The sequence below is a fragment of the Neobacillus sp. PVCKKU3 genome, assembly GCF_058323225.1.
The window spans coordinates 1-115343 of the sequence record NZ_JBLVQN010000001.1 but is presented as its reverse complement, the minus strand read 5'-3'; the positions used below and the strand labels follow the sequence as shown (position 1 = coordinate 115343).

Genomic DNA, 115343 nt, shown 5'->3' with positions numbered 1-115343 from the left:
AAGGCCATATTATCCGCTTCGGTACCGCCGCTTGTAAAAATAATCTCGTTTTCCTTTGCCCCAATGCTCCCCGCGAGTGTTGCCCGCGCCACATCAATATAATGTCGCGCTTCCCTGCCAAAAGCATGGATGCTTGATGGATTTCCAAAAACGGATTTCATCGTCTCATGCATTTTTTCAATCACTTTTGGATGCATCGGAGAGGTTGCGGCATGGTCGAGATAAATTCGTTCCATTATGACACCTCAAATCAACATAATTCTCTATTATTAGCTTCGTCATTAAATATAAAACATATAACCTTCCATTTCGCCATCTTCACTGTGGCTTGCTAAGTCCTCTAGAGTCGTGTTGTCTAATACACCCTTAATTGCATCGCGAATGCGAATCCACAACTCCCGTTTAGCCGGTTCTTCATCTTCAATTCCTTCAACCGGTGTAATCGGGCCCTCAAGCACACGAATGACATCGCCAGCGGTAATTTTGGCAGGTACATCAGTTAATATATAACCCCCGTATGCGCCTCTGATACTTTTCACTAATCCAGCATTTCGTAACGGTGCAATCAATTGCTCCAAATAATGCTCAGATAGGTCATTCGCTTGGGCTATTGTTTTTAAAGAAGTCGGCCCTTCTCCGTAATTTTTTGCTAATTCAATCATAATTGTCAGGCCGTAGCGGCCCTTTGTAGATATTTTCATAAAAATAACACCTCTATTTTTTTTCAAAATCTATATTCAAAAAAATCCGTAGTATTTTGGTAGGCATTAGAATTATAACATATTCTTCTTTAATATGCTTTTCCATGAGGAAATGGTATTGTTAAGATATAGCAAAATATTTATTGGAGAGATTACTATGCAGCAAAAACCGTTGGCATTTCGAATGCGGCCGCGAACAATTGAAGAAGTTGCCGGCCAGCAGCATCTTGTCGGTGAGGGCAAGATCATTGCTAGAATGGTAAAAGCCAAGCAGCTGACTTCAATGATTCTGTATGGTCCTCCCGGGATAGGAAAAACCTCGATAGCGAGCGCCATTGCCGGCAGTACCAAATATGCCTTTCGAACGTTAAACGCCGTTACAAATAATAAAAAAGATATGGAAATTGTCGCTGCCGAGGCGAAAATGTCCGGAAAAGTAATCCTGCTGTTGGACGAGGTCCACCGGTTAGATAAAGCCAAACAGGATTTCCTATTGCCCTATTTGGAAAACGGAATGATTGTATTGATCGGGGCAACAACCAGCAACCCTTATCATGCCATTAATCCAGCCATTCGCAGCCGCTGTCAAATTTTTGAACTTAAACCATTAACACCTAATGAAGTTACGCAAACCTTAGTTCGGGCATTAGAAGATGAGGAACGGGGTTACGGCAGATTAAAAGTTGATATAACCGAGGAGGCGCTTCAGCATTTTGCCCAAGGCTCAGGAGGAGATGTCCGCAGCTCTTTAAATGCCTTGGAATTAGCCATTCTTTCGTCAGATCCAGATGAAAATGACGTTATCCATGTCGATGTTCAAACAGCTGAAGAATGCCTGCAGAAGAAAAGCATTGCCGCGGATAAAGACGGGGACGCTCATTACGATGTATTGTCAGGCTTCCAAAAGTCAATCCGCGGAAGTGACGTAAACGCCGCCCTTCATTATCTTGGCAGATTAATTGAAGCCGGGGACTTAGTAAGCATTAGCCGCCGGTTAATTGTAATTGCCTATGAGGATATCGGACTTGCCAACCCGCAGGCGGGAGCACGGACATTGGCGGCCATTGAAACGGCAGAAAGGCTGGGCTTTCCCGAAGCACGTATTCCACTTGCCAATGCGGTAATTGAATTATGCCTGTCGCCCAAATCCAATTCTGCTATTTTGGCGATTGATGCGGCCCTATCCGATATTCAAAGAGGAATAACCGGCGATGTCCCGGACCATTTAAAAGACGCCCATTACAAAGGGGCGAAAGAGCTTGGCAGAGGCATTGGCTACAAGTATCCGCATGACTATGAGAACGGGTGGGTACCGCAGCAATATCTGCCGGACCGGATCAAGAACAAACAATACTATCAGCCGAAAAAGACAGGGAAATTCGAACAGGCACTCGCATCTGTCTATGAAAAGCTTACACGAAAAAATTAAACATGTATAAAAAAATGACGTGTACCAATTCACACGTCATTTTTTTTTATAAATTAGATCAGCTGTTTTTAACTGAAAACTCTTCGCCAATCTGCTGTAATCTCAATTCAACGTCTTCTTCCGTTAACTCATGTTCCTTCACATACAAGTTCCTTGGGTGCACTCGGCATTCATGTGTGCAGCCCCTAAGGTATTTGTGCTCACTTTCCTCTGAGCAAATAATTTGTTTATTGCATTCCGGGTTTGCACAATTTACATATCGTTCACAAGGTTCACCCGTGAAATAATCTTTTCCGACGATAACATGTTCAACCTGATTAACCGGCACACTGATCCTTCCGTCAAATACATAGCATTGTCCGTCCCACAGCTGTCCTTGCACTTCAGGGTCCTTCCCGTAGGTCACGATACCGCCATGCAGTTGTCCAACATCTTGAAAGCCTTCTTTTACAAGCCAGCCTGAAAACTTCTCGCAGCGAATTCCGCCAGTACAATAGGTCAAGATTTTTTTTCCTTCAAACTGCTGTTTATTTTCCCGAATCCAGTCCGGAAGCTCGCGAAAGGCTGTTATGTCTGGCCGAACAGCTCCTCTAAAGTGACCTAAATCAAATTCATAGTCATTTCGGGCATCAATGACAACGGTCTTTGGATCCTGCATTGCCTCATAGAATTCTTTCGGACTCAAATGTTTACCGGTCGTTTCATTAGGATTGATATCGTCTTCTAAGCGAAGGGTGACAAGCTCCGACCGATGGCGGACATGCATCTTTTTAAAGGCATGTTCATCCTCTTCATCAATTTTAAAAACCATATCAGCAAAACGTTCGTCTTGATGCATGATTTCCATATACTTTTCAGTCTGCTCGACCGTTCCCGATACCGTACCATTAATCCCTTCGGCAGCCACTAAAATTCGTCCTTTAAGTCCTAGTTCCTTACAGAACTGCAAATGCAGAGCGGCAAATTCCTCCGGATTCTCGATTGGTACATACATATAATATAGTAATACTCTATATGGTTTATTTTCTGTCATTTGTTACTGCCCCTATCTTTGTTAGTAAATTCTCCCTTGCCTGATCCATTTGGTGGCAACCCATTTTTCACCTTCGGATACCGGCACACTGGTGTGCAAGGACAGTCGATCGACTTGTCCCTTACTATTCCCATAATGAAAGTAAACAGCTGTTCCTTTCTTCGGAACAATCGATACTCCTAACTTAGGGAATACGGTTTCTCCTCCTGAATCGACATCATTTAAATAGATTAAAAAGGTGCCGATCCGCTGTCCCCCTTTATCTTCTTTAACCTGGTTTGCCGGAAAATAATCGAAGTGGGGTTTATATTCCTCACCTATTTTATAGTTCAATACCTGCAGCCCTTCACCATTTTCAATCGGATAGCCAGTTAATTCAGCAATTCTTTTCTCAATTGTGGAGACGTGTCCATTTTCATTGATTGTAAAATACATTCCTTTGCTCGTTCTGCCAGAAGCTGCACGGTTCTCCCCAGTGTTTTTATCAATTATATGAGAAGGCTGTAATCTGTCGCTTGAAAGGCTGATTAGTTTGTCACATTCTTCGTCGCTTAACACATTATCTAAATGCAGAATAAATGGATGCTCCACTCTAGAAAGCACCTTAATTTCCCGGTCCCCTGCATATAGTTTATTGCCCTTTTGGCCAATTTCAGGAATTTCATAATAATAAGGGCTTTGCTTATCAGCTGTTACAATCGATTGGTTTCCACTAATACGCAATAAAATCCTTAATGCAAATGTTTCATCGAATCCCTTACTAATCATCGCATCGACGATTTTCTCCGGGCTTGCACCGCTATTTAATGTCTGTATGATCCAATCTTTAAATTCGCTGGAGATATGCTTGATTTTTTCCACTCTATATTTCTCCTTTTAGAACGAGTACCAAACAATTATCTCTTAACGACAAGAAAATTACCAGCGATGGATATCCTTGTTCCCGCCCGAATTATCCTATTAGGTTATAAAAATAGCCCGTAAAACCAAAAGGGCTTGCCCCATGGACTGAGTCAGGGTTTAACATACTCATATCTCAATTCATCTTCTTTTGCATCATAATCAACATGTAAATCATGCCCGTCGAAATACCAGACATCACCGTCTTCAACAAAGAAAAGGATCCCATCCAGATCAGTACTGGCTGCTATTTTTAAGGGCTCCTCTTGAGTAAACGCCAAAGAGTACCCCTTCTGAATAGGACTATTTCCATAAACTTGCGTATAAAATCGCAGTTTATCTCCCTTCTTAAGGCCAATATCTTCTTTGAACCATTTTAATGCCTGATTGCTGATTTTAATTTCCATAAAAAAGTCCTCCAGATAATTTTGTCTACTAAATAGTTTGCCCACTTCATTTCACTATAATTGGAAAAAAGGAGGCTGTCTCAACAGCTAAGATGAGACAGCCCTATTTCACCTGATTATGCAGCAACATCCCGTTTTTTGAACACAAAGAATGCCAAGAATTGAAAAATTACAAAGTAAATAACTAGAATAAAGATTGAAAAATTCATCGTCATCCCCTCGACCATCGGGGTTCCTTCAAAGTACTGCATTAAATTCGTATTGGCAAATAGAATATATTTCGCCCAAGAAAACTTAAGAGACAGCAGCGCGGTAAATTGTGCTCCAGTAAATAATAAGAAAATAGATAATCCGATGGCAAGTGAACTGTTTCGGAAAACAGAAGAAATCATGAACGCCATCGTCGCAAGCATAATCATATCAATGGAGCTTAAACCATAATAGATTAATAAATGGACCACGATATTTTGCTCGGTAACCGTTCCGTTATGGTAGTTTAAATACTGAGCGGCCTGCTCGGGCATTCCGAATAACAGCGCGCCAAGGGCCGTCGAAAACACAAATAAAATTGCCAGCATGGTCAGCGCAAACAATAAAACAGTCAGATATTTTGATATTAATATTTTGCTTCGATTGATTGGCCGAATTAACAGCAGTTTAATGGTACCCCAATTAAATTCACTCGCAACAATTCCGGCGGAAATGATAATCGTAAACAAGCCAGCTAGTGTGATGAGTTCGGATGCTTCTTTAACAAACGACCAAACATTAAATTTCTCTTTTGCCGGAAGATTATGTTTAATTCGATAGTCATTGATGGCGATTTCCTCTTTGAAAAAATCCTTTTCTATTTTGGTCCGGCTCTGTTCCATCTGCTTCTTTAAAGCATCGTTTTCTTCCATTAATGTTTGCTGCCAATTTTTATCCGGACCAGCATTAGAGCCAGTTTCTTGGTATTTAAAAAAGGCGCCGACAATACAGGTTATAACAATCAGCAGCGCAATCATGACATAGGTGCCGGGACGCCGAAAAATTTTCATCCATTCATTTTTTATTAAATTAAACATGGGCTTCCGCCTCCTTTTCTTTAGTTACTTCAAGGAAGCGGTCCTCTAAAGTTTTCGCTGTTTCCTTTATGCCAAAAATTTTGATTTCTTCTTGGACGAGGATTTTAACCAGATGGGGGATATCCTCTTTTGAAAGACTGACAGATATTCCGTTTCGTGACAGATTTGCCTCTGCATCCGGGAAGGAAGCGTTTACGATTGATAGTGCAGTTTCGCTCGGAATTACTTCCAATTCATGGACCGTTTCATTGCCTTGAATGAATTCCTTCACTTGCTGAACATCAATCAATTGCCCATTTTGAATAATGCCGATTCGGTCACACATCATTTCCATTTCGGACAAGAGGTGGCTAGAAACGATGACTGCCATATTTTTTTCACGTGCCAGACGGCGGACATAGTCTCGGATTTCCCGAATTCCTGCAGGATCAAGACCGTTTGTCGGTTCATCAAGAATCAATACCTCGGGGTCATGTAATAGACATTGTGCAAGCCCTAATCTCTGCCGCATCCCAAGAGAATAGGTCTTCACCTTGTCGTGGATTCGGTCCGACAGTCCTACCAGTTCGACCACTTCAGCAATTTTTTCCTTCGTTATTCCCTTGGCCATTCTCGCATAATGTATCAGGTTTTGATAACCTGTTAAAAACTTGTACATTTCCGGATTTTCAACAATGGCCCCAACATGGCGGACGGCGTCTTCAAATTGTGTTTTAATGCTGGAACCGCCAATAATGATGTCCCCAGAAGTAATTCCCATTAAGCCGACAATCATCCGAATAGTCGTCGTTTTCCCAGCACCATTCGGCCCCAAAAAACCAAAAACCTCGCCTTTATATACCTGAAAGCTGATATCGTCAATAATCGTTCTGCCTTTAATCACTTTCGTTACATTTTTTAATTCTACGATTGATTCCAAAGATTTTCTCCCCTCTCTTCGAGTGCCCCTACATTTTAACCCATCAGTTAAAATTTTCCTACTAATTCACTAATGATCTTAACTTAATTTTAGGAGGGAATTAAGCGGCTGAAGATGGAAAGAAACTAGGGCTGGAGACTGAGAATGATTAAAAGATCGAAAAAAACGGAAGGACAACAATAGCTAGACAAAGGAAAAAAACGGCTATCGCCCCCAATCTTTGTTTATCCTTCCACAAGGTGATGCCAAAGCCAAGGGAATAAAGGATAATAACAAACAACACAACGATTGATAGGATTCTCATGTTATTTCTCCACCTTTAAGTTTTTCTTTTGCCTTTTACCGAAATCTATTATTTCAACTTCGGGATTTACGGATATTTCTGCTTTTAAATACGATTTCGGCCAATTGAATTTTTCAAATTCAGGGTTGGTTCCAAAATATCTCCGAGCGTAAAAGGACAACGGATATGGGGCACCTTTTAATTCTTTTTGTGTTTTTTTCAAAAACTTCTCAAGTTCCGTTTTAAAATGGCTGGTGATTTGCTTTTTTAAGACTTCTTGATTTTTCCTTTTCGTAAAGTCAATCCTCGAAGGATTTGACATGATTTCAAATTTTACGGGTATGGTAATAAAAATCTTTGGACGAGACCCCTTTAGGTCCATTTTGATTTTATTGTTTTCTTTTTTTATCACTCTTACGGCAAATGATTTTCGTTTGCCTGGAAAGGGATTAGGAATATCAAGAAAAAAATCACTCATGTTTGTAGTATCATCAAGAATATTGACCATACTTGTTTCCTGGCCGGTTAACTTTCCAATCATTACACCTTTTCTAAACACTGCCGACCCGATAAATTGAGTATCATCGAACTCCCCGGATGCATTCAGCTGCCCGGCAAAATATTCATCTTCCCCTTTAAATTTAGGATGCTTTTCCCTAACAGTGGATGTGTTCATCGCTAAAAAAAGGTCTGCTCCTCTATCTGTTGTCTTAAAAAAGCGGAAAAGAGTAGAATCAGGGATCAGACCATTTTCAATACCATGATCAATCATGTATTGAAAGTACTTATGCGGCCTGGTCTCCATTTTTGGTTTGTTTTTTAAAAAGTACTCAGCAGCCTTTTCTTTTGAAACTGCCAAATAGCCATTCATGCGTATTTCTTTATCAAAAACTATATCATTCAGGATGTTATAAAATCGGGGATCCTTCGCAAATTCCTCGGAAACAACAATTATTTTTAATAATTCATAACTAATAACCCTTGATATAACCGAATTTGCCGTCACTTTAGCGGCAATGATATCGTTGGCATCAAATGAAACAATCTCTCTGGGTTTTTCCGTTGAACCGCCGCCGCCTTGCTGACTCCCTACTTCCGGGTTAGCAAGCAGCATGGTTACTTTAATTTTTCCTTTGTGTTTAGAACGGTCAAGCCCGAGTCCAATCACATAGGATTTATCCTCCATTTCCTCACGATCCCAGCAGCCTGTTAAGGAAAAAACAATCACGACTATCAACAAAAATTTACATACTGTTTTTGTTTTTTGCATGTTTAAATTCTCCTTTTAACCAGGCAGACAGCCATAATATCAGGGCAATGGCAGAAAACACGGGACCGGCTATCGCCCCAATCAACGGTTTTAGTTCCAGCGCCACCTCAATTGGATTGTTTGGCATATTACCAATCAATAAATAAAGGGTTGCAAGCAGTGGAATCAAGTATTCAAAGTCCTTGATTTTGAAAATATGACCGAACATCAGGGCAATTATATACAAAAAAGCAGCGAAGCGGATAAAGACTCCCATAATCCAGATGACAAAAAAGAAGATCTCGATATTGGGAATATAACTTCCCAGTGAAATATAGCGAATCGTCGTATGAAATGGATAACCCATTCCCCCTAAAGATTCATCCATTAAACAAATGAAAAATAGTGTTGAAATACTTGTTTGAATACTGACACTAAAATAAGCAATCCAAGTGGCTTTTTGAAATTCCTTATTTGACCTCAAGTAGGGAACCAGCATGGTAAGCATAAAAAATTCAGCAAACATCGATATTCTTTGCGAGCTTTGCTTTAAAATAGCAAGTTTTCCCGACCCCCAAATTGGCAGCATGGCCTGAATATTACTATCTTGAGTACTTAATAATAACGCAACAAGTAAAGAGAGAATGACATAAAAAATAATTAAATAAGAAACCGACCCGATATGCTGAATTCCTTTCTTCGCTCCATAAGCACAAATCGTTATTAAAATGGCATAAAGGACCAACACGGGTGTCGTATTAAAATAATATGCCCGTATGATATTGGTATAATCTCGAGAATCAAACGAGATGGCAAATGAACTGAGGACAAAAACAACAAGGCAAACAAAAAAACCGAAGTAGCGGCCAAGTAATTTTTGAATCACAGAAAACAAGTTTTCCCCCTGAAATAATGACATTGTTTTAATCAACAAAAAGAGTGGGATGAAGAAGAATACTGCCGATAAAAGTGGTATCATCCACGCTGCATTTTGGACCATATTATATAAACCGGCTGGTGTTTCTTCAGTCGCTTTTAAACCGACCATCAAAATCGCGATTGATACATACTCTCGAATACCAAGTTTTCCCGGCTGCTGTTTCATGCTAATCTTAATCCCTTCTTTGTTTAACCATATCTTTCGGCTTTAGATAACCCGGGCGTAACCTTTGCTTCATGGGTACTGGACGTATGATTAAGTCCCTTCCCGAAGAGAAATGCGGGGTCATCGGTGCAAAGTAAGGAACACCGAATGACTTTAATGAGACCAAATAAAAGAGGCCTAATACCATTAATGCCCCCATTCCATAAATCCCCATAAAACCTGCAGCAAAAATAAACAAAAAGCGGCTTAAACGAATCGCAAAATTCATACTGGTATCGCTGATAATAAAGGAACTTAACCCGCTTAAGGCGATGACGATGATGACAATTGGACTAATGATGTTGGCTTGAACGGCTGCCTGGCCCAAAATCAAAGCACCGACAATCCCAATCGTTGGCCCAATCGGAGAGGGCACGCGCAGCCCCGCTTCCCGAATCAGTTCAAAGGCCAGTTCCATCATCAGAATTTCAATGATGGAAGGGAAAGGGACTCGTTCTCTTGTACCCGCCATGGCCATCAATAAATCGGGCGGAATCATCCCGACATGATAGTTTGTTATCGCAATATAAAAGGACGAGGAAAAAATTGAGATAAATAATGCCATAAATCGCAAAAGCCGAATGAAATTACCATACGGTGTCCGCAGGTAATGGTCTTCCGGTGAATGGAACAGGGCCCAAAAAGTTGCCGGGACAACAAGGCAGTTAGGCGAGTTGGACATTAACAAAACAATGTGTCCCTCTTCTATAAAAGATACTGCCCGGTCTGGGCGTTCCGTGTTTAAAATGGTCGGAAACAATGATCTTGGCCGTTCCTCAAGGTACTGCTCCAATATGCTTAAATCGATAATACTGTCAGTATTCAAAGATTCAAGCTTATCCTTTATCGTCTTCAGCAATTCATCATTCACTAGGTCTTGTTCATAAACGATCAGAACATCATTCCTGGAACGTTTAGAAACAACGTGAGCCTCAATAATCAGGTTTTCATTTTTAATCTTTTTCCGGATTAACGAAATATTATCAATCAGCTTTTCGTTAAAGGCTTCCTTCGCCCCTCTGACAATCACTTCGTTATCCGATTTTTCAATGCTGCGTCCCTGGACTTTCGATGTTCCAAATAAATAACATTGAGGATCACCATCGATTAATAGCGCGGTAAAGCCACTGGTGATGGTCTCCGTAATTTCTCCTATTTGGGTGCTTGTCCGCTCAATTGGAAAGGTAACAATCTCTTGAATCTCTCTTATTGGCTGATCGCTTTCAATAAGAGGCCCGAAAATATTTTTCCGAATTTGTTCTAAGTCGACCATGGTACTGATGTACAGCACAAATGCACGGCGATTTAGGGCACGGATGGTAAAGTCATGTATCTTGACATCAAAATTTTTTGGGATTGAAAAAATGGACTTAAAAGTTTCTAAATTTTGTTCATAATGACTGCTTATATCCTGTTCTTTTAAATGAATTCTTTGTTGGTTTGATTGTTCGTAAAATTGAGATTCCGTTTTAAACAAATTGCGAAGCGGCTTTAAAAAGCTTTTTTTCATCATAAACCACCCCACCCAATTTTTTTATAGCTTTCCAATTTTAGGGGTATTTATGATTTTTCAGCAAAAAAAAGCCCTAAGCATTTTTTGCTTAGAGCCTGGTAAACTATTTCTCATCTGCTACGCGCATGATTTTGATATCTTTTAGTAATTGGCTAACCACATAGCTTGCCATGATTAACCCACATGCAGATGGCACGAATGCATTAGAAGATGGCGGCATTTTCGCCTTCCTAATCTCGGCTTTTTCGTTTCCAACAACTTTTCTAACATCTTCACGAATAACAATCGGGCTTTCATCGGAGAAGACAACCGGAATGCCTTTGTGAATTCGTTCTTTACGCAATTTTGTTCTAATTACCTTAGCAATTGGGTCTGTATGCGTCTTTGAAATATCCGCAATTTTGAAGCGGGTGGGATCCATTTTGTTAGCGGCACCCATACTTGATATAATTGGGATATTTCGCTTTAAACATTCCTTCATCAGATGGATTTTATACATGATTGTATCTGAAGCATCAACAACAAAATCTAACTTGTGGCTGAAGATTTCTTCATACGTTTCCTCTGTATAAAACATCTTTAGGGAAATAACTTCACAATCGGGATTAATATCCTTAATCCGCTCCTCCATAATTTCAACCTTTGGTCTGCCTACAGTGGATAGCAAAGCAATTAATTGGCGGTTAACGTTAGTAATGTCAACATCGTCTTTATCTATCAACACTAGACGGCCGACTCCAGAACGGGCAAGCGCCTCCGCGGCAAAAGAACCGACGCCGCCAATCCCTAACACGGCAACCGTGCTGTTTTTCATTATATCAAGGCCTTCTTTACCAATTGCAAGCTCATTACGAGAAAATTGATGCAGCATAGTGTTCACTCCAGAAATTAAATTCGATTTATTTTATTATGTTTTCACCTTAAAAAATATATCATACTTTCCTGAAAACAGAAGCACCTAGAATGATTTTTTTATCTTTTGGATAATATCTTGATAATCCTCATAGGTGTCGGCATCTAAAATGGTCCCTTCATCGTCTATGGGAATTTGGAAATGTTGATCGGCAAACTTAAATATCGCTTTTGCCCCCTGATCTCCGCTTATTTCACCAACATATGGAAACAGCTGTGAAGATATATAAACTGGATGTCCTGGAACACTGTTGTAGGTTGGCTGAACAATGTACTTTGATTGATTTACGTTCGTTTTCAGGATTGTCTGGATTATTAGTTGTATTGTTGACTTCTTAAGTAAAGGCTGATCGCCCAAAAAGACCAATAGACCGCAGGTTTCAACATTGCATTGCTGAACAGCAGTTTTTATTGAACTGCTTAAACCTTGATTAAAATGGATGTTGCTTACCCATTTAAAGCGCTGATCAGGAATATGTATGGCATCTTTAATTTTATTTTCATTATGGCCGATTATTGCCATCACATTTTCAAATGGGAAGGATAAAACATTTCTTAGCACCAACTCAAGCATAGGAATCCCTTGGATAGGCAGCAAAGGTTTAAAATCCCCCATCCTTGAGGAGTTGCCTGCCGCTAACACAACAGCTGTAATGGGAATCAAATGGACCATATTTAATCCCCTATCTGCTCATTCATTGCTAATTTCATGGCAAAATGGTAAACCGTTTGAAACGGTACCTTGTGCTCCCTTGCTGCTCTTGCAACATCCTCATATTCCGGAGCTTGGTGGAGGATTTTATTCCCCCTGCTGGCCTGCTTCACCTTAATTTGCCCATAGGGAGTTCCAACCTCAATAAATCTTCTGTCAAGAATATTGCGGCTCCACATGCTTCTTCGGACCCCAAGGGTAGTAGTCTCTTCCAATAAAATTTGTTCACAGCGGTCCGCCAGGTTTAAGGATACCAAAACGGTTACAAGGGTGCCCGGCCTATTTTTCTTCATGTAAACAGGGGTATAAAAAACATCAAGAGCTCCTGCAGCCAGCAGACGTTCCATCGCAAACCCAAGACCCTCACCAGTCATATCATCAAGTTGGGCTTCTAATATATAGATAGATTCTCTTTCTTGATTGGGCTCAGGCTTCGTTGATGATTGGATGTTCGTCGGAGATATGAGTAAGGCTCGAAGAACATTTGGGTGGTCTTTTTCACCAGCACCATACCCCACCTTGTCCACAACAAGACCGCCAATAGGCATAAATTTTTTCACAAGCACCCGCAAGATTGCTGCCCCTGTTGGTGTAGTCAATTCTCCTTGGACGTTTAGTTCTGCAAGCGGAATCCCTCTTAGCAGCTCAAGCGTGACTGGAGACGGTATTGGATAAAGCCCGTGAGCCGTCATTTTGTGGCCAAAACCTGCTGGAACGGGTGATGCGAATATTTCTTCGATTTCGAGGCTTTCAAGCGCTAGGCAGAAGCCAATGATTTCGATTATAGAAGCTATTTCAAAATAAACCTCATTGGAGTCGATACCATTTAGCTTTCCTTTTGCATTTGCGAATTCATAAAATATTGCCAGACTGCGTTCCTTAGTTTTATCTGGGAGCTGACTTTCTGCAATTATTTTAGATATCTCTTGCGCACTCTGATGTTGATTTTTTTCCGATTGGTAAAAGATGCTTATTTTTTTTGCAGCAATGCCTTGATTCGTAATATTATGTACTTCGATTCCTAACGGCTCTATTGGTAATTTTCTTAGATGATCAACTATGTAAGAGATGTCGGCTCCTAAATCGATTAGTGCGGCCAAAGCCCTGTCCCCGGCAATGCCAAAAGTGCAATCAAGATAGAGCGTTTTCATTATTGGCTTCCACCCATTCTTAATTTTTGTATGTATCAAAAATGAAATAAAAACCTTCTGCCATAACTGACAGAAGGTGTGTTTGTGAAAAAACGAAGAGTCCCAATGGTGCCGTCGCTTTTTGATCCTTCGTTTTGATCCCGCACTCAGCAGGGGGGTGCCCTATTCCTGTTATTGTAAGTCCCCTTACTCGCAATGGAGTGGGGCATTTACGCATTCAGAAAACTCCGGACTCCCAAATAAACAATGTTCGGTCAAAACTTCAGGTAACACAACGTACATCTCAGGACTCTTCTTGATTGACTTAATCATAGCATATTTTCAAAGCACCTTCAAGGAGACCATGTGAGCTAATGCCTGCTATTTATTAATTTTTAGTGACAAGTTGAGTTCCTGTAATTGGGCCTCGGAAACCTCGCTTGGTGCTGCCATTAACAAGTCGCTTGCGCTCGCTGTCTTAGGGAAGGCAATCGTATCGCGAAGGTTGGTGCTGCCAGCTAACAGCATAACCAATCTGTCGAGCCCGAGAGCGATTCCGCCATGCGGTGGTGTACCGTATTCAAAAGCATTCAGCAGGAAGCCAAATTGTTCTTTGGCCTGTTCAGGCGTAAAACCAAGAACACTGAACATTTTCTCCTGAATATCCCGTTCAAATATTCTTAACGATCCGCCGCCTAGCTCATAGCCGTTTAGCACAAGGTCATAGGCTTGGGCGCGAACCTTGGAAGGATCAGTCTCTAAGTACTCCAGATCTTCTCTGACAGGCATCGTGAATGGATGATGGGCAGCATAATAACGGCCATCTTCTTCTGAGAATTCAAGCAGCGGCCAGTCTGTCACCCATAAGAAATGGAAACGGCTTTGGTCGATTAGCTCTAATTCTTTGCCAAGCTTTAACCGTAAAGCACCCAGCGCGTCAGCTACTACACTCTTTTTATCAGCTACAAACAGCAGCAGGTCGCCTTCGGAAGCCTCCAGTGTAGCTTTCAGGGCTGCTGCATCTTCTTCAGAGAAGAACTTTGCAATCGGCCCTTTTAGACCATCAGCTTCTGCTTTAAGCCAAGCAAGACCTTTCGCACCGTAAACAGCCACAAATTCAGTAAGTGCATCGATATCTTTACGGGAGTATTTATCTGCCGCGCCTTTTACATTGATTGCCTTCACTTGGCCGCCGCTTGAAACTGCTGAAGCAAACACCTTAAAACCAGACTCTTTCACGATTTCAGATACATCCACTAATTCCAATCCAAAGCGGGTATCAGGCTTATCTGAACCGTAACGGCTCATCGCCTCGTCATAGCCCATACGCGGGAATGGCGCTGCCACCTCTACACCTTTTACTTCCTTCATCAGTTTTGACATCATTTTTTCCATCAAGGCCATTATGTCCTCTTGACTTAAAAAGCTTGTTTCAATATCGATTTGTGTGAATTCCGGCTGGCGGTCTGCACGAAGGTCTTCGTCGCGGAAGCAGCGGGCAATTTGATAGTAACGTTCTACGCCGCCAACCATCAATAATTGCTTAAACAGCTGCGGCGATTGCGGCAGTGCGTAGAATTCACCAGGATGCACGCGGCTTGGAACTAAATAGTCACGGGCTCCTTCTGGTGTACTTTTGGTCAAAATCGGTGTTTCAATATCCAAAAAACCTTCCCCATCAAGGAAGTTCCTGATTTCTTTTGTCACTTGGTGACGCATCTTTAAAGTTTCAAAAATGACCGGACGGCGGAAGTCCAAATAACGGTATTTCAGGCGGACATCCTCAGAAGCGTCGGTCCTGTCAGAAATGGTAAATGGAGGTGTTTTTGCCTCGTTAATGATTATTACCTGTTCTGCTTGAACCTCAATTTTTCCCGTTTTAAGATTTTCATTAATGGTTCCAGGTTCGCGGGCAATGACTGTGCCAACGATATCAAGAACATATTCATTACGGATTTTTTCCGCTGTTTTTAAAGCTTCTTTTGAAACATCCGGATTGAAAACAATTTGAACAATGCCGGATCTGTCGCGCAAATCGATAAAAATTAATCCGCCCAGGTCGCGTCTTCTTTGAACCCAGCCCTTTAACGTTACTTTTTCCCCAACTGCGGTCTCTGGAACTTCACCGCAAAAATACGATCTCCCAAACATGCTAAAAATCCTCCTTTATGCTTTTAAACCTTGAAAATAGTTGACGAGGGAATTCAGTTCAACCTCCACTTGTTCGCCTGTCTCCATATTTTTTACATTAATTTTATTGTTTTTTAATTCATCATCGCCAAGAACAGCTACATAACGCGCCTGTAAGCGGTCAGCAGCCTTGAATTGGGCTTTAATTTTTCGATTTAAATAATCCCGCTCTGCGGAAAAACCAGCCAAACGAAGCTGCTGCAGGAGGCCGACAGTGTAATCCTTTGCTTCCTCTCCAAGTGCGGCAAGGTAGCAATCAATCCCTTGATTGATTTCCATTTCAATGCCTTCTGCTTTAAGAGCGGCAATGAAACGCTCAATACTTAAAGCAAAACCGATGCCCGGTGTTTCCGGACCGCCGATTTCCTCGACCAGCCCGTTATAGCGGCCGCCCCCGCAGAGTGTCGTAATGGCACCAAAGCCCTCGGCATTACTCATAATTTCAAAGGCGGTGTGGTTGTAATAATCCAGACCACGGACAAGGTTTGGATCTACCTCAAATTCAATATCAAGCTGGGTTAAATACTGTTGGACTTTTCCAAAATAAGCTTTAGATTCATCATTGAGATAATCAATGATGGACGGTGCCGTCTGCATTAGCTCATGGTCGCGGTCCTGCTTGCAATCCAAAATTCGAAGCGGATTTTTTTCCAAACGGTTTTGACAGTCCGAACAAAACTCACCGATTCTTGGTTTGAAATGATTGATTAGCGCTTCACGGTGCGCATTTCGGCTCTCCTTGTCACCAAGGCTGTTAATGATCAGCTTCAGCTTTGATAAACCCATTTCTTTATATAGATTCATCGCAAGCGAAATGACTTCCGCATCAATCGCCGGGTCGTTACTGCCTAATGCTTCAACGCCAAATTGGACGAATTGGCGGTAACGTCCAGATTGGGGACGTTCGTATCGAAACATCGGCCCCATATAATAAAGCTTGATCGGCTGACCTGGAAGCCCGAACATCTTTTTCTCCACAAATGCCCGTACAGTAGATGCCGTTCCTTCCGGTCTTAAAGTAATGCTGCGGCCGCCCTTGTCTTCAAATGTATACATCTCCTTTTGAACGATATCGGTGGTGTCACCGACACCTCTGGAAAAAAGGTCCGTGTGTTCAAAGATAGGAGTTCGGATTTCCTGGTATTGATATTTTTCACAAAGTTTTCTAGCCTTCTCTTCAATCATCTGCCATAGCTCTACTTCTCCTGGCAATATGTCTTGGGTTCCTCTTGGTATGTTTATTGACATGCCAATGACCTCCTTAAATACGTATTTATGTATGGCGGTTCAAAACAAAATAAAAAAACTCCCATCCCTTGTATAAAAACAAGGGACGGAAGTTTAATCCGCGGTGCCACCCTAGTTGAAGCGCGCTTAAGTTCAGCGGCTTCCTCTCAAAACAGTTAACGCCTGCCACGTTCTTCTCCTAATAGAGGAATACCCTTTTTCAGAGAGAAACCTACGGAGTGTTCATTCATTAAGATTCATGCAAAAATGCTTTCAGCCCAGGGCATTTTCTCTCTTTTCATGGATTGTCTTAACTACTATGCTCCATCATTGGTTTTATGCAAATAATATTTTGATTATTTAATAATAATACGGAGCAACAGCAACTTTTGTCAAGCAAGTTTTAAGATCGCTCCAAACGTTTTTTTAGCTTTCTTACATCCCTCATCGTTAATCCAAATTCAGATGCAAGCTCATAGGAACCAGAATGCTGTTCCTTTTCAATAAAATCATGGAAATCCATACCGAACAGCCGGCCATTCATTGATTGGATGTTCATTCCCTTGTCACTTGACCGCATCGCAAATCCCCCCTGTTAAACTTCCTTTTGTGTTTATTCTTTCCATCTCGTGAGAAAAAATTTCATCACTTTTTATTTTTTAATAAAGCTTGTCCAAAAATGACCATTTAAGGAATGATTTTCAGTATATTTTACGTTAAAATAAAATGGTAAAGGAGGAAGATATGCACAAAAGGTTTAGTCTGCTATTATTATCTATCATTCTTTTTTTGGGGGCCTTCCTGCCTGAAGGAAAAAGCAGCGCTGCAAGCGGCAGCGTATCGATTGCCGTGGATTCGCTTAATGTTCGCACCGGACCCGGTTTAAGCTATCCATTATTGAAGCAAGTGAACCGCGGCGAAACATTTCCAATCGTAAAAGAACAAGGAGAATGGATACAAATTCAAGTTTCCTTTGCCAAAACAGGCTGGGTAGTCAATTGGCTCGTAACAAAGGATAATGAACAAACAGCCAAAGCCGTCTCCTCTTCCGGTCAATCTGCTGCAACTGCCAATTCCAGTCAATTAAGAATCCGAACCGGTCCAGGGACAAGCTTCCAGGTCATTGGTTCTTTAACAAAAGGTCAAGCAGTTAAAGTAATTGACCAAAATGAAAATTGGTACAAAATCTCCTCAATGTTCGGGGAGGGCTGGGTTGCGAAGGAATTTATTGATTTAAAAACAGCGGGTCAGCAGGAAAATAGTTCAGCTACTAATGCGGGTAATAAAACAAGTACACGTGCCGGTGCCGATACGGGCAGTGTAATTGGCGACACGTTGAATGTAAGGCAGTCACCAAATGCAGCAAGTCCGGTTATCGGGAAACTGACAAAAGGGACAAGTGTGGCGATTTTATCCCAGCAAAATAAATGGGTACAGGTTAGCTATTTAAATGTGAAGGGCTGGGTCAGTGCTGAATTTATTAACCTTGATTCGGAGGTCTCAAAAGATACAGCGAAAATCAAGCAAACAACCAGTATGTCAGGTTTTGTTACCGCCGATAGTTTAAGAGTTCGCTCCGGGGCTACTTTAAATTCCTCAGTGATTGGAACTGTAACAAGAGGACAACGCTTTACTATCGTTGAAGAGAACAATAACTGGGCAAAAATAGAGTTAAAATCTGGCAGCTTCGGCTGGGTATCCGGGTTTTATCTGGATAAGAGCGGAACAAAGACCTCTTCGGATGCTGGACAAACTGTAAAGGAAAGTGCCATCACCATTCTGCAAAATGGAACTAACATCCGTAAATCGCCTAGCGTACAATCAGATGTAGTGGTGCGGGCAAATGAAGGTGAAGCTTATTCTGTCAGCAGCGTGCAGAATGACTGGTATGAAATTAAACTGAAAGATGGAAGTACTGCTTATGTAGCCGGCTGGGTCGTCTCGTCTAACGGCTCTGTACCGCAGATTGAGAAAGCAGGAGCAGAAGGCTATTTAAAAAATAAAACGATTGTCCTTGACCCTGGTCACGGCGGCGGCGACAATGGAACAACGGGAGCGAACGGGACATTAGAAAAGGATTTGACACTTCGGACTGGCCGTCTTTTATATGATAAATTGAAGGCAGCCGGAGCAAATGTCTATCTTACAAGAAACAATGATTCCTTTATTTCCCTGCAGTCTCGGGTTGGAATGGCCCATTCATATAATGCGGATGCGTTCGTTAGTCTCCATTATGACTGTGACTTAGATCGAAGTGTGCGCGGAATGACAGGCTATTATTATCATGTCTATCAAAGAAATTTGGCTGACACCTTATACAACGCTGCAGTAGGACAGGCTAAACTAAAAAATCGCGGAGTTCGCATTGGCGATTATCATGTCATTAGGGAAAATAATCAAAAAGCTGTACTCATGGAGTTAGGTTATTTAAGCAACCCGGAAGAAGAAATGACTTTGAACTCCAGCACTTACCAAGAAAATGCCGCATCAGGTTTATACGAGGGACTTGCAAGATATTTTAAAGCAAATTAAAAGAGACTGACCAGGTCAGTCTCTTTTTAACGCATTAATGCAGTTATTTACTTTCGACAATTAACGTTACCGGGCCGTCGTTTGTTAACTGCACATCCATCATAGCCCCGAATTGACCGGTTTCGACATGGACTCCTTTTTCACGTAATAAACGATTGAAGGTTTCATAAATTTCCACCGCATATTCGGGTCTCGCCGCTTTGATGAAGCTTGGCCGTCTTCCGTTGCTGCAATCCCCGTAAAGGGTAAATTGCGAAACGGACAAAATCTCCCCGCCAACATCCAGCAAGGACATGTTCATTTTTTCGTTTGCATCCTCAAAAATTCTTAAATTGACGATTTTATCTGCAAGATAAGCAGCATCCTCTATCTTATCGTCATGGGTGACTCCAACAAGCAGGACAAGACCTTTCTCAATCTGCCCAATCACCTCGCCACCCACCGTTACTTTGGCCGCCTTGCTACGTTGAACTACTATTCGCATCACAAAAACTCCTTTAATTCATCATCCGGCGAACCGAGTAAATATCGGAAATCTGTTTAATTCTCTCAACGACCTTTTGTAAATGAGCAACATTATGAATCGCAATGGACATGTTAATCATCGCCATCTTATTGCGGTCCGTTTTGCCGGATACGGCGGATATATTGGTTTTCGTCTCGTTCACAGCCTGCAGAACCTCGTTTAACAGCCCTCTCCGGTCATAGCCGCTGATCTCGATATCGACATTGTATTCTTTCCGGTCATTTAAGGCGGATTCCCATTCTACCTGAATAAGTCTCGACTGGGCATCGCCGGTGTCAATATTCGTACAATCCGAACGGTGAACGGAAACGCCGCGCCCTTTCGTAATATAGCCGACAATTTCGTCCCCTGGAACAGGATTACAGCACCTGGACAAGCGGATTAGCAGATTATCAATGCCTTGGACACGGACTCCAGATTCGCGCTTTTTAGACTGCGGGAACGCCTTTAAATCAGTAATCGCATTGGCAAGGCTTGCTGACTGCTCCTGATCTCGTTTTTTGCGCCATTTTTCCGTTAAGCGGTTGGCCACCTGAAGCGCAGTTACCCCATTATAGCCGACAGCCGCATACATATCCTCTTCATTGGTAAAATTAAATTTTTCGGCTACTTTTTTAAGATTGTCTGGTGTTAAAATTTCTTTAATATCAAACTCCAAATTTCGGATTTCCTTTTCAACCAGCTCTTTGCCCTTGACGACATTTTCATCGCGGCGCTGCTTCTTAAAGAAAGCGCGAATCTTATTTTTCGCCTGAGATGTTTGAGCAAGCTTTAACCAGTCCTGACTCGGTCCATAGGAATGCTTGGAGGTTAGAATTTCAATGATGTCGCCCGTTTTCAGCCTGTAATCAAGCGTAACCATTTTGCCGTTCACTTTGGCTCCAATCGTCTTATTGCCGATTTCTGAGTGAATCCGGTAAGCGAAGTCAATCGGAACAGAACCGGACGGCAATTCAATTACATCGCCCTTTGGTGTAAAAACAAACACCATATCCGAGAAGAGATCAATTTTTAATGATTCCATAAACTCTTCAGCATTAGCTGTATCGTTCTGGAACTCAAGAATTTCTCTAAACCAGGTTAGCTTTTGTTCAAAGGAAGAACTATCGCTGAGGGATTTTCCCTCTTTATAGGCCCAGTGGGCGGCAACCCCGAACTCGGCGATGCGGTGCATTTCAGACGTACGAATCTGCACCTCAAGAGGATCGCCTTTTGGACCGATAACCGTGGTATGAAGGGACTGATACATATTCGGCTTTGGCATCGCAATATAATCCTTGAAACGCCCTGGCATCGGCTTCCAGCATGTATGAATAATCCCTAAAACGGCGTAGCAATCCTTTATGCTATTGACGACAATACGAACAGCGAGCAAATCATAAATTTCACTGAATTGCTTATTCTGCAAGGCCATTTTCCGATAAATGCTGTAAATATGCTTGGGACGTCCAGAAAGATCTGCTTTAATGGAGACATCAGAAAGGCGCGCCTTCACTTCGTCAATAACATCGTCAAGATATTGCTCCCGCTCCGCCCGCTTCTTTTTCATTAAGTTGACGATCCGGTAATATTGCTGCGGATTTAAATATCGTAATGCAGTATCCTCAAGCTCCCACTTAATTGTTGAAATACCAAGACGATGGGCTAAAGGGGCAAATATTTCAAGTGTCTCATTGGCAATCCGACGCTGCTTTTCCAACGGAAGATGCTTTAACGTCCGCATATTATGCAAACGGTCGGCAAGCTTAATAAGGATAACCCTGATGTCCTGTGCCATGGCCACGAACATTTTCCGATGGTTCTCCGCCTGCTGTTCCTCATGAGATTTATATTTAATTTTCCCCAGTTTCGTAACCCCATCGACAAGCATAGCCACTTCGGCATTAAAAGTATGTTCAATATCCTTCAAGGAAACATTCGTATCCTCAACGACGTCGTGAAGAAAACCTGCCGCCACCGTTGATGGATCCATTTCCAAATCAGCCAAAATGCCGGCGACCTGAATTGGATGGATAATATATGGCTCACCTGATTTACGATATTGATCACGATGAGCATGCTTAGCAAAATCATATGCCTTCTTGACTAATTCCACATGCTCTTCGTTTAAATATTTTCTTGTCTTGTCGATGACTTGGTCGGATGTTAACACTTGATCATTCGCCATGAAATCACCTTTTTTATTTTCCATCTCGTTTTATGAGCCATCAGCATTCTTTTTATAAATCTGACGAGCTTGTTGTTTCTCTATATGCCAAAAAACGGAATTTGTATTTTTATATAAATTCAATCTAGGAAAAATTGTTCCTAAATTAGAATGATTGTTACTATTATCGAAAAAAATAACCAAGATGTAAAGAGTTTAATCTTTTTTCATTATATAAAGAGAGCACTCATGCTTTCGAGTGCCCTCATGAAACGTTAATACTGCATTAATGTTAGTATATCATAATCATCAAGCTTGCTTCTGCCGTTTAGGTAAGTCAACTCGATGATAAAGGCGATTCCAGCCACTACACCGCCGAGCTGCTCAACCAGCTTAATCGTTGCATCAATCGTTCCGCCGGTTGCCAGCAAATCGTCCGTAATCAAGACACGCTGACCAGGTTTTATCGCATCTTTATGAATGGTTAAGACATCTGTCCCATATTCCAGTCCATAACTGACGTTAACTGTTTCACGAGGAAGCTTTCCTTCCTTACGAACAGGAGCAAAGCCCACTCCAAGAGAATACGCAACCGGGCAGCCAATGATGAAGCCGCGCGCTTCAGGTCCAACTATAATATCGATGTCCTTATCCTTGGCATAGGCGACGATTTGGTCTGTCGCATATTTATATGCTTCGCCATCACCCATTAAAGGAGTAATATCTTTAAAAACAATACCTTGTTTTGGGTAATCCGGTACAATTGCCACAAACTTTGTTAAATCCATTCCTTTACTGCCTCCTCAATTACAACTGACTCACCAATAATCCCATCAAACCAGCCTTTTAATTCTTGATAGGATGAAAACAATAATTCCCTTTCAAGATCATATTGGTTCTTTTTCAATTGATAGGTTGGCGAATAAGTTAAATCGCGCTTTTGCGCTGACCGATTTAAAGTAATAAAACCATTATTTATTGTAACAAAATCCAATTCATAAAACACCTTTGACATAAAATTAATCGTTTCCTTTGACCAGCCGCGGCGTTTGGCGATATCGTCGCCATACCTTTTCAAATCAATAGGTCCATTTTTCAAAAGAAAAGCATAATACCATTTAAAATGTTCTCTTGTCGGTAAGGTGCTGAAAAAATCACTGGATTCTTTATAAAAATAAGCGTAAATCCTTCCAGGCTTATTCCCCTTTAACAATTCCGTTAAAAGCTCTTTTGAAGATGGAAAATCTGCTAGTATAATGTTACCTTCATAGCCATTAAATGCACTCGCTTCCATTGTGTCCCGAATCATAATGCTTTCCTGTTGAAGGTTTGGAGCAAGTTTTTCAAGATGGGATTGATTAAAAAGGATAATCTTCCTATTTTCTGCAGGCACCGTAGCAGCAATGCTATTCAGCCGCTTTTGGCCGCGAAAATCAAACAGCTGCCACGACTCTACAGCAATGTCCTGTACCATGATTTGCGGTTTACGTATATTGTTCCATTCATTAATCGATAATTCACCAATTAACGAAATTTTAGCCGATGGAGAAATCTCATCAACAATGGAACCCAAACCGAAGCCTACCCCATCAAGATTGGCGTCATTTTCACTAAGCGATAGTTTCAGATGATTTTGCTCGCTGCCGATTTTTCTGATACTGGCAACATCCACCTGGTTGATTAACACCTTTGGTTTGGAGTTATCCATTCCGAATGGTGACAGCAGGTTCATTTCTTCCAAGGTGGTTAAATGAATATCCTCTAGATGAACCTCTTCATCAAGAAAGGTTACCGGAATAAAATCCTCATCCGATAGGAGGTCATCGGCTAACTTATTTAAGCGCGCCCTTAGGATTGGTACGTCATCAATTTTCAGTGTCATTCCTGCAGCCATGGGATGTCCGCCAAAATGAGGCAGGATTTCCCTGCAAGTTGATAAATTATGAAAAAGATCAAAACCGGGAATACTGCGTGCCGAGCCCTTTGCCAGCCCTTTTTCATGGTCAAAACTTAGCACGATTGTCGGGCGGTAATATTTTTCAACCAGTCTCGAGGCGACGATCCCAATGACACCGGCATTCCAGCCTTCCTTGCCAATCACCAAAACCTTGTTGGCCTCAATCGGGAAATTCTTTTCAACTTCCGCAATTGCCTCTTCGGTTATTGTGTTTACGATGGTTTGCCTTGTTTTATTTAGGACATCCATCTCAGCGGCTAATTCCTCTGCCTCCATAGAGTCATCGGTAAGAAGGAGACGGACCGCCAAATCGGCATCCTCAAGCCTGCCTACGGCATTGATACGAGGTGCGAGTGTAAAACCAATGGTTTCTTCATTTATTGTTTGCAAATTAACACCAGCGATTTTAAAAATGGCCCGCAAACCAATGTTCTCAGTGACCTTCAATCTTTCTAGGCCCTTTTTGGCAATCAGCCGGTTTTCGTCTTTTAAAGAGACTAAATCGGCGATTGTACCAATCACCGCAATTTCAAACAAATGCTCAGGCACTTTTCCATATAAGGCGTGGGCTAATTTAAAGGCAACCCCCACACCAGCAAGTTCGCGAAACGGGTAAATGCTGTCAGGCAGCTTTGGATGAATAATCGCCAAAGCTTCCGGCAAAACAGGCCCTGGTTCATGGTGATCCGTAATGATTAAATCCACACCCAATTCCTTTGCTACCGCCGCTTCATGAATAGCGGCAATTCCGGTATCTACGGTAATAATCAACTTTATTCCCGCTTCCGCCGCATGGCGAAAGGCAGGCTCATTAGGGCCATAGCCTTCTGTAAAACGGTTTGGAATATAGAATTGGACGTCTGCCCCTAAATCTCTGAGTGTAATCATTAACACGGATGTACTACTGACACCATCCGCATCGTAATCGCCAAATATAAGAATCGGTTCCTTCCGTTCGATTGCTTCACGAATACGTTTAACAGCGATATCCATCCCTTTTAACAAATAGGGATCGTGGAAGTCATCTTTTCCAAATAAAAAATACCGTGCAGAATCAACGGTATCTAATCCGCGGTTAACAAGCAGCGAAGCCACTAGAGGTGTAATTTCCAACTCGTTTTCCAGTTCTTTTACTAGGGTCGGATCTGATTCACGAACAATCCATCTTGTTTTAGACTTTAACATGTAGAAGTTCACCCCTTTAGACCTTCTTATTATACAGGAGCATGAGGTCCCTTTCAATGATGGATATATTAGCCAAAATAAAACCGCAGCCTGGGCTGCGGTTTTATTTTTTATTATACTTGCGGCTGATCCGAATACTTTCTTTTTTCTTTAACGGTTTTAATGACGCCCTTCTTTTTAAGCTCACGTGTCTTAAAGACGTACCATAATGGACCGGCGATACAAATGGATGAATATACACCAGTGAGTAACCCGACAAACAAGGCGATCGAGAAGTTCTGGATAGACGGACTGCCAAATATTATCATCGCAACAACTGTTACTAATACGGTAAAGACTGTATTAACAGAGCGCGTCAAGGTCTGTCTGATACTTACGTTAAGTACATCGGCAATATCTTGATTCGTTTTAAGACGCTTCTTCTTCTGCATGTTTTCACGCATCCGGTCGAACGTCACGATTGTATCGTTAATCGAATAACCGACAATCGTTAACACGGCTGCGATGAACGTTAAGTCAACCTCCAGCCTTGTGATGCTGAAGAAAGCAACCATGAAGAAGGCATCATGCAATAAGGAAACAATCGCGGAAACGGCCATCGCCCATTCAAACCGAATCGTAACGTAAAGAATAATCCCAATCGATGCGATAATCAAGGAAATAAACGCATTTTTCGCCAGTTCTTTACCAACAGTCGGCGAAACGGTGCTGACGTTTGGCTCTGACCCGAATTCCTGCTTGAAGTCTGATTTTAACTTAGCAATTTCATCTTTGGATAATACATCCTTCGTACGAGCGGAGGCAATTTCCTTTTTATCACCGGAAATCACAACATCATCCGGTGTAATATGATGCTTATTTAATGCCGTTTCGACTGTTTGGGTTGTTAAAGGGTTATTAGATAAGACTTCAATCCTGGTTCCCTTTGAAAAATCAATGGACAAATTCAAACGGAACACCAGTAGCAGCACTAAACCGGCGGCTAGCAAGACTCCGGAAATAATGAAGAACACCCTTCTGCCTTTAACAAAATCCAGCTTATCAAATCGTGTTGGCAAATCTAATGTATCAAAGTTTTCGGCAATATCCTTAATCGCAGACTTCTTAACAGCAAACCAGCCCGGCTTTTTATTCAAGAAACCGCTGTTTACCCAGAATCCTAAGAATAAACGGGATGCGAAAACGGCTGTCACAAAGCTTAGCAGGATACTCACCAATAACATCGTAGCAAAGCCTTTAACCGAGCTTGTACCATAGAAGAACAGCACGCCGGCGGCCAAAATCGTTGTCAGGTTGGCATCAAGAATCGATGAAAAGGAATTCTTACTTCCTGCTTGGAACGCGGATTTAATGGATTTACCAACCTTAATTTCTTCCCGTATCCTCTCATAGGTGATGATGTTGGCATCAACAGCCATCCCCACCCCGAGGATTAAGGCGGCAATACCTGGCAGCGTCAACACTCCGTTCATCCAGTCAAAGATGAGTAAAACGAGATAAATATATAGGGATAATGTAATTGTTGCAATGAATCCAGGGAAGCGATAATACACAAGCATGAAAAGATAAATAATGGCGATACCGATAATACCGGCCAGAATGGTTTCATTTAATGCCTGCTCACCAAAACTAGCTCCGACAGATGTAGAATAAACTTCCTTCAGTTTAACAGGCAGAGCACCGGCATTTAAAAGCGAAGCTAATGTTTGTGCTTCCTCTGCAGTAAAGTTACCGACGATAGAAACAGTATTCTGGTTAAATACTTGGTTTACTGTTGGAGCAGATAAATATTTAGGGTCTTGCTTTGCTGCTTCTGCTTTAAAGGAATCTTTTCCTTCGATAAAATCAAGCCAAATGACTAAAACATTTGGAGACGAGTTGACAATTTCCTGCGTCACTGTTTTGAACTTATCAGCGCTTTTTAACGTTAACGAAACACTTGGTTTACCATTTTCGTCAAAAGTTTGCTTCGCTCCGCCTTCTTTTAAATCAGTACCGTCCATCATTAGGCGGTCATTGGCATCACGGAAGGAAAGATTTGCTTGGGTAGACAAAATTTCCCGCGCTTGATTTTGATCTTCGACACCGGCAAGCTGGACGCGGATTCGATTTGTCCCTTCAATTTGAATGTTTGGCTCGCTGACCCCTAGGACGTTAATCCGCCTATCGAGCGCTTTAGCCGTACTGGCCAGGATATCTTTGTCAATTTTCTGACCTTTTTTCGCCGGCTGCACCTCATATAAAACCTCAAAACCACCTTGCAGGTCCAGGCCAAGCTTAATGTTGTTCAAAATTCCTTTTGCTGTAACTCCCATTGTACTTCCTAATAACACAACTATTAGAAGGAAGGCCAAAATTCGACTGCGTTTCACCATTATGTATTGTTCCTCCTTAAATAAAACAAAAGCACAATTTGCTTTTTCTTAGTCCAATACTGTCCAAAATCACTTCCTTCATTATGGAATATGTCAACAGCAACTGTCAATTTAGAAAAAAATAGATAAGTCTATTTTAAAAGCTCTTTCCATTCCTCTTCATCTTCAAGAGAGAATTCGGCAGTTTTATATGTTTCAATCGTTGCAAAGCTGATGAAATCACTTACCTTAATGGAGAGAATATCCTGGATGATTTCGTAAAGCTTCTTTTCTTCCGTTACCTTTCTCCACTTTTTCTTGGTCAGGTATTCCCAAAGCTCTGGTTCGCTGACTGAATCATAACCCAGCAAACGAAATTCTTCCAGCTTGCTCACCATAGCAGGTTTTACTTGAGTACGAAATTGCCCATAATCCATCTTCATTGCCCCCCGAAAGAAGTATCCATAAATTAAACTGCCGTATAAATGCTTGTCATGCTTTGTCCACCATATCGCATATAGATAATTGTATATGATATCGCCTATTTTGAGAAGGTGGGAAGAGTATGTCAAAGTTTTTAAAGGGGACTTTCATCCTATTAGTTGCCGGATTGATTACAAGAGTCCTTGGTTTCATTTATCGGATTGTCCTGGCGCGCAGCATTGGTGAAGAAGGCGTCGGCTTATATATGATGGCATATCCTACATTTATCCTTGTGGTGACGATTGTACAGCTTGGGCTGCCTGTGGCGATTTCGAAAAATATCGCTGAAGCGGAGGCAAAAGGAGATCACGCCGGAATTAAAAAAATTCTTGTTGTCTCCCTTGCCACAACGATTACACTGTCCACCATTATAACGCCTGCATTATTATTACTGGCACCAGTTTTGTCAACAACACTTTTTACCGACCCAAGAACCTATTATCCTTTGATGGCGATTGCACCGGCGGTTCCCATTATTGCTATCTCTTCTGTGTTAAGAGGATACTTCCAAGGAAGACAGAACATGCGGCCATCAGCGGTATCGCAAATTTTGGAACAGCTTGTGCGGATTACCTTAATTGCCGTTATGACCAAAGCCTTTCTCCCTTATGGAGTCGAATATGCGGCGGCGGCGGCGATGGCGGCTTCCGTTTTAGGTGAGGTAGTTTCTCTAATTTACTTAATGACAACCTTTAAATTTAAAAAACGCTTCAGGCTGCGCAAGAATTTTTTCCAGTTTGTCCATAAGGGGAAACAAACCTTTAAAGATTTGATGGAGATCGCGATTCCGACAATGGGAAGCCGAATGATTGGGTCAGTTTCATGGTTCTTTGAGCCAATTGTGGTCGTTCACAGCCTGGCAATTGCGGGTGTGATGGCGGTTGATGCGACAAAACAATACGGCGCCCTGACAGGTTATGCAATGCCGCTGTTGATGCTTCCTTCTTTTGTGACTTTCTCGCTGGCTACCTCCCTTGTGCCAGCCATCAGCGAAGCGAATTCGCAGAAAAACTATAAATTAATAGAGTACAGGCTCCAGCAGGCCTTAAGATTGACTTTTTTAACAGGCGGACTTGCGGTCATCGTGCTTTATGTGTTAGCTGATCCTCTGATGCAATTGATGTATGGTTCCACAAAGGGGGCTTATTTTATCCGGCTGATGGCGCCATTCTTTTTGTTTTATTATTATCAAGGCCCGCTTCAAGCCGTACTTCAAGCATTGAACCTAGCAAGAGCGGCAATGATTAATAGTTTAATCGGGGCGATTGTGAAAACGGCCGTCATCTTTATCCTTGCTGCCCAGCCTGCCTTCGGAATTACCGGTGCTGCGCTAGGGATTATCGTAGGCTTTGTCGCTGTTACCCTCCTTCACTTTGCGACGGTCTTAAAAAGGATTTCCTTTCCTTTTTATATCCGCGACTACTTAAAAGGATTTTTGGTAATGGGAGCATCAGGCTGGCTGGGATTCTGGCTATTTGACAACATGCTTTTATCAGAACCTTTAGCTGTGAGAGTTCTGTCCGCTTTATTCGCGATGAGTATATCATATTGTTTAATGCTTTTATTATTAGGTCTAATTAAAAAAGATGAACTGCAAAGACTCCCATGGATTAAAAAATTTTTTATAGCAAAATAAATGAAAACTCGCCGATTGGCGAGTCCGATAGGACGGTTCATGAGGCGTAGTTGAATTTATACGTTAAGAAGACACGCACATTTCTTGGCGTGTCTTTTATTCTTCGTCTAATAAATCAATAAAAAACTTTCCGTTTTCATAACTGCAAAAGGAAATTTTTTTAATATCACGGTACCCCTTTTTCTTTAATTCCTGTCGAAGCCAGAGATTTGTTTTGTTTATTTTTTTTAGATTCTCCTCATCAATCGTCCCATCCATAATTAATGGAATGGTGATATCGCCATTTTTCGGTTCGTTCTGACTTCCCTTCTGTCTTTCAATCACGGACAGACTTCCAGATGACTCTAAAATAGCAAACTCAACATCTGAAATGCTGCGAATGTCCTTCTCTCTTAATTGGGTCAATAAATCATCAAAATTATAGCGCTGCTTTCGCATTGCATCCTCGTCTACCTTCCCCCTGTTAATGATAACAGTCGGCTTTCCATCGACCATATCGCGGAACCTTTTACTTTTTAAAGAAAGAAGCGCCATTATAATTTGGATAATCATGAGCAAGAACATCGGCAAAACAGCATGAAATAATTTAACGGTTGGTCTTTCGATTGCGACAACGGCCAATTCACCAATCATGATAAAGACAACAAGATCAAGAATACTAAGTTCCCCAATTTCCCGTTTTCCCATAGAGCGAAAAATAACAAGAATAACAGCATATAAAAAAAGAGTCCTAAAAAGTATCGTTAGAAAATCTTCCACCCTATTGTCGCTCCTTTAATTGCATTCCATTATATTGTTTGCCCCTAAGGAAAAAATCATGAACGGAATAATATCCCAGATGTGCTTTTTAGGAATAAACGAAAATTTAATTCTACTTTGCCGACCTTCTGAATACGCTTGTACTAGGAAGAAAACTGTATTCCGGGCCTTCGCGAATAACATATCCAAAATAGATTAAATTTAGCCCGGCAGGAACAAAAGGGGGAGAGAGCCATCGAATCAAAGAGTTTTGGTACAGCCATACTGTACGGATTAATTTTTATTTTCGCTTTTGCAAGCATTGCCAGCCTTATTTTTTCCTTTGTGTTAAGATTCACGTCCGCCCAGGAGTCAACGCTTCAATATGTGGTAACGGCCCTATCATTTATTGGCTTGTTTGGGGGAGGGTTTCTGTCCGGCGGCAAGCGGAAAGAAAAAGGCTGGCTGATCGGCGGCGTTACTGGTCTGATTTACTCACTAATCGTCTTTTTATTTCAATACCTCGGTTATGACCGGCTGTTTTCTGCTGAGCAAGTAATCTATCATACCTGCTATACATTAATTTCAATGATGGGCGGAATTTTAGGAGTTAATCTTGCCACCAATAATTCAAGAACTGCGTAAAATACAAAAAAGGAAGCTGTTATCGAAACAGCTTCCTTTCCTGTTTTATACTTGTGCTTCCTTACCGGACTCAGTCACTTCACGAATGGCAGAGCGCTCATATGTAAGACGGCTTCCATCGCCACATTTGATGACAACTTTATTTTCATCAATCGAATCGATAAAGCCATGTAAACCGCCAATCGTGACAATCTTGTCACCCTTTTTCAATTCACTTTGCATGTTCTGAACCGCCTTTTGGCGCTTCTGCTGCGGGCGAATTAACAGGAAATAAAACAAGACAAACATTAAAATTAATGGAATAATGGATCCCAGATTTCCCATACTGTTTCCCTCCTTTCAAAAAATATCTATCAGAAATTCTTCGCGTTTGGCTGATTAAACCCGTAACGCTCAAAAAATTCTTCGCGGAAATCACCAAGCCGGTCTTCCATGATGGCTTGTCTGACCTTCTCCATTAATCTTAACAGAAAATATAGATTATGGTAAGACGTTAGACGAATTCCAAACGTTTCATTACAGCGAATTAAGTGGCGGATATACGCCCTGCTGTAATTTCGGCATGTATAGCAATCACACTCAGGGTCAAGCGGGCCAAAATCTCTTGCATATTGGGCATTTTTTACAACAAGCCGGCCAGAGCTTGTCATCAGAGTCCCGTTCCGGGCAATTCTAGTCGGCAGGACGCAGTCAAACATGTCAATCCCGCGAATAGCCCCGTCGATAAGTGAGTCTGGTGAACCAACTCCCATTAAATAGCGAGGCTTATTAGTTGGCAGCAGCGGCGTGGTAAATTCAAGCACACGATTCATAACATCCTTAGGTTCGCCGACAGACAAACCGCCAACAGCATACCCTGGGAAATCCAGCGACACGAGATCCTGGGCACTCATCTTGCGCAGCTCCTCATATTCCCCGCCTTGAACAATCCCGAATAATCCTTGATCTTCAGAGCGCTGGTGGGCATTTAAGCAGCGTTCGGCCCATCTGGAAGTCCGCTCCACCGATTTTTTCATATATTCAAATGTTGCTGGAAAAGGCGGGCATTCGTCAAAAGCCATCATGATATCCGAACCAAGGGCATTTTGAATTTCCATCGCTTTTTCCGGCGATAAAAATAATTTCTCGCCGCTAAGATGGTTGCGGAAATGAACTCCTTCTTCTTCAATTTTTCGGAATTCACTTAAACTGAACACCTGGAAGCCGCCTGAATCGGTCAAAATCGCCCGGTCCCAGTTCATAAATTTATGCAGTCCACCCGCCTCTTTAATGATTTCATGTCCGGGACGGAGCCATAGATGATAGGTATTGCTTAAAATAATGCCGGCACCCATTTCTTTAAGGTCTTCCGGTGACATTGTTTTCACGGTTGCCAGCGTTCCTACCGGCATAAAGGCCGGGGTGTCGAAAGAACCGTGCGGGGTGTGAACCCGGCCAAGGCGGGCACCCGTCTGCTTACACGTTTTGATTAATTCATAGCGAATTGCAGTCAAATTCTTTTCTCCTTCCAAAAGGCGGTGTGATTAGCGCTAAGCAAAAACTTATTTAAATGAAGAATGTATTTTTTATACCAAGCTTTGCTAAAGTGATTCATTTATGCGTCGCTCCGCCCCTTTTCCACTAAATGATAAACATCGCATCGCCAAAGCTGAAGAAGCGGTAACGTTCCCCAACGGCTGTATGATAAGCTCGCAAAATATTTTCACGGCCAGCCAAGGCACTGACCAGCATAATTAGTGTGGATTTTGGTAAATGAAAGTTTGTAATCATGCCATCGATGGCTTTAAATTCGTAACCTGGGTAAATGAAAATACTTGTCCAGCCGCTGCCTGCCTTGAAATTGCCATCGTTTGCGGAAGCAATTGTTTCCAACGTCCGTGTTGAAGTGGTTCCGACCGTAATGATCCTGCCGCCGTTCCTTCTTACCTCATTAAGAAGCTCAGCCGTTCCTTCGGTCATTATATAAAACTCAGAATGCATGTCATGCCCTTCAACATCATCCACACTTACCGGCCTAAAGGTACCGAGACCAACATGTAAGGTGATAAAGGTAACATGGACCCCTTTTGCTTTAATCTCTTCCAATAGTTCTTCCGTGAAATGGAGGCCGGCCGTCGGCGCCGCTGCCGACCCCGGTTCGCGGGCATAGACTGTCTGATAGCGATCCCTGTCTTCCAACTGCTCTTTTATGTATGGCGGAAGCGGCATTTCGCCGAGCTGGTCGAGCACCTCGTAAAAAATTCCCTCGTAGCTAAATTCCAAAATACGTCCGCCATGGTCCGAGGTTCCAGTGCAAACAGCTTTTAAAAGACCATCGCCGAACTCGATTTCGGTCCCTTCCTTCACACGTTTTGCAGGCTTTACTAAGGTCTCCCATCGGTCACCTTCGGCCTGCTTTAGGAGCAGCACTTCAATTTTGGCGCCAGTATCATTTTTGACACCAAAAAGGCGTGCAGGAAGAACCTTGGTATCATTAAGGACAAGGCAGTCTCCCTCACGCAAGTATTCAGTAATATTTTTAAACACTTCATGCTTTATGTCGCCTGTTTCTTTATTTAGGACCATTAATCGGCTATCCGTCCTGTTTTTAAGCGGTACCTGCGCAATTAATTCCTCAGGCAAATGGAAATCAAAAATATCAACTTTCATAATTTAAACATCCCTACTCTTAACGAAATCTTCCCATGATGTAAAAAATCAGGGATAACACAATACTAACCAAAATGGAGGTAACCACAGGGAAATAAAAGGTAGTATTCCCCTTTTTAAAAACAATATCCCCCGGAAGCTTACCGAGATGCAAAAACTGCATTAAAAAACCGATTAGAAAAAGGACTCCGCCTATGATCATAATTGTTTTCGATAGCCCCGTCACGGTGAAGGTACCTCCATGCCGAAATGATGATAAACTTTAGGGGTGACCATCCGGCCCCTTGGAGTTCTCTGAAGAAAACCAATTTGCAGCAAATAAGGCTCATATACATCTTCAATTGTTTCTGCCTCTTCTCCGATGGAAGCAGCAATTGTGTCCAGTCCGACAGGGCCTCCGCGAAATTTTTCAATAATCCCCTTTAAGAGTTTATGGTCAATATGGTCAAGGCCAAGCCGGTCGACCTGCAAAAGTTCCAATGCTTCCTTGGCCAGGTCAAGATTGATGGAACCGTCCCCTTTTACCTGGGCAAAATCCCGGACGCGTCTAAGAAGGCGGTTGGCAATCCTCGGGGTCCCACGAGCACGTTTGGCAATTTCTCCGGCCGATTGGTCATCAATTTCCGTATCGAACAATTCAGCCGTTCGTTTAACGATATTTTTAAGCTCATCCTCTTTATAATACTCGAGCCTGCCCAAAACTCCAAATCGGTCACGGAGCGGGGCTGAAAGCGCCCCAGCCCTTGTAGTGGCACCGACAAGGGTAAACGGCGGAAGGTCGAGGCGCACCGATCGGGCGGTCGGCCCCTTCCCGATGACGATGTCCAGGCAAAAATCCTCCATCGCCGGATATAAAACTTCTTCAATGGACCTTGGGAGCCGGTGTATTTCATCAATAAACAATACATCTCCCGGTTCAAGAGCAGTCAAAATCGCAGCCAGATCACCCGGACGTTCAATTGCCGGCCCGGACGTGGTCCTGATATTGACGCCCATTTCGTTCGCGATGATGACAGCAAGCGTCGTCTTACCGAGTCCGGGCGGTCCGTAAAGGAGGACATGATCCAAGGTTTCTCTCCGAAGCTTTGCAGCCTTGATAAAAACCTCCAGATTCCCTTTCACCTGATTTTGCCCGATGTATTGCTTTAATGTCTGCGGCCTAAGACTTTGTTCCAAGCTTATCTCCTGCTCGTTTACTTCACCGGAAATAATCCGTTCTTCCATAAACCATCACCTATTTCAAAAGCCGTTGAAGGGCCTTTTTGATATATTGGTCAGTTGTCAGCTGTTCCTTTCTTAATTCAGGGGAAATCTTTTTAACTTCTTTATCGGAGTAGCCCAAAGCTTTTAAAGCAAGTACTGCTTCCTCAAATGCCTCGCCGCCGTCCTGTGTATGTACTGGAAGTGTATCCGCATTGAAAAGATTCGGAAAATAATCCGGAACGATATCCTGTAATTTCCCTTTTAAATCAAGGATCATTTGCCGCGCAGTTTTTTTGCCGACCCCAGGGAATTTAATTAAAAAGCCTTCGTCCTCATTTTCAATCGCGTTGACCACCTGCTGGACCTCGCCTGATGCCAGGATGGCAAGAGCCCCTTTCGGCCCGATACCTGATACATTTAACAGCTTTGTAAAAAGCCTTTTTTCCTCACGAGATTCAAAACCATACAACGCCATGACATCTTCCCGTACATAGTGATACGTATAGACCGTCACTTTGGTTTCGATTTTTCGTGAATAAACGAACGGATTTGGCGTGGCAATCTGGTAGCCGATGTCATTGTTTTCGATAACGATATATTCTGGACCGACAAACTCAACGGTACCTTTTATAAATTCAAACAATCTGGTTCTCTCCCCTAGTTTCCTGCTGTGCTTACACACTGTATTCCATTCTATCATACAATTTTGGGTGAGTTGAAGAAAATCGGTCCGTTTATTTGATTCGCCAATAGAATTGCGAAATCCGCCAATAGAATGTTTAAAATCGCTAATAGAATGCTTAAATCCGCTGATAGAACGTTAAAATTAGCCAATAGAACGTTTTTCTTTTTAAAAAACAGGTAAATATTTCAAAGTTAACGAAAAAAAATCAGGCTGATCACTTAATTTCAGACTGATTTGATTCCTTTTTATTCTTTTTTTATCGAATATGGCTTAAATGTCTCCAAAACCTCGACATATCGATCTTTGTTTTTAATAGGAATTCCTTGAAGCAGTTCTTTTTGCGCCTTGCTTTCGAGCTTTTTGATGTCTATTTGAAAAAACGATTGAATAATCCGCGAGCGGTCAGGTCTTCCATTAAAAATAGTTAAGACGCCGTCATCAGTAATTCCAAAATAGCCGTTTCCCTTTAATAACGGGGAAATATCATCGACCTGCTGTTTAAATACTACAGTTGATTCATCAATACTCAAAACCTGCCATTGGTCATACTTTGCCCAAAAGTTTTCCATGGACCAGACTGTTTCCTGGAATGTTTCTTGACTGATTTCACCATCAAGGTAGACTCGTTCTAAAGTCACTGTCATTTGCAGAGGTTCGGTATTTCTTTGGTCATTGAGCTGGGCTGCTGTGACAGTGCTTGTTCCACCAAAGACTTCTCCTCCTATTAAGAGAATAGCAAACCATGACCACGACAGCATTTTTTGTTTGAACCTCATGCTAATCACCTCTTAAATGTTAAGAATTGAACATGTTTACAATTCTAGTTTAGCCTTTTTTTCCTTTTTTATCCGAACTCAAACAATACAAAAGGGCAAAGCATATTTTTGCTTTGCCCCTCAATTCTATCGGCCATTAGGCTCTGGCTGTGGAAGTTCGTTGTTATGATTGCGGTCCCGTCCTAGAGAACCTTCATCGGTGATAACGTTTATGCTTCTTCCTTCAGCATATTTCTTTACCGCCTTCTTGATTGCCCGCTTAGTTTCAGCCGCACGGTCTTGGTTGTTTAGTTTTACCGAGATAATCACCTGATCACCGAAAGAAACCGACCTTATGCTGCGAACATTATCGATATCGGCTACCCTGTCTCTAATTTGATCTGTCACCTGCTCTTGAAATCCTGGATCAGTCACTGTTCCAGACCCTATAGGTTTATTCAAGTGGCCGTGGTAATTCATATCCGCCGTACTGAAACGGTTATCTCGCTGGAAAAAATTCCGGTCAGTTTTGGCTAAAGGTGTTGTAGGATTTTTCGGATTCCCATTTTCATCTTTTGTTTGCAGCGCATTACGTCTGTTTTCATTAATCTCGTTGTCCTCGTCGCCAATTGTGTGATCCAATACTTCCGGTAAGGCACCGTCATTATCCCTTAAGTACCCATAATTATTATCGGAATGGTTTTCATTGGAATAATAACCAACCGGCCGCATCAGATTATTATTTTGGTCGGAGCTTTTGTTGTCGTTTGCACAGCCAGCTGCACCCATTAGCATTAGGGCAGAAAAAGGAATCATCCACTGTTTCTTGTTCAAGCGAAAAACCCCCTTCTAAACATCCTGAGCATATGAAGCATGCTCTTTATTAGGGTGTTAAATTTAAGGGAGTTTCATTCTCGTAGAACAGCTACATGATTATTCCAAAAGGTCCTTTAATTGCTCCACAAAGTTTTTTCTGTCAGTAAACTGGCCGACGGATAAATCAATAACCTGCTTTAATTTCGTCTCATCAGAATAAGATTTTTCCCTAATAATCCGATTCCATTCCCGAAAAATATCTGCAGGATATGCTAAAGCATATAAAAATGCGGGCTCTCTTTTGTATTTCTTCATTTGAGTATAGGTTAGCAAATTGTCGTAGGACCAATCGATAAAAGGCAGAATTCGATTTGCATATTGTAAATAATCAAAAACCGGCGGTCCAATATTAATCAAATCAAAATCAATTAAATGCAGTTTACCTGTTTTGTCCCGTAAAAAATTATGATGGGCAACATCACCATGCAATATCACATCGGCTTCGTTATGAAAAAAAGTTTGTTGCTGTTCCATTCCTGTTAAAGACCAATACGCCCACGACACCATTTCCGAGACAAAAGGCTCCTTTATAAAATGGCGAAGGAAGGGAAGATTATTTAAAAATAAATGATACCTTTCCGTCCATTTTGCCAGAATATCTCCATTCGGCAGCAATGTGCGATACCTTTTTTCAAAAGACTTAGTCGTATCATGAAATTGTTCAATTAGGTCCAATCCTTCTTGGCGGTTACTGCGGGTATGAAAAGAAAAGGCGGATTTATTTGCGGAAAGATATTCGAGACAGCCATAATGGGTTCCTTCAAAATATAACTGTTCCTTTGAGGGAGGTTCTAAAAAACGATAGGTTTTCTTGAATCCCTCTTTTCTCAGCGTTGCAGTAAAAGCCTCCTGCAATTTCAGCTTTCGATGGTTCGAATACCCTTTAAGGATATAGCTTTGTTTTTTCGTCTTGATTAAAAAAACATTCCCACGAATTGGAACAAATTTGTTTATTTCACCCTGAAACTGTGACTGAAAATAAGAGAAGAGACGATCAAAATATGCATCGTCTCCGTTTCCACTTCTTATATTAACTGCTCTCATCAGGAAAACCCGTCATGCCATAGCCTGCCGGCCCCATTCCATAAGGGTTCATAAATGGCGGCTGGGCAACATTTAATGGTGCTGTATATGGCGCACTGTAAATTGGCGGGGTCGGTGGAACAAAAGCTTGTGGTGCTGGTGCTTGAGCGGGTGCTCCGCAGCCGCAGTCAGCCAATGCTCCTGTTCCTACTGGCAGACCCTGTGCAGGATTTTGCATGAATGGTGCTGCAGCTCCTTGCACCATATCGTCTGACGATGGGAAATCCATTGCCCCCATTACCTGAGGGGCCGGCCCAGACATTTGCGGATAACCGTAGGGCAATTGTCCATATGGTGCTCCCGCTCCGTAAGGAACGCCCGGTGCCTGGCCGCCAAATGATGCTTCAGGCCCAGCATGCATGGATGTACCCATTTCCATTCCTGCCGGATAACCTCCTTGTTGAGGAACTCCCGCTGAAGTAGGGCCATATCCGACTGGCATCTGCCCATATCCTGCAGGCATTTGGCCGTATTCCATTGGCATTTGACCATACCCTCCAGGCACGTGGCCATATTCCATTGGCATTTGGCCATAACCAACTGGCGCCTGGCCATATCCTGCCGGGACTTGACCGTATCCAACCGGGGCCTGGCTGTATCCTGCCGGGACTTGACCGTATCCAACCGGAGCCTGGCTGTATCCCGCAGGCATCTGTCCAAAGGCTGCCGGGTCCATGTAAGTTGTTTGCATAGCCGGATTGAATCCTGGGTTTTGAGCGCCCATAACAGCACCTGGGTTATAGCCCGGATTTACAGCCGGCATATGCGGCATGAAGGCTGACGATTCATCATCAAAATGATATGGCATATAGCCTGGGCCTGCAGCTGCTGGATATCCGGCTGGGCCCACCGCACCCGGTACGCCTGCCATTCCAGGAACACCTGCCATACCTGGTGCCATTGGCATTCCAGCGCCACCTGCCATACCCGGATCCATCGGCATTCCAGGACCACCTACCATACCCGGGGCCATTGGCATTCCTGGACCACCTGCGTACGGTGTATACGGCCCTGCAGGGAAACCACCGTATGGCGGACAGAATCCCGGTCCAGGCATGACCGGAGTCATCGGTACACAATAATCCTGCGGCATTTCTTGTACAGGAGCAACAGGTGCTGGAATAGGAATTTCTTTCTTTGGAACTTCTTTTACTTCTGGAAGAATATTTACTGGTTTTGGCGGGAGATTCGGTTGTTCTTTAACCGTCATTTTTTGCATGTTCACTTGGTAGTAGTTATTGATGTCAATTTCAGGGACGACTTGTAGAGGCATTTTTGGAGTATATGGTACTTTTGGTACTTCTTTGATTGGCTGTTCTTTAATTGGCATTTCCTTAATCGGCACTTCTTTGACTGGCATTTCTTTAATCGGTATTGGTTTCTCCTTGGCAAATGGGTGTTCTTTCAGCGGAACCTCTTTTTTCGCTCCTAAATTGATTGCGCCTTCTTTTTTTATGGATCCGCCAGCTGTCGGAACCTTTATTTTCATACCGGGCATAATCATATCAGGGTTGCTGAGCTGTGAATTCAACTTCTTCAGCTCTTCAAAATTCACGCCGTACTTCTTGGCGATCTTCCAAAGAGTATCCCCTTTCTGTACGATATGGATCTTCACTCTGATTTCCCTCCTATGGCATAAGTCCATATAGTGTATGTGGAAATAGGCAAAATGCTAATATTCTTCACAAAAACTTATGCTATATTTTGAAGAATTATGAATAGGACCATTGCAGGGTAAAAAAAATAGATGCAATCCCTGCATCTATTTCATGAGTGGTTTAGCATTCTCTTTAAAGCTAATTTTGCGTTTTTCGCAATCTCTGAGCTCACTTTAATGATATTATTGTTATTTTCGTCCTCAATGGTATCAAGGCTCCACACAAGATGCGGAAGGTCAATCCGGTTCATCGTCAGGCATGGGCACATATGAGGGTTTAGAGAAATAATCTGCTTATCCGGATGATTCTGGATTAAGCGGTTAACAAGATTCATTTCTGTACCAATGGCCCATGAAGAGCCTGGTTCCGCCTTTTCAATCGTATTAATGATAAAGCTTGTTGACCCGGCCAAATCGGAAATTTCTACAACATCAAGGCGGCATTCCGGATGGACGATGATTTTCATGCCTGGATATTGTTCTCGTGTGTCAATCACATTTTGCACCGTAAAGTTTTCATGGACCGAGCAATGCCCCTTCCATAGGATGACTTTAATTTTTGAAAAATCACCCTGGTATTCGAGGCTGTCACTGATAGGATTCCAAATCGCCATTTCATCCAAGCCAACCCCTAGCTCGACAGCTGTGTTCCGCCCAAGATGCTGATCCGGCAGGAAGAGAATCCGCTCCTTTTGTTCAAATGCCCATTTGACCATTGTTTCAGCATTGGAAGAAGTAACGGTTGCACCTCCGTTTGCACCGACAAAGGCTTTAATGGCTGCAGTGGAATTGACATAAGTTAAGGGCAGAATGGTGTCTCCAAATAAACTTTGGAGTTTATCCCACGCTCTTTCAGTTTGGTTTAGGTCGGCCATATCGGCCATTGAGCAGCCGGCCCTCATGTCAGGCAAAAATACCTTTTGACTTTTGCTGGTTAAAATATCTGCTGTTTCCGCCATAAAATGGACTCCGCAGAAAATAATGAACTCTGCTTCTGTATTTTCAGCCGATAACTGCGCTAATTTGAGGGAATCCCCAGTTGCATCGGCAAATTGAATTACTTCATCCTTTTGATAATGGTGTCCTGGTATAAACAGACGGGAGCCGTATTTTTCTTTTACTTCCTTAACACGCGCTTCGAGCTCCTCGCGGGACATTTGCTTGTATTTTTCAGGAATCATTTTATTTGCCTGGAAGGCTGCCAAAATGCTCATCTTATTCCTCTCCTTTGCTCCATAGCACTTTTACACTAATATCTAACGCTTTATAGGAATGAGTCAAAAATCCTAGGGAAATGTAATGAACGCCTGTGTCTCCATAGGAAGCAAGATTGCTCAATTGAATCCCGCCCGAAGCTTCAGTGATAATTCCCGGCGGCACCAATTTAATCAGCTCTTTTATTTCATCAGGTGTCCGGTTGTCAAACATGATGACATCTGCACCGGCTTGGACGGCTTCTCTTACCTGCTCCTCGGTTTCAACCTCTACTTCCACCTTCACCATATGACCGGCTTGTTTTCTTACTGCCTCCACTGCACTAATGATGGAGCCCGCAAACGAAATATGGTTATCTTTAATCATCACAGCATCATACAACCCAAAGCGGTGATTATAGCCGCCTCCAGAGCGGACTGCATATTTCTCCAGCATGCGGAGCCCCGGCGTCGTTTTCCTTGTGTCGCAAATCCTTGTAAAATCGCTATTAAGAGTTGTCACGGCTTTGTTGGTAAGCGTTGCAATCCCGCTCATCCGCTGCACCAGGTTCAAAACAACCCGTTCCCCTTTTAACAAGTCGGAAATTTTCCCGGTGACGGTTGCCAGCTGCTGTCCCTTTTCGAATGGTTCCCCATCCTTTACAAGAACCCGGGTTAAAAGATCCTGATTTAATAATTCGAATCCAGTTTTAATAATTTCTTCCCCGCAAAAAATTCCTTCATCCTTGGCAAGAAAAACGATCTCGCCTTGCGTACCATCCGAAAAAATTAAATCTGTCGTGATATCCTGTTCGCCGATATCCTCGATAAAAAAGCTTTCAAGTAGTGAGCGCAGTTTTAATTTGTTCATGATTCCTCTCCACTTCTTTTTTTGTATGAATGATGGATTTCTGAAGCCAAATTTCATCATCCTCGGCTGGGTAATCGCTTCGGAAGTGCCCGCCGCGGCTTTCTGTCCTTTTTAGGGCTGATTCTGTTATCAATTTGGCTGTAATTAGCATAAAGATTTTTGTTAATTCTTGTTTTGAAAAAAAATCAATTGTTTGCAATTCATCGATTTTAAATTGCTCAAGCCACTTTTTTTGATTTGTTAAGGCAAGCTCATTGCGGACTATACCTACTTGGTCCATCATCGAATCTTTTATTTGCTGGATGGATGGCAGCTTTAGTTTTTTATGGGTGTGCCTGCTTTTGGTTGTGACTGAGATTGCTGAAATGATTTCTGTCGGCGTTTTATTAATCCATTCCGCCAGTTTTTTCCCTTGATACAGTCCTTCCAGCAAAGAGTTGCTGGCCAGCCGGTTGGCTCCGTGCAGTCCTGTACAAGCCGATTCCCCAATGGCATACAATCCTTGGATGGATGTGCGGCCAATAAGGTCCGTTTTTATTCCCCCCATTAAGAAATGGCTTCCGGGAACAACTGGAATTTTCCCTACAGTTAAGTTAATTCCATTGTTTTCACAAAGCTCGGTGATAGTAGGGAATCTTGTCTCAAAATCTCTTACATTTGTTATATCTAAAAATACTTTATGGCCATTTTTCAAATAGTCATAGATGGTTTGCGAGACAATATGTCTTGGGGCAAGGTCCTTGAAGGGATGAACTCCTTCCATAATCGGCGTGCCTTCCTCTGTTATAAGCTTTGCCCCTTCTCCTCTCACCGCCTCAGAAATAAGGCCTTTAGTTTCACCATTGACATATAAAAGCGTCGGATGAAACTGAATAAATTCCATATCGATAATGTCAGCACCGGCCCGGTAAGCCAGGGCGATCCCATCACCATTGACTGTTTGGGCATTGGAGGTATAGCGATACAATTGCCCGCAGCCGCCAGATGCAAGAATGATGTGGCTGGCAAAATGCACTTTGAGGATACCTTTTGAGTCTTTAACTTTTACCCCAATACAGCGGTTGTTTTCAGGGTTGATAACCAATTCATATGCAAAGGCGTCCTCTTCAACCGTGATATGTGCTTTAAGTGTGCTAATAAGGTGCTCCACGACGTTCTTACCCGTCGCATCACCGCCGGCATGGACAATTCGGTGTTCACTATGGGCGCCCTCCATTCCAAGCAGCAATTTCCCCTCTGAATCACGGTCAAATACCTTGGAAATTTCTTGTATTAGGTTAGGTGCTTCATAAATGATTTCTCGAACAGCTTCCGGGTCATTATGAAACGCCCCCGCCTCCAAGGTGTCCTCTACATGTTTTTCCGGATGGTCTGCTGGTCCGATGGCTGCGGCTATTCCGCCTTGGGCAAGGTAAGAGTTTGCTGTTCGTAATTTCGACTTTGTGAGAACTCTCACATTTTTATGTTCACTTAAGTGGGCAGCCAGCTGTAAAGCCGCTATCCCGCTTCCAATAATTACAACATCTGATTTTGTCATTGTTTGACCCTCCTGGATTAACAGGTGTCTTGACATATATATTTACACAGAATTACACTAAACACAAGATATTTTTCTATTAAACTTTAGGGAGAGCGGATATGAAATATTTTGATTATGCTGCCACCACCCCGTTGGATCCGGAAGCTGCAGAGATTTTTGTAAAGGCATCGACCCAGTTCTTTGGTAATTCCAGCAGCCTCCATGATATCGGGGGACAATCTGCCGCATTGCTTGAGCATTGCCGGGGAGAAATGGCCCAGCTTTTGGGCGTGGATAAACAGGGATTGTTTTTTACAAGCGGGGGTTCTGAAGGAAATTTTTTAGCTATTGAGGCATTATTATCCGCCCCAAAAAAACCTGGTAAACATATCATTGCCGGAATGGCGGAGCACTCGTCCGTCCATGGAATCTTGAAGCGGCTTGAAAAAGATGGTTATTCTATTACCTATTTACCGTTCAATTCATCCGGGATGATTGATCCTGAAAATCTATTAAATGCCATCAAGCATGATACCATTCTTGTTGCCATTCAGCATGTTAATTCTGAAATAGGCACCATCCAGCCTATTGAACAGCTTGCGAAAATATGCACTGGACACGATATCCATTTTCATACCGATATGGTCCAGTCCTTTGGAAAAATCGATATACGAAACATGACTCCTTTGGTAAGCAGCTTTTCTTTTTCCGGACATAAAATTTATGGCCCAAAAGGAATTGGAGAAGCGTATGTTAATCCAAAAATTGGATGGAGTCCGTTTTTTCCGGGGACTTCTCATGAAAAAGGATTTAGGCCCGGCACGGTGAATGTGCCAGCAATTGCCGCGATGACCACCGCAGCCCAGAAAATTACGGGCAAAATTAAGGAGAATGCGCGAAGATTTGTTGAACTCCGGCACGCATTTCTTAACGCCCTTCAACCTATCAGTGAACGAGTCCACGTCTATCAGGCTGAAGGTGATTCACAGCTGCCGAATATCATCGGCATGCGGATTACCGGCATCGAGGGCCAATGGATGATGCTCGAATGTAACCGGTTGGGCTTTGCAATATCAACCGGAAGCGCCTGTCAGATTGGCATGCAGACGCCAGCGAAGGTCACCCAGGCATTGGGGCTGACAATTGATGAATCCAAGGAATTTATCCGGATCTCATTCGGCCATCCCACAACGATGAATGAAGTCGAAGCTTTGGGCGCAGGGATATTGAAGATTGCCAATGAATTTGCGGTCTCATCTGTTATTTAATTAGTCGATATTATGTTAGAATAGGTTCACAGATATCAAATGGGAGGGTTTTTATGACGGAACAAAAGAAAATCTTAGGGGAGGAAAGGAGGACCCTGATATTAAAACTGCTAAAGGAAAGTGCTTCGCCTCTAACTGGAAGCGACCTTGCTGCCAGAACTAATGTAAGCAGGCAGGTCATCGTAGGCGATATCACTCTCCTTAAAGCGAAAAATGAACCGATAATTGCGACAAGTCAGGGGTACTTGTATTTTAGCCAGACTCCCGGCGCCCATGTTTACGAAAAAACAATTGCCTGCCGCCATAACCCAGAGGACACGGAAAAAGAGCTGTATATTTTTGTTGATCATGGCGTGACCGTAAAGGATGTTAGAATTGAGCATGCTGTTTACGGGGACTTAACAGCTTCGATTATGGTTTCGAACCGGCAGGAAGTGAAGCAGTTTATCGAAAGAATTCGCAGCAATAAGGCAGCTTTTTTATCGGAGCTGACAGATGGCATCCATCTGCATACAATTACTGCCTCTAGTGAGGAAGCAATAACTCGTACGGAAGTTGCCATGAAGGAAGCAGGATTTTTGATGGAATATTAAAAGGACTCGTCGGTGGACGGGTCCTGATTATCCCTTATAGTACTAATTCATCTCAACCATTACCGAGGGATAACTCCCCAACAGCTTCACGCCGCAGCCCAATGCTTCCAACTCAGCCATGGCCCCTGGAATTAACACTTCATCAAGCTTCATTTCTAAATCAATAATGAAAAAGTAATTGCCGATACCGGTTTTCATTGGTCTAGACTCTATTTTCGAGAGGTTAATTCGTCTCCACGCAAATGCAGACAGCACCTGATGCAGCGCACCTGCCTGGTCTGATGGAAGAGTAACCATTAAGGTCGTTTTATGGTGAGCTGACCCGCTTAATCCCTTTAATTCGGTTTGTTCTTTTGCCAAAACAACAAATCGAGTATGGTTATAATCAAAATCATGGATATTTCTGCGGACAATTGAAAGGCCGTATTCCTCCGCCGCGAGCTCATTAGCGATGGCCGCAATATTAGCCTCAGGTGCTTCCATCACCATTTTTGCAGCCGCCGCTGTGGATGACACACTTTCAAACGGAACACCTTTTAATTGCGTATGTAAAAATTTATGGCACTGGGCAATCGCATGCGAATGGCTGTAGACTTTTGAAACCTGCTGCCAGTCCGAAGCATTTGAAGGATGAACCATTAAATGCTGCTTAATCGGAAGCGTAATTTCGCCAATAATCGGAAGATCGACTTCCTGGGTTAAATAATCAAGGGTAATATTGACGGATCCTTCGAGGGCATTCTCAAGCGGAACAACAGCGAAATCCACTTCCTGGTCAACAACAGCATCCATGCATCCCGGAATCGTCTGAAACGGTATATGTTCAAATCCCGAAAAAACTCTTCTAACGGCTATCTCTGTGAATGTCGCCTTTGGTCCTAAGTATCCTACCTTCACTTTTCTCTACTCCCTTTCTAAAAAAAGCTAGGAGCCGGGACAGTGAACTTTTGTTCACTATGCACCCGTTCCCAGCACTTCAACCTTTTCTACAAATTCAAGCTTTCTCAGTTCGGCCAGCAAAGAATCTATATCATGTAACATACCGGCAGTGTTTAATGAAAGTGTAACATTAGCTCGCCCCATAAGCGGGATCGTTTGGTGAATCGTTAGAACATTGCAGCCTGAACCCGCAACAACACTTAACAGTTTTGACAGGGTTCCGGAACGGTCCTCTAAATGGAAAAATAACGAAATGATTCGGTCCTTTGAAACCGAAGAAAAAGGAAAGACAGTATCTCTATATTTATAAAAAGCACTTCTGCTTAAATCCACCTTTTGAACTGCATCCCAAATGGATTCTGCCTTCCCTCTTTCCAGCATGTCCTTCGCTTCGATGGTTTTCTTCATCGCATCCGACAGAACATCCTCACGGACCAAATAAAATTTTTTATCAAAGTTAGCCATGCTCAACTCTCCCTCTTAGGGACCTCTACTTATTCTAAAAACTCAAATTCAAATTCCAGCAGCCTCACAATATCCCCATCTTTTGCTCCTCTTTTTCTTAAGGCATCGTCAACCCCAAGGCCGCGGAGCTGGCGTGAAAAACGGCGCACAGATTCATCCCTTGAAAAATTAGTCATCTTAAACAGTCTTTCAATTTTATCACCAGAAAGGACAAATGCTCCATCCGGATCTCTTGTAATGTTAAACGCATCAGCATCCGCTTCGTGTTTATAGACAACGCGGTGAACGCCTGTTTCCTCTTCTTCTTCATGCTGAAGCGGGAATTCCGGTGTTTCCTCAATCTTATCAGCAACTGCAAACAACAGCTCACGAAGACCTTTTCGTGATATCGCAGAAATTGGAAAAATCGGATAATCCTCCTGCAGCTTCTCTTTAAATATTTGCAAATTCTCTTCCGCATCAGGCATATCCATTTTGTTCGCGACAATAATCTGCGGCCGCTCGGTCAAACGGAGATTGTATTCTTGCAGTTCCCTGTTAATCGTTAGATAATCCTCATATGGGTCTCTTCCCTCAGACGCCGCCATATCAATAACATGGACGATGACCCTTGTCCGTTCAATATGTCGTAAAAATTGGTGCCCCAAGCCAACTCCGGCATGTGCGCCTTCAATAAGCCCAGGAAGGTCGGCCATGACAAAGCTGCGGCCATCTTCGGTTTCAACCATTCCAAGATTAGGAACGATGGTCGTAAAATGATATTCCGCAATTTTCGGCTTGGCTGAAGAAACAACTGATAATAATGTTGATTTTCCGACGCTCGGAAATCCAACAAGACCCACATCGGCAAGAAGCTTCAATTCTAGAATGACGTCGCGCTCTTGGCCCGGTTCGCCGTTTTCAGCAATCTCAGGAGCTGGGTTTGCCGGTGTCGCAAATCTGGTATTCCCACGTCCTCCGCGGCCGCCTTTGGCAATAACCGCGCGCTGACCATGCTCAACTAAATCGGCAATGACCTCATTTGTAGCCGCATCCATAACAACCGTTCCAGGCGGCACTTTAACAATCATATCCTTGGCGCCTCTTCCATGCTGCCCCTTGGACATGCCGTGCTCACCCCGCGGTGCCTTAAAATGACGCTGATAACGGAAATCCATCAGCGTACGCAAGCCTTCTTCCACTTCAAAAACTACATTTGCACCTTTACCGCCGTCGCCCCCAGCTGGACCGCCATTAGGTACATATTTCTCACGGCGAAACGCAACCATTCCGTTACCGCCATCGCCGCCTTTTACATAAATTTTTACTTGATCGACAAACATGTTGATCCTCCCGTCGTTCTTTGAAATAACTGATGAATGCGACGAGATCGCGGGCGTATGCACACAGAATTAAACAGCAGGCATAAACACCTCTAACGCGAATTCGCTTTCGGTAAATTCCTTAATGGTCACCTCTTGTGAACCAGCCAGGAATTGTTCAATCAGTTCCTTGTTATTTATTATCCCGCGAAAATCAAAAAAGAAACGAATTCCATCTGACTGCGGTTCAATTGTTATGGATAAATGGTTTTCTTGAAATGCTTCAATCGTCTGATTTAAACGGGCAAAAAGAGATTTTGTCCATTCAGTTAATTTGAAGTCATTAATCTTTATGTACTCAGAATCCTCAAAAACCTCATATTCTAACTGAAAGGCATGACTTTCCCAATTAGCTGTAAATAATAATGAGGCAAATTGTGGAAGTCCCAGATTAGACAGTTTTGTCTCATGCTGTGCCTCCACTACAATTTCCGTAATGACCTCTTTAACCCGGTCAATTCGATTTAAGTCGAGGTTACCTTTGATGAGCTGCAGCTTATTTAACCAATCATGTCGTGAATGCCGCAGCACTTCGATAATATCCCATTCTTTCTCCATGCGTACTCTCCCAATCCTTTATCGGAAACTATTTTCTGTTAGTATATCAAAAAAACAACCATGAGTAAGCAATTTTTATGTTGAATGATACGATTTGGAGAGGCAAAAGTGCAATGATGATGAATAAACAGGTGAGGGTGTTAAGGTAAAAAGAAAACTCTAACCGTTATGGTTAGAGTTTTCTAGTAACTTTAAGCTTCTTGAGCTACTGGATATACGCTCACTTTTTTGCGGTCACGACCAAAGCGCTCAAATTTTACAACGCCGTCGATTTTCGCAAATAGAGTGTCGTCTCCACCGCGGCCAACGTTTTCACCTGGGTAAATCTTAGTACCGCGTTGACGGTACAGGATAGAACCGCCAGTTACAAATTGACCGTCCGCACGCTTAGCACCAAGGCGCTTTGCGATAGAGTCACGTCCGTTCTTTGTTGAACCTACTCCCTTTTTAGAAGCGAAAAACTGAAGATCTAATCTTAACATTTGTTCCACCTCCTACTGTTTGAAGGTTAATTTTATGTGCTTTCCGTACTCCTTTTCAATCCCTTCAAGTGAGACAATCATCGCCTCAAGCAACAACTGAACTTTCTCTTGTGTTTCGTTTGAAATATTCTCTGGAAACGTACATTGTAGAAAGCCGCCATTCCCTTGTTTAACCTGTGCTTTGACTCCCGTAAGAGCCTCGATGGCATTCACTGTTCCAAATGAAACAGCCGATGCACCAGCACAAACAATATCTCGGCCACGTTTTGCAAAGTCAGCATGTCCGCTCATCGTAAAGGAATGAACGAGTCCGGATTCAGTACGATTAATCGTAATGTGAATCATCTATTACTCAACACCTTACGCGTTGATTTTTTCGATGACTACTTTAGTATAAGGTTGACGATGACCTTGCTTCTTACGGTTGTTTTTCTTCGCCTTGTACTTGAAAACAATGATTTTCTTTTGACGGCCTTGTTTTTCAACTTTAGCTGTAACAGTAGCGCCTGCAACAACAGGGCTTCCTACTTTTACATTTTCACCGCCAACAAAAAGAACCTTGTCAAAAGTAACTGTTTCGCCAGCTTCTGCATTTAGTTTTTCAATGTAGATAGCTTGACCTTCTTCAACTTTCACTTGCTTTCCGCCAGTTTCGATAATTGCGTACATGAACTGCACCTCCTTATAAACTCAGACTCGCCAAAAACAGGCGCTTATGCTAAAGCGTAAGACTTACTACCTGTCATGTGCGGTTGTAGCACGGGTGCGCTACAAACATAACATTAAAATCATACATAATTTAGACGAAAGTGTCAACAGCTTTTTGGGATATCTCATCCACTGACCCGAATTGCTTCAATAAATAATAATGTGCTGGTGCTATGGTAGTTGTAAAAAACACTTTAAAATGAAGCATTTCTTCCAAGATTTCTAAATGGGGAAGAATTTGCTCTTTAACCTCTTTTGTCGTTTCTACCAGGACTGCTTCAAATTCAGAATAGCGATGCTCCAATAGCTCCCTTTCTAGTCTGAACGCAATCGTCTCTGCACTTAAGATTTTTCCTGTCCCCTCACATACCGGACATTTTTCCTGCAACGCTTCCGACAAGGTAACCTTCGTTTTTTTTCTAGTCAGCTGCAGAATCCCTAGCGGCGTAAAGCCAATCACTTTCGTTCTTTTTTCATCCTTTGACAGCTCTTTTTCAAAAAGATTTAGAATCGATTGCTTGTCTGAATCACGATTCATGTCAATAAAATCAATAAGCACAATCCCGCCAATATCACGAAGACGCAGCTGTCTGACGATTTCTTTCGCTGCCAGCTGATTGGTTTTAAGTACGGTATCCTGGTAATCTTGCTTGCCGGAAAATTTCCCGGTATTTACGTCGATAATGGTGAGGGCCTCTGTTTCATCAAAGATGAGATAGGCACCATGATCAAGCCAGACAACCCGCTTTAGAGCTTTATCAATTTCATGCTCAATTTGGTGGGCGGAAAAGATATTTTCTTTTCCATTATAATAGGTACAGGCATGCTTTTCTCCGAGTAGTTTTTTTAGTTCTAGGTCATCTACGATGATTTCACCTGATGACATTTTTTCAGCTTGATGTTGAATCATTTCCAAGAAGGTATCTTTTTGAAAAATTAGTCCCGGCTTTTTTAAGGTAGCGGCTTTTTTGGTAAATTCCTGGTATTGTTCACGCAGGCTGCTTAATTCTTCGCGGAGCTCATCTTCGGTTGCGGTAATGCTTGATGTCCGAAAAATCAGGCCCTCTTCTTCGGTTTTCATGTGGTTACCTTTTTGTCGAAGCCGTGCTTTTAGTTTTTCGTCCGCAATTTTTTTGGATACTGCAACATATCGCCCTTTTGGCATATAAATCAGGTTTGTGCCTTGTATTTCGATAATACCTTTCACTTTCGGACCCTTGGTGCCTGTTGCATCCTTGTCAACCTGTACAAGCAGCTTTTCCCCTTGATGGACGTAGGACGAGACATTTCCTTGTTTTTCTGATGCTAACACATATGCCTGAAGCTGATCACGATGTAAATAAGCATTTTTCTCTTCCCCGATATCGATAAAAACAGCATTCATCCCGGGTAAAACCTTTGTCACGGTCCCATAATAAATATTACCAACCAGCGATCGATGTTGTGGCCGGTCAAAAATAATCTTTTCTATACGATTTCCGCGGAGATAAGCGAAGCGCTTTTCCCGCCCTATGTAATTTATAATTAATGTTTCCAAACCTTGTTTCCTCACCTTTTTATAATAGCTTATTGGGTTAACCATTATTTTACCCAAAGTTACATGAAAAAGCGCTCGTACCCAGACGAGCGCTCTCTGCTTTCTTATCTATTATACCTTACTAATACAAAAAGAGAAGGTCGCTTATTTTGTCGTTTAAACGTTTTTCTGTGAAATAGGCATGCAGTAATTCGTTTTCATCGAGAGTGCCTTTTTCCCTGCCGTCGACCTCGACTATTATAGGATGCTTGCAACCGCGCTGGAATTTTTCCAAGACGTTAATCAGAAGATCCTGCTCGTCTGCCTGAATAGGTTTCAAGGAGTCTAGACTTGATGATTTTTTCCCGTAATAACGTTCAAGTAAAAAGCGCATGAAAATAAAGCGCCGCTGCTTCCATTCGTAATAAAGCGAGAAGAATAAGAAGCCGATTACTACCCAAACATTGATGTGGGCTGGTGCTGTAGCTAATATTACAAATGAAAAAATGCATAAACTGACGAAGGAAATCATCAGCGTGGTGCGATGGGCGCTTGCAAAAGAATTTTTCAATGATAACAGTAAAAATACCAGTTTCCCGCCATCGAGCGGCCAAACTGGAAAAAGGTTAAAAATTAAAATCATCAGATTATATTCAATAAATAATGGAAATAAATCCTCGGGAAACAGATTGAAATGAAGGAGAGCAAATGCCGCTCCCATCATCCATACATGCTGGAGCGGACCTGCCAAGACAACAATGGCCTCTTCCTTTAACGGACGATTCCCGTGCTCATCCATCTCCGCGACCCCGCCAAATGGCAGGAGGGTGATTCTTTTGATTCTCCAGGAAAAAAAAGAAGCCGCCGCCGCATGCCCCATTTCATGAACAAAAATGATGCCCAGGAGTAAACTGACTTCCATAAAATGGGCCGTGGCAATTGAGAGTGCAACGATTAACCATAACAGCGGGTGGATATGAACATGCCGGAGTAACTCAATCGCTTTATTCAAGACGAATCACCTGAATCGGGTCGATGAACTCATCGCCTTTTTTAACAGCAAAATAATACTGGCCTTTTGCTTTGTCTTCTCCCGCTGAATCAGAAACTGTCCCCACCACTGCTCTCTTATCGATATATTCATAGAGCTTGACCTTGATATCTTTTAAATTCCCATACCATGTTTCTGTTCCATCGGAATGCTGGATCACGACGGTTTTCCCGATCCCTTCCTTTTCTCCAGCATCCATGACAAACCCGTCACTGATCGCTTGGACTGCCGCTCCTTTGCCAGTCTCAATCATAATTCCCTGGCCGTTCTTCTCAAAGTTCTCAAGAATTTTTCCTGTTACCGGAACAGCCCCTTTTTGGACCTGCTCTTTCGCATCTGATTTGTCTTTTTCAGAAAAAGGCAACAAAGCAAGCGGCTTGCCAAACTTATCTTCATACCACTTGGAAACAACGGCAAACTTGAAATCTTGATCCATTGTTTTTAGGACGACGTCCCTCGCCGGCTGAAAAGTGGCCGTTTGATTGCGGAACATAATCGCCACTACTAAGAACAAGAGGATCGATGCTAGAATTTTAAAAAAGAATACTTCCTTTTTAAATAAGGGGTGTCCATCATCACCATCACCGCCTGCAGACGGGGGGATATAATTAAATTCATATTTTTCCTCATCCCCTGGCCATAACAAATTCCGATCTGGCGCATTTGCCTTGCTGCCGCCCATTTCTTTTTTTCTCTTTGCGATTCGCCGCCGTATTTCATCCGGAGTAGACCGCGCCATACCCATCAACCCTTTTCACACAGTTTGTACAAGTTTATGAAGGGGGTGGACAAAGTATGACTGGATTAAATTCATATATTGAGATAGTTTTATATATGTATTAAAAAAGGACCTTTCCAGCTTTAAAGGTCCTTTTGTATCACATTTGGTTATTTTACTTCTGAAATTCTCTCCCTTTAGGAGTTAAACTTCCCTTTAATTGCAATATGTCTAAGTAATTAGCATTTCTTTCCCCAAACTTCAGGTTTTCTTTACCAGTTACATCACCAATTAGCCCACCCTTATAAAGGAGCTCTTTGCCTTTATTATTTATTTTAATCCCCTTTTCAGAATAAAGCACAGCATTAAATTTATTACTGCAATCTTGACCAACGTTTATAGTTATTTCACCTTTTGCAAATATACGGCTTTGAAAGCTATCAGGCTCAGAACTCAAACAAGAATTTGTAATTGTGACATCACCATCAACATAAATTGCTTCGTTACCTTTTTTGGGACCCATTATTAAATCGATATCTTTAATTAAGAGATTTCCTATTACAACTATGTCACCTAGTATCTTTAAATTCCCAACCCCTCCTGGTGAATCGCCTATGACTAATGATTTATTAACATATAGACCATCTTCAAATGAAAATGTTCGAGGTGAGCTGTTATCTATATAACCATAATTTGACTCGTTATACCTATCTTGCTGTATAATTGCGTTTCCCATAACCGCCAGCTTTTTAAAATTTATATCCTGGTACTTAACATTTTTAAATACTAATGCATCAAAAACATTGTAACTGCCGTCAATTAGGACATTGGTCGGCTGATCATCTTTATATGTTAACAAATCAGCAGTTACCAAAGGATATTCATTATTTTTTAAAACTTTCGCTCCCAAAAGGGTATTCTTCCTCGTTGCAAGAATAGGGTATTTTTCCATCATTTGAAATCTATTACCGACTCCAAGATTAATCCCCAGAGAATTAAGCAAATTAAGCTTTAAAAGTTCGTCATCAGGCACACGATAGTTATGATTCTCATCCTTTGTTCTGTCAAATTGAAATAAACTTAAAGAGACAGCCGAAAGTAAATTTAGTCCGATTGCACTATTGTCACTAAAATCTATCGCTCTTCCTACAAAGTTAGCAACTCTAAATTTAGGAGTATCAAAATCTATAGAGATATTCGGTTTATAATACCCTATTAACTTCTTTACCTTGCTTCCGGAGGTTCCAGTACTTGTCACCTTTATTACTTTTTCACCGTTACTAGTAATGAGTTCTGCTTTGATTTTTGTTTCATTCGGGTTACTTGAATCCCCCACTGGTATTTCATTTGGATACTGTGACAATATAAATTCTTCCGCTGCGAAGGCGCCAAGGTCATCAATTTGAACGATATTAGGTTCGGTTTGTTTTTTGACTCGTTCTTTAAGTTGAGCTTTTATATCTGGTATGGACACCTGAAAATCTTTTTCAAAATAAGTGAGTCCATTCTCTGCCAAATACCTTGCCTGAACGTCCGACTCTGTCGCCACTACCCGCTTATTTTCATTAATCACATTCCCCATTAACGCGATTCCAAGAACTGAAAATATTAAAACAACCATTAATACGGTAACTAGCGATGAGCCCTTCTCATTCAGCATCATTTCAGACAACCCTCCTCAATCTATTACTTCTTCGAAAGATACAGAATTATTTAATTCTAATTTCTTTTTAGTTGTATCATCCATAATAACCATCTTAATCGAAACTGTATGATTGACCGTATCTAAGGTCATTTTGGATTCGCTGCAGACAATTTTTAGGCTGTCCGAGTTGATTGCTACATCCTCCATTAAGGCTTTATCTCCAGATAAACCGATTTTTGTTTTTTTCTCCTCATAATCAGTAAGTTCTATTTGTGGACCGCAGCCTGTATCTGTCCCGCTAATCTCGGTAACCTTTTTAGCAACAAAAATTTTATTTACGTACGTTGACATTATGTAGTTCGCTTCATCATGCAAGGAAATTTGCTTGTTGACACTTTTAAAGCTGCTCATTCCTCCTATTAAATTACTAATGATCATGGATGAAACAATTCCCACTATAGCCAGTCCCAACAGCAATTCCACAAGAGTTAAGCCCTTTTGAGAAAAGAGTAATTTTAGTTTCATAATTCTAAAACTCCCTTTACAAAAGAAATTTTCTTTCCATTTTCGTTGTTAATGTTAACTATGACAGTATGTAATTTATTCTCCCTAACTGGCCCTACTTCTACTTGAATGGAGTATTTTTTTTGATCTTCGGTTTTGTTGTATTTTTGTAGACAGGCATTTTTTTGAGCCGCATCGCTTTGGGTACAGGTTAAAATAGCATTATAAGTCTTTGGATAGGTAACGCCAGCAATCTGGGTTTTATCGGTTATTTCCGGGTAAGTGCCGTCTTTAATTTGCTCTAAAACATTTTGAGCAATATTTACAGCCACTAGTTTTTCTTTATTGGTTATCGTCGTTTTTTGGGAAAAGACAAAGAATTGGAAGAAACTTGTTAAGAGCATACCTAAGATGACAATGGAGACTAGGACTTCTATTAAAGTGAAACCATCGTTTTTCTTCATAGTACCACCTTCATTCTAGAACTATAGTAACAAGCGAAATAATTCTAAAATACTATATTAAAGGAAAAATATAGGACTTTTTTATAATATACCACTTATTTACCAAAAATGTGATATTATTTTACAAAAAATTCACAATTGAGCAGAAGTTTAGGGGAATTTGTGTATGCATAATAATAAATATCGTTTATAATAATTGGCTTTTCTATATAGAAAAAGCCTGTCCACAGTTGTTGTGAACAGGCTTTGATTTTTATCGAACTCCAAAGAATTTCTTCAGTTTTGAAAATACACCTTTATTTTGATCTTCGAGTGATTGAAGCGGGATAGACTCTCCAAGAATTCTTCTGGCGATATTTCGGTAGGCAATCGATGCCTTGCTGTTTGGGTTTAGTGCAATCGGCTCACCATGATTGGATGCTTTGATGACCTCTTCATCGTCAGCGACAATGCCAATCAGTTCGATTGATAAATGTTGGGTAATTTCATCAATATCAAGCATATCACCGGTCTTCATCATATGGTTGCGAATCCGGTTGACGATTAGCCTAGGCGGCTCCATGTCTTTTTCTTTTTCTAAAAGGCCGATGATCCTGTCAGCATCGCGGACAGCAGAAACCTCCGGCGTTGTCACCACAATGGCTTTATCCGCACCGGCCACGGCATTCTTATAGCCCTGCTCGATTCCGGCAGGACAATCGATAATTATGTAGTCATAATCCTGCTTTAACTCTGTAATTAACTCTTGCATCTGCTCGGGTGTAACAGCTGACTTATCGACAGTCTGTGCTGCCGGAAGCAAATACAAAAGGCCGTCAAATCGCTTATCCTTAACGAGTGCCTGATGGGTTTTGCATCTTTTTTCAACCACATCGACTAAATCATAGATAATTCTATTTTCTAACCCCATTACGACATCTAAGTTTCGAAGGCCGATGTCCGTATCTATTAAGCATACTTTCTTTCCCTGAAGAGCCAGCGAAGTGCCGATATTGGCAGAGGTTGTTGTTTTGCCGACGCCGCCCTTACCTGATGTAATTACGATTGCTTCTCCCACTTTAATGTCCCCCTTCTAATCTCGTTAAATTAGGCCTTAAATGATTTAAAGCTTGTAATCTATCGATAATAATATAATGGTTCTCATTTATGTAAGCACATTCCATTTCTCTGTGCTCATTAGCAGGATTCGAATCTGGGGATCTATTTATATATTCGCCGATTCTTAGCTGCGATGGCTTCATGCTCGAAGCGGCAATAACTGCCTGTTCATTGCCAAAACACCCTGCATGAGCAATTCCTTTGAGGACACCCATTATAAAAATATTCCCGCCTGCAATCACCGTTCCGCCTGGATTCACATCTCCAATTAATAGTAAATCCCCTGAAACTCTTAATACCTGCCCAGAACGGACGATTCTTGAAACCGTTACGACCTCGTTTTCTTCCTTTAGTCGATTGGCTTCTTCCTTCGTAATCACATTCGATTCAATATCATCCACCATTAAGTTTTTCTTTTGGCGGATTAATTCTTTTAGTTCTTCCTTTTGATCGTCCGTTAAATAGCGATTGCCAATATCCACTTTCACAGAAATTAAGTGGCGTTCCTCCTGCGTTCTGGAGTTGGCGGAGAGCTTTTGGTCCAGTTCTTGCTTTAATTCCTCATAGGAACAGGTATCATCAAGATGAAGAACAAGCCCGTCCTTTGTTCCTTTTATTGTAACATTTTGCCGATTTTTCATGGAGAATTTTCACCTCAAAATACAAAAACAATTTCGGATTTAAGCTATTATTTCCCAAATCCAAATCATAAACATCCATCTTTAAAGAGTTCGACACGAACTGTCCATTCTCCTTTTTTAAAAAAAACATTCCCCAAACTTTGTCATCAGGAACATTCTGTGAATGAGGAAGCGGCCATACCAAGACTTTTCCCTGATTCATAAATCCTCCCGCATTGCCTCGGCATGTTTTTCAAAGCGGCGTTTTAAAGGATAGGCTGCTAACACGAGAAAAACTCCATTTAATATAAGAGTGGGATAGAAACGCAAATTGACAAAGCTCATAAAATCAAGATTTGTCACATGGATTAAATAATTAATTTCATACACGCCCACTTCTAACAGCGCAACTCCCAAAAGGGAAACGAAGAAAGCGACAACGATATTGGACTGAATCACCTGCATAACCTTTGCTGCTAGGTAGCAGATAAATGGAAACAAGAAAAAATAAATGCCGATAATTTCTACATATACGATATCAAATAGAAGTCCAAAGATGGCCGCATAAATAATCCCCTGATTTTTCCCAACATAAATCGTCAAAAAAAGCAGAGTGGCAAACAGGAACCGCGGAACTAGTATACGGTTTCCAAAGGAATCAGCGGGCAAAAATTGAACAAACAGACTTTCAAAAATAAAAAGGAGCAAAAACAAAAGAGGGAGAAAGAATTTTCTCACAAGTCTTCCTCCTTCCCGGATTTCATCGCACTTTCCTCAGGGCTCGTCATTAACCTTTTAATGACCATGACATTTTCAATATCGTAAAAGTCCGCTCCCGGCTTCACTAGTGCGGTTTGATTTAAGCCATATTGGTCCGGTTTCACCTCTTCTACTTTTCCAATCATCAACCCCTTAGGAAAGACACCGCCCATTCCTGAGGTGATGACCGTCTGCCCTTTTTCCACCTTAGCTCCTGATGGAATAGCTTTAACGAGAAGCATTTTTTGTTTATCATCAAAGCCCTGAACGAATCCGTAAACCTCGGTTTCCCCCTGAATCACAGCGGAGATTCGGTTTTTCGGGTCCATTGCACTCAATAGCTGCACTGTTGAGCTAAATTGGGTGACGTTTTTCACCTTTCCGATCAATCCTGTTGCTGTTATAACAGCCATATTTTTTTTAATTCCATCTAATTTGCCTTTATTGATAATAATCATTTCATGCCAACGATCAGGATTTCTGCCAATAACTGTTGCCGGCATTGGTTCCAAATCTCTCAGGGTCTTTTTTTCATCGAGAACGTCACGTAATTCTTTGTTGTCTTTTTTCAGTTCTTGAACTTCTGCTTCAAGGCTGGCAATTTTCTCAACCCGTGATTTTAATTCCTTATTCTCATCATATGTATCTTGCAAATCCTGAAGATTCTCAAAAAAGCCTGCAACATACTGGGCAGGCCTTGAAACCAGGGATTGAACCCAGCCGGTTGAGTCCTTGACGAACTGCTCCGGCCAGGTAAGCTTACTCCTCTCCCTTAAAGAAAACCCAATCAATGCCACGAGAACAATGATGCTGACGAGCAAAATGATCAAACGCTTATTCAAAAAGAACTGTGGCATGATATTACACCTCTAATTTTCATTGTCCAGCTCCAGCGCCTAGGGGCTCGGGGTCATAAGCCAATTCGTCAAGAAGGCTAAAAAACAGCCTTCTCGCCGACTCGTCTTATGCCTGTCGCCCCTGATCAAGGCGCTTCCGCTTTTCTATCTATCTTGAATCTTTAGCTTTGTTTTTAAATAAATGGATATGGTCTAAAGCTTTTCCTGTACCGATTGCCACACAGTCGAGCGGGTTTTCTGCAATCAGGACAGGCATTTTTGTTTCCTCGCTAATGACACGGTCAATATTGCGCAGCAGCGCCCCGCCGCCCGTGAGGACAATGCCTCGATCCATAATATCGGCAGCCAATTCCGGTGGTGTTTTTTCAAGCGTATTCTTCACTGCTTCAACAATGGCATAAACCGTATCACTTAAAGCGGAGGCAATTTCCTTGGCGGAAATTTCAATTGTTTTTGGCAGACCAGTCAGAAGGTCACGGCCGCGAATCTCCATGTTATCGATACCTTCAGGCGTGCCTGCAGAACCGATTTCCATTTTGATCGTTTCCGCAGTACGGTCACCAATCATCAAATTATATGTTTTTCTAATATAGGAAATAATCGCCTCATCCATCTCATCACCAGCAACACGGATTGATTGGCAAGTAACAATTCCCCCTAAAGAAATAATCGCTACTTCCGTTGTACCACCGCCGATGTCTACAACCATGCTTCCCGTCGGTTCCCAGACTGGAAGGTTGGCACCAATAGCGGCAGCAAACGGCTCTTCAATTGTGTAGGCATCCTTTGCTCCCGCTTGTCTAGTTGCATCAATAACTGCTCTCTCTTCAACCGCTGTAATCCCTGATGGTACACAGACCATCACATACGGCTTACCGGCGAAAAAGCCTTTATTCTTTTGGGCCTCGCGGAATAAATGCTTCATCATAACAGCTGTTGTTTCAAAATCAGCGATGACGCCATCCTTCATCGGACGAACAGCAACCACATTTCCCGGAGTCCGACCAATCATGTTTTTTGCGTCATTTCCGACCGCAACAATGTGTTTTGAATCCGTATGCATCGCCACCACAGATGGCTCCCTTGTGACAATCCCTTTCCCCTTTACATACACAAGGGTGTTGGCAGTTCCTAAATCTATCCCAAGATCCTTTGTTCCAATTCCAAACATAACGTTGTATCTCCCTTTCTGATACTAAATGCTCTGTCCTAAGGCAGGTGTTTATCGTAAAGTTTTCCAATAATTGTAACGTAATTGAATAGGCAGTCCTAAAAAATCATAACCAATATTATATCCTAACGTCAAATAAAATCATAGCATTACAAATATCCTTTTTCCTTCAAGCTGACAAACTTATTTTCACCGATGATGATGTGATCCAGAAGATCAATTCCAATGATCTTGCCGCATTCTACCAGTCGCTTAGTCACCTCAATGTCCTCCCGGCTTGGCGCGGGGTCACCGGATGGGTGATTGTGAAGAGCAATGATGGATGCAGCAGACCGCTTTAGCGCCTCCCGATATACTTCACGCGGGTGAACGATGGAAGCGTTTAAGCTGCCAATAAATACCGTTTGTTTATGCATGACCTGATTCTTGGTATTTAAATACAAGCAGACAAAATGCTCCTGTGACAGAAAGCGCATATCGTTCATTACATACTTGGCTCCGTCTTCCGGCGAGCGGATTACATAGCGGTCATTATATTCCAAATTGGCAATTCTCCTGCCAATTTCGACTGCCGCCAGAAGCTGTATCGCTTTCGCGGAGCCAATCCCTTTTATTTCGGTAATTTCCTCCAAAGTGGCCGCTTTTAACAGCCTTAAACCCTCAAAATGAGTTAAGAGGCGATTCGATAATTGCAGCACTGATTCATCCTTCGTTCCGGTCCGAAGCAATATTGCAACTAACTCGTGATTGGATAAACTTTGCGGGCCATGCTGGATAAACCGTTCTCTTGGCCGTTCATCTTGTGGGAAATCACGAATCATTAATGTGTTGGTTGACATAACTTTTCCCTCCCTAAGTGTCGGGAGTTATTGTCAGAAAAAATTAGTACGGTAAATGATAACCTAACCGTTTCAATTCCCTTCTGGTTCTTGCAACCGGCAGGCCGACAACCGCAAAATAGTCCCCATGGATTTTTTTGACAAGCATGCTTCCAAGCTGCTGAATGCCATATGCCCCTGCTTTATCAAGCGGTTCACCGCTTTTTACATATGACCGTATTTCATCATCCGTTAACTCCCAAAACCAAACTTCTGTTTTTTCATAAAACTTAGTCGATCTAGTTGGAGATAGTATTGAAACACCTGTAAATACATCATGCTGACTGCCTGAAAGGGTCTTTAACATTTGTACGGCTTCCGCCTCATCAGCTGGCTTTCCCAAGATTTGATTGTTCGCAACCACAATCGTGTCGGAACCAATCACAAAGGCATCCCTGTTTTCTTTAAAAACAGCCTGTGCCTTGCGTTCGGCCAATTCCATTACGACTTCTTCCGGAGAAAGCTTGGGGTCAAAGCTTTCATCCACATCACTGCTTGAAATTGTGAATGTTAAATGGAGATTTTCTAGAAGTTCTTTTCGCCGTGGAGAAGAAGAGGCTAAAATGAGGTTCTGCATTTTATCACCTTACCTTTTTTTGCAACGCATTAGGGAGATACAAGTTAATCGTATCAAAAAAGAGCGGTGCAAACAATTTTTATATTATTAAATTTTGAAGAAATTTGTCAGATTATACAACTTTTATCAATATTTGCCGAATGGTGTGCTATAAAAAGCCCGCCGTCGATTCGGCAGGCTTTATTTTGCAATAATTTCCCGGAAAATATCGAGCGGTAGTTTAGTTTGTCAAAAGATGCTACAACGAATTATAAATGGACAGGAAGTTTAGTAAATGCTGCTCAGCATCAACCAAGCTTTTTGTATCCTTAGATTTTTGAAAAGCTTTTACCTTTTCGTCAGCGCCCAATAACTCTGTTTTCATTTTATTGATACTATCGTTTTTAATGTTATTAATTTTTAGTTTTTCACTTATACCAGCATCAGTAGACACGCTGCTTGATATGAGCGCACCAGAAACCATGGTTGAAAGAGATTGATAGATACTAGGAAGCGATTCGATAAAAATCTTTTCATTATCTGTAAGGTTTGAAAGCTTCTTTTCATCTAGCATCAACGGTTTGGCGAAGGCCCCCTCGGCACCCTTATCTTTGTATTTAGTACTAATTGATTTGGCCGTTTCAAGCGAATCCGCCACGCTCAAAAATAAATAAAACTTTCCGCCGATTTCTACCTGTTCGGAAGGAATACCTTTAGACTTTAATTGTTTAGCAGTATCCTCAGCACCTGCTTTCGAGGTAAAAACACCGCCTTGGACTACATAAGTAGAAAGCTGTTCGATCGAAGTTGCCGCTGTTTTATCTGTTGTTTCCGTTTGTTCTTTTTCATTTCCAGTTTCTCCAACCACATTTGGTTCGGTGACAGGCTTTTCACCGGATTCTGTTATGACTAGTTTAAGCATAAAAAAGCCAATCGTTAAGCCAATGAGAATCGCACAAACGGCTGTAATGACAATAGATCCAATTGGCCGGCGATTGTTTTTGTTCGAAAAACTAGCAAATGAAATTGAAGATTTTGTTGATTTACTTTTTTTAGCGTTCGGGGAATTGACAATTGTAAATTCCTCTACATCATTTTCAGCGGATTCAGGAATAATCCAATCAAAGCTTTCTTCGATGGATTCCTGAGCCGCTGCTGCTTCATTGACTCCTTCTGATTCGTGTAATTCTGAATCTATTTTTATTTCGTTTGGAATAGGTTCTGGTGTAGGTTCCGGCATATTTTTTCGGGGTTCTTCACGAAAGGATTTGGGTTCTCCATTTAATTTTATCGTGATGGTATGGCCCTTTTTAGGCTTGTCCACAATACGCTCTCCTTTCTGTTCGACAGTAATATGTTCCATCCTAACATACCGGCAAAAAAAAATAACAAGACTTTTGTCGTCTTGTTATCTTAGAGTTTCGTCAAATTATTCGTCATTTTGCATTACGGCTGCGTCTGGGTGGTTGTTGGAAACTCGCTCAAAGGATTGGTTTTCCCTGCAGGTGGTTCCGCATCAATTTTTGGCACATCTGCCTGCAAATCTGCTAAATCAGGCATATAGAAAGCAGAAACTGTCAATGTAAACGTTAATTTTTGCTCTTCTGTCTGCACTGCAGTTACTTCCTGTCCACCAGAGTAACTAATGGCTTCCACTACCACAATCCGTTTCAATGATTCCAATGTTTCTACAAATTTTTCAAATTGTTGGTAGTTTGGTGATTCTACTGATAATTGAACTGTCAGCTTTTTTAATGCTGGTGCAGCGGCAGCTGGCTGGGCTGCAGCTTGACCGGAAGTTCCTTGGTTCGCAGCTGCTTGGCTATCAGTTCCTTGATTGGCTGTTGTTTGATTAGAACCGGCCTGTCCGGTGGTATTCTGAGCGCCAGAACTATTCTCAGCAGCAGGCTGCTGGGGCTGGAAAGACACTGTACCATCCATTGAAAAACCCATTGACTTAATTTGGTTGCCAGAAACTGTTTCAGCTTTTTCAAGGTCAAGAATTAGCTGTTCCTGCAACGGTTTAACCGGTACTTTTTTCTGCAGTTCCCTGGTATTTTCATTTACTTTATTATTGCTTTCAGCATTTTGTTTAACAACTGTATCTAAAAGCTTTTGTTCTGTTTTCAAGGTTTGCTGTTTTGTCTCTAAATCTGTTTTTAAAGGCGATAGTTTTAAAAATTGAGCATAGACAATGAGAAGAATTAATAAAAGAGCTGCAATCGCTAAAATCAAATTATCCCGTTTTGAGAAATGAAGCTTCATGATCCGCTCACTCCCTTCTCATCTGTCTTGCCCGCAATATTTTCTTGTTTGATAACATCCTTATTAAACGTTATTTCAAATTGTCCCGTATATCTTGGTAAGTATAGATTCGTTATTGCATTTGACACGGCACCGGTTTGAGTTGTTGCTGTATTGTTACTCGTAGTGGCAGCTGTTGCTGCCGACGAGCTAGCATCAGTTTGTGTAGTGGTGCCAGTTGCGGTATTAGTTGTATCTGTCTGAACACCTGTGTTTGCTGCTGTGCCAGCCTGTGTTTGCCCATCTGAAGCTATTCCTGTATTTACAGTTCCTGTGTTTTGATTCGTTGAAGCAGTTTGGCCAGTTGTCGTACCTGTCGTACTAGCCTCAGCTTGCGCCGCAGGATTTAATGAGCTAAGCTTTGCATCAGAAATCCACTTTGATTCATGAAGATTATTTAAGAAAGATGCAGCTTCCCTTGGATTATCAAATTGCACAGTTAAGGTAACTGTCCCTGCTTCTGTGTAGCCAAATGACTGTATAAATCCACGTTCCGGCAGCAGTGAAGTAAGATGACGCATTACCGGTATAGTATGGATAGGATAAGTATTAGCCCATTCAATTGCACTCTTAAGCTGGGTTACAGAACTAGAGGATTCCACCGACTGGCTTTTTGCTTCTTCTTTCTCCCTAATTTTTTGAGTCATTGCGATTTCTCTGTCAACGCCCTCGATATTTTTATTCATGGAACTAATCTGATAAAAATAAAAGGCACCGGTTAAAAGAAATAATGCCAGCAAACCAGCTAATACCATAAAAAAGGCAAATTTTTTCCGTTCTTTCTGCGGGAGCAGGTTGATTTCTACTAACATTATTTCACCTCTTTTAACGCAAGACCTAAAGGAAGCAATAATTGATCAGGTGTGTTGTCCATTTTTTCTGTTGAATTCAAACCAATTACAGGCAGTTCGAATCTTTCTTTCATTTCATCCTCGATTGCCTGAAGCATCGGATGATCGCCTGTTAAAAGAAATTTGTTAATATCATGATTTTCATTATTAAGGGTATAACGATAATAATCTATCAATTTACTAATTTCTCTTAAAATATCCTCAAACTGTCCAGCCAATTCATCAGTATCCCCTGTGTACTTACAAATTGCAAGCCCAAAATGGTCCCTTTTAATATCCCACTTTTCTACATCAAAAGGTAAAGCGAACGGGCGCATAACTACGGGAACCGTTCCTTCAAAAATACTCAAATTAACAGATGTTAAATCAAATTGAATCGTAAATAAGGTTTCATTTTCCTCTGCTAATTCAAGCTGATGGTATAGGCGATACAAAGATAAAGGAGAAATATCTGCAGCAACCGGCTTTAACTTGACGCTCGAGAATAACTGAGAGTATTCCGTTACATTCTGCTCAGGTGCAGCAAACAAAAGCAGTTCCTTTGATTTACCATTGTTATCAAGCGGGTAGATATCGAAAACCGGTTCTTCAAATGGCAAATGGATGGTTGACCCAAGTTCTAGATACAAATACCCCTTCAATTCATCGTCCTGTATGTCAGCAGGTACATTCACTTTCCTTATGATCACTAGCTGGTCCGGTACAATAAAACGAATAGGACGTCTCTGAAGCTTCCAATCGTCCACACACTCTTCCAGTATATTGGTTAAGGAATCAATATCAACAATTTTTCCGTCAGTTATGATTCCAGGTGTCAAAAAACGCTCTCCCCATTTTTGGACTGCAGGTGGATTTGAATGCTTTAATTCCACATAGCGGATAGAGTGGTCGTTTAGTACCAGATTTATTATTCGATTTTTAGGAGTAAAAAGGGAAAAAGCCATGTTGAAAACCCCTTAGGTTAGAATCCTTGATTTAAAAAATTTATATAAAGTTGAATTATATCCGATCCCCAAAAATAAGCAGTCAATGTACCCGCTGCAATAAATGGTCCAAATGGAATGGGCTGTCGTCTTTTAACGATTCTGAACAGCATCGCCAGACCACCTAGAACAGCTCCATATAACGTTGAAAGAAAGAATGATAAAAGGACTAGTTTAAAGCCTAAGACAAAGCCAAGCAGGGCATATAGCTTCACATCACCAAAGCCCATTCCGCCTTTGCTGACTAGGGCGATAATTAATAAAAGAGTGAATCCAGAAACGGCCCCTAACAAGCTATCCCACCAAGGATTCATCGGCCAAACAATTCGTTCCAATAAAAAAATCCCTGCAAACCAAATTAAAATTTTATCAGGGATGATCATATAATGAATATCTGAAACTATGATAATCATAAACAGTGAAATGAGTGTTAACGCAACTACTAACTCTCCTGACCATCCTACTAAATATGGTGCTGCTGCAAACAATATACCCGTTAACAATTCCATTGTCGGATATATAGGAGAAATCCGCGACTGACAGCCGCGGCATTTCCCGTTCTGGATAACATAAGATAGAACTGGTACCAGTTCGTATGGTTTTAATTGATGCCCACAAGTTGGGCAAGCTGAACGTGGAGCTACAATTGATTTTTTCAATGGAATTCGAAGCCCCACTACATTGTAAAATGAGCCTAGTAACAAACCATATAAACCAACTAATAAACATTGTACTATCATATTTTTAAGGTGTTACTATACCTCTCTCTAAACTTTGAGAATCGACATTAATGTGTACCGTACCACCTTTTCCTCTTAGGTATACCTGGTAAGTTAAATCTTTTCCACTCTTTGTTATGGTAACTTTACTTGCATTTGTCCCTGTCTCTTCATATCCTGCAGAATCAGTTGGATCTTTAAAACGTTCGATATACCCTTTAGAAATTAAATCACCAAGCGTAAGTGTTGTTGTGTTTGGAGTAGCTGCTGGCCATGTTATATCATTAGATGCTACAGCATTTCTAGCTGCTGAAACCATTTGTTCAGCATTTGCAACATGGGCATCCTTTTTTGAATTTTCAAGCAAACCTAAAATCGAAGGAATCGCAATAGCTGCAATAATAGCTAAAATTACGATTACTGCTAGCAGTTCAATTAACGTTAACCCTCGTTGATCTTTAAGTTTTTTCTTTAATGTTTGAAACATCGTCCCACTCTCCTTAATGGTTCTATTAACCTAGTAATATATTCTCTTGTATTATACAGTAATTTACAAAGTGAAGGAAAGAGTATTTTTTGGTATTATGTCTCTTTTCCTCAATTATTTTGTTAATTTAGCAATTTATTGGTTCATTTGTTGAAATTGGTCGAACATACTAAACATTGGTACCATTATAGATGTAACAATAGTCCCAACTAGCCCGGCTAAAGCTACTATCATAAGTGGCTCTATTAACGATTTTAATTGGTCTGTCCCTGTTTCCACTTCTTTTTCATAAAACTCGGCAATTTTCGAGAGCATGGCATCTAAGGCACCTGTTTCCTCACCTATTACAATCATTTGTGTTACAAGCGGAGGAAAGGCCCAGTGCTTTTGCATAGGTTCGGTCATTGAACGGCCTTTTTCCAAGGAATCACGGGATTCTCGAATTACCTTAGAAAGCACTTCATTTTCGACAACCTTTTCAACAATGGCCATTGCTTGAAGGATTGGCACTGAACTTGAAAAGAGAGAGCTGAGTGTCCGCATCATCCGAGCAAGAGCTGCTTTTTGGAGCAAGTTGCCGAATACTGGCATCTTCAACAAAAAATAATCCATATAATATTTCGTTTTTTTATTTTTGTTAAAATAGGTAAAAGCGATAACTAAAAGGATAATAATTGCCACTATCAGCCACCAAAAGGATTGCATAAAATCACTTGCAGCAAGAACAATTTTTGTTATTGTTGGCAGTTCTCCACCCATTTGGTCAAACATCGAAACAAAGGTTGGAACAATAGAGACAAGCAAGAAAATAGTCACAGCAATCGCGATAATTCCGACTACGATAGGGTATGAAAGAGCTGATTTTATTTTTTGCCTAGTATAATGCTGCTTCTCAAAATGGTCGCCCAAACGGTCTAGTGTTTCATCTAAATTACCGCTGACTTCACCAGCTTTGACCATGTTAATGAACATTGATGAAAAAATCTTTTTATGTTTTGCAACAGCTTCAGACAAGGGATTTCCTTCCCTTAAATCCTGTTCTACAGCAAATAACGCTTTCTTCAAAGCTTTACTTTCCGTTTGGTGAGCAAGTATACCTGTAGCTTCAACAACAGTTACACCTGCTTTAATTAGTGTTGAAAATTGTCGGATATATATAACAAAATGCTCTAATTTTACCGGATTTCCAATTGAAATATCCTTAGTAAACATAGTCTCAGGAACCTCAGTCATCTCAATGACACGAATGCTCTGCTCCTTGAGCTTTTCCATTGCTTCCCTTCTGGAAGAGGCAAATACGGTACCCTGCCGTTTCCCCCTTCGATCACGCCCAGCGTATTTAAATTTAGCCATTTTGCATCATCTTTTCCTGCAAATATTGCGCTGCTGCCTCTTGCTGGATTACTCCACGGTCAATCAATTCTCGGATACTCATTTCAAGGGTGTGCATTCCTTGGGCACGGGACGTTTGCATCGTGCTTTGAATTTGATGGATTTTCTCACTTCGAATTAGGTTTCCAATAGCAGGATTATTTACCAGGATTTCCGTGGCCGCTCTTCGGCCTTTCTTATCTGCAGTTGGAAACAGCCGTTGTGAAATTACGCCAACTAAGACTGAAGCAAGCTGAACTCGAATTTGCGGCTGCTGAGAAGGCGGAAATACATCGATAATCCTGTTTATCGTAGTTGGTGCACTTGATGTGTGAAGTGTGCCTAAAACTAAGTGTCCTGTTTCGGCAGCAGTGATGGCAATCCCAATCGTTTCCAAGTCACGCATCTCCCCAACAAGAATAACATCCGGGTCCTGTCTGAGTGCTCCTTTTAATCCACTTGCATAACTCTTCGTGTCAAAACCAACTTCACGCTGATCAATAATCGAATTTCCATGACGGTGCAAATACTCGATTGGGTCTTCAAGGGTAATGATATGTTTCCTCATATGGCGATTCATGTAATCAATCATTGATGCCAAGGTCGTTGATTTCCCGCTACCTGTAGGTCCTGTAACTAAGATCAATCCCTGAGGCTTTTGGACTAATTTTGATATTACTTCTGGTAAATCTAATTCTTCTAATGTTGGGGTCCTTGAAGCAACGGTCCTAAGTGCAATTGATACACTCTTTCTTTGATGATAGGCATTCACACGAAAACGCGAGCTTCCTGGTACACCATAGGAAAAGTCAAGCTCACCTTTTTCCTTAAATAGCTCCCACATATCTTCTGGAATAATTGCCTTTGCCATCGCTTCGGTATCAGCTGGCAGTAATTTATCTGTTCCATATCTTTTTAAATCACCATTAATCCTCATAACGGGAGGAACACCAACAGATAAATGTACATCTGAGGCTTTATATTCAACAGCCGCTCGTAAGATTGAGTCGATTTTTTCCTTCATATCATCGTTCTCCTACTCTGGAATTGCTACTCGTAAAACTTCTTCAGTTGTGGTTAAGCCTTGCTTTACTTTTAATAGTCCATCATCGATTAAAAAAATAGTCTTATTTTTAATCGCAGTGTCCTTCATTTTTTGAAAGGTTTCTCCATTCATCATAATTCTGCGCATTTCATCATTAATGACAAGTACTTCATGTAAAGCAATCCGACCTTTATAGCCGGTCATATTGCAGGAAGGACAACCTTTCCCACGGGTGACTTTATCGAGCTTCAACCCACGTTTTGCGAAGATTTCCACTTCTCTTTTAGAAGGTTCCTGCACCTCAGCACAATTGCGGCATACTTTACGGACCAGCCGCTGTGCGACAACCCCGCTTAATGAAGCAGCAAGTAAAAATGGCTCCACACCCATATCCAGCAGACGAGTAACTGTCCCTAGCGAGTCATTCGTGTGTAAAGTACTTAAAACTAGATGCCCTGTAAGGGAGGCCCTAATTGCAACCTCTACCGTCTCTGTATCCCGGATTTCCCCCACCATGATGATGTTCGGGTCTTGGCGGAGAATAGATCTTAAGCCGGCAGCAAAGGTCATCCCCACATTCTGATTCACCTGAACCTGATTGATGCCTTCAAGCTGGTATTCCACTGGGTCTTCTACCGTAATAATATTAACCGCATCACTATTTAATTTATTTAGTGCAGCATAGAGGGTGGAGGATTTACCTGAGCCAGTGGGGCCTGTTATTAAAACAATCCCCGTGGGTTTTTCGATCATTTCATTAAACCGTTTAAAGTTCAAAGCGTTAAATCCCAATTTATTAAGGTCATTTAAAGTGGACCCCATGTCTAAAAGACGCATAACAATTTTTTCCCCAAACACAGTTGGCAGTGTAGACACACGAAGATCGACTGGATGAAAATCAAGATTTAATTTGATCCGGCCATCTTGCGGGACTCTGTGCTCTGTAATATCAAGACTGGACATAATTTTGATTCTCGCAGTCAAGACACTTTGCATGTTTTTGGGAAGTACTCGCTCAACCTTCAAGACACCGTCTATCCGATAGCGGACAAGAACCTTTGTCTCCTGAGGATCAATATGAATATCACTGGCTTTTTGAATGACAGCATTTGTTAAAATCTGATTAACAAGCCGAACAATCGGTGAATCCACATCTGTTATACTATCGGCCGGCCCACGCTCATTTTGTGGAAGTTCATCCAAGAGCTCATCCAGACCGTCGTCGACCTCATAATATTTATTAATAGTGCGAAGGATATCATCCTTTGTGGCAATGGTTGGTTCAATTTGAAATCCTGTTGACAAACGTAAATCATCAATGACAATAAAGTCCATCGGATTCGACATTGCCACCCAAAGCTTGTTTCCTTCCCGCTTTAACGGAATAATTAAGTTTCTTCTGGCCGTTTCTTTTGAAATTAACGAAAAAAGATTCGCATCAAACGGATATTGGAACAGATTGATATGTGGAATACCAAGCTGAAATTCCAACACTTCAATTAATTGTTGTTCTGATATAAATCCCCTTTGCAGGAGGGCTTCGCCAAGTTTTTGATTTGAATCCTTCTCATTTAAAACAGATTGAAGCTGCTCGGCTGTGATTAAGCCTTCTTCAATTAACAAATCACCAAGCCGCTTTCGTGTTTGCTTCATCATTTACACCTGCTTTTATTTTGGTTGTTCATTTGGCTTTCCCCAAATGTCGCTCTCTTGCTGGCCTGAATCAGATGTAGTCGGCGTTTGATTAGAAGAATCAGTTGTTTGACTGCTGCCAGTTGTTCCTGTCGAATTATCCGAAGTAGTGGATGAAGTTGTACCACCCGATGAACTTGCAGCTGTTAATCCTTTAATCACAACTTTATAAACTGGCGAATAATAATCCTCTGAAAGAAATTCACTTTTCACTAGTTGTTCTCCTTGATAAACGTCTCTGTATATCATAACAACTTTTCCTTCTGCCCCATTATTTTGAACCATTGTTTTTCCAGGGCTAATTTGTGGGCTATATTGAATAATCGTCTTTGGCTCTAGCTTCTGCTCATCTTTTGCATTAATTTTATATTCGTATAAGAACTTTTGACCCTTCAAAGTAACTTTAAGGTTCTGCCCCTCAATTGTTAACTCCAAAAAATATGGTAATTTATTTGGATTTGCAATCAACAAATCCGCAGGCTTAGCTTGGTCCACCTTCGCTTCATATCCTAAATTTGCATATTCGGGGAGAGTATTCCCAATGTTTCTTTCTATGATCGTGATATTAGAAGGTAATATAGCTTGATAGATACCAGTTGCCATGATATTTAAGGTTTTTGAATCAGTAATGTTTTGTTCCTTTGCAAAAGCTAATAAAGAAAATTGTTTTTCTGCTGGAATCTCAATTTTTGAATGTTTAGTGATGGATTTTTCTAATTCACCTGGTATCTCATTTAAATGAATAACGGAGGTATTGATGACAGCATCCTTATTGATTTTGTCAGCAAGCAGGTAATCATCGTAAATATTAAAGGTATGAGCACCCGGTTCAAATAATAGCGCCGTTTCATTCAAACTATGGTTCAGTTTATCAAGATCAATGTCCCCCATTTTTATTTGCGGAAACAAGACTTGCAGCTGTTCCTCCACTTGAGATTTATCCACATTAATATAGACAGGGTTATTTTGCCCCTCTTTAATAGATGCTACTGTCGTTGTAGAATCCAAATCAAATTGGTTTAAATCAAATGGAGCGGTTTTTTCCCCATATTGTAATTCCATTGAAGTATCTTTAACCCAATTAACATACTTTTCTTCCAAAAGGGAAATAGCTTCGTCTGGTGTTTTACCAGTAACATCCAAAGAACCAATGGTTGTCCCCTCGGAAAATTTCCCATCTGCATTTGATAAGCTTTCAAATGCTTTAGCTCCAAAATGGGAAGAGCTGAATATAAAAGCTGTACTGATTAACAGTACAACTAATAATTTTATCATTTCTTGATTTTTCACCAATTTACCTGCCTCCCCTAGACCCAACATACACTCTTAATGAGACTGCCTTTTTATTATTTATTAAGCGAAGGAATTTTGTTCACTGGCTTAATTTCATCGAGTTCTTCTAATGTATCATCCTCAAGATTTGAAGCAGCTTCTTTAGAAGCATGAAGGAATTCCAATAGTGCCTCATCTAAATCATTTTCATTGTTTTCCTGAACAGGCAGGACATCTTTTTCTATTTCAAATAGGGGGTGAGTTTCAAGTTCCACGAGCAAGCCATCATCCCCAACATCCTTTTGCTCATGTTCCCCTTCTGCAAGTAAACTCTCAATATCTAATAAGTAGTTTTCTTCTACTTCTATTTCATCTGTTAGAGCATTAACATCAAGATTGGTATCTCGGTCTAGTAAAAACGAAATATCTTCATCCATACCTTCAAGTTCTTGATTTTCCTCTAAAGTTCTGTCACTTATTGACGGTGTATATTTCTCTTCTTTCATTGGTTCTAACTCCATATTTAATATGGAAGCTTCAAGCAATACTTCTTCCTTCAATTCGGTTACATCATCACTCTTACTGCTTTTTTCTACTGTCTCATAGTCTTCAACAAAAATTTCTTCATATTTGTCATTTTGTTTATATAAAAGTGCCCCGAAACGTTTGTCAAAGAGGTAACCGACGCATAAAACTAATAGCAAAAGTACTACCGCAGTCTGCCATAATGGAATGACGGCAGCTGCCCCAACTCCTCCAAGTGCAAGTAAAAAACTTGTTATCGCAATCAGGAATTTACCTTTAAATGTATATCCAACCTGTATTAATGCCATTACCACCAGAGTTACAAGAAAAGACCCAATGGCCAAAATTATGGTTAGCATTCATCCACTCCCCTATCTATCATTCATTTATCCTATCATTTTACATATTTCACTAAAATAATCGTTCTTTCGTTATAATATTCAACAATTAGACAAATTTCATCTACTAAATATTGTATTATATTTTTACTTAGTTTAAAAGATGCATGTAACAATTTTACATATATAATTACAACTAATGGACCATGTCAAATTACCTCTTTAATTGGTAATATTAATACTCGGAATAGGTGAATATGTTAATATTTGCAGTTGCTTAATATGGTTTTATTAAACTATTATAATAGACGTGGTTCTTTGTTTTTTTCTACTTTATTCGACATGAATATCCCTGAAGGGAATGTTACTAAATGAAATTTTTCCAAAATGAAAAAGGAGTAACTCTTCTGGAGGTACTCTTATCCATCACTATATTGTCTATCATCTTTTTATCCATTATGACTTTTTTCCCGCAAATGGGTTTCACCAATAAACAAAATGAAGATAAAAGCCAGGGAATTAGTACCGCTAAACAAATACTAGTAAAATGGGAAAATGATGCAAATGTAAAGAAATTTTTAGCAAATCCAGCTGGGACCGTTATACCGGAATATAAAGGTGACGAAGGGAATTATCATATTTTTAAAACCACAGAAGGTGTATTTTCGGTAACGATTAAAATTAAAAAAAATCCACCAGACCCATCTTCCACTAAGTTAAAAGCACATCTTATTATCGTGCAGCTATTAAATAACAAGGGCAATGTCGTGAGTGTTACCTACGGCTATGTTGTAAGATAGGAGTAGATGCGATTGACAAAGAGTGAAAGAGGAATAACACTTATTGAACTGCTGGCAGCCATTTCCATACTCTCCTTTATTGGTATCATTATTTGGAATGCTTTTTTCCAAGGCTATCAATTTTCGAAAAAGGCCATTTCTAAAAATTTTATGATTCAAGAATCAAATATTGTCATAACCAACTTGACAAGAATTCATCAAAAATCAAAACAATATACCATTACTAATACAGACTCCAATTGTGAAATCACAGTTTCATATATTGACAAAAATGGAGCAAATCAAACGGAGGTATTTAACAATCCGCAAATTTGCTTAACTTTTGAAATAAAAAATGGGGTTACAAATCCAGTCGTTCCCACTACAACAAATAACGTGACCATAAAATTTACAGCAAGTGATAAGAAAAATAACTCAAATAAAGTCATAATTGATACAATACTCTATCGCTATAAGGGTGGTAATTGATGTTCAATAAAAAGTCTGAAGAAGGATACACCCTAGTTTTAGTTTTACTAATTATAACTGTTTTCTCCATAATTTTTTTATCGTTCATGGGACAGGCTTTCAGCGGAACTAAACAAAACAAAATTGTGGAGAAATCCTCGCAGTCAGTTGCACTGGCAGAAATGGGAATATCCTATTACGAAGTGGAATTTCAAAGAATTTTTGAGGTTAAACAAGTAGACGTAAACAACCAAGTTATTAACATTTTAAAGGCTGACCCTAGTAAAGACTATAAGTCAGAAGCTACCGGTGCCATGAAAACGGCTATTGATCAGGCTATATCTAACGGCCTTATCAAAACAACAGTACAAGTAGAGGGCTATCCGAATTCCACCTTTTCCATAAAAAATTTCACTTCTACTGCTGATCCAACCAATAGAAAAATTTCTTTGAAATTTGATGTAGAAGGATCAGAAAACGGAAAAACAACTACCCTTAATGCTGATATAGTAATTGACTTAGCTCTGATTAATTTAGCTGGAGGGTCAATTATCCCTGAATATAACCAGGTCGAAAAACCAACAAATGTTTCTACACAATGTATTAACCCATCTACTTTTACTGATATTAGCTGTCCGAATGGGGTAATCATAGACAAAAGTATGACCTATACTGAACAATACAATGGGTACGTAGGAACCATTTATTCAACTAGTGATCTAGTGTTAGGCGGTAATGGAAATAAATCTAAATTAACTTTACATGCTGATTCTGTGTCACTTAATGGAAACTTAAACAGTATAGTCGACATAACACTTGAATCGGAAAAAAATGCTAACTTTGGGGGCCAGCTTAGGGTCGAAGGTTCCGATTTGTATATTGGCGGAAACATGACAACAGATGATCACGTGACACTTGCTTTATCCTCTAGAATATGGACAAGGGGCAATGCCTCAATTGGGAAAATCTTGACAATTGATCCCACCTCAACGATGTGTGTAAAGGGAGATTTATCTGCCCAACAGTTAGTTATACAGGTTAATGGAACCCAAAAAGGCAGGTTAATTATTAAAGGAAGTGTGAATGTCGACCCAAGTAAAATCAGCGGTAACCCTCCAATCATCGTTACCAATTCCACCGATAAAGATTTTCTTACACAGAATTGCGGTAACACCTTTGACGATTACAATTCCATCGATTGGAGTAAATCTAACGGTGCTGTGATTGGTGATGTAACCTATAATTAACTCCACAAAAAAAGGGTGTAAGGAGATTATATAAAACTGTCTCTTTACACCTTTTTTATTTTAATACTATTAACAAGACGAATACTCCGCCACCCGATTCCGCCCAGCCCGTTTCGCACCAACATACAGCGCTCGGTCGGCATGCCGAATCAACGCAAGAGCATCCTCTGCATCCTCTGGTGCGGTCGCCACTCCAATAGAGGCCGTTATTTTTACCTGTTGCTTCTTTTGTTCCTGATCAATCGTTTGATAGAGGGTAAATGGCCAATTGGCGATGGATTCTCTAATTAACTCAGCCGTTTGATAGGCCACCTCTTTGGAAACATCAGGTAAGAGAACAACGAATTCCTCACCGCCATAGCGGGCAACGGTACCGTGACTTCCTACTAATTTATTGATTCTACCTGCAATATCTATCAGAATTTCGTTTCCGCTTTGATGACCGTATGTATCATTAATAGTTTTAAAATGATCTATATCAAGAATAATTAAAGAAATTACGTTTCGCTCATAGCGTTTAAGCTGCTCAAACTCCTTCATTAATGCGTTTTCAAAGTAGCGGTAATTATATAATTTAGTGAGTGAACAGCGTTCGCTTTGCATTTTCGTGCGTTCGTAATGCTTGGCATTTTCCATGGCAACGGCAAAATACGAGCAGAGAATATCGACAATGGTCAGCTGATATTTTTCATAGGCTCGTTCCTGCTTTGAAGCTAGCAGCAGTACGCCAATAACCAGTTTATTACGCATGATTGGAACACTTAAAATACTTTTAGCATCCTGTGGAAGATATCCTCCGCTTGTGTGATGCTGCCATTCCTTTTTCCGTGAATAAAAACAAGCCTTTTGCTTGTCCCAAACCATCCCGGAAATTCCTTCATTTTTTTTCAAAGGCGGCCTATTATATGGATCTACCCTTCCTTCTTCAACATAGCGGGTCAATTTCAGTTCGTCACCGGAAACTTCAAAGACATATGCATAATCTACTGGAAGCATTCCTCCAATTTTTTGGATAAATAAGGTAATGACATCATCAACTTGGAGGCGTTCCGCCATTTGATGCCCGATTTCAGCTGCTTTTTGCAGATACTTATTAATTTTTTCACTAGAGTAATAGAGATTAAAAATAACCGATAAGCTGACGAACGGAATCCCTACAAAAAGAAGCGACAATAACTGTAATTCATTATAAAGAATGTATAACACAACACCGACTGGAATGGTAATAATTGTCGTCAAAGTCTCTACCAATAAATCTTTTCCAAAGAAAGCGTTCTTACGCTTATAGATAAAAAATAGGTTGAAAGAAACAATGACTTGATTAATAAAATAATTTAACACCGCATACAAAATGGCCAACAAAAAAGCTTCGCTATCTTCAGTTAATTGCGGAGCCGTTTGGCCGCCAAGCAGATAATAGACAGTACCGCTCAGGACTGAAACAATAAAGAACATAATCATGTTAAGTGGTAAGCGGAATAGCTGCTCTTTTGGAACTCTTAGTTTTAGTAGCAAAACAAGTACTGCAATCTGAGTAAATACTATTTCCACAAACAATCCAAAAATTAAAAAAACGGTAAAAGATACCCATTGAATGAGAAAAATCGGCACATTATTGATCATAATTGGCATACTTGCCACAATGGCCATAAGCGCTAAAAAGGCAATAAGTTCATGCCAATTTACCGACATGTGCGGGGGGAAAGTTTGATAGGTGAACCACATTCCAGCTGGTACTAACATAATCCAGATCAGATAAATTGCTGTTTGGACATGTGGTTTAACCCCCATCTTCCTTCCCCTCCTCACCTAATTATTATTAATTCAAGATAATTTTATTTTACCAAAAAATAGCCAATCTGTCACAGAGAAATCGTCATATTTTTCAAATATTGACAAATAATTGGCTTTGCTTCTGAGATAAAATAAAGAGAGCCCGTGATGACAAGCATGTCATTGTCATTGGGAGGCAGGTGAGAAATTTCTTCTTTTATAAAAGGCAGCCAATCTTCGACTGCGAATTTATTTGCAGATTGGCTGAGTTTCAGCAAGTCTTCAGCATTAGCCGCTCTTGAAAAATCAAAGCTTACAAAAGAAATCTGAGCCGCAATTTCGTCAAGCTTGGCTATCATTTTGTCTAGCTTCTTATCTTTTAATGCCGCAAATATAATATGGATATTGCGATTGGCATAACGGGTCGACAATTCATGAACCAATGCTGTGATTCCCTCATCATTATGTGCACCATCGATGATGACTAGAGGGTTTTCAGATAAAACCTCAAAGCGGCCCGGCCAATAGGTCTTTTTCAAACCCTTCCTGATGGCCTGTTCAGTGACTGAAATGCTGGCATGTTGGTTTAAATATAGAACTGCGCTGACTGCAAGTGCTGCATTTTCGGTTTGGTGCTGGCCAATCATGCTGATTTCAAGCTTTTCTAATGTATCCCCCGTTGTTTGTAAAGTAAATATTTCACCTTTTAAGATTGATTCATGAGCATCAATCGAAAATTCTTGATTTAAGCGAAATATTGGTGCCTCTTTTTTCTCCGCCTGTTCCTCAATTACCTTAAGTGCTCCAGGGTGTTTGACCGCTGTAAAAATCGGCGTCCTTTCCTTGATGATTCCCGCCTTCTCAAACGCAATTTCCTCATGGGTGTTGCCGAGGATGTTGGTATGATCAAGACCAATGTTTGTAATAAGTGAAGCCAATGGCTGCACAATATTCGTGGAATCAAATCGTCCACCAAGCCCGACCTCATAAAGGACGATATCGATTTCAGGATTATTTGCAAAATAATAGAACGACATGGCCGTAATAATTTCAAATTCTGTCGGTCCGCCAAGGTCTGTTTCCTCTAATTCATTTGCTAAAGGAAGAATGACATTTGTTAATTCAAGGATTTCTTGATCTGTGATTGGCTTACCGTTAACACTAATTCGCTCGTTGAATGTTTCAATATAGGGAGATGTAAATGTACCAACTATATACCCTGCTTCCTGTAGAATGGAACGCAAATATGTAACCGTTGAACCTTTTCCATTTGTCCCGCCTATATGGACAGTTTTGATTTTAGTTTCCGGGTGGCCGAGCCTGTCCATCATCCACGCCATCCGTTTTAACCCCGGTTTAATGCCGAGCCTGAGCCTTGCATGAATCCAATCAAGGGCTTCTTTATAAGTAGTAAACATGTCTTACACCCCTTTTGTTAAAAAAATAAGCCAAGACGAATCCAAAGTGGATTCGCCTTCAGCTTCATTAACCTCTTAACTCTTTAATACGAGCTTCTACAATATTTCGTTTTTCTAGGTAGTCTTGTTCTTTGGCACGTTCTTCGGCTACAACACTTTCAGGTGCTTTTTTCATAAAGCCTTCATTGCTTAATTTCTTTTGAACACGCTCTACCTCTTTATTTAATTTATCCAATTCCTTCTCAAGGCGGACAATTTCTTCATCAATATTGATCAGGCCTTGGAGCGGAAGGATAATCTCGACACCCGTAATAACCGCGGTCATTGCTTTTTCAGGGGTTTCGATGTTCTGCCCCATTTGCAGTTCTTCTGGGTTACAGAACTTTTCGATGTAGCTGCGGTTCTTCTCAAGAGCCGTTAATATTTTTTCATCCTTAGCTTTCACCAACATGTTGATTTTCTTACTCATAGGTGTGTTAACTTCAGCACGAATATTACGTACAGAGCGGATCATTTCCATCAGAAGCTTCATTTCCCGTGCCGCTTCTTCATCTGTATACTCCGATTTTACCTCCGGCCAATTGGCTTCGGTAATCGATTCACCGGAATGAGGCAGGTTCTGCCAAATTTCCTCGGTGATAAATGGCATGAACGGATGCAATAATCTCATTGTTTGGTCTAAAACATAGGCAAGAATGGAACGAGTTGTTTTCTTAGCCCCCTCATCTTCACCGTATAAAGGAAGCTTCGCCATTTCAATATACCAATCACAGAAGTCATCCCAGATAAAGTTATAAAGGGCACGGCCAACTTCACCGAATTCATACCGCTCTGACAGCTTTGTCACATGTTCGATTGTTTCATTTAGGCGTGTTAGAATCCATTTGTCGGCAACAGATTTTTCCCCGCTGAAATCAATTTCATCATAGCTGAGACCGTTCATATTCATTAAAGCAAAACGGGAAGCATTCCAAATTTTATTGGCAAAGTTCCAGGTTGCTTCAACCTTTTCCGTGCTATAACGTAAATCTTGACCTGGTGATGAACCAGTGGATAGGAAGTATCTGAGTGCGTCTGCACCGTATTTGTCGATAACCTCCATTGGGTCAACGCCGTTTCCAAGCGATTTACTCATTTTCCGGCCCTGCTCGTCACGAACAAGTCCGTGGATGAGAACATCTTTAAATGGACGCTCACCGGTGAACTCTAAGCTTTGGAAAATCATTCTGGATACCCAGAAGAAGATGATATCGTAGCCTGTTACAAGAACATCCGTTGAGAAGTACCGCTTGAAATCGGCTGATTCTGTGTCAGGCCAGCCCATGGTCGAGAATGGCCATAACGCTGAGCTGAACCATGTATCTAATACGTCTTTGTCCTGTTCCCAGTTTTCTCTGTCAGCTGGCGCTTCATGACCGACAAATACTTCACCTGTTTCTTTGTGATACCAAGCAGGAATGCGATGTCCCCACCATAGTTGTCTGGAAATACACCAGTCGCGGATGTTTTCCATCCAGTGCAGGTATGTTTTTTCGAAACGGTCTGGAACAAAGTGTACTTTTTCTTCCTTGCTTTGAAGCTCAATGGCTTGATCTGCCAACGGCTGCATTTTAACAAACCATTGTGTAGAAAGATAAGGCTCTACTACTGCTCCGCTGCGCTCAGAGTGGCCAACGGAATGCAGGTGATCTTCAATTTTAAACAGAACGCCTTGTTCTTGAAGGTCTTTAACAATTTGCTTGCGGCATTCGAAACGGTCAAGACCTTGGTATTTGCCGGCCTTTTCGTTCATAGACCCGTCTTCGTTCATGACTAATATACGCTCGAGATTGTAACGGTTGCCTAGTTCAAAGTCGTTCGGGTCATGGGCAGGAGTAATTTTAACAGCCCCAGAACCGAATTCCATATCAACATAATCATCGCCAACAATCGGAATTTCCCGGCCAACGATTGGCAGGATAACCGTTTTGCCGATCAAGTGCTTGTAACGGTCATCTTCTGGATGAACAGCAACCGCTGTATCCCCTAGCATCGTTTCCGGACGAGTTGTTGCTACTTCAATGTAGCCGGAACCGTCAGCTAACGGATACTTCATATGATAAAAGGCACCTTGAATATCCTTATAAATAACCTCAATATCAGAAAGGGCCGTTTTTGTGGATGGGTCCCAGTTAATGATATATTCGCCGCGGTAGATTAAGTCTTTGTTGTAAAGGGTAACGAATACTTCGCGAACCGCTCTTGAAAGTCCCTCATCGAGAGTGAAACGCTCGCGGGAATAGTCAAGTCCTAAACCTAACTTTGCCCATTGCTCACGGATATGGGAAGCATACTCTTCCTTCCACTTCCATGTTTCCTCAACGAATTTTTCCCTGCCGAGGTCATAACGGCTTTTGCCTTCGCTTTTAAGCTTTTGTTCAACCTTTGCCTGTGTCGCGATTCCAGCATGGTCCATACCCGGAAGCCAAAGAACATCATAGCCCTGCATCCGCTTTATGCGTGTGATGATATCTTGAAGAGTTGTATCCCATGCATGCCCTAAATGGAGTTTTCCAGTAACGTTAGGCGGTGGGATAACGACTGTATATGGCTGTTTTCCCTCATCATCTTTTGCTTCAAAAAACTTCCCTTGCAGCCACCATTCATAACGACCTTTTTCAATTGTTTGTGGGTCGTATTTGGTTGGCATCGTAATTTCTTTTGTTTCCAACTGAATTGCCTCCTTTTATCTTTTAAAAACAACAAAAAACCCCATTCGCCATAAAAGGACGAATGGAGTTGCTTCGCGGTACCACCTTTTTTCCAATCATAATGATGATTGGCACTTCATCGGATAACGGATTTCATCCGTCTTCTACTACTGGAGCCTTTTGACCTGTTCACAGAAGAAGCTCTTGGGCGACCTTCCGATGCTCCACTTAGGAAACCTTTCAGCTAATGGTTCCCCTCTCTAAAAGCTGGCTTTCACCGTACTCTTCCCTGTCAAAGCTTTCATTTTTGATTATATAGTTATACTACCCAAAAAACGGGGTTCACGTCAATCAGGTTAACCTTATTTTTTATAATTTATACTATATGCAAAACGGATACCGTCTGATTGCACTTATTAAGCTGTTTGATATTTTTCCTCTGCACTTCTAAGCGAATGACTACTTCTTTTCTTATTAAGGCAGGATTCTGCTTTGGCAAGCGTCATGCCGATGGTTGCCCAAAATAACGGGGCTACCGGGACAACACTAATATTAAAAAACGCCTGAATTAAGTAACCTGTAATCGCTGAAAACAAACATAATAAGATTATTTTTTCATTTCCCTCAGCCGCTTTTGCAGCTTGAAAGGTCCTCCTTAAAATAGTAGAAAGTAACAAAAGATAGACTAATAAGGCTGGTACTCCTAAGGTTATCGCCATATGCAAATATTCGTTATGGGCCTTATCCACTACCATGTCTCCGAATATTTTCTTTTTTTCCTTATCATTTGGAAAGACATATTCCAATGTGTCCGGCCCGGAACCAGTCCAAAAATAGTCATCGATTAATGGAAGGGATTTTCTCCAGATAAACAACCGAAAGGACCCAACTTGGTCGGTATTATCTTTTTCAACTAGCTTTTTAGAATCGGACACAACCGAACCTAAACGGTTAATATAGTTCCCTTGCTCCAAAACATTAATAGCAATGAATATTACCATAAGTGTAATGATTAATTTAGTCCAATTTTTCCACAGATGTCTTCTCTTAAAGACAACCAAGAATGAAATTAGTGTAAGTCCACAAAAGACTCCAACATATCCGCTTCTTGTCTGAGTGAAAAGCAATGCTATAAAAGCTAGTCCTATAATAAATAAGAAATAGGTTGATTGTTTTCTATTTTTGGCAGTTAAATAAAACGATATCGCGCCCAAAATAATTAAAACAAGATAGGATCCAAAAAAATTAGCGTTATCAAAAAACGAATAACTTCTCGGATCTAATAGTTTTGTGCTGTTCCTTGGGAAAAAATCTAAAAAATAATGCTGTAGAATTCCATATATGGATACAGGTATAGATACAATTGCCATACCTTTAAAAAGCTTCTGTATTTTGTTTACATCTAATATCTTATATGAAAATAAAAATATACTTAAATACGAAAAATACGTTAAAATTCCTTCATACCGATATTTAGTCCCATACAATGAGGTTTTTAAGTTAACTGAAAAAACAGTTGAAATGATTGCCAAGCAAAGAAAAATAACAACGATTAATTCCACTGATTGGTAGGGCTTTTTAAGATTAATTGTCCAATATTTTTTCCTTAATATGATATACAGCCAACTACCCAAAACAAAAATATTTAAATAAGCAACCTTTGGCATGGTATAACTCGGGTCAAATCCCCAAGGATAAATCATCAGCGGAAACAGCAAAAGAAACCAATACATTCAAATAACTCCTTATGTCACAAGTCCCGTGTAAAAATACCTGGTATTTCAATTACTTCTAATTATTCCATTTCTTTTCAATTTATTCAATCTGAATTTAAAACGGTAAGTTTTGGATGAATTATGGGGCATTCACACAAATTTTCGAATATACATATGATAAGGGTAAATTGGGAAAGGGGGGGTTTGGGGTGAGGAATTTCCATAAGTATAAACACCGTCCCTGGTTTAGAACGTTTCGGAGATTGTCCGGACAGCTGGTGGTCCCATTTATTATCTTTCAATTTATACGAACTATTTTTCTGCCAACTATTTTTGATGTCTTGTTATTATCCCTTTTTATCGTCATTGCCATTTCCATTTATTTTGAAATTATTTAAGGAGCCCTATGTGCAGATGAATCCTGCTATTGGGCTCCTTCTTTTGCCTGCTGGGCTGCCTCTTGGGCTGCTTTTTGTTGGTTCTCGATTTCCGTCATCCGCATCACAATATATTCGGTATTTTTTAAATGCCAATAGCGATGCTGCAGCTGGCGGACATATTTTAACTCATTTTTCGGACGAGGCTTCCGATAATACTTTTCTGCCATTTGGATGATGGGTATTGGGTAGGCCAAGTAGCTGTTGAATAATAATTTTTCCTCCGGCTTAAACGGAAAGTATTTAAAATAATGATAAACCAAACCAATCACATCATCGTTTCGTTTCGGACTTGTGTTTAAAGTCCTTGACACATATGGGAGCAGGTCATGGATTGGTGAGCCGTAACGAGCATTTTCAAAATTAATAAAAAAGCCGTATCCCCGTTCATCATAAAGAAAATGATCGGATGAAAGCTTCCCATGGACAACCACCATTCGGGCTTTCTCATTTTCCTTTGTGCTCTCATACCATTCTTCAAATTTTGATTTTGAAAACCGGAGCGCCTGGCTGATTTCATTGTAGTATAGGCAAAACAGCAGTTCGAATGGTGACATATAGGTTTTCTTTTCGCAAACATCAATGTAGCCATCAAGAAATTCTTGATTTTTATCAAGCAGCTGCAAGGTTTTTTCGTAATGCTCGGCCCTCTCCTCCTTGTTTACTTCGATTTCCTTTGCGGAAAGGGTATGAAGCCGAGCCAATTCGCGAAAAAGCTGCTGGCTTTTGTACTGGTGGTCTTCTCTTTGATCGTTTGCCATCCAAGGCATGAGATAATAAAGATTATTATCATGCAATACCGCATATCTGCCGTCCATTGTGGGATATATAGGAACAATCCGGTTAAAGCCTTTTTGATAGAGATAATGGACATGCCGAATGAAATCTGTCCCTAAGGCTGGGGGAATTTTTTTCAGGGCAAAGGTACCTTTGTTAGAATAAATTTTTTGAATGCCGCCAAAATCCTCTACAAAATACGGCTCTACCTGGTAGTTCTCCAAAATCGGCGTAAGGGTCTCCAGCCTATTCGAGTCATTCATGAGAATTCACTCTCTTTCATTTAGAAAAGCAAAAGGGCATAAAAAGAAAGCAGAGCAGGCCCCGTTCGAACCCGCTCACCTTCTAAGGTCTGGTTATTTTTTGGCAAAGGCTGCCGGAACATATAATACTTGACCTTCATAAACATCCTGGCTCAATTCCAGATTGTTAACACGAAGGAGATTTTGAACAGAAACATCATAACGTTTAGATAAACTTTCTACCGTATCCCCTCTTTGAACAATACAAACCTTTAACCTTGTTTGCGAAGAACCTTCGTCCTTTCGGGCAAAGAATTCTGTCAGGGTCATCGATTTCTTCTTGGCACCAAACAGCTTCTTCTTTTGCTTTGGCTCCTCTTCAGATGACGATGAAGATGACGAGCTTTCCTCTTCATATTCCACGACTACTGCTGGGGATTCCTCCACAATGATCTCTTCCTCAAACTGAACTTCAACCTCTACAGGCTGTTTTTCTTCTTTTCTCTCCTGATAACGCCATGCAGGTTCATTTGCTTCGGCATTATACTCCTGGTACTGCCAAGGCGGCCGATATTCCTGCTGCTCCTGAGTTTGTTCCTGAGGTTGATAATTAAAGTTTGGGAACTTTGGAAATGCATCTGTGCCCTGTTCTTCCTCCTGAGGTTTACGTGCTTCCGTCTGGAATAAGAAATTGTTTTGATACGGGCTTTGTGCTGTTGGTTGAGGGAATTCGTATTCTTCCTCCTCTTCCTCGGCTCCTGCTCGGTACAGGAGTTCAAGTTCAGGCTCTTCCTCCTGCTGCTGTTGCTGTTGCTGCTCATTTCCATAGAGGCCGCTGATGGTCAACTCTGCTGACAGCTTTAAGCAGCTGCGCTCAGGCATGGAATAATCAAACGTTTCCACAAGGACATCAATATCATACACACTTTGAATTCGATTGTTAGGAATCGTGATATCAACCGGGAATCGATGTGAAAATTCAGCTACTCCCTCCTCACGCTCGGCCACCCGTTCTACAAACTTCTGTGAGACAGCACCCTCTTCATTTCCTTCCTCTTGGTCCTTGTAGCATTTATATTCGCCGGAAAGCTCCAGCGAACCGCGTATGGTGACGTACTGATCGTTTTCCTGGATGGTAATATCCGGGTCTAAGGAAATGGAAATAAGCTCTTCGACTTCCTGTCCTTTTCTAAACCACAGGGACTCCTCCACAGAAAATCTTAGGTACGATTGATTCTCCTGAGACAAAGCGACTCCTCCTTTCGTTTCCTAATGCAAAATCACTATGTCACTTACACTTTATGAGGGTAAATTTTTATTTATGAATAAAAAAGCTGGATTGTGCAGAAAAGAGGCAAAAAAATAAACTCCCCTAATGGGAGAGCTGGATTGTTCTAATGGTTTATCAAAGATTTATAATCTTCGATTGTTTTAATGGCTGATTTCATGGAGTCATTAGATAACTTGTTTTTCATTGTATTTTTTAAAATAGTTTCTAATTGTGGGCACAATTTGATTTGCTTTGTGTGTGCATCGGTCTTTTTTAGAGCGTCCGAAAGGGCAATTATTGGCCGTTTATTTTCCGCGACAACATCCTTATTGTTCTTTACTATGACCCACTTGGTATTCTCTTTCACCGCTTTAAATTCTACCTTAATCGGGACGGGTTCTTCCTTAATATAAGTCCTGCTTAATGAGTGGGCCTCCTGTAAATATTTTTTATCTACTGCTTGGTCTTTAAAAAATATTTTAATAAGGGGCCGGGGCGCTTTTGTTTTGTCGCAGTAATATAAAGGATACTGGGCGTTTCTCGATACCAATGCTATGTACAGGCTTCTTAAATGCTGAAGGTAGCTATTAGACTCTTGTTTGACAAAAAAATTACCTCTAGTAAACTCGGTGTTTTCGTTGTACATCAGTGTTTGAAATATTTTTAGACTATCGGTGTAGATGTTTATGATTTCTTGTTTATGGATGTCGTTTTCTTTTATTAATTCAATTGTTTTTTCTAATGCATAGCCTTCTGCTATATTTGAGGTAGGATTGATATGCTCAGTTTTAAAATGGTGTTTTTCTATGAAGCCAAATTCGTTTACCCTTACGATTCCTACTCCGATGGTGTGTTCCTTGGTTGAACCGTCAATATAGTATTCTATCATTTTTTGCACCCGCTTCTCCTACGACTTTTTCTACGACGATTTGATTAAAGACTTTTTGTAAGACCAATGAAATTCTTTTAGAAAAAAATAATTTATTGTTACATATTTTACCACAAAAAGGCAGTGGACTAATTTTAAATTTAATCCACTGCCTTCTTATAGGTACAAATTTTATTTAAGCTTCGAAAAAGCAACCTCAACAGCCTTAACCGTCTTTTCAATATCCTCATCCGAATGCTCAGTTGATAGGAATAATCCCTCAAACTGAGATGGCGGCAGGAATACGCCTTGGTCGGCCATTTGGCGGTAGTATTCGGCAAAGAAATCCAAATTGGATGATTTGGCTGTTTCATAATTGATGACCTCTTCATTCGTGAAGAAGAAACCAATCATCGAACCAGCACGGTTAAAGGTAACTGGAACTCCATATTTTTCCCCAGCAGCCTTAATACCTTTTTCTAGGATATCTCCCTTGCGGATAAACTCATTGTAGTGCTCTGGTGTCAACTGGCTTAAGGTTTCATAGCCCGCTGTCATGGCAAGCGGATTTCCGGATAATGTACCCGCCTGATAAATCGGGCCGCTTGGTGCAATACGCTCCATAATATCTGCACGGCCACCGTAAGCGCCGACAGGAAGACCGCCGCCGATTACTTTTCCTAAACAGGTCAAGTCCGGAGTGATACCGAAGTATCCTTGAGCACAATTGTAGCCGACACGGAAACCAGTCATAACTTCATCAAAAATTAACAGCGCCCCGTATTCGGTGGTAATATCACGTAGTCCTTGCAAGAACCCTGGCAGTGGTGGAACAAGTCCCATGTTGCCTGCAACTGGTTCAACAATGATACAAGCAATATCATCGCCAAATTGTTCAAAGGCGTATTTTACCCCTTCAAGGTCATTGTATTGTACTGTGATTGTGTTGGAAGCAACACCTTCAGGTACACCTGGGCTGTCAGGCAAGCCAAGTGTGGCAACTCCCGATCCAGCTTTAATTAATAATGAATCACCATGGCCGTGATAACAGCCCTCGAATTTTAAAATCTTATTACGTCCTGTATACCCACGTGCTAACCGTAAGGCACTCATCGTTGCTTCTGTTCCGGAGTTGACCATCCTGATAATCTCAATGGAAGGCACGCGTTCTTGCACAAGCTTGGCCAGTTTGTTTTCCAATAGAGTCGGCGCTCCAAAGCTTGTTCCTGACTCGGCAGTTTTTTTCAACGCTTCAACTACTTGATCATTGGAATGTCCGAGGATAAGCGGTCCCCATGAAAGAACGTAATCAATATATTCATTACCGTCGATATCATAAATTTTCGAACCTTTGCCCCGTTCCATGAAAATTGGGTCCATGTTGACGGATTTAAAGGCACGAACCGGACTGTTTACACCGCCGGGCATCAATGTTTGGGCTTCTTTAAATGCTTCAATCGATTTTGTATAGGAACGCATTCTTTTCCCTCGTTTCAAAAAATATTATTCGTCTTCCTTCAACCAGCGAATCGCATCTTTTGCATGGTAGGTAATGATTAAATCAGCACCAGCGCGCTTCATACCGATTAACATTTCAAGAACGGTCTTTTTCTCGTCTACCCAGCCATTTTGCGCTGCGGCTTTAATCATTGCGTATTCACCGCTGACGTTGTAAACAACGACCGGCAAATTAAAGTTGTTTTTAATATCACGAACAATATCAAGGTATGGCATGCCTGGCTTCACTATTAAGAAGTCTGCCCCTTCAGCAACATCTGATTCTGCTTCACGAAAGGCTTCCATACGGTTCGCAGGGTCCATTTGATAGGTCTTGCGGTCACCGAATTGCGGTGCACCCTCAGCAGCCTCGCGGAATGGTCCGTAGAATGCAGATGCATATTTAACCGCATAAGACATGACAGGGATTTCAGTAAATCCAGCTTCATCCAATCCTGCGCGGATGGCAGCCACAAATCCATCCATCATGTTTGACGGTGCAATAATATCAGCGCCAGCTTGGGCTTGAGCTATAGCTGTTTTTACAAGCAGGTCTAATGATTGGTCGTTAAGGATTTTTTCGCCTTCAACGACGCCGCAGTGACCGTGGCTTGTATATTCACATAAGCAGGTATCCGCAACAACTAAAACTTCGGGGAAATGTTCCTTAATATAGCGAGTGGCAACTTGAACAATACCATGGTCATGGAACGCTCCTGTGCCGCACTCATCCTTTGTTTCTGGAATACCAAATAATAGAACGGCTTTGATACCGTGAGCAACGATATCTTCCATCTCAGCGTGGAGGTGATCCATCGATACTTGGAATACTCCCGGCATAGAAGATACCTCATTGCGGATGTTTTCTCCTTCATAAATAAACAGCGGATAGATGAAATCGTCCGCTTTCAAATGATTTTCCCTAACGAGCGCACGCATGCTGGCGCTTGAACGTAAACGACGATGACGTGAAAATTGAAGTTCCATTGTGTATACCTCCATTAAATTTAGCTATTTTAATATGTAACTTGCGGATTGCCCTCTCAACTTGCGGATAACCCTTCCCTACTTGCGATAGCCAGCCCCAACTTGCGGATCAGCCATCAATCTTTTCCAAAAAGGCAATCACGCTCTTAACCATCTCATCCACCGTATACTCCTCCGGAGAGGCATGAATCGGCAGCCCGTATTCGAGCAGCCTTTTCTCGGTAACTGGTCCGATGCAGGCGATGATACACCCATTCAGATGGTCGGCCAGCCCATACTCCCCAACCACGTCCATCAGGTGGTCCACCGTCGATGGGCTCGTAAAGGTTAAAATGCTCAGCTCCCGCTCGGAAAGCATCTTTGCAAGTTTCTCTCGGCTTTCCTCAGGCATGTAGTTTTCATAAATAATCAGCTCGTCCACCACGGCCCCGGCCTTTCGTAAACCAGTTGCGATGTATTCACGGGCAAGGTTTCCCTTTGGCAGCAAAACCCGGCAGCCACGCTCAACATGAGGCAAAAATTCCTCAACAAACTCTTCAGCCACGTAGACAGAGGGAACAAAATCTACCCGTATGCCTCTTTCCTTAAGTACTTTTTCAGTTTTTTTGCCGATAACCGCAACCCTTGGGAATTCCGCCCCAACACGATCAACAAACGAAAAAAACGTCTCCACCGTGACACTGCTCGTAAATATAATCCAGTCATATGTATCCAGCACCTTTAGGATTTCCTGAAGGCGCTGGTTTTTTTCAATCGGGCGGAAGGCAATCAGCGGAATTTCAATGGGAATCCCACCGTATCTCTCAACAAGCTCAGAAAATGATTTCGCCTGGCCTTCCCCGCGCGGAACAAGTACCTTTTTATTCAATAAAGGCAGGGAGGGGCTCATTGACCCTCCAGCTCCCGCTTTACCCTGTCAATCAGATCCTTCGCTCCTTTTTCAATCAAAAGGTCTGCCGCCTTAATCCCGAGTTCTTCCGGATTTTGCCCGCGTACTTCTTCTTTAAAAATTTCCTGGCCTTCTGGAGAACCTACAAGCACATTTAGGACAATTTCTTCGTTATCCTCGACACGCGCGAAGCCGGCAATCGGCACCTGACAGCCACCCTCCATTTTTTGCAGGAAGGCACGCTCTGCCCGAACTGCTCTTTCAGTTTTCTTACAAGTGAATTTTTCAAACAGTTCATGAAGTTCACGGTCATCTTCACGGCACTCGATAGATAGAGCTCCCTGACCAACCGCAGGAATGCAGATATCAGCATCCAAGAACTCAGTGACGACATCAGACGCCCAGCCAAGGCGGGATAAGCCTGCTGCCGCCAAAATGATGGCGTCGTACTCTTCTTCCTTCAATTTCGCCAATCTAGTATCAACATTGCCGCGGATCCATTTAATCTCTAAATCAGGGCGTTTCGCCAAAAGCTGGGCACTGCGGCGCAGACTGCTTGTTCCGATAATCGCACCTGGTTTTAAATCAGCTAATTTCACATGGTCCCTGGAAATCAGCGCATCGCGATGGTCTTCCCGGAACGGAATACAGCCGATCGTTAGCCCTTCAGGCAATACAGCCGGCATATCCTTCATGCTGTGGACGGCCATATCAATCTCTTTATCAAGCATCGCCTGCTCAATTTCTTTTACAAAAAGACCTTTACCGCCGACCTTGGAAAGGGTAACGTCTAGAATTTTATCACCTTTGGTGACGATTTCCTTGACCTCGAATTCAAAGCGGGGGTCAATTTTTTTCAGCTGGTCAATCACCCAATTGGTTTGTGTTAAAGCTAACTTGCTGCGTCTGGATCCTACGATAATTTTTCTCATGACTGCCTCCTAATTTACGAGTACCATAGATGGAATGATGATAGTTGCCCAAATAAGAAAAAGTTAATTAATACTATTAGAAAAGAACCGGCATTCCATATCGCCAATTTCTTTCCTGAGAGATTTTTCACTGTCCGCAAATATAAATAAATGCTATACGCTGTGAGTAAAATAAAGGAACCAACAATTTTAATGTCATACCAAGGCATTCCCGGAAGCTTCAGAAACGCCCATTGCAAGCCCAAGATTAAGCTTAACAGAAGCATTGGAACGCCGATGATTGCTAATATGTAAGATGATTTTTCAAGTTTGTCTAAATCGGCAAGACGGATCAGTCTTGTACCCCATTTCTTCCTTTTTAATAAATCATATTGAAGAAGGTACAACACTGAAAAAACAAATGATAATGAAAAGGCCCCATATGACAGTATTGCCATTGTAATATGAATTAATAGCAGCTCGGATATCAGCTGTTTAGCCATGACATGGGAATGGTATTGCATAGGTGCAAACGTATGAATCGTCATGACCGTAAAGCCAAGGATATTAGTGAAAAACACAATAAAGTCAACGCGTAATAAATGATTTATAACAATTGACAATGTTATTAATACCCAGGCATAAAAATAGAGCCCCTCAAAGATAGTTAAGACAGGGAACCTTCCTGTTTTCATCATATAGAAAAAAAGAAATACAGTTTGCGAAAGCCATACAAATGCAAGTAACCAGAAGGCAATCCGATTTGCCTTCCGGTTATGATGAATAAAGTCGAAAAAATATAAAAGAACACTGAAGGCATAAAGAACAACCGTAAATTCGTGCAGCCTCGTCATCAAGACATCATACATAGCCGAGGCCCCCATTTAAAAAGAAGCCTGTGCTTCTGCAACCGTTAATTTATTCGTTTCGGCTGTTTTTGAATGGTGTTCCTTTGCCAGCTCTTCGATATTAAAGATTTTCATGAATAAGTCCATTGCCTGTTCGGCATCCGGTCTTGCCGCCAATTCCTTCGCCTGTAAAATTGGATCTTTTAAAAGCTGGTTAATAATGCTCTTTGTATGCTTGTTTAAGACCTTTTTGTCGCGGTCAGATAAATTTGGAAGCTTCCGTTCAATACTTTCCATTGTTTCAGCTTGAATAGCGAGTGCTTTTTCCCGAAGTGCTGAAATAACCGGAATGACACCAAGCATGCCAAGCCACTGTTTGAAATCGACCGCTTCCTTTTCAATCATCAGCATGATTTTTTCAGCTGCTTTCTTCCGCTCTTGAAGATTGGCCTCAACAATTCCCTCTAGGTCGTCAATATCATATAAAAAGACGTTTTCAAGTTCTGCTATTTGCGGGTCCAAGTCACGCGGCACGGCAATATCGACCATAAACAGTGGCTTGCCTTTCCGCTTTTTCTCAACCGCCGCCATCATCTCTTTTGTAATGACAAAATCCTTCGCACCTGTTGAGCTGATTAGAATATCGGCCTCGACAAGCAATTTCTGTAATTCATCGATGGTTCTTGCTTCACCGTCGAAACGTCCGGCAAGATCCTTCGCTTTTTCATAGGTCCGGTTAATAACTGTAACCTTTCTTACACCATTGCCGTGCAGGTTTTGAGCAGCCAATTCGCCCATTTTTCCGGCACCAAATATCAATACATGCTTATTGGCAAGAGAACCAAAAATTTTCTTGGCCAGTTCAACCGCCGCATAGCTGACAGATACAGCGTTAGCACCGATTTCTGTCTCAGAATGCGCACGCTTTGCCAAAGTAATGGCTTGCTTAAACAAATGGTTAAAGACCGAACCTGTTGCCCCGTGCTCTTGGGCATTCATAAAGCTTGTGCGAACCTGTCCAAGGATTTGTGTTTCTCCTAAAACCATGGAATTCAACCCACAGGTTACATTAAATAGATGCTCGACTGCACCATCATCTTCATAAACAAAAAGAAACGAAGAGAACTCCGCCTGTTCCATTCCGAACCAATCAGCTAGAAACTCCTTAATATAGTAACGGCCTGTATGCAATTGATCAACGACCGCGTAGATTTCGGTCCGATTACATGTTGATAAAATAACATTTTCCAGGATGCTTTTCTTTGTGCTTAATTTTTTGACGGCATCCATAACATCAGTTTCATTAAAAGTTAACCGCTCGCGGATTTCAACAGGGGCAGTTTTATAATTTAGACCGATCGCTAGAATATGCATTTGTTTTGGACACCCCCAATATGTTTACAGTAATAACTAGACTGATTATATCATGAACATTTTCCGTCAGAACACGAAAAATGTGAACATAAAACGACACTATATGTTAATATAGAAAAATGAATAAGTTGGTTAAATAGGAATACTTCCTTATGTACAGTATCAAAAAAACAGACTAGTTTCAAGTGAACCTTACTGGAAGTGGTGTTTTTTAATGAAAAGTCAAAGAATTTTTCCTGGAATCATTTTAATCGGTTTTGGTGCTTACTTTTTATTACAGCAAATCGGAATGACTTTGTTCCCTGCATTTTTTACCTGGCCTACGCTTATGATCATTGTCGGGATTGCCTTTTTAGGCCAAGGCTTTTCTGGCAATGAGTCCGAAGCAGTTCTTCCGGGAGTCATTATGACCGGGTTCGGCCTTCACTTTCATCTGGTTGGCCACGTTTCATTCTGGCCGCAAAATACGATTGGCATGTTAATCCTGATCATTTCAATTGGCTTTTTCTTGCGTTTTCAAAAAACAGGATCAGGGTTATTTCAAGCCTTCCTTTTTCTTATTGTTGCTGTATTGCTGCTTTTTTATGATAAGATTGCCGGGTATTTCGGATTATTGCAGAACGGGATGAGTCTAGTTTGGAAATTTTGGCCTGTCCTTCTAATCCTCATTGGTATTTACTTCCTTTTTAAAAAGAAAAAATAACGCCCTGCGGTGATAAACCCGCCGGGCGTTTTATGTTTCTACATATAACTCTCAAGTATGGACCAAGCTTTATCTTTACCCTCACCTGTTTCAGAAGAGAAAATGACAATCTGGTCGTTTTCGTCAAGATCTAATGTTTCGCGGGTAACCTTGGCATGCTTCTGCCATTTCCCCTTTGGAATTTTATCCGCTTTCGTGGCAATGACTATGCATGGGATTTCATAATGCTTTAAAAAATCATACATCATCACATCATCTTCGGTCGGCGGATGTCTTAGGTCGACAATCAGGACAGCGGCCCTTAATTGTTCACGCGTTGTAAAATAGGTTTCAATCATTCTTCCCCATGCGGCCCGCTCTGTTTTTGAAACCTTAGCGTAGCCATAGCCGGGAACATCTACAAAATGCAGGATTTCATTTATCAGATAAAAGTTAAGTGTCTGTGTTTTTCCGGGCTTGGAGGAAATTCTCGCCAGTCCCTTACGATTTAGCATTTTATTAATAAATGAAGACTTTCCAACATTCGAGCGGCCGGCCAGAGCAAACTCTGGCAAATCCGTGTCAGGGTACTGCTCTGGCTTTACCGCACTAATGACGATATCTGAACTTGTTACCTTCATCGTGCTTCTCCTTCACGAAGGGCATGCTTCAATACTTCATCGACATGGGAAACCGGGACAAATTCCAATTCACCGCGGACGCTTTCCGGAATGTCATCAATATCCTTTTCATTATCCTTCGGTAAAATAACTTTTGTCAGCCCAGCGCGGTGAGCACTTAACGTTTTCTCTTTAAGTCCGCCAATCGGGAGGACTCTGCCGCGGAGGGTGATTTCACCTGTCATCCCCACTTCACGTCGGATTGGTCTGCCGGTCAGCGCCGATACCAAAGCCGTAGCGATGGTGATTCCCGCAGATGGACCGTCTTTTGGAACGGCTCCTTCCGGTACGTGAATATGAATATCGTGTTTCTCGTGAAAGTCTTCTTCGATGCCAAGTTCCTTTGCTTTAGAGCGTACATAACTAAATGCAGCCTGTGCAGATTCCTTCATGACATCTCCAAGCTTACCAGTCAGAACAAGCTTGCCTTTACCAGGTGCAAGCGAAACTTCGATTTGCAAGGTGTCCCCGCCAACAGTTGTGTAAGCAAGTCCGGTCGCTACTCCTACCTGGTCTTCTGCTTCAGCCTGGCCGTAACGGAACCTTGGTTTTCCTAAAAATTCTTCCACATTTTTATCCGTAATGACAACTCGTTTCTTATCTCCAGAAACAATAATTTTCGCTGTTTTCCGGCAGATGGTGGCCATCTGGCGTTCCAGGCTTCTAACTCCTGCTTCGCGAGTGTAGTAACGGACGACCTTTAAAATCGCATCGTCACGAACCTGCAGGGTACTCTTGGAAAGTCCATTTTCCTTAATTTGCTTTGGCAGCAAATGGTCCCTTGTAATATGAACCTTTTCCAATTCCGTATAGCCCGCAATGGTAATAATTTCCATCCGGTCTAACAGTGGTCCTGGGATGGTGCTAAGGTTATTGGCGGTAGCAATAAACATGACCTTCGATAAATCGTAGGTTTCTTCTATATAATGATCGCTGAAATTATGGTTTTGCTCCGGGTCCAATACCTCTAAAAGTGCAGCAGATGGATCGCCGCGGAAATCACTAGACATTTTATCAATTTCATCGAGCAAGAAAACCGGGTTAATCGTTCCTGCTTTTTTCATTCCCTGAATAATCCGTCCAGGCATCGCGCCAACGTACGTTCTGCGATGGCCGCGAATCTCGGATTCATCACGGACGCCTCCAAGCGAGACACGGACAAAATTCCGATTAAGTGAGGTCGCAATCGATTTGGCAAGGCTTGTTTTCCCTACTCCCGGAGGTCCAGCTAGACAAAGAATCGGCCCTTTCAAGGAATTGGTCAATTTCTGAACAGCCAAATATTCGAGTACTCGCTCCTTTACCTTTTCAAGCCCGTAATGTTCTTCATTTAGAATCTTTTCTGCTCGACGAATATCAATATCGTCTTCCGTCTTTTTCGACCATGGCAGGGAAATCAGCCACTCAATATAATTGCGGATGACCGCACTTTCCGCGGAGCTTGTCGGCACTTTTTCATAACGATCCAGTTCCTTCATGGCCGCATTATAAACGTGCTCCGGCATTCCCGCTTCTTCGATTTTCTTGGTGAGGTCGGCGATTTCGCCAGTCTTGCCTTCTTTATCCCCTAATTCCTTCTGGATTGCCTTCATCTGTTCGCGCAAATAGTATTCCTTTTGCGTTCTTTCCATTGACCGCTTAACCCGCTGGCCGATTTTCTTTTCAAGATTGAGGACTTCTTTTTCGTTAAAAATTCGGTCAATCACCCGGTTCATTCTTTGCTTTATCTCGATTGTCTCAAGGATTTCTTGTTTCTCCTTCAGCTTGATCGGCAAATGGGAAGCGATAATGTCCGCCATTCTTCCGGGTTCTTCAATATCGGCAACAGTAGCAAATGTCTCCGCCGAGATTTTTTTCGATAATTTTATGTATTGTTCAAAATATTCCAACATGGTTCTCATTAGAGCCTGGTCTTCAACATCTTTAGTGTCAGAATCTTCATAGGTTACAACACTGACAGCATAATGATCGTCCTCATCGTGAAATGTTACGATTTCTGCCCTGCTTAACCCTTCCACCAAAACGCGAATCGTACCGTTTGGAAGCTTTAACATTTGCTTCACTTTGGTTAATGTTCCAAATCGGTAAAGATCCTCCTCGGCAGGCTCATCAATGGAAACATCCTTTTGGGTTGTTAAAAAAATGATATGGTCATCAACCATCGCTTTTTCGAGTGCCTGAACCGATTTATCACGGCCCACATCTAAATGAAGAACCATGGTCGGATATACGAGCAATCCCCGAAGCGGCAGGAGGGGGACGATCAATTCTTTCTTTTTCGCCAAAATACAGCACCTCCACATGCAAAAACATGAATTTATACTGCTAATGCAGAATAAGTCTTTGTACAATTCTATCTTATTTGAATTAACGTGTCTATTTTTATAGACAGCGCTTTTTTCAATATACGTTAGTTTCTCCCTAACCAAAAAAATTACTTCAATATAAGCTATGAAAAAGTAATTTACAGCATACGAAATAAAAACTTCGGTTTGCTTTTAAGGACAAACCGAAGTGGGAAATTTAGATCGATTCTTTTTTTGTTAACTCAATAGAAGCCGGCACGGCATGATTTTTCTTAAATTCGTTCACAAACGCAATCTCAAAAACTTCGTGCAGATGGGTAACAGGCACAATTCGGATTCCGTCTATTTCGTTTAATATCGTTTGAATATTTTCCTGTGGAATAATGACCGTTTTCGCCCCTGCTTTTTTCGCCGCTTTTATCTTTGGATAGACTCCTCCGATTGGCTTAACGTTTCCATGGATGCTGATTTCACCTGTCATCGCAACCGTGTTGTCAATTGGAATATTATAAATAGCGGAGTAAATCCCTGTCGCCATTGCGATACCCGCGGACGGACCATCAATCGGCACACCCCCAGGGAAATTGACATGAATATCATAATCATTCGCCGGAACACCCATCGACCGGAGAACGGTGATGACATTTTCAATCGAACCGCGCGCCATACTTTTACGGCGGATTGATTTCCCTTGTCCGCCAATGCTTTCTTCCTCGACAATTCCGGTAATGTTAATGGATCCTTTCTCCTTTGCCGGAATAACGGTCACTTCAATTTCGAGAAGTGCTCCTGAATTCGGTCCATACACAGCCAAGCCGTTAACCAGCCCAACCTGTGCAGCATCATTAATCATCCGTTCCATGCGCGGTGTCATTTGACTGGAATGAATTACCCATTCAATATCTTCGTCCTTAATATATTGCCGATCTTCGGTTATGGCCAGCCCCGCCGCAATCTGAATCATGTTGACGGTTTCCCGGCCATTTCTGGCATATGTAGAAAGAGTATGGACACCGGTATCATTAATTTCCATATTAACCTTTTCCGCAGCCTTTCGTGCTACTTTCACAATTTCCTCTTGGTTTAAATCGCGAAAGAACACTTCCATGCAGCGCGACCGGATGGCGGGCGGAATTTCACTTGGTGTCCGCGTTGTCGCCCCGATTAAGCGGAAATCGGCGGGAAGTCCATTTTTAAAAATATCATGAATATGGGTAGGTATTTGTGTATTTTCCTCGTGATAATAAGCACTTTCCAAATATACCTTGCGATCCTCGAGTACCTTGAGCAGCTTATTCATCTGAATCGGGTGCAGTTCGCCAATTTCATCAATAAAGAGGACACCGCCATGAGCATTAGTGACTGCCCCTTGTTTTGGCTGCGGAATCCCCGCTTGACCCATTGCACCAGCTCCCTGATAAATTGGGTCATGAACGGATCCGATTAGCGGGTCAGCAATTCCTCTTTCGTCAAATCGGGCCGTTGTGGCATCTAATTCTATAAAAACGGAATCTTTTTTAAATGGTGACTTTGCATTCTTTTTGGCTTCTTCGAGAACGAGCCTTGCTGCCGCCGTTTTACCGACACCGGGCGGTCCGTAGATGATCACATGCTGTGGATTCGGTCCACAAAGGGCCGCTTTTAAAGATTTAATGCCATCCTCTTGACCGACAATATCCTGAAAGCTTGTCGGACGCACTTTTTCAGAAAGCGGTTCGGTTAATGAAATAGATCTCATTTTGCGAAGCTGCTCCATTTCCTTCCGGGACTCCCGGTCAATTGACACCTTCTGCGTGCGCTGATTCTTGAGCAAATTCCAAAAATAAAGACCAATGATGATTCCAAAAAACAATTGTATAAATAAGGCGATCCCCGTCCAACTCATTTCGTTTCCCTCCAGTATCTAATTAACTCCTGTAGATATTAATAAGTATTTCCTGCAGGCTGGCGGAATAAACCATGAATTGAAAAAACTGAAGGGGGAGGAAAAAATGAAGATGTGAGTAAAATCCAGTTACCCGCGAGTAAATCGGGGGTATGCGAGAGTATTCTGTTCTTATCCGAGAGTATTTCGAACGTATCCGAGAGTAAATTCATGAACCGAGAGTAATCCGCGATTATCCGAGAGTATTTCATCGTTATGAGAGAGTATTATGCTCTTATCCGAGAGTATTTCGCATATAGCGACAGTTGGAGTACGTTGTCCGCCAGTTGGAACGGTTTATCCGACAGTTACGAGCACCTATACGCCAGTTAGAACGGTTTATCCGACAGTAACACTAACCCCCAATAAAAAGAACCCGAACCAATAAGTCCGGGTCCTCACCTATTATGCAGATTTCTCTTCTTTAACAACCGTACCATCTTCAAGGATCAGCTTTGGAACGCTGTTGTCCGCGACTGTATCCTTCGTGATGATACATTTGGTAATATCATCGCGGGAAGGAAGGTCGAACATAACATCAAGCATGATGCCTTCAATGATGGAACGTAAGCCGCGGGCACCGGTTTTACGCTCAATCGCCTTTTTCGCGATTTCCTGCAGTGCTCCTTCTTCAAACTCAAGCTCGACATCATCGATTTCAAGCATTTTTTGATATTGCTTTACAAGAGCATTCTTTGGTTTCGTTAAAATTTCAATTAACGCTCCTTCGTCAAGCTGCTCTAGGCTAGCAATAACCGGCAGACGGCCGATGAATTCAGGAATCAAGCCGAAGCGTAAAAGGTCTTCAGGAAGAACCTTGGAAAGCAATTCTTTTGAACTGATTTCCTGCTGTTGTTTCGGATCAGCACCAAAGCCGATAACCTTTTGTCCTAAACGACGCTTGATGATTGGCTCGATGCCATCAAAGGCTCCGCCGCAGATAAATAAGATGTTTGTTGTATCAATTTGGATAAATTCCTGATGCGGATGCTTTCTTCCGCCTTGTGGGGGAACGCTCGCAACCGTTCCTTCAAGAATTTTCAATAATGCCTGCTGAACGCCTTCACCGGAAACGTCACGGGTAATCGAAGGATTTTCAGATTTACGGGCAATTTTATCAATTTCATCAATATAAATAATCCCTTTTTCTGCCTTCTCTACATCGTAATCAGCAGCTTGGATTAATTTTAATAAGATGTTTTCAACGTCTTCACCAACGTAGCCGGCCTCTGTAAGCGATGTAGCATCTGCAATCGCAAACGGCACATTTAGGATACGCGCCAATGTCTGCGCCAACAATGTTTTACCGCTACCAGTCGGTCCAATCATACAAATATTACTTTTTGAAAGCTCGACATCATCGATTTTGCTGTTGGAATTGATCCGCTTGTAATGGTTATAAACAGCCACCGATAATGCTTTCTTTGCTTTATCCTGTCCGATTACATATTCATCAAGGATTTCGCAAATTTCCTTTGGCTTAGGAACATCTTTAAATTCTACTTCTTCCTCTGTTCCAAGCTCTTCCTCCACAATCTCTGTGCAGAGTTCAATACATTCGTCACATATATAGACTCCAGGTCCGGCAACAAGCTTGCGGACTTGATCCTGTGTTTTTCCACAGAATGAACACTTCAGTTGTCCTTTTTCATCATTAAATTTAAACAACCCTTTCACCCCTTAAGACGACTTATTTCTTTATTTAAAGCTCGCGAAAATTCCAAACAAATCCGATTTTTTCTACAATTCATTAGGTATGTATTTTGCATTGTAACACATTTAGCGGGCGGACTGGAACTAAAAAGCTTTTCTCAAAATATGTTTTTTATTTGTCTGGAATTCGCTTAAAATGAAATATGTACCTCAAACAGCTTAACCATAATTTTTAAAAATCAATCTTGGATTTAATTAATTCGCCGGCAAAAATTTTATTCCTGCCACCCGTTTATAAAAAAGGTTACCCTGTCCTTATTATAATATGTAATTGAAAAAATGTATAAAACAAGGCACGATAAAAATCGTGCCTTGGAACTATTTACGTATTACTTCTTGTTTTCAACAAGAAAGTCGATTGCTTTTTTGTATTTAAGTTCTTCTTTGATGCCTTCTGTTCCGCCAAGAGCTTTTTTGATGTTGTCAACAGGCATGTTGTACATTCCTGCCATTTTTTCAAGCTCAGCATTTACATCTTCTTCAGACACTTCTAGGTTTTCAGCCTTAGCAATGGCTTCTAAAGTTAATCTTACACGAACATTTTTCTCAGCATCAGCCTTCATTTGTTCGCGAAGAGCTTCTTCGTCTTGACCAGAGAATTGATAGTAAAGCTGAAGGTTCATGCCTTGCATTTGCAGACGTTGTTCAAAATCTTGAAGAAGACGATTTACTTCGTTGTCAATCATCACTTCAGGAAGTTCAACTTGAGCATTTTCAGCAGCTTTTTCCACTAGTGTATCTTGTAGGTTGTGTTCCGCTTCATGCTTTTTGCTGTCTTCTAAACGAGTTTTGATTTTTTCTTTTAATGCATCTAAAGTTTCAACTTCATCGTCTACGTCTTTAGCAAACTCGTCATCTAATGCAGGAAGTTCTTTACCTTTTATTTCGTGAACAGTTGTTTTGAACACAGCTGGTTTACCTGCAAGCTCTGCTGCATGATATTCTTCAGGGAAAGTTACTTCTACATCTTTAGATTCGCCGGCAGCAACGCCCACAAGTTGTTCTTCAAAGCCAGGAATGAAAGAGCCTGAACCTAGTTCAAGAGAGTAGTTTTCACCTTTGCCGCCTTCGAATGCTTCGCCATCAACAAAGCCTTCAAAGTCGATTACAACTGTGTCGCCAAGTACAGCAGTTCCTTCTTCTTTCACAACAAGCTCAGCATGACGATTTTGAAGAGCTTCTAGTTCTTTTTGAACATCTTCTTCTGAAACAGTGGTGTCAAGCTCTTCTACTTCAAGGCCTTTGTATTCGCCTAAAGTTACTTCAGGTTTTACTTGAACAGTTGCCTTGAAAGTAAAGTCTTTGTCTTTGCCCATTTGCTCAAGGTCAAAATCAACATTTTCAGGCTGAGCAATTGGCTCGATTCCAGTTTCATCGATAGCAGTCATGTATGCATCTGGAAAAATAAAATCTAATGCATCTTGGTATAGAGCTTCTACACCAAAGCGCTTTTCAAACATTCCACGAGGCATTTTCCCTTTACGGAAGCCTGGAACATTGATTTGTTTTACTACTTTTTTGAAAGCCGCGTCTAAACCTTCGTTTACTTTATCGGCACTTACTTCAATTGTAAGGACACCGCGGTTTCCTTCTAACTTTTCCCATTTTGCAGTCATTCTTTTCCCTCCAACATCTATTACTCATTTCATTCGTAACGAATTTAAATTCGGAATATGTCTTGTCCACGAAGCCATTTTCCACTTTTTTTGCTGTAAAATAGTTTTTTACACAATGCAACCCTTACATTATAACACAGGATTTGTTTCTTTCAACAGCGAAGGTTATAGATTAGGATAAGAAATTTTCTCAATTTCTTCTATTTCCTGTATAGCAAGGGTGATTTCAACTGACGATACGTCATAGTCTTTAGATAATTCATTTATTTCCGAGTTTATCCCCATATATTCCTGCGCCAAATATTGAAAGCCAGCAGCCCAGGCAGCCGGGTTCTCTGGCTCTAGTTCGAATGGGTAGCTGATAAAGAAAATGCGCTCTACCATTTCACTGATGCTGGCAAAGAGAACGGGATTGCTGCTTTCAAGCCGATTCTCAATCAGTTCTTTGATAGAGGTCATTTTCGGCTGATGTCTTACATCTGCTATTCCTATCGGATTTATGGTTATTTCTTCCGAAAATTTAACCATTTTTATGTTTTTGTCGACTTCCTGCTCTTTTAAAAGAGTTAATAGGATTGTTTTTAAAAAGGGATGGCCTATTTCCGCTTTTAAGTAGTCTTCTATTTCGGGGACATAAGGCCTGATGTTTTTATCTGAAAGTCTTGAAATGGCCAGCATTTGCTCGTTTAGGCTAGTTAAGGATAATAGATTTAATGAATCCGGACCGGTATCCTCCTCAGGATCTTCACTACTCAGATCAAGGCTTTTGTTCTCTGCCATTTTTCGGCTGAATTGGAGAAGGGTTAAGAAATGCTCCAGTCTTTCCGGCGGAATCTCTTTTTCCTCCAAGAGAGCCTCAATAGTTGAGACGATTTCCTGATATTCATGAAGCTGAATAAGCACTGTTACGTATAAATCCACCAATTGAAAATAGTCACCGATTCCCTTATGAAGCAATTCCTTTGCAAGGACCTTTGCCTTTTGAAAATTCCCTGCCTCAAAATAGGCAAGGACCAGGCCGATTAAAACATCATCGTTATCCTGATCCAGTTCTTTCGCCTCTTCGAGAAGCCTGATGGCTTCAGTATATTTTTTATTGTGCAGGCTTTCTAAGCCTTTGTCCGTTAATCTTTTTTCCATTCCGGGGAAAAAAATCACGTTATCTATTTTTTTCACTTTTTCCCGCTTTTTCATAAGAATCCGTCCTTGTAGGTTATCATTGGAAAATAGTGTAACATAATTAAAGCATAAAAAAAACTCACCTGATGAGGTGAGTATATATTTTGGTATGTAGTAGTGGCGTCCCAGGAGAGATTCGAACTCCCGACCGCACGCTTAGAAGGCGTGTGCTCTATCCAGCTGAGCTACTGGGACATAATCAGTAATCAAAGACAAGATTTATTATATTACCTTAGTATTTTATTGTCAACAGATTATAAATTTTTTCTGAGAAATAATTGGGGGGCGCTCCCCCCATTATTAATTAACCTTGAATTCACGAGCTAATCTCGGTATGTCCTTGCCGTTTAATTCATAAACAGTCATCCTGATGGAATTTTCCTGCAAGTCAAGGATCACGTATGTTTTTTCAACACGCTGGCGTGGGAGGCGGATGCTGCCTGGGTTCAAGTACAGGGTACCGTCGATCACCTCTGCCCCCAGGATATGCGAATGCCCAAAACAGACAATATCAGCACCAGATTCTTGGGCTTTGTAGGTTAATTTCATCAACGAAGTTTTGACCGAATATCGATGGCCATGGGTAATGAAAATCTTTTTTCCAGAGAGGTCCGTTACCAGCTCCAGTGGGAATCCGCCAAAATCACAATTTCCGCCAACCGTAAAATACCCCATTAAGGACTTGTGGTCCGGGTCCAACTGGGAATCACCGCAATGGATCATTAAATCGACATCGGCCATGTGCCTTTCCCTGATTACCTCAAGCTCTTTCGTCATACCGTGGCTGTCGCTGACGACCAATACCTTGCTCATTTGCCTTCAGCGCTTTCCAGCTTCGAATCTAGCACCGAATCCAATTTCCTTAACGCATTCGCCCGATGGCTGATTTTATTTTTTTCCTCAGCAGATAGCTCTGCCATTGCCACTCCCTTTTCCGGAGCAAAGAAAACCGGGTCATAGCCGAAGCCGTTGGTACCCCTTGGCTCTTCCAATATCCGGCCTTCACAGGTACCTGACACCGTAAAGGTCTCTTGACCAGGAATGGCAACTGCTAAAGCACAATAGAAGCGGGCTGTTCTCTGCTCCTCAGGAACACCCTCTAGCTCCGCAAGTACCTTATTAGTGTTATTCAAGTCATTTTTCGGTTCCCCAGCATAGCGGGCCGAATAGATGCCCGGACGGCCTTCAAGCGCGTCAACGATTAGTCCGGAATCATCACCAATTACCATTTTCCCAAGTGCCTTCGAAATGGTTTCCGCCTTTAATGTGGCATTTTCCTCAAAGGTTGTCCCGGTTTCTTCTACCTCCGGAAGCTCCGGAAAGTCCAGCAACGTCCGCACGGTAATTCCTCTGCTTGCAAAAATATGCTCAAACTCCCTGGCTTTTCCAGGATTTTTGGTGGCAATGATAACTTCATTCATATGAATCCCCTCTATTTCTTTCTGCGATTTTCAATCTTTTGCATGATTTCCTCGCCAAGGGCAGCCTTTTGCTGTTCAAACAGCTCCATGAGCCCCTCTTGAGCAGCACCAAGCAACCCTTGGAGATCATTGTAGGAAAATGTCGCTTCCTCACCCGTTCCCTGCAGCTCAACAAATTCGCCGCTGCCTGTCATGACAACATTCATATCGACCTGTGCCTTGGAATCCTCTATGTAATTTAAATCTAACACTACTTGGCCGCCCTCTAAAATTCCGACACTCGTTGCAGCTAAATAATCAGTAATCGGAAACTTCGATAATGATTTTTTCCCAGAAAACGACTGTAAGGCAAGAGACAAAGCCACAAAAGCCCCCGTTATCGAAGCTGTTCTTGTTCCGCCGTCTGCCTGAATGACATCACAGTCAATCCAAACAGTTCGCTCGCCCAGCGCTTCAAGATCCACTACAGCTCTTAAGGCACGGCCGATTAATCGCTGGATTTCCATTGTCCGGCCGGTAACCTTGCCTTTCGAGGACTCCCGAATATTCCTTGTTTCCGTTGCCCTAGGAAGCATTGCATATTCCGCGGTAATCCAGCCTTTCCCTTGCCCTCTCATAAACGGCGGAACTTTTTCCTCAATGCTGGCGGTACAAATCACCTTTGTATTGCCGACTGAAATAAGGACCGAGCCTTCCGGATGCATTAAATAATTGGTTTCAATATGTACGGGTCTTAATTGCAATGGCTCTCTTCCGTCTGCACGCGCCATATCCCAAACTCCTCCTCCATGGTATCTGTAAGGGACTCTCTCCCCTTACAAAAACACTAAATACAAAATAGAAAGAGGCGGCAGTCAGCCAACCTCTTTGATTGTCATTATATAGTATAACAAAAATTTTTTTTTAAAAACTACCTGTATTGACTTTTTCTGGGCGGGTAACCGGTGCAGAAAGCTTCTTACCCTTGTCATTCTTCAATTCCGCTTTACCGTCAACTAAAACAGCTACCTTTTGCACGCCCTTCTGTTCAGTCAAGGAAAGCACAAGTGTATCCAGCAAGTTTTGCGATATCACTTTCTCTTCAAAGCTGCCGTATATATTTTTGTTAAAGTTTAAGGTGACAGTTCCGTCCTTATATTTCGGGGCTTCATTCAGTTTAACGTCAGTCATAAATTCGGAAACAAGGTTCGACTTTTCACTTGGGCCCTTGATTAATTCATTGACTGCCGCTGTGATTGGATCCTTCTCACTTGCTTTCACCCTGCGGGTAACTGGCACATAATAGTAGGAGCCTTCTTCACCGCCAATAAAGTATACAGTAATTGGCTTCGTATTCGTGATATCCGCTACATCCTTTGTATCTAAGTTGATGCCTGTTGCCCTGGAAAGCTTTTCGCTGATTGGCGTTCCTTTTACAGGCATTTCCGTTAATTCATGGCCGTTCATTTTCAACTTAACAGAATTGACACCAGCAAACTGCGTCAGGGTCCAGGTGACTGACTGAAGGATTTTCAATTCATCCTCAGGCTGATAGTTTTTGAATTCCTTTGAAAAATCAACAACTGCAACCCCATCTTTAATATTAACCGATGGTTTTGTATCCTCAGGCAGAACGGCTCTAAAATCATTCGGCAGCATATCCGTTACAGGTCCGTTCACCACTAAGTAATCCAGCGCCTGTTTAGCGACTGATTTGGTTTTTGGAAGATTTAATGTTTGCGGGACAACATAACCATTCTTGTCAATGAGATATAGTTCCGTTTTCAACACATTCTCTGCATTTTCCTTCTTTACGGCCGCTGTTTCCTTATTGGTGTTTTTCTCACTCGTTGTCGTCACCGTTTTTGGCGGATCAATTTTCTTTTGTGTTTCACTGCCAAATAGGCCGCAGCCGGATAGCACAACCGTGGAAGTGAGCACAGCCAGGCCAAGAATTTTTGCTTTATTTTTGAACATATTTTTCCCCCCTAAGACTGTTTGTACTATCATGTATACGAGCCTATGAAAAAATTAGACCGCTTCGAAAAGAAAAATAGGACAAATTTATTAAATTTTTTTAAATGAAAACTCGCCGATTGGCGAGTACGTTAGGACGAAGACAGAGGCGTAGTTGAATTTATACTTTCTTATTAGCTCAAAAAAAATAGAGCCCTCTAGAGACTCTATTTTACAATTTTATTTTTTTTACGTTTTCAATAGGGGTGCCTAGCCATTGCGACGCTATTTTTGAAAAAATCCAAGTGGAACCAGTCGTATAGAATTCATGCTCCGGTTCCTGTTCGTCTGATTCAAGGAGTCCTTTATATTGAAGAATGGCGCTAATCTCCCTGGCCGTTTCATCACCTGAGCTAATGACACTAACCTTTTCACCCATGAATTTTTTAATCAACGGTTCGAGCAGTGGATAATGGGTGCACCCCAAAATAAGCGTATCCAGGTTTTGATTCAATAAAGGCTGCAGCGCTTCATCCACAATTTTCGCAGCAATCGGCCCATCGTATTCACCGCTTTCCACTAGCGGCACAAACTTGGGGCAGGATTGACTTTTGACAAAAAGACGGCTGTTAAGTGATTTTAATGCCTTTTCGTAGGCACCGCTTTTAACAGTTCCATCTGTCCCAATAATTCCGACACGATAGTTTTTTGTCCGTTTTATTGCCGCTCTTGCTCCTGGGTTAATGACCCCTAGCACAGGAATCGATAATTCCCTGCGGATATCGTCGAGCGCAGCTGCTGTTGCCGTATTGCAGGCAATTACCAGCATTTTTATATTTTTTTCTAATAAAAAGTGGGTCAATTCCCATGTAAATCTTTTTACTTCTTTCGTCGATCTTGGGCCGTAGGGACAGCGCGCGGTATCACCCAAATAGATGATTTTCTCGTTTGGCAGCTGCCTCATGACCTCTTTAGCAACGGTCAGGCCGCCGACACCAGAATCTATAACACCAATTGCTTGCTTCAAACTTTTCGCCTCATTTTACTGTTAGCAACTTCTTTATATTCGAACGCATCATATCAACTGCGTTCCTAAACGAACCTCTGGCCCGCCAATCCGTCTACTGGACTTACTTCATTTCCTGATGCAGTTTTATTAAGTTGTTTTGCAAGAGTTGAATTTCTTCCTTATTGAAGTTTTTTAAGACTTCTTCAAGATAGACTTGACGCTTTTTAATCACTTCATCAATGATTCTCTTGCCTTCTTCGAGAAGATGGATTCTCACAACACGGCGATCGTTTGTATCTTTCACCCGCTCTACCAAAAGATTTCTCTCCATACGGTCGACCAGATCAGTGGTAGTACTGCAGGCTAAATACATTTTAGTAGAGAGCTCGCCAATTGTCATATCTCCGTCTTCGAAGAGCCATTGCAAGGCAACGAATTGAGGAGGAGTAATTTTATAATTACTCAACATCTCTCTTCCCTTTTGCTTAATTATGCCTGATATATACCGCAGTTCTTTTTCGATATTTGCGACAACGTCCCCAGTCACTTTTTGGGAATTTTCGAGTTTCATTTGTTCTACACTCCTAAAATAGCTTCTCCTCATGACATGACCAAATAAAAAATACTTTTCAAGCTTGTACTTATTGTCTACTTTTTTCAGGAAAATTTCAAGCCGGAACTGTCTTGTCAGCTTTTCAAAAAAAACTGGCAAGATGAAGGTGCTTCATCCTGCCAGTTGGATTATTCGATCTCTTCCAGCTTTCCAAAGGAGCCAAAAAATTCGTAATGGATCCGTTCTTCTGGAACTCCCCATTGTTTTAAAGCTTTATTAACCACTTTCATGAAAGGCTCCGGTCCGCAGAAATAAAAATCGGCATCCTTGGTTGGTAAACTTTGCTGCAGCCAATCCAGGCTGAAAAATCCTTCTTTATCGTAATTTTTCTTTTCTTTATCATCTTCTGATGGTTTTTCATAAATAACGAAGGAGTGGACATTTTTATGTCCTGATGCCAGGTCATTTACATGGGCTCTGAAGGCATGCAGTTGGCTGTTTATGGCAGCATGGATATAATAAATTTCCCGATTTGGCCTTTCGTTTACGGTTGTGTTTAACATGGCCATCATCGGAGTAAGACCAACCCCGCCGCTAATTAATACTAATGGAAGACTCGTATCCAAATCTAAATAAAAATCACCGGCAGGTGCGGTAATCGGAATCGTATCTCCCTCTTTTACATGAGTGTGCAAATAGGTGGAAACAATCCCAGCAGGAATGTTATCCCCTTTTGGGTCTTCCCGTTTTACACTGATTCGGTAATAATTCTGACCGGGACGATCTGATAAACTATACTGGCGTAAATGGGTGTATTGTTCACCGGGAATCTCCAGTTTTACGGTAATGTATTGACCAGGAATATAGCTGGCAATTTCCTTACCGTCTTGCGGCTTTAAGTAAAACGACGTGATGACGTCGCTTTCTTTCACCTTTTTTTCCACAACAAAATTCCGGTAGCCGGCCCAGCCGCCAGGCATTGTCTCCGCCGTTTTATACATTTTATTTTCCATTCTAATAAACACATCTGCGATGACCCCATATGCATCCGCCCATGCATCGATAATTTCTGGTGTTGCCGCATCGCCTAACACTTCTTTGATGGCTCCCAGCAGATTCTCACCAACTATCGGATAGTGCTCCGGCTTAATTTGCAGGCTTCGATGTTTTTCACCAATTCGCTCGAGAACGGGCATAATTTGGCTGAAATCTTCAATATTTGCCGCTGCCCCGTAAACAGCATCTGCGAGTGCTTTAGGCTGGTGACCTGTTATTTGATGCGTTTGATTGAAAATATTGAGAAGCTCCGGATGCTGCTTAAACATACGCTTATAAAAATGCTTGGTTATTTGTTCACCATGATCCTTCACAATCGGAAGTGTGGCTTTTATGATTTCAAGCTTATTCGGATTAAGAGTTTTGACCGTCTTTACGACCTCTTGCCAAGAATTTTTTTCTTTAATTTGCGTAATAGACATAATTGTATTTCTTACCTCCTTTAGCCTTACAACTAAAGTATCTCCTGCTCTGAAGATGATAAAGGAGGAAAGTATTGTTATGTCATTACAAAAAAAATGTCCATTTAAATGTATGAACCGGCCTCCCATAAGGATGCCGGTCATGTTTAAAGTTCTAGCTCTCCCATACGAAGGAGTTCTACAACTGCCTGTGATCGCCCCTTCACACCAAGCTTTTGCATGGCATTCGAAATATGATTCCGAACTGTTTTTTCGCTGATAAATAATTCACTAGCGATTTCTTTTGTTGTTTTGTCCTGTACTAACAGTTCGAATACTTCTCTTTCTCGTTTGGTGAGTAATGGCTTGTGAGTATATTCATTCTCCTTCAAGTATTGTAACCCTCCTTGCCTTCGCCAGTTATGCACCGGGGGTGGGTATATATTTAGTCACCATATCTTATGTGCACTGGTCAGGGGGAGTGACTATATTTACTCGTTAGATATGAATTTTATGAAAAAACTTTCTAAAAAAAAAAGACAAGAGCCCTTCTTTTATGAGCTCTTTAGCTTTGCATATATAATATATCGTTTTGGGGCGTTTCCGACGTAACGGAAGGGGTAGCATGTTGTTAGAATTAATTCTTCTTCATTGTGATGCAAGGTGATAATACTGGTATCGTCTGACTTCACGATTTTCGTATGGGTTATTTCGTAATTGAAGTTACCATAGGGCATTTGCATATTTAAGGAGTCGCCGACTTTCAGTTCACCTAAGTGGCGAAAAACGGTATCGCGATGTCCCGATAATACAATTTGTCCTTTGTCGCCGGGAAAATACGATCCTTTATAGTGGCCTACTCCTCTTTCTAAATCATCCGGATTTGTCCCTTCCACGATTGCCAGTTCCGCTTTTATCTTCGGTATGGCCAATAGACCGACTGTATCCCCCATATCCAGTGGTTTGCTTTCACCCTGTTTCTGTACTGGTTGATTATTGCTTGAAGCCTTTTTGGGCTGCTCACGCACTATGTTTTTTGCTTCCTGAAGGGAGGCTTTTGTTTGCATTTTTGTGTCTACAATCTGCCATAATCCGATACCTAAAACTATGAGCCCAGCCAATATAATAAGAATTGGAATCTTAGTTTTCACCATAAATACCTGCCTTTTCAAAAAGCTCATATTGTTAGTTCAAGTATAACAAACGGGCAGGGAAACGACTATAATTTCCAGACAAGAAAAAACCTCCCTTTCATTGTAAAAAGGAGGTTTTTAACATTATTAGTCGCGGTCGGAGCCGAAGAAGTTTCTAAATGCTTGGAATGTTGTTTCACGGTTCAATGCTGCGATTGAGGTAGTCAATGGAATACCTTTAGGACAGGATTGAACACAGTTTTGTGAGTTACCGCATCCTTCAAGACCGCCTTCACCCATGATGGTTTCAAGCCGCTCAGCCTTATTCATCGCACCTGTTGGATGGGCATTGAAAAGACGAACCTGTGATAATGGCTGCGGTCCGAAAAATTTTGATTTACTGTTAACATTCGGACATGCCTCTAGGCAGACACCACATGTCATACACTTGGAAAGCTCGTAAGCCCATTGGCGTTTATTCTCAGGCATACGAGGTCCTGGTCCTAGATCATAGGTTCCGTCAATTGGAATCCACGCTTTCACTCTCTTTAATGCATCAAACATTCTGCTGCGATCAACCTGAAGGTCGCGCACAACAGGGAATGTCCGCATTGGAGCTAAGCGGATCGGCTGCTCCAATTGATCGACTAACGCCGAACACGATTGGCGCGGCTTTCCGTTTATAATCATAGAACATGCACCACAAACCTCTTCAAGACAGTTCATATCCCAAGTAATTGGGCTGGTAGCTTGTCCTTTTGCATTAACAGGGTTTCTCCGAACTTCCATTAACGCCGAGATAACGTTCATCCCCGGGCGGTATGGAACCTCAAATTCTTCCTCATAAGGGGCAGAATTTTCATTATCCTGACGTTGAATAATAAATTTTACAGTCTTAGTTTCAGCCATTTTATCTTCTCCCCTTTCCTTTTAGTGTTTTGTTGTATAGTCGCGCTCCCGCGGCTTAAGCAAGGAAATATCTACATCTTCATAATGGAACGCTGGGGCAGATGTTGCATCGACGAATTTAGCCATCGTTGTTTTTAAGAACTCCTCATCGTTACGTTTAGGGAATTCAGGCTTGTAATGGGCGCCGCGGCTTTCATTACGGTTGTATGCACCAAGCGTAATAACGCGTGCCAATTGAAGCATGTTTTGCAGCTGTCTTGTAAATGCTGCCCCTTGGTTGCTCCATTTAGAAGTATCATTAATGTTAATCTTTTGATAACGCTCTAACAGTTCTTGGATCTTTTCATCTGTTTTTAACAGCTTGTCATTGTATCGAACAACTGTCACGTTATCAGTCATCCATTCGCCAAGTTCCTTATGAAGAACATAAGCATTTTCATTACCGTTTAGTGACATAATGTTGTTCCATTTTTCTTCCTGCTCTTTGACATGACGATCAAATACAGTAGAAGAAACAGCATCAGAGCTCTTTTCAAGACCTTCAATATACTTAACCACATTTGGTCCAGCAACCATACCACCAAATACAGCGGAAAGAAGTGAGTTTGCTCCAAGACGGTTCGCACCATGCTGGGAATAATCACATTCTCCGGCAGCAAATAAACCAGGAATACTAGTCATTTGGTCATAATCAACCCAAAGTCCGCCCATTGAATAGTGAACGGCAGGGAAAATTTTCATTGGAACTTTACGCGGGTCATCACCAACGAATTTTTCGTAAATCTCAATGATACCGCCAAGTTTAACATCCAATTCATGAGGATCCTTATGAGAAAGGTCAAGGAATACCATGTTTTCACCGTTAACACCCAATTTTTGATTCACGCAGACATCAAAAATTTCACGTGTTGCGATATCACGTGGTACCAGGTTTCCGTATGCAGGATATTTTTCCTCTAGGAAGTACCAAGGCTTTCCGTCTTTATATGTCCAAACACGGCCGCCTTCACCACGTGCAGATTCACTCATTAAGCGAAGTTTATCGTCACCAGGGATGGCAGTTGGGTGAATCTGAATCATTTCACCGTTTGCATAATATGCACCCTGCTGATAAACAATCGATGCTGCAGAACCAGTGTTAATTACTGAGTTTGTAGATTTACCAAAAATAATACCAGGTCCGCCAGTTGCCATAATTACGGCATCTGCAACGAAGGATTTGATTTCCATTGTTTTTAAGTCTTGGGCAACGATTCCACGGCAAACGCCTTCCTCGTCAACGACTGCACCTAAAAACTCCCAGCCTTCATATTTAGTAACAAGCCCTGCTACCTCGTGGCGGCGAACCTGCTCATCCAATGCATATAAAAGCTGCTGACCAGTTGTTGCACCTGCAAATGCAGTTCTGTGATGTTGAGTTCCCCCGAAACGGCGGAAGTCTAATAAGCCTTCTGGAGTACGGTTAAACATAACACCCATCCGGTCAAATAAATTGATAATACCAGGCGCGGCATCACACATTGCCTTAACCGGAGGCTGGTTTGCCAAGAAATCTCCGCCGTAAATCGTATCATCGAAGTGAATCCATGGGGAATCCCCTTCACCTTTAGTATTTACTGCTCCATTAATACCGCCTTGGGCACAAACAGAGTGAGAGCGTTTAACAGGAACAAGAGAAAATAATTCTACAGGAGTTCCGTGTTCTGCAACTTTAATAGTTGCCATCAAGCCGGCCAATCCGCCACCGACAATGATCACCTTACCTTTACTCATCGTGACTCACTCCCTTAATCCAAATCCAATATTTTTCCAATCAAGAAATCATTAATTTATTAAACAAAAGCTAATAGAGTTTGAACGGCTACGATAGATAGCAGTACAAAAACTACCATCGTAAAATATGTAGCAACAGTTTGTGACCGTGGGGATTGCGTAATACCCCAGCTTACCATGAAAGACCATAATCCGTTCGCAAAGTGGAAAATAGCTGAAATAATACCAATTACATAAAATGCAAACATGACTGGTGAAGAAAGAATATCATGCATCATTTGGAAGTTAACCTCAGCACCAAATGCAGCGGCAATACGTGTTTCCCACACATGCCATGCGATAAAAATAAGAGTGATTACCCCTGATACACGCTGAAGCAGGAACATCCAGTTTCTAAAGAAACCAAATCTTGAAACATTGTTTTTTGCTGTAAATGCAATGTACAGACCATAGATTGCATGGAACAGCAAAGGTAAATAAATTACTACTGTTTCAAGGACAATACGGAACGGAAGTGTCCCCATGAAATTTGCTGCCTTGTTGAAGGATTCCACTCCTTCTGTTGCAAAGTGGTTGACAATCAGGTGCTGAACAATGAATACCCCGATTGGGATAACCCCAAGCAACGAGTGCAGTCTCCGATTGAAAAATTCGCGATTCCCCGCCATTGATTTACCCCCTTTTAAATTTTAAAAAATGATGTTAAGTTTTAACTTCCTTCATTAATATAACCTAGCATCACTGTGACAATTATGTGACATGTCCATTTTACTCCCAACATCATAGAGCGTCAAGGAAACGGATACATAAAAAAGTGTTGAAAACTAAAATTTTTAAAATATATTGATATTATGATAGATATGAATTTCAGCATGTTATCGTTTTGTAAGCGCTTTATTTTTACTTGTAATTACCAACATCTTACGGGAAAATTTTTTTCCTATATCGGAAACGATAATTATGATAAGAAATAAGAACAAATATTGTAAAATAATAAATTTCTTTGCGACTTCTTTACATTATTAGAAAACTGTACTGAAACACAACTCTATTTGTATATAATAGAATGATAGAAAGAGGGGAAGTAAATGAAAGAAAGTGCAGTAATGGACCAAGATCTACAAACGCCTGAACCAAGGACAGTCTCTATATTTGGCTATGAATTAATTAGAGAAGTTCTTCTCCCTGAGATTTTCGGCAAGGACACTCCTGAAATTCTTTACTGGGCAGGGAAACGTCTCGCTCGAAAATATCCTTTGGAAAGCTACGAAAGCCTGATAGATTTTTTTGCAAAAGCTTCATGGGGTGAGTTAGAAATTAAGAAGGAAGCAAAAAATGAGCTGGAATTCGAGTTGGCAAGTCCAATGATTGTATCGCGTGTTAAATCAAAAGCGGAAAACTTCTTTCAACTTGAAGCCGGCTTCCTTGCTCAGCAAATCGAAGTCCAAAAAGGGGCCATCGCGGAAGCCTTCGAACACCCGGTCAAAAAATCAAACAAAGTTTGCTTCACCGTCAAATGGGATAAAGACTAAAAGAAAGGGGGGCAAAGCCCCCCT

112 protein-coding genes, 1 tRNA gene, 1 other RNA gene and 3 other annotated features (1 of these 117 running past the window's edge) are annotated in these 115343 nt (G+C 41.5%); of the genes, 13 read left to right on the top strand and 101 right to left on the bottom strand.

Annotation, left to right across the window (positions count from 1 at the left end):
- Both ACNQGS_RS00570 and cymR read right to left on the bottom strand, forming a co-directional pair.
- Positions 1-236 carry the beginning of a cysteine desulfurase family protein gene (locus ACNQGS_RS00570; protein WP_491485656.1) on the bottom strand. It extends 907 nt beyond the left edge of the window, so only the first 236 of its 1143 coding nucleotides appear in the window; it begins with the start codon at positions 234-236; its stop codon lies beyond the left edge, outside the window.
- 45 nt (positions 237-281) lie between these two features.
- Positions 282-701, bottom strand: a complete 420-nt coding sequence (gene cymR / locus ACNQGS_RS00565) for a cysteine metabolism transcriptional regulator CymR (protein ID WP_213144757.1) — start codon at positions 699-701, stop codon at positions 282-284.
- A gap of 157 nt (positions 702-858) precedes the next feature.
- Between cymR and ACNQGS_RS00560 the strand changes: the two genes are divergently transcribed.
- On the top strand, positions 859-2130 hold the full coding sequence (locus tag ACNQGS_RS00560) for a replication-associated recombination protein A (RefSeq protein WP_491485655.1): 1272 nt from the start codon (positions 859-861) through the stop codon (positions 2128-2130).
- Between the two features lie 58 nt (positions 2131-2188).
- Here the strand turns inward: ACNQGS_RS00560 and trhO are convergent, their stop codons facing one another.
- The 16 genes from trhO to ACNQGS_RS00480 all read right to left on the bottom strand — a co-directional run bounded on the left by trhO (position 2189) and on the right by ACNQGS_RS00480 (position 17396).
- Complete coding sequence (trhO, locus tag ACNQGS_RS00555; RefSeq protein ID WP_423799171.1) at positions 2189-3163, bottom strand: oxygen-dependent tRNA uridine(34) hydroxylase TrhO; 975 nt, start codon at positions 3161-3163, stop codon at positions 2189-2191.
- A 21-nt stretch (positions 3164-3184) separates the two neighbouring features.
- Positions 3185-4024 carry a 2OG-Fe(II) oxygenase gene (locus ACNQGS_RS00550; RefSeq protein ID WP_491485654.1) on the bottom strand — a complete coding sequence of 280 codons (840 nt, stop codon included), beginning with the start codon at positions 4022-4024 and terminating at the stop codon, positions 3185-3187.
- Positions 4025-4176: 152 nt separating this feature from the next.
- On the bottom strand, positions 4177-4470 hold the full coding sequence (locus tag ACNQGS_RS00545) for a HesB/YadR/YfhF family protein (protein ID WP_378584136.1): 294 nt from the start codon (positions 4468-4470) through the stop codon (positions 4177-4179).
- Between the two features lie 116 nt (positions 4471-4586).
- Complete coding sequence (locus ACNQGS_RS00540) at positions 4587-5537, bottom strand: ABC transporter permease (protein ID WP_491485653.1); 951 nt, start codon at positions 5535-5537, stop codon at positions 4587-4589.
- The gene (locus ACNQGS_RS00535) at positions 5530-6456 is read right to left on the bottom strand and encodes an ABC transporter ATP-binding protein (protein ID WP_491485652.1); all 927 of its coding nucleotides are present in this window, start codon (positions 6454-6456) and stop codon (positions 5530-5532) included. The genes ACNQGS_RS00540 and ACNQGS_RS00535 overlap by 8 nt, the downstream gene beginning before the upstream one ends.
- Before the next feature lie 148 nt (positions 6457-6604).
- Positions 6605-6760 carry a hypothetical protein gene (locus ACNQGS_RS00530; RefSeq protein WP_491485651.1) on the bottom strand — a complete coding sequence of 52 codons (156 nt, stop codon included), beginning with the start codon at positions 6758-6760 and terminating at the stop codon, positions 6605-6607.
- A 1-nt stretch (position 6761) separates the two neighbouring features.
- Positions 6762-8009, bottom strand: coding sequence for a Ger(x)C family spore germination protein (locus ACNQGS_RS00525; protein ID WP_491485650.1), 1248 nt, complete (start codon positions 8007-8009; stop codon positions 6762-6764).
- Entirely contained in the window at positions 7984-9093 is a 1110-nt protein-coding gene (locus ACNQGS_RS00520) for a GerAB/ArcD/ProY family transporter (protein WP_491485649.1), read from the bottom strand. Before ACNQGS_RS00520 ends, ACNQGS_RS00525 begins: the two co-directional genes overlap by 26 nt.
- A gap of 7 nt (positions 9094-9100) precedes the next feature.
- A complete protein-coding gene (locus ACNQGS_RS00515) occupies positions 9101-10642 on the bottom strand; it encodes a spore germination protein (RefSeq protein ID WP_491485648.1) in 1542 nt (513 codons plus the stop codon).
- 106 nt (positions 10643-10748) lie between these two features.
- Positions 10749-11516 carry a tRNA threonylcarbamoyladenosine dehydratase gene (locus ACNQGS_RS00510; RefSeq protein WP_217033761.1) on the bottom strand — a complete coding sequence of 256 codons (768 nt, stop codon included), beginning with the start codon at positions 11514-11516 and terminating at the stop codon, positions 10749-10751.
- 87 nt (positions 11517-11603) lie between these two features.
- On the bottom strand, positions 11604-12230 hold the full coding sequence (locus ACNQGS_RS00505) for a nucleotidyltransferase family protein (protein WP_491485647.1): 627 nt from the start codon (positions 12228-12230) through the stop codon (positions 11604-11606).
- 2 nt (positions 12231-12232) lie between these two features.
- Positions 12233-13420, bottom strand: coding sequence for a nickel pincer cofactor biosynthesis protein LarC (gene larC, locus ACNQGS_RS00500; protein WP_491485646.1), 1188 nt, complete (start codon positions 13418-13420; stop codon positions 12233-12235).
- 95 nt (positions 13421-13515) lie between these two features.
- Positions 13516-13713, bottom strand: a non-coding RNA gene (gene ssrS / locus ACNQGS_RS00495) — 6S RNA.
- Positions 13714-13780: 67 nt separating this feature from the next.
- Positions 13781-15550, bottom strand: coding sequence for an aspartate--tRNA ligase (gene aspS, locus ACNQGS_RS00490; protein WP_491485645.1), 1770 nt, complete (start codon positions 15548-15550; stop codon positions 13781-13783).
- A gap of 15 nt (positions 15551-15565) precedes the next feature.
- Positions 15566-16837, bottom strand: coding sequence for a histidine--tRNA ligase (hisS, locus tag ACNQGS_RS00485; protein WP_491485644.1), 1272 nt, complete (start codon positions 16835-16837; stop codon positions 15566-15568).
- 78 nt (positions 16838-16915) lie between these two features.
- Positions 16916-17156 (bottom strand) — a binding site (T-box leader).
- A 63-nt stretch (positions 17157-17219) separates the two neighbouring features.
- Positions 17220-17396, bottom strand: coding sequence for a hypothetical protein (locus ACNQGS_RS00480; RefSeq protein WP_213120054.1), 177 nt, complete (start codon positions 17394-17396; stop codon positions 17220-17222).
- Positions 17397-17560: 164 nt separating this feature from the next.
- Here ACNQGS_RS00480 and ACNQGS_RS00475 point away from each other — a divergent pair, with 164 nt between their 5' ends.
- On the top strand, positions 17561-19348 hold the full coding sequence (locus ACNQGS_RS00475) for an N-acetylmuramoyl-L-alanine amidase family protein (protein WP_491485643.1): 1788 nt from the start codon (positions 17561-17563) through the stop codon (positions 19346-19348).
- A 43-nt stretch (positions 19349-19391) separates the two neighbouring features.
- On the opposite strand, the gene dtd is transcribed toward ACNQGS_RS00475, so the two are convergent.
- The 6 genes from dtd to ACNQGS_RS00445 form a co-directional block, all read right to left on the bottom strand.
- Entirely contained in the window at positions 19392-19832 is a 441-nt protein-coding gene (gene dtd, locus ACNQGS_RS00470; protein WP_213120052.1) for a D-aminoacyl-tRNA deacylase, read from the bottom strand.
- A gap of 13 nt (positions 19833-19845) precedes the next feature.
- Positions 19846-22041 carry a RelA/SpoT family protein gene (locus ACNQGS_RS00465; RefSeq protein WP_491485809.1) on the bottom strand — a complete coding sequence of 732 codons (2196 nt, stop codon included), beginning with the start codon at positions 22039-22041 and terminating at the stop codon, positions 19846-19848.
- A 254-nt stretch (positions 22042-22295) separates the two neighbouring features.
- On the bottom strand, positions 22296-22808 hold the full coding sequence (locus tag ACNQGS_RS00460; protein ID WP_423799187.1) for an adenine phosphoribosyltransferase: 513 nt from the start codon (positions 22806-22808) through the stop codon (positions 22296-22298).
- Positions 22799-25162: a single-stranded-DNA-specific exonuclease RecJ gene (recJ, locus tag ACNQGS_RS00455; protein ID WP_491485642.1), complete on the bottom strand. Its 2364-nt coding sequence runs from the start codon at positions 25160-25162 to the stop codon at positions 22799-22801. The genes ACNQGS_RS00460 and recJ overlap by 10 nt, the downstream gene beginning before the upstream one ends.
- 113 nt (positions 25163-25275) lie before the next feature.
- On the bottom strand, positions 25276-27537 hold the full coding sequence (secDF, locus tag ACNQGS_RS00450; protein ID WP_491485641.1) for a protein translocase subunit SecDF: 2262 nt from the start codon (positions 27535-27537) through the stop codon (positions 25276-25278).
- Positions 27538-27668: 131 nt separating this feature from the next.
- Entirely contained in the window at positions 27669-27953 is a 285-nt protein-coding gene (locus ACNQGS_RS00445; protein ID WP_491485640.1) for a post-transcriptional regulator, read from the bottom strand.
- 128 nt (positions 27954-28081) lie between these two features.
- Here ACNQGS_RS00445 and spoVB point away from each other — a divergent pair, with 128 nt between their 5' ends.
- Positions 28082-29635, top strand: a complete 1554-nt coding sequence (spoVB, locus tag ACNQGS_RS00440) for a stage V sporulation protein B (RefSeq protein WP_491485639.1) — start codon at positions 28082-28084, stop codon at positions 29633-29635.
- Positions 29636-29731: 96 nt separating this feature from the next.
- Here spoVB and ACNQGS_RS00435 read toward each other — a convergent pair whose 3' ends face one another.
- Positions 29732-30394 (bottom strand): DUF421 domain-containing protein, encoded by a 663-nt coding sequence (locus ACNQGS_RS00435; protein WP_491485638.1) that lies wholly within the window; start codon positions 30392-30394, stop codon positions 29732-29734.
- A 234-nt stretch (positions 30395-30628) separates the two neighbouring features.
- Between ACNQGS_RS00435 and ACNQGS_RS00430 the strand changes: the two genes are divergently transcribed.
- A complete protein-coding gene (locus ACNQGS_RS00430) occupies positions 30629-31018 on the top strand; it encodes a TIGR04086 family membrane protein (protein ID WP_491485808.1) in 390 nt (129 codons plus the stop codon).
- A 45-nt stretch (positions 31019-31063) separates the two neighbouring features.
- Here the strand turns inward: ACNQGS_RS00430 and yajC are convergent, their stop codons facing one another.
- The 13 genes from yajC to nadB all read right to left on the bottom strand — a co-directional run bounded on the left by yajC (position 31064) and on the right by nadB (position 43527).
- Positions 31064-31342: a preprotein translocase subunit YajC gene (yajC, locus tag ACNQGS_RS00425; protein WP_491485637.1), complete on the bottom strand. Its 279-nt coding sequence runs from the start codon at positions 31340-31342 to the stop codon at positions 31064-31066.
- A gap of 29 nt (positions 31343-31371) precedes the next feature.
- Positions 31372-32511, bottom strand: a complete 1140-nt coding sequence (gene tgt / locus ACNQGS_RS00420) for a tRNA guanosine(34) transglycosylase Tgt (protein ID WP_491485636.1) — start codon at positions 32509-32511, stop codon at positions 31372-31374.
- 127 nt (positions 32512-32638) lie between these two features.
- Positions 32639-33667, bottom strand: a complete 1029-nt coding sequence (gene queA / locus ACNQGS_RS00415) for a tRNA preQ1(34) S-adenosylmethionine ribosyltransferase-isomerase QueA (protein ID WP_491485635.1) — start codon at positions 33665-33667, stop codon at positions 32639-32641.
- Positions 33668-33686: 19 nt separating this feature from the next.
- The gene (locus tag ACNQGS_RS00410; protein WP_491485807.1) at positions 33687-33869 is read right to left on the bottom strand and encodes a DUF2905 domain-containing protein; all 183 of its coding nucleotides are present in this window, start codon (positions 33867-33869) and stop codon (positions 33687-33689) included.
- A 20-nt stretch (positions 33870-33889) separates the two neighbouring features.
- Positions 33890-34891: a Holliday junction branch migration DNA helicase RuvB gene (gene ruvB, locus ACNQGS_RS00405; RefSeq protein WP_491485634.1), complete on the bottom strand. Its 1002-nt coding sequence runs from the start codon at positions 34889-34891 to the stop codon at positions 33890-33892.
- Positions 34892-34901: 10 nt separating this feature from the next.
- Positions 34902-35513, bottom strand: coding sequence for a Holliday junction branch migration protein RuvA (gene ruvA / locus ACNQGS_RS00400; protein WP_491485633.1), 612 nt, complete (start codon positions 35511-35513; stop codon positions 34902-34904).
- 287 nt (positions 35514-35800) lie between these two features.
- Positions 35801-36331 (bottom strand): intercompartmental signaling factor BofC, encoded by a 531-nt coding sequence (locus tag ACNQGS_RS00395; protein ID WP_213144731.1) that lies wholly within the window; start codon positions 36329-36331, stop codon positions 35801-35803.
- 126 nt (positions 36332-36457) lie between these two features.
- Positions 36458-37144 (bottom strand): YhcN/YlaJ family sporulation lipoprotein, encoded by a 687-nt coding sequence (locus ACNQGS_RS00390; RefSeq protein WP_491485632.1) that lies wholly within the window; start codon positions 37142-37144, stop codon positions 36458-36460.
- A 99-nt stretch (positions 37145-37243) separates the two neighbouring features.
- Positions 37244-38230 (bottom strand): phosphotransferase, encoded by a 987-nt coding sequence (locus ACNQGS_RS00385; protein WP_491485631.1) that lies wholly within the window; start codon positions 38228-38230, stop codon positions 37244-37246.
- The gene (gene safA, locus ACNQGS_RS00380; protein ID WP_491485630.1) at positions 38217-39884 is read right to left on the bottom strand and encodes a SafA/ExsA family spore coat assembly protein; all 1668 of its coding nucleotides are present in this window, start codon (positions 39882-39884) and stop codon (positions 38217-38219) included. The genes ACNQGS_RS00385 and safA overlap by 14 nt, the downstream gene beginning before the upstream one ends.
- 152 nt (positions 39885-40036) lie before the next feature.
- A complete protein-coding gene (gene nadA / locus ACNQGS_RS00375; protein ID WP_491485629.1) occupies positions 40037-41140 on the bottom strand; it encodes a quinolinate synthase NadA in 1104 nt (367 codons plus the stop codon).
- A gap of 1 nt (position 41141) precedes the next feature.
- The gene (gene nadC / locus ACNQGS_RS00370; RefSeq protein ID WP_491485628.1) at positions 41142-41990 is read right to left on the bottom strand and encodes a carboxylating nicotinate-nucleotide diphosphorylase; all 849 of its coding nucleotides are present in this window, start codon (positions 41988-41990) and stop codon (positions 41142-41144) included.
- On the bottom strand, positions 41959-43527 hold the full coding sequence (gene nadB / locus ACNQGS_RS00365) for an L-aspartate oxidase (protein ID WP_491485627.1): 1569 nt from the start codon (positions 43525-43527) through the stop codon (positions 41959-41961). Before nadB ends, nadC begins: the two co-directional genes overlap by 32 nt.
- A gap of 101 nt (positions 43528-43628) precedes the next feature.
- Between nadB and ACNQGS_RS00360 the strand changes: the two genes are divergently transcribed.
- Together ACNQGS_RS00360 and ACNQGS_RS00355 are read left to right on the top strand one after the other, a co-directional pair.
- Complete coding sequence (locus tag ACNQGS_RS00360; RefSeq protein WP_491485626.1) at positions 43629-44777, top strand: IscS subfamily cysteine desulfurase; 1149 nt, start codon at positions 43629-43631, stop codon at positions 44775-44777.
- A 53-nt stretch (positions 44778-44830) separates the two neighbouring features.
- Entirely contained in the window at positions 44831-45370 is a 540-nt protein-coding gene (locus tag ACNQGS_RS00355; RefSeq protein WP_491485625.1) for a transcription repressor NadR, read from the top strand.
- 42 nt (positions 45371-45412) lie between these two features.
- On the opposite strand, the gene pheA is transcribed toward ACNQGS_RS00355, so the two are convergent.
- The 31 genes from pheA to ACNQGS_RS00200 all read right to left on the bottom strand — a co-directional run bounded on the left by pheA (position 45413) and on the right by ACNQGS_RS00200 (position 73328).
- Positions 45413-46267 carry a prephenate dehydratase gene (pheA, locus tag ACNQGS_RS00350; RefSeq protein ID WP_491485624.1) on the bottom strand — a complete coding sequence of 285 codons (855 nt, stop codon included), beginning with the start codon at positions 46265-46267 and terminating at the stop codon, positions 45413-45415.
- A gap of 57 nt (positions 46268-46324) precedes the next feature.
- Positions 46325-46774 carry an ACT domain-containing protein gene (locus ACNQGS_RS00345; protein ID WP_213144720.1) on the bottom strand — a complete coding sequence of 150 codons (450 nt, stop codon included), beginning with the start codon at positions 46772-46774 and terminating at the stop codon, positions 46325-46327.
- 29 nt (positions 46775-46803) lie between these two features.
- The gene (gene obgE, locus ACNQGS_RS00340; RefSeq protein WP_491485623.1) at positions 46804-48096 is read right to left on the bottom strand and encodes a GTPase ObgE; all 1293 of its coding nucleotides are present in this window, start codon (positions 48094-48096) and stop codon (positions 46804-46806) included.
- Positions 48097-48165: 69 nt separating this feature from the next.
- Positions 48166-48693 carry a sporulation initiation phosphotransferase B gene (locus ACNQGS_RS00335; protein WP_213144718.1) on the bottom strand — a complete coding sequence of 176 codons (528 nt, stop codon included), beginning with the start codon at positions 48691-48693 and terminating at the stop codon, positions 48166-48168.
- A gap of 191 nt (positions 48694-48884) precedes the next feature.
- Positions 48885-49175: a 50S ribosomal protein L27 gene (gene rpmA, locus ACNQGS_RS00330; protein WP_213144717.1), complete on the bottom strand. Its 291-nt coding sequence runs from the start codon at positions 49173-49175 to the stop codon at positions 48885-48887.
- Positions 49176-49187: 12 nt separating this feature from the next.
- The gene (locus tag ACNQGS_RS00325) at positions 49188-49520 is read right to left on the bottom strand and encodes a ribosomal-processing cysteine protease Prp (RefSeq protein WP_213144716.1); all 333 of its coding nucleotides are present in this window, start codon (positions 49518-49520) and stop codon (positions 49188-49190) included.
- 15 nt (positions 49521-49535) lie between these two features.
- Positions 49536-49844, bottom strand: a complete 309-nt coding sequence (gene rplU / locus ACNQGS_RS00320; RefSeq protein WP_213120024.1) for a 50S ribosomal protein L21 — start codon at positions 49842-49844, stop codon at positions 49536-49538.
- Between the two features lie 13 nt (positions 49845-49857).
- Positions 49858-49939, bottom strand: a sequence feature (ribosomal protein L21 leader region).
- Positions 49940-49974: 35 nt separating this feature from the next.
- Positions 49975-51420 carry an Rne/Rng family ribonuclease gene (locus ACNQGS_RS00315; protein ID WP_491485622.1) on the bottom strand — a complete coding sequence of 482 codons (1446 nt, stop codon included), beginning with the start codon at positions 51418-51420 and terminating at the stop codon, positions 49975-49977.
- A 121-nt stretch (positions 51421-51541) separates the two neighbouring features.
- A complete protein-coding gene (locus ACNQGS_RS00310) occupies positions 51542-52411 on the bottom strand; it encodes a M50 family metallopeptidase (protein WP_491485621.1) in 870 nt (289 codons plus the stop codon).
- Positions 52404-53189: a peptidoglycan DD-metalloendopeptidase family protein gene (locus tag ACNQGS_RS00305; protein WP_491485620.1), complete on the bottom strand. Its 786-nt coding sequence runs from the start codon at positions 53187-53189 to the stop codon at positions 52404-52406. The genes ACNQGS_RS00310 and ACNQGS_RS00305 overlap by 8 nt, the downstream gene beginning before the upstream one ends.
- A gap of 154 nt (positions 53190-53343) precedes the next feature.
- Positions 53344-54831, bottom strand: coding sequence for a hypothetical protein (locus ACNQGS_RS00300; RefSeq protein ID WP_491485619.1), 1488 nt, complete (start codon positions 54829-54831; stop codon positions 53344-53346).
- A 15-nt stretch (positions 54832-54846) separates the two neighbouring features.
- The gene (locus ACNQGS_RS00295; protein ID WP_491485618.1) at positions 54847-55338 is read right to left on the bottom strand and encodes a prepilin-type N-terminal cleavage/methylation domain-containing protein; all 492 of its coding nucleotides are present in this window, start codon (positions 55336-55338) and stop codon (positions 54847-54849) included.
- Positions 55335-55781, bottom strand: coding sequence for a type IV pilus modification PilV family protein (locus tag ACNQGS_RS00290; protein WP_491485617.1), 447 nt, complete (start codon positions 55779-55781; stop codon positions 55335-55337). The genes ACNQGS_RS00295 and ACNQGS_RS00290 overlap by 4 nt, the downstream gene beginning before the upstream one ends.
- Before the next feature lie 253 nt (positions 55782-56034).
- On the bottom strand, positions 56035-56838 hold the full coding sequence (minD, locus tag ACNQGS_RS00285; protein ID WP_213120020.1) for a septum site-determining protein MinD: 804 nt from the start codon (positions 56836-56838) through the stop codon (positions 56035-56037).
- A 1-nt stretch (position 56839) separates the two neighbouring features.
- Positions 56840-57520, bottom strand: a complete 681-nt coding sequence (gene minC / locus ACNQGS_RS00280; RefSeq protein WP_213144712.1) for a septum site-determining protein MinC — start codon at positions 57518-57520, stop codon at positions 56840-56842.
- Positions 57521-57718: 198 nt separating this feature from the next.
- The gene (mreD, locus tag ACNQGS_RS00275; protein ID WP_423799213.1) at positions 57719-58237 is read right to left on the bottom strand and encodes a rod shape-determining protein MreD; all 519 of its coding nucleotides are present in this window, start codon (positions 58235-58237) and stop codon (positions 57719-57721) included.
- A complete protein-coding gene (mreC, locus tag ACNQGS_RS00270; protein WP_423799214.1) occupies positions 58234-59115 on the bottom strand; it encodes a rod shape-determining protein MreC in 882 nt (293 codons plus the stop codon). Before mreC ends, mreD begins: the two co-directional genes overlap by 4 nt.
- A gap of 148 nt (positions 59116-59263) precedes the next feature.
- Positions 59264-60286, bottom strand: a complete 1023-nt coding sequence (locus ACNQGS_RS00265; protein ID WP_491485616.1) for a rod shape-determining protein — start codon at positions 60284-60286, stop codon at positions 59264-59266.
- Positions 60287-60435: 149 nt separating this feature from the next.
- A complete protein-coding gene (radC, locus tag ACNQGS_RS00260) occupies positions 60436-61125 on the bottom strand; it encodes a RadC family protein (RefSeq protein WP_213144708.1) in 690 nt (229 codons plus the stop codon).
- Between the two features lie 43 nt (positions 61126-61168).
- Positions 61169-61741, bottom strand: coding sequence for a Maf family protein (locus tag ACNQGS_RS00255; protein WP_491485615.1), 573 nt, complete (start codon positions 61739-61741; stop codon positions 61169-61171).
- 238 nt (positions 61742-61979) lie between these two features.
- Positions 61980-63083 carry an SPOR domain-containing protein gene (locus ACNQGS_RS00250; protein WP_491485614.1) on the bottom strand — a complete coding sequence of 368 codons (1104 nt, stop codon included), beginning with the start codon at positions 63081-63083 and terminating at the stop codon, positions 61980-61982.
- A gap of 83 nt (positions 63084-63166) precedes the next feature.
- Positions 63167-63985: a hypothetical protein gene (locus tag ACNQGS_RS00245; RefSeq protein WP_491485613.1), complete on the bottom strand. Its 819-nt coding sequence runs from the start codon at positions 63983-63985 to the stop codon at positions 63167-63169.
- Positions 63982-64836: a PilN domain-containing protein gene (locus tag ACNQGS_RS00240; RefSeq protein WP_491485612.1), complete on the bottom strand. Its 855-nt coding sequence runs from the start codon at positions 64834-64836 to the stop codon at positions 63982-63984. The genes ACNQGS_RS00245 and ACNQGS_RS00240 overlap by 4 nt, the downstream gene beginning before the upstream one ends.
- Positions 64836-65819, bottom strand: a complete 984-nt coding sequence (gene pilM / locus ACNQGS_RS00235; protein WP_491485611.1) for a type IV pilus biogenesis protein PilM — start codon at positions 65817-65819, stop codon at positions 64836-64838. Before pilM ends, ACNQGS_RS00240 begins: the two co-directional genes overlap by 1 nt.
- A 17-nt stretch (positions 65820-65836) precedes the next feature.
- On the bottom strand, positions 65837-66598 hold the full coding sequence (locus ACNQGS_RS00230; protein ID WP_491485610.1) for a prepilin peptidase: 762 nt from the start codon (positions 66596-66598) through the stop codon (positions 65837-65839).
- Positions 66599-66602: 4 nt separating this feature from the next.
- Positions 66603-67064 (bottom strand): prepilin-type N-terminal cleavage/methylation domain-containing protein, encoded by a 462-nt coding sequence (locus ACNQGS_RS00225; RefSeq protein WP_491485609.1) that lies wholly within the window; start codon positions 67062-67064, stop codon positions 66603-66605.
- 135 nt (positions 67065-67199) lie between these two features.
- Positions 67200-68417: a type II secretion system F family protein gene (locus ACNQGS_RS00220; RefSeq protein WP_491485608.1), complete on the bottom strand. Its 1218-nt coding sequence runs from the start codon at positions 68415-68417 to the stop codon at positions 67200-67202.
- A complete protein-coding gene (locus ACNQGS_RS00215) occupies positions 68410-69459 on the bottom strand; it encodes a type IV pilus twitching motility protein PilT (protein WP_491485607.1) in 1050 nt (349 codons plus the stop codon). Before ACNQGS_RS00215 ends, ACNQGS_RS00220 begins: the two co-directional genes overlap by 8 nt.
- 12 nt (positions 69460-69471) lie before the next feature.
- Entirely contained in the window at positions 69472-71136 is a 1665-nt protein-coding gene (locus ACNQGS_RS00210) for a GspE/PulE family protein (protein WP_491485606.1), read from the bottom strand.
- A gap of 12 nt (positions 71137-71148) precedes the next feature.
- The gene (locus tag ACNQGS_RS00205; protein WP_491485605.1) at positions 71149-72462 is read right to left on the bottom strand and encodes a G5 domain-containing protein; all 1314 of its coding nucleotides are present in this window, start codon (positions 72460-72462) and stop codon (positions 71149-71151) included.
- Positions 72463-72518: 56 nt separating this feature from the next.
- On the bottom strand, positions 72519-73328 hold the full coding sequence (locus ACNQGS_RS00200; protein WP_491485604.1) for a hypothetical protein: 810 nt from the start codon (positions 73326-73328) through the stop codon (positions 72519-72521).
- Positions 73329-73678: 350 nt separating this feature from the next.
- Here ACNQGS_RS00200 and ACNQGS_RS00195 point away from each other — a divergent pair, with 350 nt between their 5' ends.
- The 3 genes from ACNQGS_RS00195 to ACNQGS_RS00185 are packed head-to-tail and all read left to right on the top strand — an operon-like array spanning position 73679 to position 75801.
- A complete protein-coding gene (locus tag ACNQGS_RS00195) occupies positions 73679-74107 on the top strand; it encodes a type IV pilus modification PilV family protein (RefSeq protein ID WP_491485603.1) in 429 nt (142 codons plus the stop codon).
- 12 nt (positions 74108-74119) lie between these two features.
- The gene (locus ACNQGS_RS00190) at positions 74120-74575 is read left to right on the top strand and encodes a type II secretion system protein (protein WP_491485602.1); all 456 of its coding nucleotides are present in this window, start codon (positions 74120-74122) and stop codon (positions 74573-74575) included.
- Complete coding sequence (locus ACNQGS_RS00185) at positions 74575-75801, top strand: bactofilin family protein (protein ID WP_491485601.1); 1227 nt, start codon at positions 74575-74577, stop codon at positions 75799-75801. Before ACNQGS_RS00190 ends, ACNQGS_RS00185 begins: the two co-directional genes overlap by 1 nt.
- Before the next feature lie 69 nt (positions 75802-75870).
- Here ACNQGS_RS00185 and ACNQGS_RS00180 read toward each other — a convergent pair whose 3' ends face one another.
- From ACNQGS_RS00180 to ACNQGS_RS00165, 4 genes are all read right to left on the bottom strand, one after another.
- A complete protein-coding gene (locus ACNQGS_RS00180; RefSeq protein WP_491485600.1) occupies positions 75871-77592 on the bottom strand; it encodes a sensor domain-containing diguanylate cyclase in 1722 nt (573 codons plus the stop codon).
- 71 nt (positions 77593-77663) lie between these two features.
- Positions 77664-78992 carry a bifunctional folylpolyglutamate synthase/dihydrofolate synthase gene (locus ACNQGS_RS00175; RefSeq protein ID WP_491485599.1) on the bottom strand — a complete coding sequence of 443 codons (1329 nt, stop codon included), beginning with the start codon at positions 78990-78992 and terminating at the stop codon, positions 77664-77666.
- A 67-nt stretch (positions 78993-79059) separates the two neighbouring features.
- Positions 79060-81702: a valine--tRNA ligase gene (locus ACNQGS_RS00170; RefSeq protein WP_491485598.1), complete on the bottom strand. Its 2643-nt coding sequence runs from the start codon at positions 81700-81702 to the stop codon at positions 79060-79062.
- A 51-nt stretch (positions 81703-81753) separates the two neighbouring features.
- Positions 81754-81987: a binding site (T-box leader), on the bottom strand.
- Between the two features lie 111 nt (positions 81988-82098).
- Complete coding sequence (locus ACNQGS_RS00165) at positions 82099-83415, bottom strand: O-antigen ligase family protein (protein WP_491485597.1); 1317 nt, start codon at positions 83413-83415, stop codon at positions 82099-82101.
- A gap of 191 nt (positions 83416-83606) precedes the next feature.
- Here ACNQGS_RS00165 and ACNQGS_RS00160 point away from each other — a divergent pair, with 191 nt between their 5' ends.
- On the top strand, positions 83607-83795 hold the full coding sequence (locus ACNQGS_RS00160) for a YszA family small membrane protein (protein ID WP_491485596.1): 189 nt from the start codon (positions 83607-83609) through the stop codon (positions 83793-83795).
- Positions 83796-83821: 26 nt separating this feature from the next.
- Here the strand turns inward: ACNQGS_RS00160 and ysxE are convergent, their stop codons facing one another.
- From ysxE to hemA, 9 genes are all read right to left on the bottom strand, one after another.
- Positions 83822-84874, bottom strand: coding sequence for a spore coat protein YsxE (gene ysxE / locus ACNQGS_RS00155; RefSeq protein WP_378584213.1), 1053 nt, complete (start codon positions 84872-84874; stop codon positions 83822-83824).
- Positions 84875-84967: 93 nt separating this feature from the next.
- The gene (spoVID, locus tag ACNQGS_RS00150; protein WP_491485595.1) at positions 84968-86101 is read right to left on the bottom strand and encodes a stage VI sporulation protein D; all 1134 of its coding nucleotides are present in this window, start codon (positions 86099-86101) and stop codon (positions 84968-84970) included.
- A 146-nt stretch (positions 86102-86247) separates the two neighbouring features.
- Positions 86248-87021 carry a hypothetical protein gene (locus tag ACNQGS_RS00145; protein WP_491485594.1) on the bottom strand — a complete coding sequence of 258 codons (774 nt, stop codon included), beginning with the start codon at positions 87019-87021 and terminating at the stop codon, positions 86248-86250.
- Between the two features lie 162 nt (positions 87022-87183).
- Positions 87184-88470, bottom strand: a complete 1287-nt coding sequence (hemL, locus tag ACNQGS_RS00140) for a glutamate-1-semialdehyde 2,1-aminomutase (RefSeq protein WP_491485593.1) — start codon at positions 88468-88470, stop codon at positions 87184-87186.
- Positions 88471-88494: 24 nt separating this feature from the next.
- On the bottom strand, positions 88495-89475 hold the full coding sequence (gene hemB, locus ACNQGS_RS00135) for a porphobilinogen synthase (RefSeq protein ID WP_491485592.1): 981 nt from the start codon (positions 89473-89475) through the stop codon (positions 88495-88497).
- Positions 89476-89584: 109 nt separating this feature from the next.
- Positions 89585-90343 carry a uroporphyrinogen-III synthase gene (locus ACNQGS_RS00130; protein ID WP_491485591.1) on the bottom strand — a complete coding sequence of 253 codons (759 nt, stop codon included), beginning with the start codon at positions 90341-90343 and terminating at the stop codon, positions 89585-89587.
- 17 nt (positions 90344-90360) lie between these two features.
- A complete protein-coding gene (hemC, locus tag ACNQGS_RS00125) occupies positions 90361-91296 on the bottom strand; it encodes a hydroxymethylbilane synthase (protein WP_491485590.1) in 936 nt (311 codons plus the stop codon).
- Between the two features lie 14 nt (positions 91297-91310).
- A complete protein-coding gene (locus tag ACNQGS_RS00120) occupies positions 91311-92144 on the bottom strand; it encodes a cytochrome c biogenesis protein (protein ID WP_491485589.1) in 834 nt (277 codons plus the stop codon).
- Positions 92145-92159: 15 nt separating this feature from the next.
- A complete protein-coding gene (gene hemA, locus ACNQGS_RS00115; RefSeq protein WP_464491194.1) occupies positions 92160-93497 on the bottom strand; it encodes a glutamyl-tRNA reductase in 1338 nt (445 codons plus the stop codon).
- A 214-nt stretch (positions 93498-93711) separates the two neighbouring features.
- Between hemA and ACNQGS_RS00110 the strand changes: the two genes are divergently transcribed.
- On the top strand, positions 93712-94200 hold the full coding sequence (locus tag ACNQGS_RS00110; RefSeq protein ID WP_423799243.1) for a LiaF transmembrane domain-containing protein: 489 nt from the start codon (positions 93712-93714) through the stop codon (positions 94198-94200).
- 38 nt (positions 94201-94238) lie between these two features.
- Here the strand turns inward: ACNQGS_RS00110 and yihA are convergent, their stop codons facing one another.
- The 3 genes from yihA to lonB all read right to left on the bottom strand — a co-directional run bounded on the left by yihA (position 94239) and on the right by lonB (position 99050).
- A complete protein-coding gene (gene yihA, locus ACNQGS_RS00105; RefSeq protein ID WP_423799244.1) occupies positions 94239-94820 on the bottom strand; it encodes a ribosome biogenesis GTP-binding protein YihA/YsxC in 582 nt (193 codons plus the stop codon).
- On the bottom strand, positions 94817-97144 hold the full coding sequence (lon, locus tag ACNQGS_RS00100) for an endopeptidase La (protein WP_213144678.1): 2328 nt from the start codon (positions 97142-97144) through the stop codon (positions 94817-94819). The genes yihA and lon overlap by 4 nt, the downstream gene beginning before the upstream one ends.
- Before the next feature lie 238 nt (positions 97145-97382).
- A complete protein-coding gene (lonB, locus tag ACNQGS_RS00095) occupies positions 97383-99050 on the bottom strand; it encodes an ATP-dependent protease LonB (RefSeq protein WP_423799245.1) in 1668 nt (555 codons plus the stop codon).
- Positions 99051-99318: 268 nt separating this feature from the next.
- Here lonB and ACNQGS_RS00090 point away from each other — a divergent pair, with 268 nt between their 5' ends.
- Complete coding sequence (locus tag ACNQGS_RS00090; protein WP_491485588.1) at positions 99319-99477, top strand: hypothetical protein; 159 nt, start codon at positions 99319-99321, stop codon at positions 99475-99477.
- A gap of 17 nt (positions 99478-99494) precedes the next feature.
- Here ACNQGS_RS00090 and clpX read toward each other — a convergent pair whose 3' ends face one another.
- From clpX to ACNQGS_RS00010, 16 genes are all read right to left on the bottom strand, one after another.
- Positions 99495-100757: an ATP-dependent protease ATP-binding subunit ClpX gene (clpX, locus tag ACNQGS_RS00085; protein WP_213144676.1), complete on the bottom strand. Its 1263-nt coding sequence runs from the start codon at positions 100755-100757 to the stop codon at positions 99495-99497.
- A 374-nt stretch (positions 100758-101131) separates the two neighbouring features.
- Entirely contained in the window at positions 101132-102418 is a 1287-nt protein-coding gene (gene tig / locus ACNQGS_RS00080; RefSeq protein ID WP_491485587.1) for a trigger factor, read from the bottom strand.
- 165 nt (positions 102419-102583) lie between these two features.
- The gene (locus ACNQGS_RS00075; RefSeq protein ID WP_491485586.1) at positions 102584-103612 is read right to left on the bottom strand and encodes a tetratricopeptide repeat protein; all 1029 of its coding nucleotides are present in this window, start codon (positions 103610-103612) and stop codon (positions 102584-102586) included.
- A 103-nt stretch (positions 103613-103715) separates the two neighbouring features.
- Positions 103716-103792 (bottom strand) — tRNA-Arg (locus ACNQGS_RS00070).
- Positions 103793-103897: 105 nt separating this feature from the next.
- Positions 103898-104410, bottom strand: coding sequence for a metallophosphoesterase family protein (locus ACNQGS_RS00065; RefSeq protein ID WP_491485585.1), 513 nt, complete (start codon positions 104408-104410; stop codon positions 103898-103900).
- A complete protein-coding gene (locus ACNQGS_RS00060) occupies positions 104407-105018 on the bottom strand; it encodes an XTP/dITP diphosphatase (protein ID WP_491485584.1) in 612 nt (203 codons plus the stop codon). The genes ACNQGS_RS00065 and ACNQGS_RS00060 overlap by 4 nt, the downstream gene beginning before the upstream one ends.
- A gap of 11 nt (positions 105019-105029) precedes the next feature.
- On the bottom strand, positions 105030-105788 hold the full coding sequence (rph, locus tag ACNQGS_RS00055; protein ID WP_491485583.1) for a ribonuclease PH: 759 nt from the start codon (positions 105786-105788) through the stop codon (positions 105030-105032).
- 133 nt (positions 105789-105921) lie between these two features.
- Entirely contained in the window at positions 105922-106974 is a 1053-nt protein-coding gene (locus ACNQGS_RS00050; protein WP_491485582.1) for a GerMN domain-containing protein, read from the bottom strand.
- 211 nt (positions 106975-107185) lie between these two features.
- Positions 107186-107980, bottom strand: coding sequence for a glutamate racemase (gene racE, locus ACNQGS_RS00045; RefSeq protein ID WP_491485581.1), 795 nt, complete (start codon positions 107978-107980; stop codon positions 107186-107188).
- Between the two features lie 103 nt (positions 107981-108083).
- Positions 108084-108533 carry a MarR family winged helix-turn-helix transcriptional regulator gene (locus ACNQGS_RS00040; RefSeq protein ID WP_491485806.1) on the bottom strand — a complete coding sequence of 150 codons (450 nt, stop codon included), beginning with the start codon at positions 108531-108533 and terminating at the stop codon, positions 108084-108086.
- 170 nt (positions 108534-108703) lie between these two features.
- Positions 108704-109993: an NO-inducible flavohemoprotein gene (hmpA, locus tag ACNQGS_RS00035; protein WP_491485580.1), complete on the bottom strand. Its 1290-nt coding sequence runs from the start codon at positions 109991-109993 to the stop codon at positions 108704-108706.
- Positions 109994-110139: 146 nt separating this feature from the next.
- The gene (gene gerE, locus ACNQGS_RS00030) at positions 110140-110364 is read right to left on the bottom strand and encodes a spore germination transcription factor GerE (RefSeq protein WP_019154738.1); all 225 of its coding nucleotides are present in this window, start codon (positions 110362-110364) and stop codon (positions 110140-110142) included.
- Between the two features lie 162 nt (positions 110365-110526).
- Complete coding sequence (locus ACNQGS_RS00025) at positions 110527-111123, bottom strand: class D sortase (RefSeq protein ID WP_491485579.1); 597 nt, start codon at positions 111121-111123, stop codon at positions 110527-110529.
- A gap of 129 nt (positions 111124-111252) precedes the next feature.
- Complete coding sequence (gene sdhB / locus ACNQGS_RS00020; RefSeq protein ID WP_213144666.1) at positions 111253-112014, bottom strand: succinate dehydrogenase iron-sulfur subunit; 762 nt, start codon at positions 112012-112014, stop codon at positions 111253-111255.
- A gap of 21 nt (positions 112015-112035) precedes the next feature.
- Complete coding sequence (sdhA, locus tag ACNQGS_RS00015; protein WP_491485578.1) at positions 112036-113787, bottom strand: succinate dehydrogenase flavoprotein subunit; 1752 nt, start codon at positions 113785-113787, stop codon at positions 112036-112038.
- Positions 113788-113846: 59 nt separating this feature from the next.
- Entirely contained in the window at positions 113847-114455 is a 609-nt protein-coding gene (locus tag ACNQGS_RS00010; protein WP_491485577.1) for a succinate dehydrogenase cytochrome b558 subunit, read from the bottom strand.
- 420 nt (positions 114456-114875) lie between these two features.
- Here ACNQGS_RS00010 and ACNQGS_RS00005 point away from each other — a divergent pair, with 420 nt between their 5' ends.
- Complete coding sequence (locus ACNQGS_RS00005; RefSeq protein ID WP_491485576.1) at positions 114876-115319, top strand: YslB family protein; 444 nt, start codon at positions 114876-114878, stop codon at positions 115317-115319.
- Positions 115320-115343 lie beyond the last annotated feature (24 nt).

Bases quoted from the DNA above. Each gene is read 5' to 3' on its own strand.
- ACNQGS_RS00335 (WP_213144718.1), bottom strand. From the start codon at position 48,693: ATGGAGAAAGAATGGGATATTATCGAAGTGCTGCGGCATTCACGACAT.
- tig (WP_491485587.1), bottom strand. From the start codon at position 102,418: ATGACTGCAAAATGGGAAAAGTTAGAAGGAAACCGCGGTGTCCTTACA.
- ACNQGS_RS00515 (WP_491485648.1), bottom strand. From the start codon at position 10,642: ATGAAAAAAAGCTTTTTAAAGCCGCTTCGCAATTTGTTTAAAACGGAA.
- ACNQGS_RS00360 (WP_491485626.1), top strand. From the start codon at position 43,629: ATGAAATATTTTGATTATGCTGCCACCACCCCGTTGGATCCGGAAGCT.
- ACNQGS_RS00355 (WP_491485625.1), top strand. From the start codon at position 44,831: ATGACGGAACAAAAGAAAATCTTAGGGGAGGAAAGGAGGACCCTGATA.
- pilM (WP_491485611.1), bottom strand. From the start codon at position 65,819: ATGGCTTTTTCCCTTTTTACTCCTAAAAATCGAATAATAAATCTGGTA.
- hemL (WP_491485593.1), bottom strand. From the start codon at position 88,470: ATGCGTTCCTATACAAAATCGATTGAAGCATTTAAAGAAGCCCAAACA.
- hemB (WP_491485592.1), bottom strand. From the start codon at position 89,475: ATGGAACTTCAATTTTCACGTCATCGTCGTTTACGTTCAAGCGCCAGC.
- ACNQGS_RS00040 (WP_491485806.1), bottom strand. From the start codon at position 108,533: ATGAAACTCGAAAATTCCCAAAAAGTGACTGGGGACGTTGTCGCAAAT.
- ACNQGS_RS00225 (WP_491485609.1), bottom strand. From the start codon at position 67,064: ATGTTTCAAACATTAAAGAAAAAACTTAAAGATCAACGAGGGTTAACG.
- hemA (WP_464491194.1), bottom strand. From the start codon at position 93,497: ATGCATATTCTAGCGATCGGTCTAAATTATAAAACTGCCCCTGTTGAA.
- yihA (WP_423799244.1), bottom strand. From the start codon at position 94,820: ATGAAGGTAACAAGTTCAGATATCGTCATTAGTGCGGTAAAGCCAGAG.
- ACNQGS_RS00460 (WP_423799187.1), bottom strand. From the start codon at position 22,808: ATGGATTTAACAAAGTTTGTGGCAATTGTACCGGATTACCCAAAACAA.
- ACNQGS_RS00010 (WP_491485577.1), bottom strand. From the start codon at position 114,455: ATGGCGGGGAATCGCGAATTTTTCAATCGGAGACTGCACTCGTTGCTT.
- ACNQGS_RS00510 (WP_217033761.1), bottom strand. From the start codon at position 11,516: ATGCTGCATCAATTTTCTCGTAATGAGCTTGCAATTGGTAAAGAAGGC.
- ruvB (WP_491485634.1), bottom strand. From the start codon at position 34,891: ATGGAAGAACGGATTATTTCCGGTGAAGTAAACGAGCAGGAGATAAGC.
- yajC (WP_491485637.1), bottom strand. From the start codon at position 31,342: ATGGGAAATCTGGGATCCATTATTCCATTAATTTTAATGTTTGTCTTG.
- ACNQGS_RS00345 (WP_213144720.1), bottom strand. From the start codon at position 46,774: ATGGCTAACTTTGATAAAAAATTTTATTTGGTCCGTGAGGATGTTCTG.
- dtd (WP_213120052.1), bottom strand. From the start codon at position 19,832: ATGCGAATAGTAGTTCAACGTAGCAAGGCGGCCAAAGTAACGGTGGGT.
- queA (WP_491485635.1), bottom strand. From the start codon at position 33,667: ATGAAAGTTGATATTTTTGATTTCCATTTGCCTGAGGAATTAATTGCG.
- sdhA (WP_491485578.1), bottom strand. From the start codon at position 113,787: ATGAGTAAAGGTAAGGTGATCATTGTCGGTGGCGGATTGGCCGGCTTG.
- nadC (WP_491485628.1), bottom strand. From the start codon at position 41,990: ATGAACAAATTAAAACTGCGCTCACTACTTGAAAGCTTTTTTATCGAG.
- ACNQGS_RS00560 (WP_491485655.1), top strand. From the start codon at position 859: ATGCAGCAAAAACCGTTGGCATTTCGAATGCGGCCGCGAACAATTGAA.
- ACNQGS_RS00445 (WP_491485640.1), bottom strand. From the start codon at position 27,953: ATGGATTATGGGCAATTTCGTACTCAAGTAAAACCTGCTATGGTGAGC.
- ysxE (WP_378584213.1), bottom strand. From the start codon at position 84,874: ATGAATGACTCGAATAGGCTGGAGACCCTTACGCCGATTTTGGAGAAC.
- ACNQGS_RS00185 (WP_491485601.1), top strand. From the start codon at position 74,575: ATGTTCAATAAAAAGTCTGAAGAAGGATACACCCTAGTTTTAGTTTTA.
- ACNQGS_RS00220 (WP_491485608.1), bottom strand. From the start codon at position 68,417: ATGGCTAAATTTAAATACGCTGGGCGTGATCGAAGGGGGAAACGGCAG.
- ACNQGS_RS00300 (WP_491485619.1), bottom strand. From the start codon at position 54,831: ATGATGCTGAATGAGAAGGGCTCATCGCTAGTTACCGTATTAATGGTT.
- rpmA (WP_213144717.1), bottom strand. From the start codon at position 49,175: ATGTTAAGATTAGATCTTCAGTTTTTCGCTTCTAAAAAGGGAGTAGGT.
- ACNQGS_RS00245 (WP_491485613.1), bottom strand. From the start codon at position 63,985: ATGAAGCTTCATTTCTCAAAACGGGATAATTTGATTTTAGCGATTGCA.
- ACNQGS_RS00005 (WP_491485576.1), top strand. From the start codon at position 114,876: ATGAAAGAAAGTGCAGTAATGGACCAAGATCTACAAACGCCTGAACCA.
- ACNQGS_RS00090 (WP_491485588.1), top strand. From the start codon at position 99,319: ATGCTCTTATCCGAGAGTATTTCGCATATAGCGACAGTTGGAGTACGT.
- ACNQGS_RS00215 (WP_491485607.1), bottom strand. From the start codon at position 69,459: ATGAAGGAAAAAATCGACTCAATCTTACGAGCGGCTGTTGAATATAAA.
- ACNQGS_RS00075 (WP_491485586.1), bottom strand. From the start codon at position 103,612: ATGAAAAAGCGGGAAAAAGTGAAAAAAATAGATAACGTGATTTTTTTC.
- ACNQGS_RS00295 (WP_491485618.1), bottom strand. From the start codon at position 55,338: ATGAAACTAAAATTACTCTTTTCTCAAAAGGGCTTAACTCTTGTGGAA.
- lonB (WP_423799245.1), bottom strand. From the start codon at position 99,050: ATGAGTTGGACGGGGATCGCCTTATTTATACAATTGTTTTTTGGAATC.
- ACNQGS_RS00195 (WP_491485603.1), top strand. From the start codon at position 73,679: ATGAAATTTTTCCAAAATGAAAAAGGAGTAACTCTTCTGGAGGTACTC.
- trhO (WP_423799171.1), bottom strand. From the start codon at position 3,163: ATGACAGAAAATAAACCATATAGAGTATTACTATATTATATGTATGTA.
- ACNQGS_RS00120 (WP_491485589.1), bottom strand. From the start codon at position 92,144: ATGTATGATGTCTTGATGACGAGGCTGCACGAATTTACGGTTGTTCTT.
- ACNQGS_RS00480 (WP_213120054.1), bottom strand. From the start codon at position 17,396: ATGCGGTCAAGTGACAAGGGAATGAACATCCAATCAATGAATGGCCGG.
- ACNQGS_RS00230 (WP_491485610.1), bottom strand. From the start codon at position 66,598: ATGATAGTACAATGTTTATTAGTTGGTTTATATGGTTTGTTACTAGGC.
- ACNQGS_RS00250 (WP_491485614.1), bottom strand. From the start codon at position 63,083: ATGGAACATATTACTGTCGAACAGAAAGGAGAGCGTATTGTGGACAAG.
- ACNQGS_RS00050 (WP_491485582.1), bottom strand. From the start codon at position 106,974: ATGTTCAAAAATAAAGCAAAAATTCTTGGCCTGGCTGTGCTCACTTCC.
- cymR (WP_213144757.1), bottom strand. From the start codon at position 701: ATGAAAATATCTACAAAGGGCCGCTACGGCCTGACAATTATGATTGAA.
- ACNQGS_RS00175 (WP_491485599.1), bottom strand. From the start codon at position 78,992: ATGTTTACTACTTATAAAGAAGCCCTTGATTGGATTCATGCAAGGCTC.
- larC (WP_491485646.1), bottom strand. From the start codon at position 13,420: ATGAAAACGCTCTATCTTGATTGCACTTTTGGCATTGCCGGGGACAGG.
- aspS (WP_491485645.1), bottom strand. From the start codon at position 15,550: ATGTTTGGGAGATCGTATTTTTGCGGTGAAGTTCCAGAGACCGCAGTT.
- radC (WP_213144708.1), bottom strand. From the start codon at position 61,125: ATGTCAACCAACACATTAATGATTCGTGATTTCCCACAAGATGAACGG.
- ACNQGS_RS00465 (WP_491485809.1), bottom strand. From the start codon at position 22,041: ATGGCGAATGATCAAGTGTTAACATCCGACCAAGTCATCGACAAGACA.
- ACNQGS_RS00305 (WP_491485620.1), bottom strand. From the start codon at position 53,189: ATGGCGCGGTCTACTCCGGATGAAATACGGCGGCGAATCGCAAAGAGA.
- ACNQGS_RS00200 (WP_491485604.1), bottom strand. From the start codon at position 73,328: ATGCTAACCATAATTTTGGCCATTGGGTCTTTTCTTGTAACTCTGGTG.
- ACNQGS_RS00255 (WP_491485615.1), bottom strand. From the start codon at position 61,741: ATGCAGAACCTCATTTTAGCCTCTTCTTCTCCACGGCGAAAAGAACTT.
- ACNQGS_RS00180 (WP_491485600.1), bottom strand. From the start codon at position 77,592: ATGGGGGTTAAACCACATGTCCAAACAGCAATTTATCTGATCTGGATT.
- nadB (WP_491485627.1), bottom strand. From the start codon at position 43,527: ATGACAAAATCAGATGTTGTAATTATTGGAAGCGGGATAGCGGCTTTA.
- ACNQGS_RS00505 (WP_491485647.1), bottom strand. From the start codon at position 12,230: ATGGTCCATTTGATTCCCATTACAGCTGTTGTGTTAGCGGCAGGCAAC.
- hemC (WP_491485590.1), bottom strand. From the start codon at position 91,296: ATGAGAAAAATTATCGTAGGATCCAGACGCAGCAAGTTAGCTTTAACA.
- ACNQGS_RS00110 (WP_423799243.1), top strand. From the start codon at position 93,712: ATGAAAAGTCAAAGAATTTTTCCTGGAATCATTTTAATCGGTTTTGGT.
- ACNQGS_RS00385 (WP_491485631.1), bottom strand. From the start codon at position 38,230: ATGAGAGCAGTTAATATAAGAAGTGGAAACGGAGACGATGCATATTTT.
- ACNQGS_RS00540 (WP_491485653.1), bottom strand. From the start codon at position 5,537: ATGTTTAATTTAATAAAAAATGAATGGATGAAAATTTTTCGGCGTCCC.
- ACNQGS_RS00060 (WP_491485584.1), bottom strand. From the start codon at position 105,018: ATGAATGAAGTTATCATTGCCACCAAAAATCCTGGAAAAGCCAGGGAG.
- ACNQGS_RS00165 (WP_491485597.1), bottom strand. From the start codon at position 83,415: ATGTATTGGTTTCTTTTGCTGTTTCCGCTGATGATTTATCCTTGGGGA.
- ACNQGS_RS00545 (WP_378584136.1), bottom strand. From the start codon at position 4,470: ATGGAAATTAAAATCAGCAATCAGGCATTAAAATGGTTCAAAGAAGAT.
- ACNQGS_RS00065 (WP_491485585.1), bottom strand. From the start codon at position 104,410: ATGAGCAAGGTATTGGTCGTCAGCGACAGCCACGGTATGACGAAAGAG.
- ACNQGS_RS00290 (WP_491485617.1), bottom strand. From the start codon at position 55,781: ATGAAGAAAAACGATGGTTTCACTTTAATAGAAGTCCTAGTCTCCATT.
- ACNQGS_RS00520 (WP_491485649.1), bottom strand. From the start codon at position 9,093: ATGAAACAGCAGCCGGGAAAACTTGGTATTCGAGAGTATGTATCAATC.
- rplU (WP_213120024.1), bottom strand. From the start codon at position 49,844: ATGTACGCAATTATCGAAACTGGCGGAAAGCAAGTGAAAGTTGAAGAA.
- ACNQGS_RS00410 (WP_491485807.1), bottom strand. From the start codon at position 33,869: ATGATCATAGGCGGAGTCCTTTTTCTAATCGGTTTTTTAATGCAGTTT.
- secDF (WP_491485641.1), bottom strand. From the start codon at position 27,537: ATGGTGAAACGCAGTCGAATTTTGGCCTTCCTTCTAATAGTTGTGTTA.
- ACNQGS_RS00325 (WP_213144716.1), bottom strand. From the start codon at position 49,520: ATGATTCACATTACGATTAATCGTACTGAATCCGGACTCGTTCATTCC.
- ACNQGS_RS00525 (WP_491485650.1), bottom strand. From the start codon at position 8,009: ATGCAAAAAACAAAAACAGTATGTAAATTTTTGTTGATAGTCGTGATT.
- obgE (WP_491485623.1), bottom strand. From the start codon at position 48,096: ATGTTTGTCGATCAAGTAAAAATTTATGTAAAAGGCGGCGATGGCGGT.
- hmpA (WP_491485580.1), bottom strand. From the start codon at position 109,993: ATGTCTATTACGCAAATTAAAGAAAAAAATTCTTGGCAAGAGGTCGTA.
- nadA (WP_491485629.1), bottom strand. From the start codon at position 41,140: ATGAGCATTTTGGCAGCCTTCCAGGCAAATAAAATGATTCCTGAAAAA.
- spoVB (WP_491485639.1), top strand. From the start codon at position 28,082: ATGTCAAAGTTTTTAAAGGGGACTTTCATCCTATTAGTTGCCGGATTG.
- ACNQGS_RS00240 (WP_491485612.1), bottom strand. From the start codon at position 64,836: ATGTTAGTAGAAATCAACCTGCTCCCGCAGAAAGAACGGAAAAAATTT.
- ACNQGS_RS00395 (WP_213144731.1), bottom strand. From the start codon at position 36,331: ATGAGGTTCAAACAAAAAATGCTGTCGTGGTCATGGTTTGCTATTCTC.
- mreC (WP_423799214.1), bottom strand. From the start codon at position 59,115: ATGCCACAGTTCTTTTTGAATAAGCGTTTGATCATTTTGCTCGTCAGC.
- ACNQGS_RS00475 (WP_491485643.1), top strand. From the start codon at position 17,561: ATGCACAAAAGGTTTAGTCTGCTATTATTATCTATCATTCTTTTTTTG.
- ACNQGS_RS00530 (WP_491485651.1), bottom strand. From the start codon at position 6,760: ATGAGAATCCTATCAATCGTTGTGTTGTTTGTTATTATCCTTTATTCC.
- minC (WP_213144712.1), bottom strand. From the start codon at position 57,520: ATGAAAAATCGGCAAAATGTTACAATAAAAGGAACAAAGGACGGGCTT.
- recJ (WP_491485642.1), bottom strand. From the start codon at position 25,162: ATGTTAAAGTCTAAAACAAGATGGATTGTTCGTGAATCAGATCCGACC.
- ACNQGS_RS00265 (WP_491485616.1), bottom strand. From the start codon at position 60,286: ATGTTTGGAATTGGAACAAAGGATCTTGGGATAGATTTAGGAACTGCC.
- hisS (WP_491485644.1), bottom strand. From the start codon at position 16,837: ATGTCAATAAACATACCAAGAGGAACCCAAGACATATTGCCAGGAGAA.
- sdhB (WP_213144666.1), bottom strand. From the start codon at position 112,014: ATGGCTGAAACTAAGACTGTAAAATTTATTATTCAACGTCAGGATAAT.
- rph (WP_491485583.1), bottom strand. From the start codon at position 105,788: ATGGCGCGTGCAGACGGAAGAGAGCCATTGCAATTAAGACCCGTACAT.
- ACNQGS_RS00210 (WP_491485606.1), bottom strand. From the start codon at position 71,136: ATGATGAAGCAAACACGAAAGCGGCTTGGTGATTTGTTAATTGAAGAA.